The following is a 115343-nucleotide window of genomic DNA, read 5'->3' on the forward strand; positions in this document are numbered from 1 at the left end:
CCCATCGGTTTGTAATCATGTCGGAGCAGCTTATCGTAAGCCGTCAAAGTTACCGCCGGCCGCGGAGAAACTTCCCATGTGGCAGGACTTGAATCTATTAACCTGAAAATCCTTTCCCAGTTGATTATAAAGGAAAAAAGGATCGGCACGGAATTGATGCCAATGCTGTAATAACTGCTTTTCTATGAAATCAATTTTCTCTTGATAGCTTTTCGTTAATTGTTGATAATAAGTGGATCCGGATTTGCTTACTGTGTTTTTTAAGCGGTATATATATTCGAGCAAATTATAGCAGGTAGTATATTGACCACATGCAATTAGAGCGGCAAGGGTTTCTTCTTCTTGTGATTTTGCATCAAACCATAAAGTTGTTGGCATTTCAAAAGCTGCCTGAGCGACGATCTGTTGAGCTCGTGATGGAGTTAAAAAAGGGAGATTTTTTCTGTTTCGATTAAAATCGTTCGAAAAAGATAAGTCATACACATGATTGGTTTTGATTTTGAACCGATACTTACCGCTTTCATAAGTTTTGTTGTATAGAAGATAACGTATCCGTTTAAGAAAAACATCATTGTTCAATATCAATACAGAAGCGAAACGTTCTTTGATCATTCTATAAATAACTACAATAGGGGTAGAGCCAGAATGTTCGAAAAGATTGGTAACAATATCAGACGAGAAGTTCTTGTTTAGATTTAAGCCCCCTAGGCGGTTCGTATCGCCTTCAATGAATTTCCGTAATATAGCCAAAATCAATAGAAAACATAGTGATAATACACATATTGTTGTTCCTATCACGACATTCAACTGTATACCACCTAATTGGAAACCTAGCGTTTTACTAATCATTATTAGTCCGAAAAGGAAAAATAGACACAGTATAACAATTAAGTTATTTATGGAAATAGCTCCGATTCCTTTATAGTTTTTATTCTCTTTGGGTAATTTATACGGTTCCATGTAATGGCTGCCCACATCATTAATTAACATTAGATCAAAAGGTGAAAAGGCCGTTTTCTTTTTGATTCTTCTCTTTTGTGCATCCAGCATACTTTCCAAGGCTTGGTTATCGGTTATTCCTCCATCCATCATTCCGATTTTGAAATCATCGGCTAATTTTTCCTTGGAAAAAGCCTGTCTTAATTCCATAATAGAAGGTGTTTTTGTGAAATCGGCAAGTACGTCGTCCACTTTAGCTTGACCAAATAACTTTACCAATTCACTCCGGCTTATTTCTTGTAACGCTATAGATAAGCCATCAAGTAAATTACGTTTATTTAAGCTTGTGAGTTCGCCTGTAGCAGCGATGGGCAAATCTACATAGGTAAAGTCGTCAGGAAAGATGACAGGTTCGAAGCCAGCGGGAAAACAAGATGATGCGGCGAGCAAGTCTGCTATCTTTAACTTGCCTGCCGTTGTTTGTCCCAACTTTATATTAAAATTCCCAAATCTAAATTGGATATCCTCATGTGATTTAACATCCATTTTCATTTTAACCTGTTGCCTAAAAACCAAACCTCGATAAAACTCAGTTGCATTAAAACAAACCTCTTCTAAATGTTTATTATGATCGTTAGGATGTAAATCTGACAATAGTGCACGTTTGAATAATAGATCGTCGTACGTAAGTGCAAAAGCATTGATAATATTTCTTCGCTTATACGGGTTATCTGTCCACTCCTTATCGTTATTTAATTTTTCAAAAACAACATTCATTAAAGCCATTCCGGACAAATGCTCGGTTAAATTTTTATAAAATTCTTTAAACGATCGACCTTGTGCTACGTGTAATGCATAGAAGGCATTGGTTATCGAGCCCCCTGATGCAGAAGAAATAAAGGTTACATTGTCAAGTAGTACTTGATCGTTAAGCGTATGAATAACATTCAGGTAACTCAAAACTCCTAAACTAAAAGACGCAGCCCGAAAACCACCTCCCGAAAAGGCTAAGGCTATATGATCAAAAGGAGTTTCGCTAATCATCGGCACCTCATCTTTCTTGCTAGTTGTGTTTAACGCATTTGGCATGTTTTTTATTTCAGGTTTCGAATAATACATATATAGGGGTTAATTTCTCTCGCAATGATCTTCCATTGCTTATCGAGTCGAATTAACTTCTTCCTGATAGAATCACTCTCGTTCCCTCCAACCGTTAACACGTAATTGCCTTTGGCATCGGTTCCCCTTTCGACGACAATAGCAGAGTGCGATTCATAAGCCTTGTTCTTTTTTGCAAATTCAAAATCATAACGCTTGTTACCACGATTATGATGAATGATATCACCAAGACCAGGTTCAATAGCTTGATAAGGGTAAGCACGGAAAACTCCGGTATCTTGAATCGCATTTTGGATGGCGGCGTGAACAAATCTCGCATGCGCCGGGTTAAACAAAAATTCTTCTCCTGTTGCGCCAGCCTTCTTAATACACCAAGAAATAAATATAGCCGACCAAGCCGTTGTCACACCAGGAAAGGAAAAGCCTAGGTCTGTCCAATACTTACGTATCTGCTTCGATAATTCTACATCACTCTCGCTCTCGAGATGATAGCTGTTATATTGCTCTTCGGCAATTGTAACTAACTTTTTAACGTACGCCGTAGCCATTTTTTTATTTAGAATAACAATGTTTTAGTAAAAAAGTCAACAAAAACTGCCTGCCTAAGAACATTCTTTGACGTCCAGATTCATTGTATAACAAAATTACTAAATTTATTAGTATTTTAAAACAAATATTAATTAATAAGTTTTTACGTGATATTCGTGTAACATAGTGATTATAATGTGCTTTTCTATTTTTTTGCTAAAAATATTAGTATATTTACCTCGAAGAATATAATAGTTGCTATGAATAACAAGGTAAGTATCAATAACTATAGTGTAGAGTCAGCTGGCATTACGAAAAGTTATAGGGAGGCGATATGTGAGTTGATTTGGAATGGATTCGACGCAAACGCATCCCTAATCAATATTGTTTTTAAACCAAACAACATCGACTATATAAACGAGATACAGATTATCGATAATGGCACAGGGATCCCTTTTTCCACATTGCATCAGACTTTTGGTTCATTTCTGGATTCTGTAAAAAGAGAATCGTTCAGCCGATCCTCCTATATACGTGGCAAAAAAGGAAAGGGGCGATTCTCCTTTATGGCTTTAGCCATGCAAGCTGTATGGTCCACTACTTTTTTTGATGAGCAATCTAAAAAGATGCTTGATTATGATATAATAATAAATGCGGCTAATAAGGATATTTATAAAGATAGTAACAGAAGAATCTCAAAAAGGAACAAAACGGGTACCATCGTGACCCTGTCTAATTTATTTGGGGTTTCCGGTTATTCCTTCAGCTGTTCTGCATTTTTGAGCTATTTGAAAAACGAGTTTGGGTGGTTTTTACTTCTTAATCGAAGTAAAGATTTCAAATTATGCCTGAATGACAGCCCTGTCGAATATGACGATATAATCGCCGACAATGAAGTGTTTCATCGGATAATTACCGACACACAGAATATTGAGTACACATTTAGAATTACGTATGTCCGGTGGTATGAAAAGATCGGCGATAAATTTTATTACTATTTTTTAAACACCGCACAAAAGGAACTTTTTAAACAGCTAACATCATTTAACAATAATGCCATTGGCTTTTATCATAGCGTTTATGTCGAATCGTCATTCTTTGATGACTTTACACCCAGTGACGGAGTGAATGCAGAACGCTTATTTGGAGCAAATTTAAATAGCAGAGTATTCAAAGTACTTATAAAAGAACTGCAACAAATTGTTGCCGATAAGCAAAAAAGTTTTGTTAGATCAAAAGGGGCTGATAAACTAATTGAGCACTTCGATCGTAAAGGTGTTCTTCCAAAGTACAGAAACAATAAGTATGAGCAAGAAAAAAGAAAAGATTTAATGGCAGTTATTAAGGAAATATACTGTATACAACCCAAAATTTTTAAAGGCTTAAATGAAACCCAAGAACGAACGAGCGTTGCTTTTATCAATTTGTTGCTTGAGTCCGACGAGCGGGAACATATTCTGTCTATTTTAGATGATATCGTCAATCTTACTCGAGAAGAAAGAGAAAACTTGGCTATATTGCTAGGAAAAACCTCTCTAAACCGTATTACAAGAACGATTAATTTGATTGAAAATAGGTTTGTTACTATCGAGTTATTAAAGAGGATGGTTTTTGATTTAAAGCAGTTCACTACAGAGCGGGATCATATTCAGCATGCGATTGCTGAAAATTATTGGTTGTTTGGTGAGCAGTTTCATTTAGTGACGGCGAACGAGAGTTTTGAAAAACTACTTTCCAAATACCTTTATATTCTTGATGGTGAAGGATCAGGAAAAATGAATGCGATGACAATGAAGGACCGGGAGAAGAACAGGCGGCCTGATGTATTTATTTGCAGACAGCGAAGCATTCCCGATCCTTTTTATCAGGAGGAAGAATTGGAGGAAAATATCATGGTTGAGCTCAAAAGACCTGCAGTTGTGATAGGTAAGCAACAGCTAAGGCAAATTGAAGACTATATGGATTTTGTTAGCCGACAGGATGCGTTCAATTCGCAAATGAGGCAATGGAAGTTCTTTGTGGTGAGTAATCGGGTTGACACATATATATTGAAACAGTATGAAGAATTTAAGAATAGGGGCAAGCGGTTTTTAGTTAAGTCTTGGGGTAATCTGGAGATCTTTGCCATGACCTGGGATGACATATTTCGCGTTTTTTATACAAGGCATAAATACTTGCTGGATAAATTGGACTTTGATAAAGAGGCTTTAAAGGACGAGCTACAATCAAAAGGAGTTGTATTAACTGCCGCAACAGAACTAAATCCTTTTGTAGCGTGTAAAAACAATGCCTGATTCCAGCTTATGTGTGCACTTCATTAAAGTTTTCGTTTTTTCGATATTTGATCCTAAAGTAGTAGGCAGAAAACATGGTAAGCAATAAGCCTAGAGCAGAAAGGGCTAGCACGCTGTTGGAGAAGAACGACACCCAACTTAACTTGATTTTTAAAATTTCTTTGGCGAAGAGTATGCCCACACTGCCGACATAACCGAAGGTGTCTGCTAAGTATATAAGAAAACCGACATTTCCGGTATGCTTAAAAGTAGCAATTATTCGTTCAAAAAAAATTGCATTAAATGGAATATAGACCATATAGAGACCCAGGCCCGTCAAAAGCATCCAAATAAAGGGGGAAACTTGTTGGAATAAAAAGCAAATGGTGGAAATACCGGCTAGCAAAAAGCCCAATGCCACAAACCCATGCACAAGGATAAGTGCCCGATAATTGTTTTTTATAAAAACCATACTGCCGATAGAAGCCAAAACAATTAATGTAATAGGTACTTCGGTCTGTGAAAAAATGATCGGTTGATTATAAAAACCCATTTCCTTCCACATTTCAGCGCCGAAGTTGTCCCGAATATCACGGAAAATCGTCGCGAAGGTATATATCAGCAAACATGTTGCCAGGCCGGGTAAAAACTTTGCCGAAAATAGATGCCGTTGCTGTCTATCCATAGGTCTTCTTTCAGTTCTTTGTAGTATGTCATCCTGATCTGGCAAAGGTATCTTTTCCATTAAGTGTACCAGAAAAACAAGAGGCAGGGCAAAAAGAAGTCCGGTAAAAAAGGGAACCCAAAACTCAGATAAACCAAGCGCTAACATAATCCATCCGCCGGCAGAGCGGGCGAATCCTGAAGCAAAGATAAAACTGACTGCCAAAGCGGCGCCAATGAAATCGGTTCCTTGTCTTCCCTCAACATACGAGAACACAATTCCCCATAAAAGTCCCAAAGGGAAACCGTTTACAAAGAGAAAAATGGCATTATACGGGACGGGTGTAAGCGCGAAACCAAGCCAACTTAACCAAGCAATACCTGTTAGCGAAAGAATAAGTTTGCTTCTTATCGCTCGTTTTAATTCAGCAATATATTGCACACCATAAAATTTAGCCAACATATACCCTAATACTTGACTAATCACGAGCACAGTTTTATAGTTATAACCGCCAACGGTTATTCCTTCAAATGTCGCAACCGTGAATGCCTTTCTATAGCCGAAAATTAGCGTATAGGCCGAAAACACGACAAAAGCCGTGAAAATGTTTATAATCAATTTACTTCCTTTTAAATGTTTTGGCCGTAAGAAAGACATTATTCCTCCTAATATAAAGCAATATAAGGATTGTCCGATTATTTTCGATATATGGTGTTATGTTTGTTAATGAAGTCAGTCGACGGACTTAAATAATAATAATTTTTCAATACTTGGGTAGTTTTATCTAGTTGCATTGGCTATCTTGCGAAGTTTTCCAAATTTCGCCAATCCTTAATAATTGAAGGTTGACATTATGATTACCTTAAATGTTTTGCAAACGCTTGTACATTATAGCTTACATTTTCTCTTTCCCGGATTACTTGCGAGGTTGTTTTTCAAGAAAGAGTGGAAAAAGGCTTGGGCAATTATGGTAGCTACAATGCTCGTTGATCTAGATCATTTACTTTCAAAGCCGATATTTGATGCGAATAGATGCAGTATCGGGTATCATCCGTTGCATACTAATTATGCTATTGCGTTTTACATGATGCTACTTTTTTTTCCGAGAACTAGAATTGTGGCGGTTGGTTTACTTTTTCATATGCTAACAGATTATCAAGATTGTATATGGAGAGAGTTTCTTTCGCGTTAATCTTTAATGTCTACCAATAACTCCTTAGGGTGTGCTGCTTTACGTGCGTGTAAACCAAGTATTTGTGGTATCTTTGTTGTTGTAAAGTGGGATAAAAAAGTTGGCGATATGGGTAAATTTAAACTGCATAACATTAATGTAGAGGCAACCAAGAAAAAGCTGAAAGGAAAGGTATACGCCCTATCCAAAGAAGGTCTAGAGCAATTATTTAACAAAATTGACCAGTTAAGCGTAAAAAAAGGTGTTGATCAACTCGGGCTTGAAAAGTTTATAAATCAATGCGCCATTTTCGCCGCAGGCTCAGGCGTTATTAGCGGAATAGGCGGTGTGGGCGTTATGGTTATTGGGGTACCCTTGGATACGATTAATGTTTTGGCTCAACAATTTCGCGTTACATTAGCAATAGCTTATCAGAAAACAGGAAATTATGAATTTCGATTCGATGATTTTTTTAAGTTACTTGCCGGATCGATAAAAGGAGAAGCAAGTATAGTGGTTACTAAAACAGCAATGGAAGAAGTTGCTCAAAAATTGATGATCAACATGGGGACAAGAGCTTCCAAAAGACTGGTACCTGTTGTGGGAGGGATTATCGGGGGCACCGCAAACTACCTCTATATAAAACGAGTAGCTGAGCATTTAAGAAAATAGGAGTCGTGCGTTTTAATCGTTGAAACTGTGCAATTATTGTGAATTAAAAAATAAAAAAGTTTTTATTCATTGTAATGAATTTTTTCAACTTCAATTTTATTATTAGAAATGAAAGCTCTACCCCTGTGGTAGGGCTTTTTTGATTCAATTTGATTAGATCTTTATGTTTGCTTTAATATAAGAACCGGACGATTCGAATTGTGAGCTATTGCATGCGTAATACTGCGATGCGTTATTTTCTTGAAAAAATTGTACTTTCCAGGTAGAGAGACTATTAAGTCGACATCTTTTTTTTCTGCAAACTCTAATATCCCATCCAATATATCATCATTGTCCGTATAATCGACCGAGAAGTTTAAATCCGGTAGTAATACAGAAAGTTTATTACGGTCTTCCATTAAATCGCGTTGCTGTTTTTTTATGCTGAATACATGCAATATCAACTCATCTTTATAAGTTGAAAATAGCGGATGCCGGAAGGCTTCAAGACGGTTCAGTTCTTCGAAATCCATAGGTAATAATACTTTACGGATTTTTCTATAGGTTGCGTTGGAAGGAACGACAAGTACAGGGATTTTACTAATTGTTACCAACTCGATAAGATTATCGTTGATATATCCTTCTTTGCTTTCCTGGCTATTACCTAATATGAGTAAATCGGGTGATTCTTGCCTGATAAGTTGCACAAGGGCTCTAGCGAGTGGTAACTCGCTTATCGCATGATCTATAGTGACCTCTTTTAATACACTATTGGCTAGCTCTTTGGTCACTTTATCTAGGTACTCAACAGATTCCTTTCGGCCAGCTTCCAGCGTATCGCCATCTAGACAGAGATATTCTGCGGTAGATATAATGGGTTGAAAAACTGACGTATAAGTGCTTTTTAGCAAGATTAGCCGAATAAAAGAGAGGTTTTGATGAGCAGCAGATACATACCGCAGCGCATTTTGTGTCCCCGAAGCGTAATCTAATGGAATAAGAATCGTATTCATACCCGTTTTAACATTTACATAACCATAAAGGTAATTCTTTTGTTTGTCAATGATTATCGAAACAAAGTAAAACAATATGGATAAAGGTTTTAACGAACGGGTAGTCTGAAAAAGTTGATCGTGGAAATTGCTAAGTAATAGAAAGCCTTATTGGTTGCGACGAGTTATGATAAAAGGGTGAAAAGATGTTAAGAACAATAAAATCGGTCTATGCTATTTCGATATAATTTCTATCTTTGCCGCTGGAAAGTTGGCAGAGTGGTCGAATGCGGCGGTCTTGAAAACCGTTGTCTGTAACAGGACCGGGGGTTCGAATCCCTCACTTTCCGCTAAACAGCAAAACCAGGCCATAGCCTGGTTTTGCTGTTTTTAGACTTTATAAATTTGATCCGATAAAAGTTGAACAATAACAAAAGATAACATGAACGATTTTGCCTTCAATGCCTGATAACTATTTGAGATATTGAGTGTACAATAAGGTTTTTTACTCTATTGACCTTGGGTGTTCTTATGATGTTTTTTGGGAGCTCTATCGCGAATTTTAAGTGCGTTTAATAATTCTCTTCTTTTAGCTACGCATAAAAAAATGCTACCCTTTTGTGTAGAAAGGAAATGACCAATGTGTCGCCATTTTTTGCCATTGCTTGTAATTTGGGGTCTATGATTAAATCACCACAATGACAATCTTTAGAATTATAGATCATAAGAACAAATAGCAGAGAACAGGCTATTAGCCCATATAGACTTATTTTGCCCAAGTTCTTACTTGATGTAGCCGTTTTGTGGTTCATAATGGAAAACTGGTTACACAGTAAAATTACAGTTAAGATTCTTTTGTCTCAACAAAGGATTAGTTTTTCTCTTTTTCTAGGTGTGATCGTATGTGAATATATGTGTAAATAAGAGAAGTAATGTGTTCTTTGTTGACTGGCCGACGCTCAAACGCGATACAGAATTTAAGATTTTTTTTCAGCTGACATACTGTTGTCACTTGGTCAAAATACTTTTGCTTAAGTAACTAAAAGCAATATATTATGGATACAGTAACATCAGCACAGGTAATTAATAAGGATGCTTTATTAAGGCATTGGCTCGGGCATCGTAATCTAACTCGACGCGTCATTGAAGCTTTTCCCGAGAAAGAACTTTTCGGTTTTTCTATAGGCGGAATGCGTCCATTTTCCCAATTGGCTATTGAATTATTGTCTATAGGCGGCCCGGCAATGGAATCCATTGTAAAGGACGAGCCACTTCCCTATAACGAAGAGGCACTCAGATTAATCACAAAGGAGCAAATACTGGCAAAATGGGACGAACAAACCGACGTTATTACCAGGTACTTTAATCAACTTCCTTTAGAACGGTTTTCGGAAACTTTCAATTTGTTTGGCCAATATGAATTTCCCATTATTGATAACATCTTTTATTTTATTGATAATGAGATTCACCATCGAGGTCAAGGTTATGTATACTTAAGAGCTTTAGGTATAGAACCTCCGATGTTTTGGGAACGTGACTAAGTATTAAGCCCTTCAGCAATCATCTTTGATTTGAAGGGCTTTGCCTTCCTCGTTGATCTTTGCCAGATGTTTAGTCAGCAGAAGCCTAGCTTTTTCTTTTAATGTTGAAGGTTCCAGTATGGTGGCTTTATCCGCGAACATTAGGAACCAGCGTACAAAAGCTTCTTCAACATCGCGCACTTCAAAATTCATGATTACTTTGTCAGCATGTCGTTCTTCCGAAATAAAACCATAAAAATTGCGGTCCCATTGGAGATATCTGGCCATATCTTTCTCAACAGCAAGTTGGACCTTCGTGACGGGTTGTTGCTCCTTCGGTGTCAGGTAAAAGTCCAATGGTTGGTGCTTTCGTTCAAAAGGTAACTCGGTGTTTTTGATTTCTTCTATTCGATCCGTCCTAAATTGCCTATAATCTTTTCTTAAGTGGCAAAAGCCGATTACGTGCCATGAATGATGCTGATGAAAAACACCAACCGGTTCTATGAATCTGCGTATCGCTTCGGGCGCATCAAGTGCCCGATAAAGAAGCTCAACTTGCGTTTTCCTAGCTATACTTTCAAAAAGAGTGGCTAATGCATGTGGCGCTTTTTCACTGAATTTAATTTGCAAAGGTTGCATAACCACTTGCGATTCGATGCTTGATACCCATTCCTTATCAACAGTCTTTAATGCGGTTTTTATTTTGTACATCGCCGAAGAGAAATAGTCACGGATGCTTTTATCGCTGAATTTCTGCATCAGTTTTTCAGCCGCTACTAAGCTGGTCGCTTCTTCCTTATTCAACGATAAAGGAGGGAGACGATAACTTTCAATTAAAGAGTAACCAACACCGGCTTCACTATAAATCGGAACACCGGAAATTTCCAGTGCTTTTATATCCCGATAAATGGTCCGTAAGCTTACCTGAAACCGGTCAGCTAATTCCTGTGCTTTGACCACTCGTTTAGACTGCAGCTGAATAAAAATGGCTACGAGCCTATCAAATCGTTTGAAGTTTTCACTATCCATCTTTTGATATTAAATAAAATGGTGGATTTTACTTGCATAGATAAGTAATTTAATCAAAAAGAGGAGTGTAAAAGTAAAAAAGTTGAACTGGGATAAAAAATGCTGTGAATCAGAATAAATATTGGCAAGTAGGTCAAAGCGTAGGGATGTTTTGGCCCATATCGCCTTCAAAATGAGAAAAGGCATTGTGACAATAGAGTTTTTGATAAATAATATTTGTTTATTAAAGAAAATTGCTACCTTTACCACATTATGAGACAAGAGAGTGTCAAATATTTTACCATTGTTATAGCGTAAACTTTCAAGGACGCTATTGTTAGCGCTACCGTTTCGTGTAGCCTATATTGCATACTTTTTATTCTTTTTTGCTTATACACGTACGAGAAAGGTATTAAACCTCACCTTAATCCTTATCGACGGCTTTATCAAATAATCTTGTAAGCGGAGTTGATTTTCGGGGTGTCTAATAAAGTCTATAATTGCTGTTGAGCGTAAACCAGAATAATTGTTCTCAATACATCTTGCATGTATTGAGAATATGTAGAAAGCCTGTGAGGTGCTGATATCTTCGGTAGCTGCACTAGGCAAATTAAATGATTGATAAATTTTTTTGCAATCTTGAAATGGAACAGGAATTAATTCAAACAATTGTTGATTTTTTAAAAATAATGAGAGGCAAGGACCCGGATGCGAGGAAGCTACGCTAAAAGCATTAGGTTTGGTAAGCGAGAGCCCTTATTTTGAACATATACTGGATATTGGCTGTGGAACAGGAGCACAAACGATGACACTCGCACGAAAAACAAATGCACAAATTTTTGCCGTTGATTTATTGGCTGAATTTTTAGATGTGTTGACAGAACGTGCTACGCGATGGGGCTTGCAAGATCGAATAGCTGTACACAAAACATCTATGGACGATCTCCCATTTCCAAGGAATTTTTTTGATATGATTTGGAGTGAGGGCGCAATTTATCATATTGGATTCGAAAGAGGATTGAAACAGTGGGGCACGTTGTTGAAAAGAAGGGGGTACTTAGTGGCGTCCGAGATTTCATGGACAAGTAACGAAAGGCCTCAGTATCTTACCGATTATTGGATGGCAAGCTATCCCGAAATCGATTTGATTTCGAATAAAATGAAATTAATCGAAGATTGCGGCTATATTCCCGTTGGATGTTTTACACTACCCAATGCCGGATGGGACAACTATTACCATCCAATTATCAAACAGGTTGCTTTATCGATAGCTCAACCAATAAATGATTCGACAAAAAAATCATTCATGGAAACGATCATCGATGAACTTATCATCTACCAAAGATACCGGGAGTTTTATAACTACGTGTTTTACGTGATGCAAAAAAATGAAATAAAATCGTTTCTAACCTTTTACGGAATCAAGTGCGATTCCGAGAGGATGCCGGCAGCAAGACTGCGAGTCTTGCTTTTGTAATGCCTCGTTGTTGCAATATGACAATTCAATGTCTCAGAACTGAGAAAAATCCTTCAAATTTGTACGATGGGAATTACGAAAGAAACGCAACAAAAGATTGTTGATGCTGCCATTATAGTATTTAATGAAGACTTTTCTGCTCCCTTAGAGCGGGTTGCAGAAAAGTCTTCGATAACTAGGAGAACACTTCATCGCTATTTTAAAGATAGGGAGGCGTTATTGGCCTATTGTGAGAAAGACATGCAGCAAAACTGTAAAAAAGCGATGAACGATGCTATGGAAAGTTCAGATGTGCCGTTAAAAAAACTGGAAGAAATGCTTTATGCTGCTATCGACTGTGGCGCGAAATACGCCTTTTTCCACAAACTTCATCACCGTGATGGTCACAGACACAATCAGAATGATCGAAACTGTGCGACTTACGAAGCGATTAACAACCGTTGCCGGCAATTGATTTTGCAGTTACAGGAGGATGGTTATATTAGCAAAAGACTGACAGTGGATTGGGTTTTGGCTTTTTTGACTAGTGTAGTAGCCACGACAATAAATACCGGGCTTTTGGGTAATCAGACGAAGATAAATTTAAAAGAATGTGCTTGGTTTTCATTCAGCAAAGGAATAGGGGTATAAAAAAATTTGCCTATATATGTCTCGATTTTGAGACATTTTTATTGATGATTAATCTCAATAGACATAATAAGTGAAAATATAAATAAATGATATGGAAAAGAACAACAAACACGACGTTATAATAGTCGGTGGTAGCTATGCCGGCCTTTCGGCCGCTATGTCCTTAGCTAGAGCGATAAGAAATGTACTGATCATTGATAGTGGTAAACCCTGTAACCGCCAAACACCCCATTCCCATAATTTTTTAACGCAGGACGGTAAGCCGCCGAAAGTAATTTCATCTATCGCTTTGGAGCAAGTGCTTGCGTATGATACCGTGAATTTCTTGACGGATGAAGTACTATTTGCCGCCGGGAAGAATGGGGCTTTTTTTGTTAGAACCGCTTCCGGCAAGCAGTTCGAAGCAAGCAAACTTTTGTTTGCTACCGGGTTAAAGGATATACTTCCAACCGTGAGTGGAATAGCAGAATGTTGGGGAATCAGCGTGATTCATTGTCCTTATTGTCATGGATACGAATATAGAAATCAGTCGACGGGACTGTTGCTAAACGGCGAATCTGTTTTGGAGAAGGCAAGGCTAATTCGTAACTGGGCTTCAGACCTTACGGTACTTACTAACGGGCCATCTACTTTTGATAATGCGGACAAAGAAACACTTTCCAGAAATAACATACAGTTGATAGAAAAGCCGATAGCTTTGTTGAAACACTACAAGGGTCAGCTTGACCATATTATATTTGAAGATGGTACTGAAATTTCTGTTAAAGCGCTTTACGCACCCCCTCGCTTTGAACAACAAAGTCAAATTCCGAAAAATATAGGTTGCGCAATAACAAGTACCGGTCATATTGAAGTCAATAACTTCCAGCAGACTTCTGTCCCGGGAATTTATGCTGCAGGCGATAATGCTACCATGTTTAGAAGTGTTTCTGCAGCTGTAGCTGCCGGCTCGATTGCAGGAGCGTTTATAAATCACGAATTAATAGGAGAGGGGGTGTAGATTACGATATAAAGAAGCACTTTTTGAAAAATCCCGTAAAACCGTTATTTAAATGCTCCTTCCGTGTCTTAGGGTATATGTCTATGAACAGATTCTTATTGATAAGTTTGCTGCGTTTAAAATTTAAAGGAAGGACTTTCTGTTTTTCGGGGCTAAAGAAATAGAAAGGAATACGAATCCATTAAAATAGAGGCTAAGAAATTTAAGAGAATTATTCGCCTATTATACTTATATAAAGGCAAGCTTCCGGCAAAAGAGTGAAATAAATATTAGAGAAGTCGATTCTAAAATTGACACAAGTTCTTAAAAGAATATTCCCAAACGCGTAAAAAGATGTCGTATGTTTATGAACTGATTACCGGTTTTAGAACAGTGACTAGCAATGGTTGTTTGACAAGTTTCACGCTCGTGGAGGTTTGATTCGGCAGTAGGTTTATTCCGCATCGGAAAAGAGAGTAATAACCCGAGCGCAATCATTATAGGCGTTGTGCGGAGTGAAAGAGTGTTATAATTCCTTGTACTGGTTTCAATTTTGATGCGAGCGTTGTTGCGAAGCATAATAACAATATTTCCAGTAGTGATCATAAATATAATGCCTTTTTATTATCTTTCTAATTTTCAACAATTTATGATTTTTTATTTATTGAATGAGTGTTCGAAATCGGACACAAAGTGTCCGATTTCGAACTTTTATCACTTTTTCTAAATCTGAGAAAAAATTGCTTATGTGTATTTTATACACTATCTTTGCGCTATCATAATTTAGGTTTATAATTGGTTAGTTAAAAGTCTTCAATCTCCCCGGTTGAAGACTTTTTTATATTAAAAGCTATAGTGAGGCCGCGAAGATTTGTGTTATATTGTTGATTTCCTTGTCACTTAAGTGTTTTCCGGATTGTATAATGATTTGGTATTTGAAAGTGACGGATTTTCCTGCATCCAAAGAAAAGTTCAATTCTTCTTTTCCGTTACTCATGGCTTTCTGCCCCAATGGATTAGCTGCAAATAAACCATAACCCCTAGCGTGCCAATAGGTGGGATAGCCTACGTTTTTCGGATGGTCAATGATCACTATCGATATCGCTTCACGCCCTATTTTTCCATCCAAATTGACCCACCTACCACGTGTACCCCATACCTGATCACCCTCTTTTCCCTCACTACTACGGTACTTTCCGGTGACTTGGTTATTATCTAGCTGCGCAACTTCTGTGATGTTGCCGTTAGCATCTGTGAATTTGGCTGACTCATCTGAAGGATGTTCCAACTCCCGTGCCAAGCGAATTCCTAATAACCCTTCTTTGTTGTCTGTAAATAAAACATTTTTTTTCAGTGCTGTTAATGTTGTAGTGAGCTCGATTGTACGTCTACCACTGTCAGTAGAAAATAAATACTGTGTGTTCTCTTGTAAGATGGGGCTGCCGGTTGGTTCTTGCCAATATTTCGTTACTTCCAGTAAAGCATGGTCGTTCGCAGTCTGAATCTTATTAACTTTGGCATGCTTAATGGTCCCGTATTGATTCTTTTTATCCGAAGGTATAGCGGTCGAATTGTTCCAGAAATCGAGACCATTTACGTCGCCGTAATTAAACCATAAACCGACATGGTGCGGATGATCCACCCGCTCCCCGGGTCTAGGATCGAATGGCCATCCTCTTGTGATAAAAGTACCTTCTGACGATCTTATAGGATAGAGTACCGGCTTCATCAATTCATCCGGATAAATATACGAGGTGAAAATCCGACCATCAATGCTAATATCTATTCTTTTTTCCTTTTTGTTCTCAACAATAGAAAAGCCTTTTTTTTCAACTTTGAAGCTGCTAACTAAGGCAATGCCAATAAACGCTAAAATGCTGATTTGTTTATTCATGACTAAGAATTTAACCGACCACGACTTCTTGTTTAGCGTCATCAAAGGAAACTCTTTTGCCTGTCTCCAATGCTATTCGTGCCATAATATTGGCCACACTGTGATTGTAACCGGCTTTAACAGATGCATTTGGTGTTTTTCTGCTACGTACACACTCCATCCAGTTGAGCATATGAAGCGAAGTCATTGGGTCGCTTCCAGTATTGGCAGCTGTTTCTATCTTAGTTGCGTTGGACAAGGTAAATGGTTGAAGCAAATTCGCTTGCATGCCCATTTCTGCAGCCATTTTAGCCGTTAATCCTCCCTCATCAGTCACTTGATTGGTGTCAAGATTTAACATGCCTGCATTAGAGTAATAAAGCTCTTTAATGCCGCCCGCCGAATTTGTAAAACGCGAGGAATAGAGCACCTGGAAACCTTTCGTTGGATCGTTCGCCGGGCCGTAATCCATGACAGCTGTAACCGTATCCGGATTTGTCCTGCCATCGTTCCACATGTAGATCCCCCCGTTGGCTGATACACTACGCGGATGTTCGAGCCCGGTAAACCAATGGACCGTGTCAATTTGGTGAGACATCCACTGGCCAAAGATGCCCGATGAATATGGCCAAAACAATCGATACTCTAAATATTTTCGGGGATCCCAAGCAACCTTGGGTCTGTTCATTAAGAATCGGTTCCAGTCCGTATCCTGTTCGCGAATTTCTTTAATTAACTGTGGCAACCTCCACCGTCCCGGTTGATTTACATTCCAGGTCATTTCTACCATTTTTATATCGCCAAATTTACCTGATCGGATGTATTCATTGGCTGAAATATAGTTAGGAGCGCTTCTTCTTTGCGAACCCACTTGTAAGATTTTTCCGGTTTCATTGACGGCCTGTAGCACAACTTTTGCATCTTCCAAAGTTTCAGCCATCGGTTTCTCTACATATACGTCTTTTCCATTACGTACAGCCTCGGCTGCCATCAGTGCATGCTGAAAATCCGCGGTACTAATAATGACGGCATCGATATCTTTTTGTGCGTACATTTCGTCATTGTTTCGATAAGTCGCGATCGACGTGCCCGCTTTTTCCTTTATAAAAGCAACGGCCTCATCTCTCCTTCTATTCCAAATATCGGATACCCCTACAAATTCGAAATTTAGTTTTTTAGAATGATTCATAAAACTCGGAAATAAGGAGCTTTTAAAACGATTTGAAAACCCTACAATGGCAACGCGAACGCGGTCGTTTGCTCCCAAGATCCTCCCATAGCTTTTTGTGCTGAGTCCCATTGATGAAAGGCCTATTATCCCCGCACCGATTGAAGCCTTCTTAATAAATTCACGCCGGGAATTTTCATTTTTTTGTACCATAAGTTTATTGGTTAGTAATAATTAATATTGATCAATTCTCAGACAAGAGCATTCGCTCTTTTATTTTCCTTTCGTAGACTAATAAACGCGCTGTAATGGTTCATAATTTTTGGTATACCTAACGAAAGCCGTCTAAGTATAGCGATTCAGTAGTCTTCAATACAAGTATAATAACCTGTTCTCTTTAAAAAGAATATTCCGTGTGAAAAATCTACGCAAACGATATCGTTCATATTACCGGGGGATTAAGCAAAGATCACGACTTTGTTTGGCACCGAATTCTTCTAAGTCTCTAAGTCAGCTTGTGTGTAAAAAAAGTATGACAATTTGGGATTAAGGTGTTTAAACACTATTTTTGTTGAATCATAATTTAGGTTTATAATTGGTTAATGAAACCTTCAGTCTCCCCGGCTGAAGGTTTTCTTTTTGTCTATCTGTAGTCATTAAGAAAATTGGATATTCAGATTTCTACACTTGTCTTGTTCAGCGAAGACTTGCCTCGATTTGATACGCAAACGGCGCGAAATAATGCTGAGAGGGAGCGAATAGCCATACACTGTTCTTTTTTGTACTACATATTTTGATTAAATTTTGCATCTTGCATAATGGAAAAGTCGAAACCAAATACTAAGCACCTTGCATTTGATTTGCCAAAACTCCATAACTTAACCATGGCAGATCAAGTAGAACTTAAGCTGAGAGAATATTTTAAGAAAAAGGCCTTTAAACCAGGCGACTTATTGCCTAAGGAGTTGGAAATCGCTGCTTCATTAGGTGTTAGCAGAAACATTGTTAGAGAAGCACTCAGCAGATTGAAGGCGCTTGGCCTAATTGAAACAAAAAAGAAGCGCGGGATGGTACTGGCTGAACCCGATATTTTGGGGTCTTTTGAAAAAGTGCTTGATCCATTGATTATGCCCGATAGCACCCTTTACGACATTTTTGGACTACGACTGGTTTTAGAAATGGGATTAGCTGATGTTCTATACATGTATAAAACAGATCAGGATATACAAGAGCTTGAGAAAATTGTAACAAAGGAAAAGCCTGACAGTGAAAAATTCAGAATAAAAAATGAGATAGCTTTTCATGGTAAGCTTTATGCCATGACGAACAATCATACGCTTATGCGTTTTCAGAGCCTGCTTTTGCCGTTATTTGACTATGTGGTTGCCTTTGAGAAAGATCACTATAAACCTGGAGGAGTGTCTCATGCCGATCTGTTACAAATTCTACGGGAGGGCACTGTGGAAGATTTTAGAAAGGGGATGCGTCTCCATCTTGAGCCGCATTTTGCTTGGTTAGAGCATCTCAAAAATAAGTAAGTGGGCGAACGACCGGCATAAAACGAAATACTTAGATCGGATTTACAGCTTGGCTCTTATGGATATAAGTGTAGCGTTTCTTCCAACAGTAGATCCGACTCCTATTAACAATTTTTAACAAGTACCATGCTAAACCATTCTTTTCCGTTTGACTCTATACGTATAAATAAAGTGATTATTAAAATTTATTGAGTATGAAAAGAATGATTCTAGCTTCCCTGCTATTCCTCAGTATGGGAACCATCGCATTTGCCCAGCAAAATCATCGTAAGAGGGAATTTAAAATGGCAGAAGAGAGAGCAAAAAGGCAAACCGAGCGACTTGCTCAAGAACTTTCTCTATCAGAGGAACAGAAAAAAGAGATCTATGCCATCAATTTGGATAATATGAAGAAGGTTGATGCCGAGCATAAAGAACTTATGCAAAAAAGTATGAAAGAGCGAGATGAAAAAATAAGTGAGCTCTTAACGGAGGCACAAAAATCAACCTATCAGAAGCTTAAAAAGGAAAGATTTCAGAAAAGGAAACATCGTGAATCACATAGGGGCATGGGGAAGTCTGCAGAAGAAATCCCGCAATCATAGTTGAAGTCATAACATAAATCAATGGCTTTCGATCAGAAAATCGAAAGCCATTGATTTATGTTATCTGTATAGTTGACAAAGTCAACTATATTTGGCTATATTTGTAAAAAAAGCTCATGCAAACAAGCATCATAGAAGAAGTTCGTGTATTTAATCGTTTCTATACAGATTTTATAGGCTTATTGAATCAGTACTTACTTGACAGTGCTTATTCTTTGACAGAAGCAAGGATAATATACGAAATATTTACAGCAGGAAATATACAGGCATCGCAGATTATGGAGATCATGCATATTGATAAAAGCTATTTAAGTCGGATCTTGAAACGATTGGAAAAGGAGGGGATTATTGAAAAGAGGAAATCAATACAGGATGCTCGAGGGATAACGATCACACTTTCGAAAAAGGAAGACAAGTTTTTGAGCACTTAAACCGGGCTTCGAACGAGCAGGTAGAAAAAGCTGCTAACTCCACTTAAAAGTACAGAGGCTGAGGCCTTAGCTTTTCATATGAAAGCTATTGTGAAAATCCTGAAAGTACATTCATAGTAATCGTATAAATGAATAGAAACATAACGATCAGAACCAACTTATTGCCAGGTGATTTAGGATATATAGCTTATATGCATGGACAGCTATATGCTCATGAAATGGGCTACGGATTAAATTTTGAAGCATATGTTTTGGAGGGCCTGAGCGAATTTGCTAAACAATATAATCCTGAAAAAGATGGTATTTGGATTTGTGAAGATGCCGGTAAAATAGTGGGATTTCTGATGGCCTTCGTCCGACAAGATAAGGTGCAATTGCGCTATTTTATCTTAGCGCCCGCCTATCGAGGTTTGGGATTAGGTAAAAAATTGATGAATTTGTTTATAGAATTTATGATGAATAACAATTATAAAAAGGCCTATCTATGGACAACCGATGAACAATTATCTGCGATCTCACTCTATATGCGTTATGGCTTTGTATTAACTGAAGAATTCTCTTCTGAGACCTTTGGTAAAAAACTGATAGAGCGCCGCTACGATTTAAATTTGATGGTAGTTGAAGAATAATCATAGTTGTTTACATTAAATGAATAACTGTGATTATTCTTGTTCCTATTGAATAATACAAACGGACAAGCGCCTCCATTTTTTATCGACCTGTGCTCCTTTTTCCCGAATGTGAGAAATTTTTCGTTGCTTTTGTCGTTCTTTTGGCTTGTTAACAATCCGTTAACAATGTTTAAAGTGTTGTTTATCAAATTATTACTTTCATTTTTTCGTAGGAGCCACTTGCAAGCCTTGTAAATCACAAAATTATTACAGTTGTTTGTGGTGTGAATGTCAAGGCGCAATAGTTTTGAGATTTGTAAAGAACCTAAAATAAATAACATATAACCTAAAAATTATATTATGAAAAAAACATACATTTTATACTAAAGCTAAATCGTTTTAATTATCAGTTATTGTATTGACCTAATTTGTGAAGCTTATCAACCTTGCTGGAATCGTATGGATGTTGTCATCATACTGACTGATTATTAATTCACCACCGAAAATTAAAATTGAAAATTCAGTTCACTGGGTCTGCTATGGTTTTTCCAAAGCAGAAAATGAACCATATGGCCAATATTTAAGTGATATAACCTAAATAATACATTATGCCAAAAACAATGCATGTGAGATGGTATTATAAAGTAGCCATTTTCTGTTATAGCATTCTTTTCACCCTAAGCGAGGGATCTGCAATGACTATTCAGGATAGTCTAGCCGTGGATAGCGTTAAGGCCTCTATTGACACGGTGCATCGAGAAACATCTGCCGAATTTACCGATCGTGCAGTGAAAACCGTTGGATCTACTATGAAAGAACTTACCGTATATCCTGCTGTGTCGCTTCAGCAATCTTTGAAGGGACAGGCACCGGGACTATACATTCAAGAGACGAGCGGAGAGCCTGGAAGTCTTCAGCAAATGTATGTACGAGGTGTTCCTATGCCCATACTGTCGGCAAAGGAAATCTATCAATCACAACCTTTGATTGTATTGGACGGTATTCCACTAATTGGAGAGCATTCTTTCGCTTATGATATCAAACAATATGATTTCAATCGAATTGGTCCGGCAACTAACCTGCTCACCAATATTGATATGAATAATATTGCTTCTGTACAGGTATTAAAAGATATGGCCGGCATGGCCTTATATGGTCCAATGGCTGCAAACGGAGTAATTTTGCTGACTACTAAACAAGTAGGGAGTAAACGTAAGATAAGCGCCAATGCTTACTTCGGATTTGCACAAAGGCCGAATGTGACGACGATCAATGGTGAGTATGAGAATGCGTTTCGGCAGCAATTTTACGATCTATATACGACAACAGGTAAATATTCCGCCGATGACGTCTATCCGCTATATCTCAGCGATTCATTGAATATGGATTACTATGGTCCTTCCAATTGGACAGACACCTACTATCAAAATGGCTTGCAACATGCGATTACAGCCGATATCTCAGGAGGATCGGATCGCGCAAATTTTAGATTTTCGCTAGGCAATTTGCGGAATGAGGGAATTGCAGATGGAACTGGCTTGGACCGCTATAGCGCTATGTTTCATCTGAATATGAAGCCGTTGAAATGGTTATTGTTTTCTGCCATGATTAATGGGAACCGTTTGGATAGACAGCGTAATCACAACATGCGGGATCGTTTTGCTGAAATCGGGTACATGCCCGATTTGCAGGCACCTTTGGCACCCAATAATGACGTCTATAGTCAGTATACAAGTCAGTATGATAAAGGTTTTGATAATAATTATACTAATATCATTCAGGGTAACGCCAAATTGGTATTCGACTTTAATAAATTCAAGTACACCACCCGCTTAGTAGTGGATTACAACGAAGGTTATCGTGATATATTTTATCCACGACCTTTGTTAGAGGGAAACAGTTATGCCTCTAATTACTATGGTTCCAACCAGCGGTTGATTTATGACAATTTCGCGAGTTTTGACTGGCAAATAGATGATCATCAGCAACTTTTTCTGCAGGCAGGAAACGTCTTGCAATGGGATACCTATAAGTATAATTACGCCTATGCCTATAAAGGGGTAAATGATTTTATCAAGCTAAATTTACTCAATTCCGATCCTAATAGCGACGACTATTTGTTGCCAACAGCCTTTCCGCGACAATTAGTTTATAAATTTCTAGATCGTACCAAGCAGAATCTGGTTTCTTTTTATGGAAAAGCTTCCTATAAATACGATGCTTATACCCTGTCTTTATTACTGCGAACCGATGGCTCATCGAATGCACAACCTACTAATCGCTGGTTGTTTACACCCGCACTTTCATTGGGATGGAATATCAAAGAAGCTTTGCTGGAGAACGATCTACGGTGGTCAACTTTCAACATGCGTCTAAATGCAGGCCGTTTAGGGCGACTGAATGCCTTTGACAATTTTTCACAAGGGCCATCGTATACGGCTGACGTGACTTTTACCGGCAATGTAACTACACCTGGATATAATGCTTTTGCGGTTTTAACGAGACCGTATAATTTTGGCTGGGTAGGCTATGGCATACCCTGGGCCTATACAGATCAGTTGAACCTAGGGCTTGATATCGGTTTGTTTAAGGATCGGATTACCGCGTCAATCGATGGTTATATTAAGGAAGATAAGAATCAACTTTTAGGTATTCCCGCCTATGCAGAATACGGTTATAATCTGTCGTACGAACCGGGAATGACCGTACGAAATACAGGAGTCGATGTTCTTTTGAGTGGTGAAATTCTAACGAAGGCGAAACAGAAATTAGGTTGGTCATCTTCCCTCAACTTTAATTTCAACCAAAATAAGCTGAAGGCTCTGCCGAGAGGTTTGGACAAGCTGATTATCGGTAATCGATTACTTCAAGTTGGGGCTCCTGTAGATCAATATTGGTTGTTCATCAATGATGGTATATATGCTGCCAATCAAGACGTACCACAAGTAGACGGTATTACACGCACGTACAACGGAATTACCCTTCAGGGAGGCGATCCGAACTGGCGGGATTTAAATGGCGATAACCGAATAAATGACGAAGATAAATCACTGATGGGGAATATCTTTCCGAAAGTAGTTGGTGGATTTAATAACCAATTCAGCTATGGAAACTGGTCGCTCGGCGTTAATTTCTATTTCAATTTAGGAAGAAAGGTAGTTAACGAAGAAATGGCTAACCGTTTTAACTTTATTAATAGAGAAGGCGTTGTTGGTGTTACTTCTATAAAGGAGATTACCTTTTGGGAAAAGCGAGGTGATTATAGTAAATATCCGCTTTATAATCCCTGGAGTACGGTCATTCCATACCACAGTAATCAAGATCTTTTCCTCGAAAACGCTTCATTCTTAAAATTGAGAACGGTGTCGATAGGATATGACCTGAGTGATTGGTTAAAGCGGAGATCTTCAAAGATTGATCATTTATATATCTATGGGACTGTGAATAATATCTTCACCATCACCCCATACAGTGGGCGCGATCCGGAACTGATCAATTACACAGGATACGACTCAGGGTATGGTATGGCTATCCCCTTAACTTACACCATTGGACTCAAAGTAGATTTATAACCTAGCTAAATAGTGATATGATTTGGAGAAATAGAATATATAGAAACGTGCTAACGCCGCTCTTCCTAACAATTTTACTGGCATCTGGCTGCAAAAAGATGTTAGATGTGGATTCGACGCGTGTGGTAAATGAAGAGAATATGTGGAGGAATATGGAAGATTCCAGAGCGGCTCTGATTGGTGTTTACGGTTTGGTCCGGGCTGCCTTGGCTGATTATAACGCTTATTGGATTTACGGTGACGTTCGTGCCGGTGATTTTGTTGCACCAACGCGGCAGGATCTAAAAGCAATTATCGCGAACCAACTGACGGCTTCATATCCTGCAATTGAAGCCATGTCAAATTGGAGAAGATGGTATGCTGTTGTTAATGCTGCCAATGTTTTTTTGGAACGTATTCATGAGGTCAAAGAGAATGACGAGCGTTATTCCGATAATAATATGACTGTCGATATTGCACAAATTAGATTTCTAAGGGCCTTCGCGTATTTCTATATGGTTCGTGTTTGGGGGGATGTGCCCTTAATTATTTCATCTCATGACGGTGACTTCCAAAACAAAGCCCGTGATAATCAGGACAAAGTACTCACTTGGGCAGAACAGGAAATGTTAGCTGCAGCTGCAGACCTACCCTATCTCTATAGCTTAAGCGATGAACAACAATTAGGCGACTATTACAATGAAAGTGCTGGTCGCTGGTCCGGCGCACTCGCGCGTAAACTTACAGCTTATGCTTTGCTTGCGCATTTAGCGGCTTGGCAGGGAAATTATCCCGATGTGGCCACCTATACCAAGTTTATTATGGATAATTATTCCAAAGGGCGTATGGGATATACAAGCACAGGCGATTTGACCAATGCAAACGGTTTTTTCTTCGGAAAAAGAGATAATCATCTTTTCGGTTTTAATTTTGACTGGGGGCATGTAGACGCCTCGTTTACCGGGCATTTAGAAGAACTTACGCTTGCTGCCCCGGTTGTAAACAAAAGTGTACCGGATATCTACTTAACAAAAGATTCCATCTTATCTGTTTTTAACGAAATTGGAGACGAACGATTTAGTTTAGATACCTTAGGCAATCCCCTTACTGAAAACTATTTTACCAACTTCAATGGTAAATACCCCATTTTCAGTAAAGTAAAATGCATCATGGGCGGTTCAACGGCTGATCCTAGTTTCCGAATCTTTTCAAGTGCCATTGTTTTAACTCGATTGGAAGATATTACGCTGTTAAGAGCTGAAGCACTGGCGGTGTTAGGCGAAAGAAATGAAGCCGTTGAACAGTTAAATGTAATCCGTGAATTACGTGGACTTGATCTGTATAATGAAACAGTCAATGGCAGTCTGATCGACGCCATTTTTAAGGAGCGAAAACGGGAGTTGATAGGCGAGGGGCATCGATGGTATGATTTAATTCGCTATAACCGCATTCGCAATAACGATCCTGCATTCACGAAGCTTATTAATGAAGGGGGAATTTATTGGCCTATTAACAGGTCATTACTATCACAGAACGATCAACTGGAACAGAATGCTTACTGGAAATAAGTATAATCATATGAATAACGTTAAGAAAGCTTATTTTTTCTTATTGGCATTAGGTATTATGAGCCTTATGTGGGCTTGTAAGCAAGAAGACGGCTATTACGATCCGATTATTGCCGATAAAGGGTACGATGGGGATGTTTACGATTATTTAAAAAGTAAACCAGGTGTTTATGATTCGCTGTTAAAAGCGGTAGATCGTTTACAATTGGAGCGTACGTTGCGCGATAGCGATATTACACTTTTCGCTTTATCCAACGCAAGCTTTCAATTGGCCCTAACCAATTTGAATAACCTCCGTAAACTAAATGACCGCCCGAGTGAATATTTATCAAGCGTCGATGGCAATCAGTTGGATACCATGCTTAGCCAATATATCATTCGAGGTAAATATATTTCTGATTCACTCGCTACGCAGGATGGATTACGACTATATGGCGTAAAATACGGTTACCCTATGCATGGGCGATTAATTAAGACCACATCATCCGGTTATGTGAATGGTGGCCCTACCGTCATTCAAATAAGTGACACAAAAAGAAGCCAATTTGAGCGTAACTGGGTATCTACCACAACGGGTTCAATTAATTTGAAGACCAAAAACGGAATTGTTCATGTAGTGAGTGCCGATCACGTTTTTGGATTTGACGATTTCGTTAGCCGTTTAACCTATGTCCCCCACCTCCAAACTTATTTAAAACCATTGGAGGTAAAGACACTGTTTCAAGGGAAAATAGTGGCGGACCTAATGCTGTGGAAGCATCAAAATATGCGTTTGATGGCAATCCTGAGACTAAATACCTAATCGGTGATATGGGAAGCGTATGGTTGCGTTTTGAATTAAACGAAGCTGCTGCAGCAAATGCCTACACCATTACATCGGCAAACGACTTCTCGGAACGAGATCCAATCGACTGGAGCTTGAAAGGTTCAAACGATGGTACAAATTGGACCATCTTAGATTCACGAGCGGGCGAATTATTTGATCAGCGATTCCAACTACGTGTATTTAGGATTTCCAATAAAGTGGCTTATAAGTTCTATCAATTGGATATTACCCGTGTTAGAAGTGGCGGTACGATGCAGATGGCAGATTGGAGTGTCAATAGAGAAGAAGTCAAGTAATCAACAAATAAAGATACCATACATGGATAATTTGGTTAAAAAAGTAAAATTACAATGGGGCAATCCCCTGTATTCTGTGTTGGGAATCATGATAGTAGCCTTTGGTTTGCAGGGTTGCGAGAAGTTATATGATTTACCGGAAGAGCAAGAGTTTCTGAGTCCGAACATCAACTATCCCAGTCAGATTTTTGAGCCGATAATTGGACGTACCAGCGAACTGGGAGCTCCAAATACAGATAACTCTACCAAACCATTAAAGTTTGAAATCGTTAACGCCCGATATGGTGATGGGCGTCCGGTAACGGATATTTTTCAACTACGGCCTACCTATGTGTGGACGGGGGAGTACACAGGTATTGAAACTTCTCTGGAAGAAATTGAAGCAAAGCGAAAAATAGAAGAAAGACCCTTATTTGAGGTTCAGGAATCCGGGAAATTCGTGCTTTGGGGGGCATCGACTAACGAGTTGATCACTCCTAGGCCAGCAGATAGCAGTAATCTCGTGCAAGACAGACGTTACTTTGATTTAAAAATAACGAATGTAGGTGGAGAGCGAATTATCCGCGATTTTCAATTGATTCCTTGGCGGGAGCTACCATATGAACCAAATAATGACATCAATCGGTATACCGGAGGTGTAGCACCTGATCCAAAAGATCCCAGGAACCCTAATAAAAGGGACTACATCCGTCCTTCACTTACAAATGTCATCGGCGCAGAGAGCAACCGTAATCTGGTAACTAATGATGATCAAAAAGATGTGGTTGTTTATATCCGTCCTTTTGAAGGTGGCAATGGGCATAACCTGCGTTTCTCATTTTGGGCTCCGGACTCTACGGCAATCAATCCTGCTAAGTTTAATGAAACGCGTTGGAACGATTTGGTACATGGCTTTAATCGGGTTAACACAACTGAATATGTGCAGTACGACGTGGCATACCCTATTCCCTTGACAACAGTGGCTACAAAATACACTACAGGTGGTAGTGCAAAATTGGAATTTGCTTATTCAAGATTAGGTTTTAATAACATCCGTACAACTGCTTACATCGGACTTAATTTTAAAATTTTTAGAGAAGGTGACTGGGAGATCATCTTCCACTTCAGACGCGAGCTTCCAAAATTCGAAGACGAATAAATCAGAATAGGAATCATATGAAAAGTTTTACGCATTATCTTATACGCTATATTACCGGTAAAATGTTATCGGTAGCTAAGCAAACTTTTTTGACGGTAACCCTATTCTTGGTAAGCGGGTTATTTTATCAACTCTATGCCCAAACAGTCGTGTCCGGAGTAGTTTACGACCAGAAAAAAATTACCATTCCGGGAGTAACTGTTATAGCTGGAAATCCACCTAAGCCCTTGGCGTCCACAAATGGAAGAGGAGAATTTAGAATAAGCGTTCCGGATGGTTCAACCCTGGTATTCAAATTCATGGGATACATAGAAAAGAGGGTAACGCTTAAACCGGGACAAACAACGGTAAGTGTGGTGATGGAAGAAGATCAAAGTAACTTGGAGGAAGTGGTGGTCAGGGGATTTGTCTCCCGCTCGAAGCAGCTAAGTACAGGGTCATCTGTCACCATTAGCGGAGACGAAGTAAAAGATGTTCCGGTAGCCAATGTGGAGCAACTACTACAAGGAAAGGTGCCGGGACTTAATATTCAGGTAAACACGGGAGCCCCTGGTTTTCGCGGATCGACGCAAATTCGGGGTCTTTCTACGTTAACGGTATCGGGGAGTGGCAATGAATCTTTCCTTCAGCCTACCTCACCCTTATATGTAATTGATGGTGTACCCTTAGATGCAGATGGTGCTTCTGAATTTGGTTTTCAACAACAAGGGCCTGGGGTAAGTCCTTTATCCATGATTCCACAAGAAGATATTGCCAGTATAGAGATCCTGAAAGATGCGCAGGCTACTTCCCTTTACGGTTCTATGGCCGCTTATGGAGTAATTATCATCACAACGAAGCGTGGTAATTCAGAAATCCCTCGAGTACGGTATACGAATAATACCTTTATGAAAGCGCCACCTGCCTTAAGAGCTACATTGGGAGGAAATTTGGAAAGGCAGTTGAAGATTCAGCAAATCTTGGCTAATGCAAGAGGCGAAATTAATCTTGACGACTTAATAAAAACGCCGTTTTTGTCAGACAGCTTAAATGCCTATTATAATAATTCAACAGATTGGCAGTCGCTTTATTACCGTACTACTTATAATCAAAGCCACAATATAGCGATAGATGGTGGAAATCCAACCTTCAACTATAAAGCGAACCTTGGTTATTTTACAGAAAAGGGCGTTATCAGAAATACCGGATTCGACCGCTATAGCGCCAACCTCCGTATGGAGTATGCACCGAATGAGAAATTTAAATTCACTGGACAGATCAATGCGCAAATAGGTAAGCAAAATAAAGGAGATGGGGCCGGACTATTACAAACAGGTGTCGCCGATGGGGGAGCAACGTCCACTTTAATGCCCGGGCCTTCCTTCTATCAAGCAAACGCCGATTATGTTGGGTCTTTACGAACAAAAAATAATAATGACGTTCGTGTCATTCGACCCGTCGCCGAAGTGAGTTATAGCATTTTTCCCGGCTTTCGTGCAACCACCTTTTTTAGCTACGAGTTTAAGTCGTCTAATGAAGATACCTTTACACCAGCGGCCGCTAATAATCAGTTTGCTAAAGTCTATGCTTTTAATGGCCGTGAATCAAACCTTTATAGTCGTACCAATTTAACTTATGCCAAAACCTTCGGGGATAACCATAATATTTTCATCAATGCTTTCAATGAGATTCGCAAAGGCGATCGTCAAAACTCCATCACGCAACAAGAACGTACTCCCAACGATCAATTTCAGGGGCCATTGGGTTTTGATGGCTATTACTCACGAGGAGGAGGAATTTTGACTAATTTCTTAGACGAACGTGCGGTGTCTTTTGCTTTAGCTACTTCTTATGATTATCAAAAGAAATATGTCGTGGACCTATCTTACCGATTGGATGGATCGTCAGGGAATGGTTTTGACAACCTATACTCCAAAAACCCAGCTATTGGTCTACGGTGGAATTTTGATAAGGAGGAATTTTTAGACAATTGGGATTGGCTAAATATGGGGGCTTTACGCTTAAGCTGGGGTATTAATGTGATTCCGAATGGCACACTCGAAAGAATTTATGGAAAGTATGATATTACGGGTAATTATAACGGGCAGCAAGGGATTGGGTTAAATTTTGATCAGATTCCCAACCCGAATCTAAAACCAACCACCACTACACAGTATAATGCCGGGCTTGATTTTTCTTTATTCAATAATAAAGTAGATGTAATTTATGACACCTATTATAAGAAGGTAGATAACTTATTGTTTGAAGAAAATCTTTCGAATACTGTTGCTTTTGGTAAATTAATTAGTAATGACGCCGGTATTGTGAACTACGGACACGAACTATCGTTTACTATCCGCCCCTTATCGCCCAGTAGTCCCTTTAACTTAATGGTTACGGTCAACGGAGCCTATAATCGGGATGTGCTGCTCAAATTGCCTGCACATTATGGCGGACAGTTTATACGGTTCGAAACCAATAGTGGCAATCGGGAAACTTATTTACAACACAATGTATTTCGTGTAGGCACGCCATCCCTTTCCAATTATTTGTTGATTAACGAGGGGGTATACGCTACAGATGATGATGTGCCTATTAATCCGGCTACCGGACTACGCTATAGCGTTAACGGAAGACCATTCCGCGCCGGTGACCCGATCATTAAAGATCTAAATGGGGATTATGTGTTGGATGCGAATGATTATGCACGTACAGGCAACGCCTCTCCCTTGTTTACCGGCGGTTTGGCAACCAATATTACCTACAAAGGTTTTGGTTTGAATATCAATGCTTCTTTTACAGCAAAACGTACGATTTTAAATAATGCCTTAGCCGATCGTTTTAACTTGATGAAGAATCCATTTGGACTTAAGGCCGTTATTCCGTTAGATGAATTCGATATGTGGCGTCAACCTGGTGATATAGCTAAGTATCCTTATGCCTATGACTATAGCCGTATTGAAATTGTTAACCCTTATCGCTATGACCAAACCCTTTGGGCAGAAGATGGCTCCTATTTAAAGATCAATAATGTTGTGTTGTCCTATATGTTTGATAAGAAACTGGTTCGGAGTTGGGGCATTAACAATTTAAGAGTATACGTATCAATGGATAATGTTTACACTTTTAGTGGTTATTCAGGTCCGAACCCCGAAAATGTAACGACCATGGGGCGCGATATCTCCGAAGGTTATCCTGTACCACGTACCTATAATATTGGATGTAATTTAGAATTCTAAACCGATCGTTATGAGAATGCTTAATATAGTAAAGATGAGTAAAATAGGTTTGTTGATAATGCTGATTATAACGGCTTCAGCATGCAAAGACTATTTAAATGTGCAGCCCTTAGATCGGCTTACAGGTAATAATTTTTACCAAACAAAAGAGGACGTTGAGGCAAATATTGCGAATATGTACAGCACATTTTTTGATAAAATCAACGAAAGCTGGGTTATCGGAGCGATTGGTGAGGCGCGAACAGGCGAAATTGTAGCCAGTCGGGGAGGCAACAGTTACAATGAAAGAAGAGTAGTAGAAGTGTTGGGTAGAAATCAATTGCTTACGGCAATCAATAATGCTCCCTATGCAGGTTTTTATAACTATTATCGCATTACGGATTGGTCGGGTTATTATCGTGTTATTCAAAGCGCTAATATATTAATAGACAAATTAAATGAGGGCATCGCCGCGCTAAGTACTTCGGATACGCAACGGTATTTGGCCGAAGCAACTTTTATCCGCTGTTTTACTTATTTCTGGATGGTACGGCTATACGGTGACGTTGTTTATTATACCGCTCCTTATCAGGCGGATCCCCTTCCGAGAGAGGATATGGTGTCTGTCCTAAATAAATGTATTGCCGATCTAGAGCCGCATAAAGATAATATGCCCTGGGTGTTTCCTGATGCGGCACAACGCGGAGCACGAGCCAGCAAAGGAAGTATCGTTGCACTCCTTATGCATATGAATATGTGGAACGCAGGGTTTGATCCAGGGCGTGCCACAGCTTACTATCAAAAAGTGACTGCTTTAGGTCAAGAGTTGGTAAATAGCGGTGCTTATCGCTTGCTTGACATGGATGATGATGGTTGGGCCGCTGTAACGAAGGGGCGTTCGGAAGAGAGCTTATTTGAATTTTACCGAAGTATAAATTACGGCGATAACGTCTCTAATTTAGCACCTTTTGGCGATCATTTTTTGCGCTGGCCTTATAAATTCCCCCGATTTAATAATCAGTTAAGTCATTGTTACTATCTATCAACCTACATGCAAAAGCTGTTTCCTACAAGCGATGCAGATAAACGTAAAGATATTTGGTTTGAAGACATGTTGGCGGATAATGGACAATTTGTAGCAAGAAAGTTCGGTTTGAATGTTTATGCTTCCGGTAATGAAGATGAAAACCCGGATAATACTTTTTTGATTTTCCGCTATGCCGACGCCATATTGTTATGGGCGGAAGCTTTAGCCAACTTAGGTAATGAAGGCCAAGCGATTGAGGCGGTGAATATGATCCGTACGCGGGCTGGAGCCTCTTCCTATGCCGGCATGAGTGGCACTGCATTGAAAGACGCCATTTTTATGGAACGTAGTAGGGAGCTCTTTGGCGAAGGGCACCGCTACTTTGATTTGGTGCGTACACGACGTATTATGAGCTCTGCATGGCTTGCATGGCCGCTTAACCAAGATCAATTTACGCGGAGAGCTTGGACCTGGCCTGTTAGCACAAACGCACTGGTAAACAATCCTTATATGGTCTTGAATGAATATTGGCTGCCAGGTGGTGGTGGAAATTAATCATATGTTGTAATAAAGCTGTCTTTAAAATGAAAAATTCTTGCATAAGATCAATCAAGCATATTGCTTACTTCTTGTTGACACTCTTAATTGTCACAGCCTGTAATAAAGATGATTATTATACAGATGGAGGTTTGGCTAATCCCCATTTTAATGGCACGATTATGCAGTACCTTGATTCTAAACCCATGGAATTTGATACCATCGCGCAGATTGTCCGTTTAGCGGGATTGGAAGAAACTTTTAATACAGAAGAGTTCACATTCTTTTGCCCTAGAGACCGCGATGTCAAGGAGCTGATTGGCGATTACCGCAACGGCGGAGCGAATACAGAGCTCTATACGTTAAATCGTGACACGATAAAAACCTTAAGCGATGTCGATTCTTTGATTTGGCGCAAATACATGCTCCGTTATATGTTCAAAGGAAAAAATCTGCTGGCAGACTATCCGCAAATTGATTTTAATGTCCTCAATATTTATCCGGGACAAAATTATTATGCCTATGATAATTCCGTATGTAATATAGGAGTTGTGTTTAACGACGCGGTGAGCAGCGATGGAAAGTCGGTGTTAAAATATATGGGCTACCGGCAATTACATATCTGCTATATTCCGAATTTGTCTTATCCGGATGTTTGGATAGTTGCTAAAGTAGCTTCGTCTGATATACAGCCAACAAATGGTGTAGTACATGCGCTGGACTATACTTCTTCGCTATTCGGTTTTAATTCATTTGAGGTAATAAACGATATCGTTGAAAGCAAGCGATAGATGAGAGTAGATTAAATTAAAAAATAACATGATCATGAGTTCAACTATCTACAAGTTTAAAGTTTGGTATACATTCTTTTTCTGCTTTTTCGCTCTCGCTTGCACAAAGGAGGCAGAACAGTTCAGTGAACCTTATCCCGATGGAAAAGCAGCTTTAGGAATTACTGTCGATCGTGCTAAAACGCCCTCACCAGCTTCCGGATTACCGGGCATAGAAGTGAATATTGAGGCTAAAGGTTTGCTTCCTCATAAGGATCAACTGGTTTTCCGATTTAATGGTGAGCAGGCCGAGATTAAAGAAGTGACGGATGCCGGAATTTCAGTAGTGGTGCCTGATTATGCCAGTACGGGTATTACCACCATTTCCGTGGGCGATGTGGTTGTCTTTGGGCCCGAATTTACCGTGGAAGGTAAAATTAAGATTGATCCGACCTTTGTTGCGACACAAGGGGCAAATGGTGCGGTTGGTGATATTTTATTTACAAATAATGAGAAAATGGTGATCGTAGGCGGTTTCACTAACTACAATAATAAAGGGATTATCCGTCCCATTAACCGCATTGCACAGGCCTTTTTAGACGGCACTTACGATGCAGGCTTAAAATCAGGTACCGGTGCCAACGGCTATATCAGTGCCATTACACAAGTTAACGATAAATATTTTATTGGTGGCAGTTTCTCCGGTTATGCACAGCGAACCAGTAACATCAGCAATTTAACGATGCTTAATAGTAATGGAAGCGTTGATACGATGGGCGTGCATACATGGAGAAGGCCTGATCAAAATGACACCATACAATACTTCCCCCGATTTAACGCAGGTTTTGACGAAGGTGGAGTTAATCGTATCTATAGTGAAAATGGCAAGCTGTTAGTGACCGGTAGTTTTCGTTATTATGTCAGTCGGCAATATGATAAACCGAATTTCTTAGAGACCCGAGATACCATTATCGTTGATAGCACAGAAGTGAGACAGTTTGCCCGATTGAATTTAGACGGCACATTGGACAAAACCTATCGTTTTGATACCGGTACTAACAAAAGTTTAACAGGTGGTAACGGATCCATAGATACCTACTATCATCAGGAAGGTCTATTGAAAGGTAAAATGTTAGTCTTTGGCAATTTTAACCAGTTTGATGGCGAACCTGCTAACTATATCCTTCGCTTAAATGCTGATGGTACCATTGATCGAACATTCAATGCAGGCGGTGCAGGTTTTGATTTTCAGACCTATTATGCCAGCTATAATAACATAACCCATAAATATGTGGTATGTGGCAATTTCAGAACCTATAACGGGCAGTCGAGGGTAGCCATGGCCATGCTAAACGATGATGGTACATTAGATGAAGCCTTTGTTCCAAGGGTATTCGAAAACGGTTTACCTCGCTTTGCTAAACAGCTTAGTGATGGGCTGATCGTAGTAAGCGGCACATTTGTTAAATACGATGGTAAAACGAGAAATAGTTTCATGGTGCTGAATCCCGATGGTAGTTTGGCTGCTGGTTATAATGCCGTCGGAACCTTTAGTGGCGACCTATACAATGTATTTGAAACGGAGTCGGCCGATAAAAAACGAGCCTTATTGTTAATTGGTAGTTTTTGGCAGTTTGATAGTAAAGATGCTGCTAACATAATTAGGGTGCTTATTGAATAATTAGTGCTAACACGAAGCCAAATTAGAAAACATTATGATGGAATTAAAAAAGATATTTTTAGCGACAAAAAAGGTGCTCCGGCCCTTATCTGTATGGAGCGTATTAGCTATTTTGTTAACTAGCTCTTGCCAGCAGGAATTTGAGAAGACAATTCCAGACAAGATGCATAATGACTCCGTTGATGTAACTTATGGTAAGCCAAAAGTTTTATACATCATAGCAGATGGTATAAGAGGACAATCAATACAGGCGATCGAGGTCCCTAATATCAATGGGTTATTAAACCACGCTATCTACTCTTGGGTTTCTTTGGCTGATGAACAAGCAACACAGCCGGGAACTAATTGGGCTAGTTTGTTTACAGGGGTGGCAAAAGAGAAACATGGGGTGATAGATAATGATTTCAGTACCAATAACTTTGATACTTATCCCTTAATTTATGAGCGAATAAAACAAGCCGATTCAACCACGAATATTCGCGTATTCACTACCTCAAGCGTGTTTAAAGATAACTTAACCACTGATACGGATGAAAGTCAGCTAGTTGCCGACGACGATGCGGTCAAATCTGCGGTAGTTACCGCTCTGCAAGCGGAAAATGTAGGGTTTATTACTGCGCACTTCAGCAATCCTGATAAAGTTGGTTCGGCCGTTGGATATGATGTGTCAAAACCAGCTTATCGAGAGGCTCTTGTAACTTTTGATGCTGCTGTAGGCGATATGCTAAACGCATTAAAAGAAAGGCCAACCTATCAAGAAGAAAACTGGCTCATCGTTGTTACATCAAGTATCGGGGGCGAGTATCCTTTATCGGAGAATGATAATACCGTATTTAGCAACCCTGTGGCAAACACCTTTACCATATTCAGTGCGTCTCGTTATAACAGACGGTTTGTTAGCAAACCTTTTATCGGTAACCGATTTCAAGGTGATTTTGCCCGTTTTCAAGGGCAACGTCATGCCGTACTGGAAATGGGTGATAATACTGTTTATAATCTGGATACCGGCGCTTTTACCATTGAATTAAAAGTCAAGAAGAATAAAGCAATCAAGAACATTTACCCAAGTGTGCTCGGTAAGCGCCCCGAATGGTCATCGGGATGGGCCTCCAATGGTTGGGTTGTTTTTTTGGAGAACGATTATTGGATGTTCAATGCACGTGGAACCGGTAATGGCAACCAAGTGAAAGGAGGCACACTAGCTGATGCCAGTTGGAGCAGTGTGGCGGTAGTAGGAGTTGTGCGCGATGGAGAACGCTTTGTCCGTACTTACACCAATGGAGCTTTTAATACCGAAGCTAGCATACAGGGTTGGGGTAATTTAGATACGAATGCACCGCTAAAGATCGGTTACATTAACGGTAATGGCCATGGAGAACCAGACGTTTATGTGGCCGATGTGCGTATTTGGAAAGCGGCTTTGCCGGATGACGTGATTGCACGCTATGCCTGTGAAATAGGCGTCGACGAAAATCATCCTTATTATGATTATCTGGCCGGTTATTGGCCCGTAGCCAATGACACAGATGGTACCGTCCGTGATGAAGGGCCTTTTGGCAATCATTTAACAATGACATCAGACGATTTTAGTTATGATCGGTTAAATGAGTATCTGTGTGCGCCAACTACAGCCGACTTAGGTTCTCAGGTACCAAGAACTTTTGATGTACCGACACAAATCTATACATGGCTTAAAATATCACGGCAAGAGAATTGGCAGCTAGATGGTAGAACTTGGTTAGATCAATAGACTGAACCTTTTCAATAGAACGATTTTAACGATGGAAAGATATGAACAAAAGATACAAACTTACTAAACCACTTGTGTTTATTGCTTTGCTTTGCACGATGTCAATTTCCTGTAAAAAGGAGGGACTGGATAGTTTTGCATTAAACCGCAATGTTGCTACGACAGTATCTGCGGGTGAAATCGCAGGTGAAATCGTGAAAAATAGTGATGAAGTGACTATCCCGATAAAAGTTACTTTATCATCCCCGGCGACAAAAGCTTTTCAGGTTGGTCTGCAGTTAAATGCAGATACAGTGATCCAATTAGTAGAGAGCGGTAACTTGACCGATGTCTACGTATTACCTTCAAATGCGATTACCTTACCGAACGCGGTAGATATCGCTTATGGAGCTAAGGAAGCTACTTTTGAGGTGAAAATCGGCCTTTCCGGCCTCGAGCGCTTTTTTGGCCATAAAGTAGCATTAGCTTACGACTTGGTTAATCCCGGTAAAGGAAATACGATTGGTTCAGATAAATCAGGAATAATTGTTTTTAATACCAACGATATTCTAAAGGAAGAGGATATCCATTACGTGTCTATTACAAACGGAGGTGGCACGGTGTTGGAGGTGCGCAATCGAAGGAATTATAATGTTACCTCTGCCGGGATAAATATTCCACTGGGAATTAGTTTAGCAGGGACACCTGGGAATTTCTTTACGGTAACAACCGGTGTCAATACAGATAGTATAGCAAGCTTAGTTGGCCAGGGTATTTTACCGGAAAATACCATTGCCCTTCGTCCGGATCAATATACACTTAATGAGACCTATCAGGTGGGTAGTAACCTCAGCCGCGCTGCTATGGATTTAATTGTTCCATGGTCTACCATTGAAGAAAATGCCGATCGTACTTTGGCATTAGTTGTTAAGTTAGTGGCAACATCTAGGCATCTCTTAGATCCAACGAAAAGTCATGTTGTTGTGCTTGTCCATCCGCAATATGTAAGAGAAGTAGATGTAACTGCTACGGGTACCTTAAGTGTAGACCACGATAATTCAAATGCCAATGAGAACGCGGCAAAACTGATTGACAACAACATTAATACGAAATTTTTACAGCCAGGTTTTGTGGGTAGCAGTTGGTTTCAGCTAGCTTTTTCGGAACCACAGCTTATCGGTGCATATACAATTACCTCAGCAAACGATGCTGCGGATCGAGACTTAAAAGATTGGAATCTGCAAGGCTCGGACGATGGGTCGATCTGGATCACTTTAGATACGAGAGCAGGGGAGACCTTTGCGAATCGTTTCTTAACCAAGCGTTACGATTTCGAAACAGCAAAAGCGTATAAATATTATCGATTGAATGTTACCAATAACAATGGCAGCGGCGTTATTCAGTTGGCTGAATGGCGGCTTATTCGAGTTCCATAGCGGACGCGTGTTCATGTTATCGACTAATATAAAAAACAAAGGAATAGCTATTGATTATGGAAATACAATTCAGGAATTTGCTGGGGACAATTTTCCTCGCTGTAACACTGTGTGCGGGTTGTAAAAAGGATGAGAAAGAGATTGCACCTGAACCAGAGGGACCTAAGCCTACCGCAAGCTTTACAGCTTCGCAGGTAGCAGATGATGATCCGTTTACTTTTGATTTTGAAAATGAGTCAACGAATTTTTCAGTCGTTCGTTGGGAGTTCGGAGACGACAGTAGCTCTGTCGAAACCTCACCGGTACACACTTTTTTAAAAACGGGAACATTTACCGTTTTAATGCGTGTAGAGAATGAAGAAAAATACTGGGCTCAACGGGAGAAAATTATCCAAATAAACCCAAACCGATTGATGGAAATGGACACCCGTCCTACGGGAACCGGAACCTTGGATTTGGCAGTTAATACTGGAGTAAATTTAAGCGAAGTCAGCTGGTATAACGGAGCAACGGCTACAGGTACTCCTATTTCCACTGAACGCGAAGTCAGCATCCCTGTGGAGACAGGAAGGTTTGATTATTATACACTACAAGGAAAAACACCTAAAGGATCGGTTTTGCAAATTACGCGGTTGTTAACTGATTTGGGCATTGTTAGAGACGTAACGGCAGATGGCGTGCTTTCTGTTTCAAGAGATAATAATGGCGGGCCCGATGGGGGAGAGGGATCGAAGAAATTGGTGGACAATGATATCACGACTAAATTTTTGCAGTCGGATTTCTCGGGTGATCTGTGGTTTCAGCTGGAATTCTATAATCCTGTTGTGCTAGGTGGTTATACCTTTACATCAGGCAATGATGCAGATGGTCGCGATCCGCTTAATTGGCGTTTAGAAGGATCAAAAGACGGTAGCAATTGGACCGTTTTAGATAGACGTGAAAACGAAGATTTCCCCGGAAGGAGAGAAACAAGGACCTTTACTTTTGCTAATTCAACCGCTTATAATTTTTATCGTATATATGTGACGGCGGTGAATTCAGGTTCCCTCTTCCAACTATCCGAATGGCGGGTATTATCGTTGCCGCAAACTTAAAAGTTAATGCTTCAGATTCCTAAACAATCTTGATATGATTAAAAATTTCGTTTCTCGCGTTTTGCTGTATTTATTGCTTTTTAGCCAGAGCGCTATTATTGCAAACGCGCAGGATAGCGTGGAACAAATTTTAAAACCACTTGAGGCTTGGGCCAAAGAATATCCGTCAGAAAAAGTACACTTACATATAGACAAGCCTTATTATATGGCCGGTGACACGATTTGGTTTAAGACCTATACTGTCGTGGGAGCATATCATCAACTCTCTTCGTTAAGTGGAGCCGTTTATGTCGATCTTATTTCTTCAACTGATTCGGTAGTTTCTTCACTTAAGTTACCACTCATTGCCGGTATGGCTAAGGGCAATATTAGTTTGCCTGTAGAATTAAAAGCAGGAAACTATCGTTTAAGAGCATATACGCAGTGGATGCGGAATGCTGACAGCGATTACTTTTATGACCGCATCTTATACATCGGTGCCATAAGCCCTTATGGAATTCAAACCCAAGCAACGTTGCAATTTGATGAAACGGAAGACAAAAAACTTAGTGGGATGCATATCCGGTTTTTTGATGGAGAAGGGAGGCCCCTGGTCGAAAAATCAATCGAATACTTCATACGCACGGAGAGCGAGTTATTGAACCAGCGAAAGGGTAAAACGGATGAAGAGGGACGATTAATGGTGCCATTGAGTGAAAGAAGTTTACGTGATTCAGTTACGGCTTTTATTGTAAGCGAAATTCGGCTAGATAAAGAGAAAGTAGCGACAAGCATTTTTCCGATAAATTTACAATATGATCGGGCCGATGTCCAGTTTTTTCCTGAAAGTGGTGATCTAGTGGCGGGTGTTCCCAATCGGATCGCTTTTAAGGCAATAGGTGTGAATGGCCTGGGTGTCGAGATAAAAGGTGAAGTGTTGGATGAAAATCAGCAAATTTTAACAACATTTAATAGCGTGCATGCGGGTATGGGGCAGTTTATGTTTACTCCCGAAAGTGGAAAGCAATACAAGGCTCAAGTTGTATTTCAGGATGGTAGCACAAAGCAGCTTTCGCTTCCCAAGGTAAAGACTTCCGGATATGTGCTGTCGGTGTATTCACAGGCTGCAACGGATACAGTGCTTTTACGTATTATGTGCAGTAACGATCGATTGAAACAACCGATAAGTATTGTTGCACAAGCAGATGGAGAAGTGTTTTATGCAACTGATTTAAGCCCTAATCGTCCACTAAACAATTTATATGTGCCGTTGACACAAGGTGTTTCAGGAATTGTCCAATTCACTTTGTTTAGTCAAGGGCAAGCTTTGAATGAACGGATTGCTTTCATAGAGCGTAGCGATAATTTAAATATATCCCTCGCGAATTTAAAGGATAGTTATAAGCCAAGAAGCGAGCAAAACTTTAACTTGAGCGTGCTCGACAATGAAGGACTGCCAGTTTCAGGAAATTTTTCCTTAGCTGTTACCGATGAAAGTCAAGTTCCTGTTAAAGAAGAGCAAGAAACCACCATTCTCTCTCAATTATTATTACAAAGTAATTTAAGAGGATATATCGAACAACCAAATTACTATTTTACCAATATAACTGATGAAAAGCGTGATCATTTGGACCTGTTGCTGATGACGCAGGGGTACCGCCGTTTTATTTGGTCGGATTTGCTGGCCGACAAGTTGAAAAAACCGATTTATCCTCCCGAGAAAATGGTATCCTCCATTAGCGGGAAATTGCTTACGCTCCAAGGTAAACCGGTTGTTAATGGTAAAATAACGTTGCTTTCCGTGGCTGCAAATATTACACTCGAAACTATTACAGACACAGAAGGTGTGTTTGTGTTTGACAGTCTATTTTTAGCCGATAATATAAAATTTACCATACAAGGGCGTTCCGAGAAAGGGAGTGATAAAGTCGAACTCGTTTTGGAAGGGATTCCAAGTTTAGGCGTAACCTATAATAAGAATACAGCTGATCTATCACTAAATATTAATCAACAACTTGATACATACTTTTCGAGTACAAAAAAACATGATGATGCATTAGCCAAGGTGGGACTTGAAAGTAGGCTCATTAAATTAAATGAGGTCATTGTAAACGCCAAAACGGCTAAATCATTGCCGCGATCTTATAATCTTAACGGTCCGGGTAGAGCTGATCAGATAATATCAGCGAGCGAGCTAGGGACTTGTCCAACGCTAAGGGCCTGTTTGGAAGGACGCCTACGAGGCGTTGTGTTTAGAACAGAACAAACTAGCATAGGGCCTGTCACTTTTCCTACCTCTACGCGGGGTGGAAAAATGCAGGTTATTATTGATGGGCGCATACTTGATCTTCATAGCGACGGAGATTTACAGGACTTGGTAGGTATTTTTGAACAAAATTTAATAGATCCTACTCAAATTTTAAGCTTGGAAGTACTGCGATCACCCTCGCTCACTAATATATATGGAGGCGGGGCTGCTACCGGAGTCATCTTAATCAATACTAAGGGATGGTCACCAACGGAACGTACCGATTATAGTACGAAGCTCTATGCGCCGAAAGGTTTTACATCAACGCGTGAGTTCTATTCCCCTAAATACGGTGTGTCAGAAAGAGCGGATATCTTGGCTGATCAACGTAGTACCGTGTATTGGAGTCCGGTAGTATCGGTTAATAAAGAAGGTAAAGCAAGTGTAAGCTACTTTAACACCGGTAACGAGGGTAAATATCGAATAGTAATAGAGGGAATTGGTGCTAATGGGCAACTGGCGAGAGGGGTTTTTCACTATCAAATAGCGAAATAATATAAAAAACTTGACAAGTGTATTTGATACATCTATCTTTGTCTCATCATAATTTAGGTTTATAATTGGTTAGCTAAGGTCTCCAATCTCCCCGGTTGGAGACCTTTATTTTTTAGTCAACACTGCATTAATTTACGAAGCATTCTTTTCTAAACCTTTACTTCTTAAACCTTTTAACATTTTGATTAAAACCGGAGCGGTAGCGATAAGGACAATTAAGAAAATGATTTTCTCCAAATTGTTTTTTATCCATTCATTTTCGCCCAACAGGTAACCTGCTGTTACTAAAACACCCACCCAGATAAAACTACCGGCAATGTTGAAAATTGAAAATTTTCGTAGGTCCATCTTCACTATACCGGCCACAATTGGAGCAAAAGTCCTCACAATAGGCATAAATCGAGCTAAAATGATGGCGCCGCCGCCTTTCTTCTCATAGAATTCTTGCGCCTGTACGATATACTTCTTTTTAAATAAAAAGCTGTCCTTTCGTTTAAGAAGTACACTTCCCGAGCGTTTGCCTGTCGAATAGCCTAAGAAATTACCTAAAATGCCTGCGATGGATATTAATAAAATCCAATATAAAAGACTCCATATGGAATCTACATCCGGAAGTGTATTGTTTGCTAAAATCATCCCGGTTATAAAAAGGAGCGGATCGCCGGGAAGAAAAAATCCGAGTAAAATCCCTGTTTCTGCAAATACAATAAATAATAAAAGATATAAGCCTCCGTTCTCCATGATCCACTCAGGATTTGTGAGGTTTTGGAAAAAATCAAAAATTTCTGTCATGAACGTAACTTCTAAAAATCAGTTTTCAAATAAGCACCATGGGTCAAGAGAAGTAGTTTTACGTTTTCTCTGAGCGTTAAAAGTTTCGCTTGTTAAAATAATTTATATAGAGAGAGAAAATCGTAATAGAATGGTTTATACCATATTGATGTATAAAAAATCGAAAGCGGATGTATAGGAGTTAGTATAGATTCCTGAAAAGAACTTAAACAATTCAGTATGGTATTTCTATATTCTTTGTGGGCTTGTTTTTTTGTCTGCCGGGAGGGTGTTATTACATCATCAAGGGCATAGTCCTGTATAACGAATCCGCTAAACTGATTTACGCTTTGAACAGGTGTTTTATTATAAAAGAAAAAAGAGCTTAATAAGAAACTGGATACGCAAATAAGGATTAAATAAAGTTCCCTTTTGCAAACAATTTTTTCTCTCTGGAGCAACATTCCTTTCTAACGCAAATTTTATACGCTGCGAATATAACAATACTTTATGAGATTATGTTTGTATGCGTGAATAGAACTGTCTAATAATCGTCGTACTTGCACACGGTGCCAGGCAGTAGCTGGTTAATAGTTAATGTAAGGTTAATGACGGTTCACACTCGTTTTGTAAAGAATCATCTGATGGCAAGTCGTTACTCACAATTTACTAAGTACTTGCAATTTTATCTAGAATGCTTTTTTTTGTAAAGCAATCAAACAAAAAACGGATTTAGAATGTAGTCAAAATGTTACGGATTCCGGGTTATTCCGGAAAGTCGATTTCGCCTTCGGCAAACTTACATAACTGATCAAGCATGTCGCTTAGTTTTGTACCGGATTCTGTTAGTGAATACTCAACACGTTGCGGAACTTCGTGTATGTTATTACGACGGCGAATCAATTTGTAATGTTCAAGATGTTTTAATCGATCTGCTAAAATATTATCGCTTATGTGCTTTAAATCTTCTTTTATGCTCGAAAACCGAGTGTTTCCTTCTTCGATGCTGAACAGAACATCAGTCAGCCATCGTTTACTTAATAAATGTAAAAGTTCATTCAAGGCGCATTTTTCCTCTAGATAGGTCTGGTTGTAATAATTTGTTGAGCTCAGTTTTCTCATAAAATTATTTTTGAAAGCTAATATAGGGTTTTTGGTAGAAGTGGCTATGATAGTAGCTGTAACAAAACCGCTAAGAGTATTTATTTTCTTTATAACACACATATAAAATAGTAGACAAAAAATGAAGTACAGAAAACTTGGAGAGACAGATTTAAACCCTTCAGTTATAACTTTCGGTGCTTGGGCCGCCGGGGGATGGATGTGGGGAGGAACGGAAAGAAAAGATGCAATAGATGCCATCAAGGCTTCCTACGAGTTAGGTGTAAACACGATTGATACGGCACCGATTTACGGGCAGGGAACAAGCGAAGAAATCGTAGGCGAAGCCATTCAGGGATTACCGCGCGATAAGGTCTTAATTCTTACGAAATTTGGCATGCGATGGGATTCGATACAGGGCGACTTTGCCTTCAAAAGCAAGGACAATAGTGGGAAAGATATCGATATTTATAAATATGCAGGTAAAGAGAGCATTGTGAAAGAATGTGAAGACAGCTTGCGTCGGTTACGAACCGATTACATTGATCTTTACCAAATTCATTGGCCTGATAAAACCACAGCCATCGAGGAAACGATGGAGGCTGTTGCCCAATTGATAAAAGACGGGAAGGTTCGGCATGCCGGTGTTTGTAATTACAATGTTCCGCAAATGGAAGAAGCCGAACGTACATTGAAACTTGCTTCTAATCAAGTTCCGTATAGCATGGTGAAGCGGGATATTGAGCAAGGGATTATTCCGTACTGCCAGCAGCATCATAAGTCCATTATTGCTTATAGTCCACTAGAACGTGGCTTGTTAACCGGTAAGATGAAGCCAGGTCATATTTTTGGTGAAGGGGATCATCGTGCAGGACTTCATTATTTTCAAGAGGAGAATTTAAAAAGAACAAATGCGTTTCTAGAAAGTATCAAACCCTTGGCAGATGATAAACACATTTCTTTAGGGCAGCTTGTTCTCCTTTGGACATTAGAACAGCCAGGCATTACCATTACCCTGGTCGGGGCTAGAGATACGCAGCAAGCGGTTCAAAATGCAAAGGCTGTCGATAGCACGATTTCAACCGATGAACTTGCATTTATTACGGAGAAATTGAGTCAGTTACAGCTAGCCGTCTAATGATGTTAATAACGTCTGTAGTAAAGATCCCTACAGACGTTTACTTAATTAGGTGTTTTAACCGCAGATTTCCTTGAAAATGTAGCTTATTTGCTCTACAAATTTTTTGGTATGCAAACCCGAGGGATCTAGGTCCGGATCCAAAATAGTAAGTGTCATTCCGGCAACTTTTGGACTATCGAGCAAAGGAACAAGTAATTCCACTAATTCTTCGTAAGCCAAACCATCAGGGCTTCTACTGTCTACTGCTGGCATCAACTTATCGTTCAGTACATCGACATCAAAATGAATCCAAAAACCGGACAATTCTTCTTTTTCGACATGATTTAAAAAGGAGGCAACACAAGATTGAATGCCCCTTGACCTTAGTTGGTACAATGGAATATAAGTCGCCTTTGATTCAATAATGGCCTGCTCATACCAATCTACGTATTCTCTATTTCCCACGCACCAAACATGTTGCTCGTCGATGTAGGGTTTCAAACTTGATATATTGGTCATCTTTTCGGGCCCACGACCCGCAGCGAAAGCTGCCGCCATGCCACCTGCACCGCCAGTTTGCGATAAAGAAGGCCAAATAAAGTCAGTATGGCCATCTAAATAAAATAATGCATGGCGGCCCCGTTCAGCCAAAGCTAATAACGGCCCCAGTAAAACGCTGCAATCTCCACCTAGAACGAAAGGGAATACGGAATCTTTAATTTCCTTTTCAAAAAAACGCTTTTGAGTAAGTGCATAATCGACGATAGCATCGGCATTGCGAACCCCGCTTTCCTTATCTAAATTCATCGTGTAGGCCGGAGCCTCAAGCCTAGTAACCCGTATGCTGGGAATGCTGTCGTATAAACCCCATTGTTTTAACCAATTGGGTAACATCCTTACCCCCGGCTCGTGCCCCGGATAAGGTTCTTTGAGCCCTAAATTAGAAGGACATTCAAGAATATAAACGTTTTTCATTGAATATTCTAAGCGGTAATGAAGTTATGATGTTATCATACAAATCCATGTCTCTTTTGTATTTGCTTACTTAAGTTAAATGTAAATAATATTAAGTTTGTTTTTTATGGTTAATTATTTTAAAATTGTATAAAGCCTAAAAATCTGTATTAAACTGACTGTTGGGTATAAAAAAGAGATGAGAATTTTTTATTTCTGCCATCTGTCAGGTTAGCGGGCGATGAACTAGTATTTAGAAGCTGTTTTAAGAACTGGTCGTTTTTATTTAGGCAGTTACTGGATAATGATACATAAATATAATTGCTCCTCAAGCATAGATGGACATTGAAAATCAGGTAACTTTTCAAATCAGCGTAAATTGAGTAAGATATAATGAATTACGGTAAAAAAAGATGCTTCCTTTTCCTGCTATTCTTAGCCGTAACGGGGAAGGTGTTGGCACAAGCGATTCCTGTACCAAAATCACACTTTGGATTTTCAATCGGTGATGATTATCAACTGGCAACTTATCAACAATTGGAAAAATATTTTCAGCTGATCGACAAACTTTCGGATCGGGTACAAACGTTGGAAATCGGGAAAACCGAAGAAGGGCGAAGGCAGTATATCTGGGTGATTTCATCTCCTGAAAATTTAAAAAAACTCAGCCGATATAAGGAAATTTCACAAAAAATGGCACGCGCCGAAGACCTTTCCTGTGAAGAGGCAAAAAAACTAGCCATGGAAGGTAAGCCGGTGGTATGGATAGACGGTGGGCTGCATGCCAATGAGACGGTTGGCACTCGTCAGCTGATCGAGACTTTCTATCAGTTAGTTAGTCGCAATGATGCTGAAAATAAAGCCATATTGGACGGCGTTATTATTCTACTTTCGCAGGTAAATCCGGATGGACAAGAATTGATGAGTACCTGGTATATGCAAGAGCAGGATCCCAAAAAGCGTAACATGCATATCCCGCGATTATATCAAAAATATATCGGGCACGATAATAACCGCGATTTTTTCATGATGAACATGAAAGAAAGTACGCATATTGCGCGCCAGCAGTACATTGAATGGATGCCTCAAATCGTTTATAACCATCACCAACGCGGACCCGAAGGTTCGGTTTTAGCGGGCCCTCCTTACCGTGATCCTTTTAATCACGTATTCGACCCATTGATCATAACCGGCATAGACGGTGTCGCGGCGGCTATGAACAATCGGTTAAATGCGGAGAACAAACCTGGTTATACACGTCTAAGCGGCTCTGTATTTTCTACTTGGTGGAACGGTGGACTAAGAACAACTCCTTACTTTCATAATATGATCGGGATATTGACCGAGATTATTGGCAATCCGACACCCGAAGAAGTGCCGGTAATACCAACACGTTTGATACCGAATAATGCAACTCCCAATCCGGTTACCCCACAAACTTGGCATTTTAGGCAGTCAATTGACTATTCACTTTCGTTAAACTACGCCATCTTGAATTATGCGCAGCGGCATGGAGATGAACTGCTTTATAATATATACCTGATGGGGAAAAATGCCATAGAGAAGGGACGTAGAGATAATTGGACACTCTTGCCACGTTACGCAGATTCTATTGCAATGGCTTATAAAAGAGACAAAGGCGAGAAGCAATTAAAAGGCGATACAATTCCTAGGCACTACTATGAAGCTGTTCTGAAAAATCCTGCCTTTCGAGATGCACGGGGTTATATTATTCCAGCTGATCAATCAGACTTTCCTACAGCGGTGAAATTTGTTAATGCGTTAATCAAATCAGGTGTACTAATACATAAGGCAAAGGCAGATTTTTCTGTGGGGTCAAAGCGCTACCCTGCAGGGTCTTATATCGTAAAAACGGCACAAGCCTTCCGCGCGCATGTGTTGGATATGTTTGAACCGCAAGATCATCCGAACGATTTTCAATATCCCGGTGGCCCACCGGTAAAACCATATGATGCAGCTGGATGGACTTTAGCGTTTCAGATGGGAGTACGCTTCGACCGAATAACGGATGCTTTTGATGGGCCATTTGAACGTATTGCTTACGGTTTGTTACAAGATCCACCTGTCAAAGAGCTTGCTTCTTCCAAACAGGGGTATTTGTTGGATGCTAACGTAAATGACTCCTTTACCGCCGTTAATGATTTGCTGAAAGAAAATATAAAAGTTTACAGAACACAGGCCGTCACGGAGGGAATGCCTGCCGGTTCTTTCTATGTAGAAACAAAAGAAAGTGCTTTATTACAGAAAGTGGTGAGTAAGTATGGTGTCATGGCTAAAGCAGTTTCTACAAAGCCAAAAGATCTTTTGAATATCAAACCCGGTCGAATCGCTCTGTTCGATTATTACGGTGGCTCCATACCTTCCGGTTGGGTGCGTTGGATCCTGGAACAATTTCATTTTGATTTCCAGCTTGTTTATCCGAAAGATATAGACAAAGGTCAGCTGCACAGAAGATTTGATGTTATTTTGTTCATCGGAGGTGGAATGCCTCCTTTACCAACTATAAAGAATAGCAGTCGATATCTACGAATGCCATCAAAAGAGGAGGTACCCGTGGCTTATCACCATATGTTGGGAAGCTTAAGTGTAGATAAATCTATTCCTCAACTTAGAACCTTCCTGAAGGAAGGAGGTAGGATTGTTACCGTCGGCAATGCAACTAATTTAGCCTACCATTTTAAACTGCCCGTAGAAAATGCCTTAAGTGTAAAAAACGATAACGGGGAATCGATGACCTTATCAGGTGATAAATTCTATATACCCAGCAGCATTTTAACGGTTCGTGTTGATACCACGCAGACACCCAATTTTGGCATGCACGCTTATGCTGATGTGGTTTTCAACAATAGCGAAACATTTCGGATCAAAAATGAGGGCTTGAGTCAAATAAAACCTTTGATGTGGTTTGATACCGATAAAATACTTAAAAGTGGGTGGGCTTGGGGACAGGCATATCTTAAAGGAGGTATTGCTGCGTTTTACACCACAGTAGGAAAGGGCTCTTTTTACGCTTTTGGGCCGGAAATTACCAACAGAGGGCAGGCACATGGTACTTTCAAATTATTGTTTAATGGGTTGTATAAGTAGTGCGCGTAAGTGTTCAAAAATCGTTTTGCTTTAATCAATTATAAAAATGTATACCTTGCTTCAACAAACTCTTATTTTAATCTCGTTTTAAAAAAAAGAAAATAGGATTTAACATAAAGTAATTCGTGAAATCGGTCCGTTGTTTCGCTTTTTTCTGAGGATTATTTTGTGGCGGATCAAAAAATAGTATATTTGGTTTCTCCAATTATATAACCATGACCAAAAAAATACGTGATTTAACGTCTTTGGTTCACCAAATGGCGATTACTAATACCGAAGGTGTCTATATTGAGGTATTTAATATTTTATTTGAACCGATTAGAAAATTTTCTTTCGGTTTTCTGAAATCATGGGAATTATCAGAAGAAGTGGCAAGTGATGTTTTATTCATGCTGTGGGAGAAGCGCCAGCAACTATTGGAGATAAAGAATGTGAAGCATTACGCTTTTGTAGCTGCAAGAAATAAATCACTGAATGTATTGAAGCAACATACGGGGCGCGAGCTACTGTCACTCGATGAGGTGGATTTTGATATTCAAATAAATACGCCAAGTCCTGAAGCTATATTTATTCAGGGAGAGATGAAAGCAAAACTAGAACAAGCTATTGCTTCTTTACCAAAGCAATGTAAATTAGTTTTTCAACTGGTGAAAGAGGAGGGGTTTTCCTACAAAGAAGTAGCTGATATTCTAGGGTTGTCCACAAAGACGGTGGATGCACATTTGGTAAATGCCATGAAAAAATTAGCTCATATTCTTAAGGCCGAATTTAAGCTGGCATAATCCGTTATAACCTTCAACCATTTCGTCACTACTCTACTATCCGCGTTAAGCAATAGGGTTTGCAGTATGTTAGTACTGTTGCTACTGTCATTATCGTGATTCAACAACCCAACAATTTCCAGATCGTTTATACGCAAAAGTCATAGTTTCATTAGGGATTATTCAAAGATTTCTTGTCTATAGTGAATATATAAGTTATAAACCGTATACGATTAAATCATTTTCATGTCAATTTTGAAACCTTGTATCCAACTATTATGGATGACTATAACTGTACTAGCATTCGGTTGTAACAACGAAGACAGAAACGACCAAACCGGCGTTGACTGGCCGGTATATGGGGGGAACAATTTTGGGAATCGGTATTCGCCACTTAATCAAATCAATACAGAAAACGTGCAATACCTCAATGTAGCGTGGGAGTATCAAACGGGAGAAAACAAATCAGGTGAACGACCATTCGAAATCCAATGCCAACCTATCATAGTAGATGGCGTTTTATACGGAACCACGCCTCAATTGAAGGTTTTTGCACTAAATGCTGCAACAGGAAAAGAAATATGGGTTTTTGACCCCTTTAAAACAAGCGAACCGCAATATCATGCCAATCGAGGTTTGAGTTTTTGGGAAGGAAAGGGAGCGAAGCGCATTCTTTTTACTGCCGGCTCCTTTCTTTATGCGATAGATGCCTATACAGGTCTACCTGTTACTGAATTCGGCGAGGCCGGGAAGGTAGATCTACATAAAGGCCTAGAAGAAAATTTATCACATGATATAAGTAACCTATTTGTAATTGCCACATCACCTGGTATTATCTACAAAAATACCATTGTTATGGGATCGCGCGTTTCAGAATTTGGCGATGCCGCTCCTGGACATATACGTGCGTATGATGTATTATCGGGAAAAATTAAATGGATTTTCCATACAATACCCCAACCGGGAGAGTTCGGTTATGATACCTGGCCGAAAGATGCCTATAAAAAAATAGGTGGGGCAAACTGCTGGTCGGGCATGGTGTTGGATAGCAAAAGAGGGGTTGTGTATTTGGGAACGGGATCTCCGTCCGTTGATTTTTATGGAGGAGATAGACATGGCGCCAACCTCTTTGCTAATTGTATTTTGGCTTTGGACGCGGAAACCGGGCGTCGTATTTGGCATTTTCAAACAATCCATCATGACCTTTGGGATCGTGACTTATCGAACCCTCCTAATTTGGTAAGGGTTAAACATCAAGGTAAATTAATAGACGCTGTTGCACAAGCAACAAAAGACGGAGTGATTTATGTGTTAGATCGTGATAGTGGGAAACCACTTTTTCCGGTAGAAGAAAGGCCTGTACCTACCAATGGGGCCATGCCAGGTGAGCAGCCTTGGCCTACACAACCATATCCTGTAAAGCCTAAGCCCTTTTCCAGGCAATTTTTTACAAAAGAAGATTTCAATGATATGACAATGGAAGGCTACCAATTTGTTAAAAAGAGATTTGAAGAAACGCGATCAGGAAATAAATTTATACCACCAAACAGTGCAGGTTCAATAATTTTTCATATAGGAGGAGGTGCGGAATGGGGTGGAACAGCTGCCGATACCGAAGGCATATTGTATGTTAACGCAAACGATATGCCGTGGGACTTAAAAATGATGGACCTGGCAACCGGTATGGCGCAACAAAAAGAAGAGAAAGTAAGCAGAGGCAAAGCGTTGTATCTGGCCAATTGCGCCGTATGCCATGGTGTTGACCTGAAAGGCAGCGGGAATAAAAGCTACCCAAGCTTATTAAATATAAGCGAACGTGCTAATAAAAAAGACATATTTGATATTATGAATACCGGTAAAGGAATGATGCCTTCGTTTCGACATATCAATGTGTCGAAACAAGCGGCCATCGTCAGCTTTTTACTGAAAGACAATATAGCCGCCCAATCAGAAGACTTACATCAACAGTCAAATTTAACAAATAAGCAAGCTGACGAAAAAAGCGTATTTCCGTATGTCGCCCCTTACGTTAATAACGGACAGGTCCAGTTTCGTACACCTGACGGGTATCCAGCTGTAAAACCCCCTTGGGGAACTTTAAGTGCAATTGATCTCAATTCAGGAGAATTTTTATGGCAGGTTCCACTGGGTGAATACCCTGAATTAAAGAGAAAAGGAGTGGCTCCAACCGGCACAGAGAATCATGGAGGCCCCATTGTCACAGCGGGGGGCTTGCTTTTTATTGGAGCAGCGCAAGACGAGCTCTTTCGCGCCTTTGACAAAAAGTCCGGAAAGATTCTTTGGGAGTTTAAATTGCCCGCCGGTGGTTTTGCTACTCCGGCTACCTATGAAGTTAACGGAAAGCAGTATGTTGTAATTGCTGCAGGCGGTACAAAATATGGAAAAAAACCAGGTGGCTCATATATGGCATTTGCACTTCCCGATTAACTTCTTTGCTGTTAGGTATATACGTAGTCGCCATTGTTGTAGTAGCGATGCAAACGTTAGCTGTTAAGTTGACAAATAGTTAGGTAGTTATAGAAATTGATAGCCACTGCTTTTTAATATCAAAAGTTATTAGGGAATTTTTAAAAATTTATTGTCTTTAATAGTAAGAACCAATAAACAGAACGAAAGACTAATCATAAACCGCAAGCTTTAAAAAATGGCATGCAACAGGGTGAATAAATGTATTGTTAACTATTATAAATTAATAACTATGACAAGATCGGAATGATAAAAAAAATGAGAAGTGCGCCAACACCTCTCATTTGACTCCTAGAACTAGCTTAACACTATTCTTCAGATTTTTTAACAATTATGACCAAAGCTATGAAAAAAAAAGAACTAAACGAAAGAGTTCTTCCTGGAAGACTTTTTGTTTACTTTTTTACAAAAACCAAATGTTTATTACGTTTTTACTGTTTTTTTCTTCTCTTGCTTTTTTCTCTAAACAGTATAGCCAACACTGATCATCAAGGCGAAAAAATTGATCTGGTGGTGCAAAATGTAAAGCTCAAAAATGTGTTTCCATTACTTGAAAAAAAGGGTAAAATACGGCTTATGTACAGCGAAGAGAACGGCGTTTTCGAAAAGCCGGTTTCTATCAGTGCAAAAGATATGCCTGTTATGGAGGTGCTGGCTCGTCTGCTGCTTAATACTGATTTAGAATATATGGAGTTGAAAGACAACCTTGTCGTGGTGAGGAATAAGTTGCATCAGCAAAAAACAATCAGTGGGTTGGTCAAAAGTGCTTCCGGCCAACCGCTTGCAGGTGTAAGTGTGTTAGTAAAAGGGGCGCAAGGGAAAGGGACACGGACTGCTGCTGATGGTTCTTACACACTTGTCGTCTCAGCTAATGCCGTCCTTGTATTTACCTATCTGGGTTATGTCTCACAGGAAATCAGTACGACCGCGAAAAATAGATTGGACGTTATATTGCAGGAAGATGCGCAACAACTGGGTGAAGTTATTGTAACCGCCTTGGGAATTAAGCGCGAAAACAAAAAATTGGGCTACTCGGCTTCTGCTGTTGATCCTGAACAGTTAACTGAAAATCGGACAACTAATTTTGGGAACAGCTTGTCGGGAAAAGTGGCGGGATTAAATGTCTCTCCTTCTCCAACTGGACCTGGAGGCTCTTCCAAAATTCGTTTAAGAGGACAATCCTCATTTGGAGGCAATAACTCGCCTTTGATCGTTGTAAATGGAGTACCGATTAATAACGCACCGCAAGGCGGAGCAAATGGAGCAAGTGGCGGTAATACCGGTGAAATGAATACCGATTTAGGAGACGGTCTACAGAGTATTAATCCGGATGATATTGCCTCGCTTACGGTATTGAAAGGAGCGGCTGCGGCCGCGTTATATGGGTTCAGGGCTAAAGATGGAGCGATAATTATTACAACAAAATCCGGGAGCGATCAACAAGCCGGAATCGGGATCAGTTACACCTCAAGCTTTCAGGCAGACCAACCATTAGATTATACGGATTTTCAATATGAATATGGTCAAGGTGAGTATGGTATTCGCAACGTAACCTTAGCGGACGCTAGACGAACCGGTGTCTGGAGCTTCGGTCCTCGATTTGATGGCCTCCCTATGATGCAACATGACGGGATCGAACGCCCTTACCTTCCTTACAAAAACAGGATTAAAGATTTTTACGATATGGGTAGGACTTTCACCAATTCGTTAGCCGTTTCGGGAGCTAATGAGAAAGGTAATTTTCGAGTTTCTTTTGCTAATACCAAAGCGAATAGCATTGTTCCTAATTCTGATTATAATAAAAAAATATTTAATATTGGCCTTAACTATAACCTTAATAAAGAGCTTTCTGTTCAGGTAAATGCCAACTACTCCAATGAATTTAACAACAATCCGCCTGTTGTTAATCAACAAGCTTTTAATGTTAACCAAACCGTTTATACGCTTGCAAACAGCATTGATATGAAATGGTTGGAAAATGCTTATAAAGACCCTGTCACCGGGAATGAAATCAATCCCGCGCGATTTACGGATAGAACCAATCCTTATTGGTCTATTAATGAGCGCTTTGAGACACAAAAGCGCGATCGTTTATTCGGTAATATTTCTTTGCGTTACCAGTTTAGGCCTTGGTTGTGGGCTCAGGGACGGGTGGGACAAGACTATTTTACCAATGTGCGGCATGCTAATCGGCCAACGGGAACGGCCATGCTTCCGGTAGCACCCACCGGGTTTAACGGCAATTATTTTCAAAACACCAGTACCTTTCGCGAACGGAATATCGACTTTTTGGTTGGCTTGAACCACCAGATAGGTCACTGGGGAGTCGATGCTACTTTTGGTATGAATTCAATGGATCAGAAATCGGAGGGAATGGGAACATCTGTCACCAATTTCTTTATTCGCGATCTTTACACAATCGATAATGGGCAAATAAAGAATCCGGTTTACTCACTGTCACACAAAAGAGTCAACTCCGTTTTCGGTACGATAGACTTTTCTTTTGATGAGTTTTTGTTTTTAAACCTGACCGGTAGAAACGACTGGTTTTCTACGTTAAATCCGGCCTCCAATAGCGCATTTTATCCTTCTGCCAGTACTAGTTTTGTTTTTAGTCAAATTTGGTCATCTAAACCTACTTGGCTGGATTTTGGAAAGTTTAGAGCGTCATATGCTGAAGTAGGCGGCGATACCAATCCATACACCAATAGTCTTTACTACAATATTGAGAATAATCTCTTTAATGGCGTTCCTTTAGGTATTATCACATCAGCCATAAGTCCCAATGCCAATCTACGTCCTCTTACCGTCAAGGAGACAGAATTTGGTATTGATTTTAAGCTTTTTGACAATCGTTTGGCGGTAGACATCGCCGCTTACAACAAGTTAACCGAGGATGAAATCTTAAATGTCGATATCTCCAACGCATCGGGATATGGGCAGACACTTGTCAATGTTGGTAAACTACGAAATCGGGGACTTGAAGCGTCTATTACTGTAACTCCGGTTCGAAAGGAGCATATTAAGTGGGAATCCATCGTAAATTATGCGTACAATAAGAGTAAAGTATTGCAATTAGCGGATAACCAAACTCGTTTTGACGTAGGTACCGGTGAGTATATTGGTATCGTTTCCCATGAGGTTGGCATGCCAATGGCCTCTTTACGCGGGGTAGACTATTTGCGGAATGCCCAGGGAGAAATTATCACATCGAACGGTCTCTTTTTACCCGGAAGCATTGTAACTTATGGAAGCGCTATACCACCTCATACCGGCGGATGGCTAAATACAGTAACCTATAAGGGTATCCGCTTTTTTATGCAAATCGATTTCAAGGCGGGCCATAAAATGATCTCGAATTCAAACTTCAACTGGACGCGCCATGGCCTGCACAAAAATAGTTTAGTCGGCCGTGAAGGAGGTGTTGTTTTTGACGGTGTAAATAACGATGGTTCACCTAATACTACTGCTGTGGAAGCGGAATTGTTCTATAGCCAATATCGCTCCGGAAACATAGCAACCCCCTTTGTTTATGACGCAGGTTTTATACGTGCGCGCACACTTTCCGTTGGATACGATTTTAGTAAGTTTTTGAAACATACCTTTATTAAGTCGATTAATGCCAACGTATTTATCAACAATCCTTTTATTATCCACAAGGCAGTGGATAATTTGGATCCGGAAACACAGTATTCGGCATCAGATCTGAATTCCGGATTAGAAACACATGCCTTGCCAACCACGCGTACTTATGGACTGAATCTCAATGTTAATTTTTAAATGAATTCATTTTATGAAAAAGATTTTAGTACATCTTCTAATGACGGCCGTTTTGTATGCCAGTAGCGGATGTGATAAGAATTTTGAAGAGATCAATACAAATCCTTCGCTGGCGAGTGATTTAGAGCCAGCTTATCTTTTCTCAAATGCACAACGTTTATCGGCTATTGCATCTTATCACTACCAGGGCGAAATCGTGCAACAAATTAATACACCTTACGGGGGACTTTTAGCAGCAGGGAATCGGAATATTATAAATGATCAACACGCTAGTGAAGCCTTTAATGCCATTTACACAGGGCCAATTAGATACTTAATTGAGGTGACCAATAAAACAGAAGGAAAAGAAGAGCAACACAACTTGTATCACATGGCACGTATTTGGAAAGCGTATTGTTTTCAGCTACTTGTGGATACTTATGGCGATGTGCCTTACACGGAAGCCGGGCTGGGGTATACACAAGCCGATTATTTGCCTAGATATGATCCGGCGGAAGCGATATATGATGCGATTATGAAAGAATATATCGAGGCAACAGATGCCTTGGATCCGACCAGATCGAGTATTGGTTCTGCTGATTTGTTTTACGGAGGTACAATAGATCGTTGGAAGCGATTGGGAAATTCTCTTTTGCTTCGCCTAGGAATGCGTTATACAAAAATAGACGAAGAAAAAGCGAGATCGATCGTTGCTACAGCAACTGATCCTGTGAGGGGAGGTGTTATGCAGTCGAATGAGGACAATGCGCTTATTCAATTTAATGCCATGTATACAAATGGTACATCAAACGCTTTATTAGGAGGAGAGCGTGCCAATTATTACATCGGCAAGCCGTTTGTGGATTTTTAAAAATAATAACGACCCGCGACTTCGGTATATAGCGGTGAAATATGAATTACCTGCGAATCCGCTGGCAACTGCCGGTGCTGCTAATACAAATCCGGCAGATCAACAGGGCATGCCTTATGGTTATGACGAAAGTTCCATTGAAACGGCACCGGATTATCCAGGCAAAATAGGATCAGCATGGGAGTATTCTCAGTTTAACCGTTCCACGGTAATGCGTATAGACGCACCTGAATTCTTGATCTCTTTTTCACAAACACAGTTGTTATTAGCGGAGGCGGCTACTAGGGGATACCTTCCTTCCGGTAATGCGCAACAATATTACGAAACCGGTATTAGTGCGCACATGGAGCAGGCGCCTTTATTTGGGAATATGCCTAGTATTACCGCAGAAGAAAAGGAAGTTTATCTTCATAGTCCGAATATCGCTTTTACATCAGAAAGAGCGCTTGAACAGATTAATGAACAATATTGGGTCAGTTCCTTCCGAAATTGGTCAGAAGCCTGGGCGAATTTTAGACGAAGTGGCTATCCTCGGCTTAACCCTGTAAACTTTCCTTCCCAAGACCCATCGATCCCAGGTGCCGGAGGATTTATTAGGAGGCTTGTATATCCACTGCGGGAAATTTCTGTCAATGCAGTGAATATACAGGAAGCAATTAACAGAATGGGGGGTAATAGTTTGGGAACACACATTTTTTGGGATCAAGGTAATTAAAGAAATCACAAAATCTAGGATAAAGTAATAACCGGAATTATGAAAAATATCATTCAAGAAATCAAAGAACAAACACGTATTGCTGAATGCACACAACGACAAAAAGCATTGGTAGAAAGTAAATCACTCCCAAAGGAAGAACCTAGACGGGATTTTTTAAAAAAAATGGCATTGGGTGGCCTAACTCTAGGTGGTTTAGTGAGTTTGCCAATAGAAGAAACCTTGGCGCATACAACCTCACGGGTAAATAGAAATTCGGCACCTTCAGATTTAAAGATAACTGACATGCGTTACTGCGTAACCCGTGTAATGGGACGTACAGCCATCATTCGTATTGATACCAACCAAGGCATCTATGGTTTGGGCGAAGTGCGTGACGGTGCAGATGAGCGCTATGCTTTATTTTTAAAAAGCAGGATAATAGGCGAAAACCCATGCAATGTAGAAAAGATATTCAGAATGATTAAGCAGTTTGGAGGAGATTCACGACAAGCAGGAGGCGTTTGTGCCGTAGAAATGGCCCTATGGGATATTTGTGGGAAGGCCTATAATGTTCCAGCCTGGCAGTTGTTGGGTGGTTTATACCGAGATAAAGTGCGGTTGTATGCTGATACACCGGAAGCCAGCTCAGTGGAAGAACAGAAGAAACTCATCCAGTATAGGATTGAGGAACAGGGTTATACCTGGCTAAAGATGGATGTATCCATAGGAGAACTTAGGGGCAAACCCGGCACCGTAGTAAACAGTAAATTCTGGGAAAATAACCAAGGACGATTAGCGCAATGGGGAGATAATAATTACATGGCGTATGCTAATCGCATGCATCCCTTTACTCAGATTCAGATAACAGATAAAGGCCTGGAAGAACTTGCAAGGATTGTAGAAAACGTGCGCGGTATGGTTGGTTATGATGTTCCCATATCGACGGACCATTACGGCCATTTTGATTTAAATAATGGTATTCGTTTAGGCAGGGCATTGGAGAAATACCGATTGGCTTGGTTGGAAGACGTGGTGCCGTGGCAATATACTGAACAATGGAAGTCAATCACGGAGGCAATAGAGACCCCGACCATAACGGGGGAGGATATCTATTTGCTAAGTAATTTTAAAAACCTAATCCACAATCGAGCCGTAGACTTAATACACCCGGATTTAGCCTCTTCGGGAGGTCTTTTAGAGACAAAAAGGATAGGTGATTACGCGCAGGAATTCGGAATAGGTATGGCCATGCACCAGGCGGGTACGCCTATTTCTTTCATGGCTAACGTACATTGTGCCGCCGCTACAGAAAACTTTTTGTCGCTCGAGCATCACTCGGTCGATGTGCCTTGGTGGGAAGATTTGGTAAAGACAACGGATGGAAGAAAATTAATTGAAAAAGGTTACGCTAATGTGCCTTTAAATGCACCTGGACTCGGGATTGAGTTAAACGACGAGGTAGTAAAAGAGCATTTAATCGAAAAGGATAAATCTTATTTTGAACCAACGCCACAATGGGATGACCGAAGGTCCCATGACCGCACTTGGAGTTAGTTAATTTGTTTGTTGTTGAATAGTAAAATCGTTGGGTGGTTATACAATACCACTCAACAACTATACTATACAATGTCTTTACATTAAGAAAAAAATAAATACGCCTTAGGGAGTTTTAACGAAACCATTGTCTTTATAATTGAGAGCGTCAATTGGTATGCGTAAAGATACTCCCGAATTTTATGAATGACAATAGAATCATTGTGCTATTGACCCGTAAGATGGCGGGCGAGATTAACGAATTAGAGCAGGAAGAGCTAACGAAGTTGTTAAGTGAGAGTCCTGAAGCAATATACTATGACGAATTTGTAAAAGAGTTATGGTCGCAAGATACCGTTCAAAATAGCGATCCGCAAGCATTTTATCAAAGGCATAAGGCAAAGCACCAGCACAAATTCGATTTTGTTGCGGAAAAAGATGATGAAAATTCATTTAATACCAAGCTGGAAAAACGATGGTCACTTAGGAGAAAATGGTTTTTTTATAGTGCTGCAGCTTCTGTAATAAGTGTCTTGCTGATTGGTTTTTTTTGGCGTCGATATTCTGACCAAGATGCCTTGGGTAATCGAATCGAAATTGTGGCGGAAAAGGGCATACGTAAGCAGTGGATTTTGCCTGATGGTACTAAAGTATGGTTAAATGCAGATAGTCGTTTATCTTATAATGATTTTAAGGATGCGAGGCGTCGTTTGGTAAGTTTGGAAGGAGAAGCGTACTTCGATGTGGCTAAAGATAGAAATAAACCGTTTATAATCAGAACCGAAGAAATATCTATCCGGGTATTAGGCACGGCGTTTAACGTAAAGGCTTATCCAAAGGAACAGAAAACGGAAGCTACATTGATTAAAGGTGCGATAGAGTTATCTGTCAATAAGAGGCCGAAAGAACGAATAGTGTTAAAACCGTCAGAGAAAATAGCTGTAATAAATTCTAAGCAGGCAATGGATAAGCAACCGAATTCCGTAATTGTGACAATAGGAAATTTATCAAAAGTACACGTGGAGGATAAGGAGTATATTCAGGAAACTTCTTGGATTGATAACAAGCTGATCTTTAAAAATGAAACGATGGAGGAGTTAATTCCAAAATTGGAAAGATGGTATAATGTGAATATCCAGGTCAGTGCTCAAAAAGTAAAGAGTTATCGTTATACAGCGAACATTGCCGGAGAAAATATTACCCAGTTGTTAAATGCAATGCAGTTGATTAAACCATTTCAATATAAAATAGAAGATGATGAAATAATAATCTATTAATATATGGGATGACGGGAAGTGTACACACTTCTAACTTATTCCTCCATGTATGTCTAGGCCTTCGTTAGCCGATACACTGGGATTTTTAACCACAATGTCCTATGTTATAAAAAATAAAAGGCGCTATGAAAATAGTTTTCTATAGATGCTTTAGTGCCAGGTTTATAATTCTTTAACAGCTACTCGCAAAAAGGCTCACATCGTTTTACTATTAAATACAATAATTTAAACAAACAAATCCTTTTTATGAAAAAAATTATCTTAAGCTATTTAGCATTTGTTTTTTTTGTTTCAACGGTATTCGCTCAACAAGTTGGATCGTCTCCTGAATATATCACCGCATTAACTTCACAGTGGAAGGGCGAGCGGTATCCCGATGGACGTCCAAAGATTCCTGATAATCTTTTAGAAAGATTAAAAAAATATCCATGGAGCAAGCTTGGGGATATTTAAGAAGCCAGAAATATAATAACCAGTTTGAAGCCAATTGGGAGCTGATTATGTACCCTGATCAGGTAATGGTCGGAAGGGCTGTTACGGCGCAATATATGCCTGCCAGACCCGACCTTGTCGAACAGATTAAGCAGCAGGGATTGAAAGAAAAACGATCTACTCAAGGAGGTACAAATACTTGGCCCATTGATGTACTCGTACCGGGTGATGTGTACGTTGCCGATAGTTATGGTAAAATTATCGATGGAACATTGATTGGGGATATGCTTGGAAATACCATTTATACCAATTCAAAAAATGGTGTTATATTCTGGGGTGCCGTACGAGATATGGACGGGTTAAGTCAAATAAAAGGTTTCAACGTATGGGCAAAAGGACAAGATCCCTCGTATATCATGGAAATGACCTTAACAACTATTAACGCACCCATTCGGATTGGCAGAGCAACGGTACTTCCGGGAGATGCCGTTTTGGCGAATAAATATGGAACTATATTTATTCCTTCGCATCTTGTAGAGGATTTAGTAATCAGTTCTGAATTTACCATGCTAAGAGACGCTTTCGGAGCCCAACGATTAAGAGAGAAAAAATACCTCTCCGGACAGATCGATAGTAAGTGGACAGACGATATTAAAAACGACTTTATCAATTGGTTGAAAAACTTATCAGGTGACGAACTGCCAATGTCTAGAGAAGAATTGGATGCCTATTTAAAAAATCGGGATTTTTACTAAACTGCTTTCGGACAAGTTAAAGGAAAAAAATGTATAAATATCTGATAATATCGGCTATGGTTTTGATGAGTTGTTCAAATAAGGCTAGGCAATCTAATCAGTTAGCCGTTAAGGAAGCTGTAGAGGATTTTCGTCAAACCATGCTTCATCCCGATCAATCGAAGTTTGAGGCATTAACATCGCCACTGCTAACTTATGGACATTCGAGTGGTTTAATTGAGGACAGAGAAACTTGTATCGCTTCTATGGTGAATGGAAAATTCAAATTCTTGCAGATTGATTTAACGGAGGAAAAAATTGACATAGAAGATAAAACAGCGATTGTAAGGCACCATTTCTTTGCCCGTACGCATGACGCGGGTAAGTCGCCCGGAACAGTTAATCTGAAAGTACTCCAGGTCTGGCATTTGCATGAGGGGCACTGGCGTTTACTGGCCAGACAGGCTGTGCGAATATAATGGCCTCTGTCAGAACGTATATACACAATCGGGCGAATTCCCGTTTCTATAGTATTCAATTATAAATTCTACTCTAATGATTAACACATTAGCTCCCTCCCGCTGGTATCGAATTATTCCGATTGTCTTTATCACCTACAGTTTAGCTTATCTCGACCGTGCTAACTTTGGCTTTGCCGCCGCCGGTGGTATGGCAGAGGATCTGAAAATTACACCTAGTATATCATCCTTGTTAGGGTCGCTTTTCTTTCTCGGTTATTTTTTCTTTCAGATACCGGGAGCACATTATGCAGCACATAAAAGTGCAAAGAAATTAATTTTTTGGTCGCTTATCCTATGGGGTATTCTGGCAACAGCCACAGGCATGGTTAACAATGTAAACTTACTCATTGTTATAAGATTTATGTTAGGTGTGGTAGAAAGTGCGGTAATGCCCGCTATGCTTATTTTACTAAGCCAATGGTTTACAAAAGAAGAACGTTCAAGGGCAAATACCTTCTTGATACTCGGAAATCCGGCAACAGTTCTTTGGATGTCGGTACTTTCAGGTTACCTTATCCATGCCTTGGGTTGGCGGTGGATGTTTATTCTACAAGGCGCACCCGCCATAGTTTGGGCTTTTGTTTGGTGGAAAATGATTGACGAAAAGCCAAACGAGGCAAACTGGCTAAATACTGAAGAGAAAAAGAGTATTGAGAGTCGTTTGCAGGAGGAACAGCGAGCTATAAAGCCGGTAAAAAACTATTTAGAAGCATTTAGATCAAAGACCGTTATCTTATTATGCCTTCAATATTTCCTTTGGAGTATGGGCTTATATGGCTTTGTCATGTGGTTGCCTTCTATTATTAAAGCAGCTCCGGACATGGATATTGTGACAACGGGATGGTTATCGTCGGTGCCATATCTGTTAGCGATTGTGGCCATGCTTGCAGCCTCCTATGCTTCTGATAAAAGCATGAATCGAAGACTCTACGTTTGGCCTTTTCTATTAATCAGCGCTTTAGCTTTTTATGGTTCTTTCCTTATAGGCACCACTAACTTTTGGCTTTCGTTTTCTTTGCTGGTAATTGCGGGTGGATCTATGTATGCTCCTTACGGACCTTTTTTTGCGGTAATCACCGAAATTTTACCCAGAAATGTATCAGGGGGGGGCGCTTGGTCTGATCAATAGCATGGGAGCCTTAGGTTCTTTTGTTGGCGCTTACATTGTTGGATATCTAAATGGAGTTACACATGGTTTTGGGGCTTCTTATATTCTGATGGCAGGTACATTGTTGTTATCTTCTATCTTGACACTAATAGTCATAAAACCCGTCAAAAGTATCTAAAAGGCACAATAGTAAGAATTAGAAAAAAGGCAAGTTAAATTGAGGTGACCTGTAAATAAAGGCAGGCCTTACTTCTATTGTAAATATTTTTATTTTATTTGTTAGATTAATCTAACTTTTATAGTTTTGTGATTCAAATTACAAACAATAGGTATATATGAAGCACATAACCCTTTTTCTCTTTCTTCTCTTGACGAGAACAGTTATTATAGCGCAAACGGATACTGCAATAGAAGGTCGTATTTTCCATCTTGGCGCACCATTAGAGGGTGCTACAATTAAAATAGAGAATACAAAAAGGGGGACTGTAAGTGACAGTACCGGCCAATATATTTTTGAGGGGTTACCTGATGGAACATATCGGCTTTTGGTTAGCCGTTTAGGCTTTGTGAGCCAGTTGAAAGTTGTTCAGGTTGCGGGTCAACAGGATATTAGGTTGGATTTCAATATGGAGGAAGAAGAAGGTGGATTGGGAAGAAGTGGTGATTACCGGTACGATGAAAGAAGTGAATAGATTGGAAACTCCCGTTCCTGTAGAAGTATATAATCATAACTTTTTTAAAAAAAATCCAACGGCAACGGTATTCGATGCGTTGCAAATGGTAAAGGTGTCCGTCCACAAATAAATTGCAATGTGTGCAATACAGGTGATATTCATATTAACGGATTAGAAGGTCCTTATACTATGGTTCTGATCGATGGTATGCCTATTGTAAGTGGTTTATCAACCGTTTATGGTTTGTCGGGGATACCTTCCTCTCTTATAGAGCGGGTGGAAGTAGTAAAGGGTCCGGCTTCTTCCTTGTACGGTTCGGAGGCGGTTGGAGGGCTGATTAATATCATTACCAAAAAGCCTCAACAGGCTTCAAGATTATCTGCGGATATCTTCGGAACAAGCTGGCGGGAATACAATGCAGATCTTGGTCTTAACCAATCTATAGGTAAGAAGGCGAATGTATTGACCGGAGTAAACTATTTTAACTTTACCGATAAAGTAGACCATAACCACGATGGTTTCACGGATATGACGCTGCAGAATCGAATATCCGTTTTTCAGAAATGGAATTTTAACCGAAAGGAGAATCGCTTGCTCTCGCTGGCAGGAAGATATTTATATGAAGATCGTTGGGGAGGGCAAACAACTTGGAATAAATCGTTTAGAGGAAGTGACAAAGTGTATGGCGAGAGTATCTATACTAAAAGATGGGAAGTTTTGGGGAACTATCAATTACCCGTAAAGGAAAAAATGTTTTTTATGTTTTCTTATAATAACCATGATCAGAACTCAGTTTACGGTGATGAATGGTATTTGGCTAAACAGCGCATTGCTTTTGGACAACTGACTTGGGATAAGCGACTGGGTAAACATGATTTATTAATAGGTGCCGCCTTGCGATATACCTACTACAATGACAATACTGCGGCGACTGAACTAGTTGGAGACGACGGCGAAATCATTAATGACGCCAGTAAAATGACTATGCCAGGTGTTTTTCTGCAGGACGAAATAAAATTGGCCGATAAACACAGTTTATTACTCGGCATGCGCTATGATTATAACTCGGATCATGGGGATATTTTTACGCCGCGAATGGCTTATAAGTGGAGTATAACGGACAATGATATCCTTCGATTAAATGCCGGAACAGGCTTCCGGGTTGTTAATCTCTTTACAGAAGATCATGCCGCCTTAACGGGCGCTCGCGATGTAGAAATTGAAGGGGATTTAAAGCCCGAGCGGAGTGTTAATGTGAATTTGAATTATATTAAGAAATTACAACTTGGGGATGGAAATCTATTGAGTTTTGAATCATCCGCATGGTATACCTACTTCAACAATCGGATCTTACCGAATTATGACTTGGATCCGAGAAAGATCATCTACAGAAACCTGGATGGCCATGGTGTTACACGAGGTATTAGTCTAAATGCAGATTTAGCGATGTATAATGGTCTGAAATTAACCGCCGGTGGTACTTGGATGAATGTTTTCAATAAAGAAAGAAATGAGGCTGGGGCAATGGAGAAATTCCGTCCCATCTTGACCGAAAATTGGACGGCTACCTGGGCTTTGTCTTACCATATTAAGACGCTGAATCTGGGAATAGACTATACAGGAAATATATACGGCCCGATGCGCCTAGCTTTGCTGAGTGAATTAGATCCTAGACCGGAGTATTCTCCAGTATGGAGCATTCAGAATATTCAGTTTACTTGGCATGGAGGCGACAAATGGGAAATATACGGAGGAATTAAAAATTTATTAGATTGGACGATTTCGAAAAGTGTGCCTGCCATAGCCGAAGGGGAGGGGGCAGGTATAAAATCACCGATTGCGCGATCTTTTGATCCATTTAATAGAGGGGTGGTTTACGGCAGTGATGGCCGGATTGTGCCAACTTCAGATAATCCATATGGTTTACAGTTTGATCCTGATGGTTACGCGTATGGACCAAACCAAGGGATTAGAGGATTTCTTGGTGTCAGAATCCGTATTTAACGAAGTCGTTGAATAGTTAAATGGTTGAGTATGGAAATCGTGAATGAGTCGCCCAACTCACGTTAGCAGAGAAGAAGGTTCAGTGCAACTGAAGGGCGACGGTTGATCTCTGATAGCTAAAGAATGAAAAAAGGAACAGTTTTATGTTTGCTGGTTTGTACCATCGTGCTAAGGGTAACCGCATTATTTGCAGTACCCTTAGATACGGTGTCTTTTGATCGATTGCCCTATCTACAACAAAAGCAAAAAAGATTGGTCCTTATATTAATTGGTACGGATTGGTGTAGGTACTGCAGAGCGATGGAGCACTATCTCGGGGATGATTGGCCAATCGGTATTAAACAAGGGTATTATTTCCTTCAATTGAATGCGGAACAGAAAGAGCCTATAAAATTCAATAAGAAGACCTTTCACTATAATCCAAATGGAGCCTCGACAGGCTTACATTCGCTGGCGAGTTATCTCGGTGCTGATGAAGCAGGAAAGATTTCCTTTCCAACCATTTGCATACTGAATGAAAAAAATGAATTACTGTTCCGATATAATGGTTTTCTTCGAAAAAAAGACCTCCAACGTATTATGATAGAGATTCTACCGAAGTAAAGCTGCCTTTGGATTCCGGTTCATACGGTTTTCTAAAAAATGTTTTTATGTCTTTTATTTGTACTAAATCTAAATAGATGTATATTTGTTGAAACCTTAGCCTCACTTAAGCAAGGCTATGTTCACTACATTAAACGAATTAGATTCATGAGAATTTTAAAAGCTACCTTATTAGTATGTTTATGCTTCTTCACTTATATACAAGTGCAAGCGCATGCTTTATGGATTGAAACTGCGACCTATGGCAAATTGGGAACGGCCCATGACGTGAAGGTTTTTTACGGGGAATTTGCCCTCAATGAACGGGATGCTCCCGAAAATGGTACTCGGATGTAAAGGATTTTACGCTTTGGCTTGTCGCTCCTGATGGAAAAAAGAGCCAGTTAAAAACGATTCCGGGGCAAGCGTATTACAGTAGCAGCTTTACCCCTGAAAACGAGGGCGTATATACGTTAATGGTAAGTCACGAGGCGGCAGAACTGGGGGGTACAACCAAATATCACTTCGTTTCTTCTGCCTATGTAAGTATTGGCAAATCCAGTAAAGTAGACGCTGGTTTAAATGAAAATGGATTAAAGCTATATGCTGATAATCATGAAATTTTTGCCAAAAACAAACCGGTTAAATTATTTGCTTACTTGAATGGGAAACCCCTTGCTAACAAGCCTGTAAACGTGGCCTCTCCTGAAGGATGGTCGAAGGAAGTGATGACAGACGAAAATGGTATCTTAAGTTTTCTCCCTTTGTGGCCAGGTCGCTACGTGGCTGAAGCGCAGAATTTTGAAAAAGTAACCGGAAATCACAACGGTAAAGATTTTGATGCAGCTTGGGTTGGATCAACTTTTTCCTTCGAAGTAAAATAAGTCAGCAGGTGTCTTCTATTGCTTTCAAGATAGAAGACACCTCTATATTAAATTGAATAGGCAATCAGGCCCGCATCCTTTAATTCGTTCCAAACACACATATCTACGCGTTGATCAATCATTGCTCTATTTCGTTCAACATGGTGTGGTTTGGAAGTGTTTAGCGCAATGCTGTTAATGCCAGGTAGCTGCAGGCCAAACTGAACACAAACAACGGCAGGTTGAAGTTGGTGTCTTTTACAGATTTCGAAAAAAAACGTACGCCATTGATGCAGTTTCTGTCCTCCTTCTGACTCCCTGTTCACGTAACAGTAATTATAATAATTACTTCCCACTAAAAAGCCGCCGTTGAATACAGCCGAGTTAATAACGGTAACTCCTTTGTTTGATAACTCAATAATAAAATCCACTAACTCTTTCGGATGATGATGCACGGTTAAGCTATTTGCAATCATCACCCAGTCCAGTTTGATTAAAGGACTGATTCGTTGGATAATCCTCCAGTTTTTTGCACCAATGCCTACCGAATGAACTTCGCCTTTTGCTTTCAACTCATTAAGTGCCTCGTATGCTTGTAATATTTTCTTAAAACGCTGCTCTTCTTCTTTGATACCGTCCGCTGCTGCCAAATATTCGTCAGGATCATGCACAGAAACCATCTGAGGTATAAAACCGTTAAGCAGCTCGTTACCCTGATAAAAGCACTCCAATATACCCTGGTAGCTTATCCTTTGTACGGCATCGTGCCGAATATCTTTCCACACGTCTTTCTCAAAACTTGGTTGCTCACCTTTAGCTAAAGGAATACGATACCATCCAAGTTTATTGCTAATCAGTACTTTTTCATTCGTTAAGCCAAGCTTTTTTAAACTCGTTCCAAGTGTTTCCAAAGCTAAGCCGGCTCCATACTTTCCCGCACAGTCAAATACGGGGATTTCTTTAGCGTTTTGCACACATGCCTTGACAATTTCATGCTTAGTTTCAATATCTAATGCTTCATATAGGTTGCCTAAACTGCTTGTACCGTAAATAAGACGTGGCAATTTTATCATAACTAAAAAAATAAATGTAATGTATACGTTTACAAATTAGCTGCATTTTAATCGTATTTTATTAAAGGTTCTTAACATTTAAATTCAGGATTTTAGCAAATTTTAGACGCAAAGCTTTTTGCTTTTGTAATTTTTTATTGTCTAATATTTAGATTTTGATTGAAAAAGCCATAATTTAGCTCTATAGATTAAGCTAACGATAAACCTAATTCATGTTGTTACCAAAACTGCAGAATGAGCGTGTTTTATTGCAAAGGATTGCAAAAAGTGATGAACAAGCTTTTAAGTATCTGTTCTCCGTGTATCATCATGAACTGGGTGCCTTTGTACACTCCCTATTAAATGATCGAGAAAGCACCTTAGAAGTCGTCCAGGATGTTTTTTTGAAAATATGGCTTCACAGAGCTAAACTTCCAGAGATAACCAACTTTACATCTTATTTATTTATTATTGCCAGAAATCATACCCTTAACAAAATAAGACAACTTACGCAGACACAAGAGAAACACAAACAATACTTAAACGCGTTGGAAAGCGAGATTTTATCTGAATCTGAGAGCCCGAACGACCCATACGAAGCGCTCGATAAAGCGTTGAGTAAATTGCCACCTCAGCAACAGCGTGTTTTTGCCTTAAGACAGCAAGGACTAAAAAATCCTGAAATTGCAAGTGTTCTCAATATTTCTACAGCATCAGTTGCTAAGTATCAGCAATTGGCTATGCAGTCGCTCAGCGAGTTGGTGAAGGTACATCACTTTATTTTGCCTTTATTATACATGCTTTTTAACATCATAGATTTGGGGTTTCATAGTCTATAAAGACCTTCATTTACTGTTCTGTATTATTTTTTAATTTTTTTTAAATAAGACATCCATAAATGGATGTTGCCGGTGTCTTTATAAGAAAACTAACTAATAAAACGGATATCCGTTTTAAGACGCCTATATGAGTCGAGCACGAATTACCTTTTTATTTGATAAGGCGATGCGTAAAGAAATTACGCAAGAAGAACGCTTGGAATTATATGAGTTGCTAAGTGACAACTCATCTAAAAAGGTAGTTGAAGACCTCTTTTTACAGGCACGCCTAAGCTTCGAGCATGGAAAAACTTTCTTTAATGAAGAAGAATCATCCCAAATGATTCATAAAGTGCTTGGAGGTAAAGAACAACCAACAAATAACACGAGGAGGGTTGATGTATTAAAGTGGTTAGTTGCCGCCATTGTTCTAATCACATTTAGTGTCGGAGCTCTTTTTTATTATGACCGAAAACCGAGTCATATACAACCTGTGACTTATGCAGAAAAAGATGCAATCAAGTCCGTACGCAACCGAGCGACTTTGCTTTTGGGTGATGGTAGTCTAGTTGATCTGGAGGCCATTGACAATAAAACGGTTAAAGAGGGGGATATTACCATTAGTAAGACGAAGGATGGACAATTAGTTTATCATGCGGCAAAAGCGAATGCCACAGGGGAGATTAAACAAAACATACTTAGTACGCCACGGGGCGGACAGTTCCAAGTTCAGTTGCCCGATGGTACACATGTTTGGTTAGGTCCAAGCTCTTCTTTAAGCTACCCAACCCGGTTTGAGGGTGCAAAAAGGGAAGTTCGCCTCGAAGGAGAGGCCTATTTAGAAATTGCTAAAAATAAGGAAATGCCATTCGAAGTACAGACAGTAGATGCTACTATTCATGTGATGGGAACGAACTTTCTGATCAGTGCTTATGAAGATATGGAAGAAATAACCACTACACTTGTTGAAGGAAAAGTACGGGTGTCGGCAAAAGATAATTCGTCTCGGACCCCCACCGCTAAAATTCTCAACCCTGGTCAGCAGGCGCGTATAAATAAACAGACCAAGGCAATTTCACTAAAAAATGTCAACCTAGAAGATGCTTTAGCCTGGAAGAACGGTTATTTTGTCTTTCACGGTGATGATATCCAACAAGTGATGAAAACAATTGCCAGATGGTATGATGTTGATGTCACATACCAGGGTGACCTGACAGGTGAGACATTTATTGGTACTGTATCCAAATTCGATCGAATAGAAAAATTATTACAAACGATCGAGCTAACCGGAGGTGTTCATTTTAAAACAGAAGGGAGGAAAGTTATTGTAATGAAGTAGCCAAAAGTATAAAAAGGAAAAAGAAGCTATCAAAGGCGGTGCAACGCCTTTGATAGTACAGGCATAATGCCAGATTAAAGATAGAATCAAATTACCAATTCTTTAACCTAATCAAATGTATAAAATAAATGCTGTAATATGGCATAAAGGACAGACCTATGCCAAATTTAAACCTATATTGATCATGAAGTTATCACTTATCTTGATCTTAATTGGTCTATTGGAAGCAAAGGCAACGGCCTTTGCTCAAAAGCTAACGCTGCATAAGAAAAATGTTTCACTTCAAGAGGTTTTCGACGAAATACGTAAACAGTCGGGCTATAATGTACTATATACAGCAAGCGTTTTGAAGAATACAACGCCAGTGAATATCGATTTGGAAAACGTATCGGTGACCCATGCAATAGACGCTTGTTTGGCCAATCAGGGCCTGAGCTATAAAATTGTCGAGAAGAATATTGTTATCTCTAAAAAGAATTGGGCTGTTGTCGCCCAGGAAGAGGTAACTTTGACCGGAAAAGTCACCGACAATAACGGGAAGGCGCTCGCCGGTGTTTCTATAAGCATAAAAGGGCTTAATAAAAGAGGAACTCAAACAGATGAACAGGGTTTTTTTACTTTAAAAACGCCTCCGAACACGACGTTGGTAGTTACCTATATTGGATTTCAACGCCAAGAATTAAAGCTTGTAAGCGGGCAAACTACCGTGAATGTCCAACTCGAAGCTGAAGATGCGGCATTGGATGAAGTTGTTGTAGTAGGGTATGGTACGCAACGAAAAAGCGATTTAACCGGATCGGTTTCCTCGGTTTCCGCCGAGAAAATAGCGGCTTTTCCCGTAGCAGGTACAGCTCAAGCACTCCAAGGGCGATCGCCCGGTGTGGCTGTATCCAGCGTCAATGGAGAGCCTGGTAAAGCGCCACGCGTGCGAATTAGAGGGGGGACTTCGATCAATGCCAGTAGTGATCCTCTTTACGTAGTGGATGGTTTTGCCGGAGGAACGCCGCCCCCTCCCGAAGATGTAGAATCTGTCGAAGTACTAAAGGATGCATCAGCAACTGCTATCTATGGATCTAGAGGGGCTAATGGTGTTATAATGGTAACGACCAAAAAGGGAAAGGTTGGGCGTCCTATTATCGACTTTAATAATTCTTACTCCATTCAAAAGATCGGTAAACGACTCGACCTTTTGAATGGACAGGAATTTGCCGAATACATTAATGACGTTTACAGAAACAGTGGTAACTCAAATGTTCCATATTCAGACCCTTCGTCATATGGTGAAGGTACGGACTGGCAAGACCTGATTTTTAGAACCGGAGGATTGATCAATAATCAATTATCGGTTTCAGGAGGAAGCGAAAATATCCGTTATTATACCTCACTTAGTCATTACGGGCAAAAAGGTACAGTGATCAATTCTGACTTTAGAAGGCTTTCGGGAACTTCTAATTTAGACATAAAGGTATCTGATCGGGTTCGTTTAGGCACTAAACTTTTTTTTATTAGAAATGACCTTGACGGTGTGCGAACACAGGAAACAAGTAGTGGAACATCCGGAGCAGGTGTAATTTCAGGCGCGTTACGCTTTGATCCACTGCAAGGAGTATACGATGCAAATGGAAAATATACGTTGAAACAAGTGGGCGACCCTCATGACAATCCGGTAGCAGTTGCACGCGAAAGAAAGAATGAGCAAATAAACGATTTGTTTCAGGGAAATGCCTATGGAGAACTTGAGTTATTACAGGGATTAAAGTTTCGAAGCACGCTGGGGGTCCAGATCAGTAATCAACGGAATGGGAGCTATGTGACGCAAAATTTGGTAGAGGGACGTAACTATGGTGGTTCTGGAAGTATTATAGGCCGCAAGAACACAAATGTAATCAACGAAAACTTCTTAACCTATACCAAGAGCTTCCAAGATGTCCATAACCTTGAGGCAATGGGCGGTTATTCATATCAATCTTCCAGAAATGAAATGTGGGAATCACGCAATCGGAATTTTGTGTCTGACAATTTCTCATTTTGGAATTTAGGAGCGGGTTCGAACTACCAGAATGCGGCTTCAGAGCTAATAGACTGGGTGATGTCCTCTTTTTACGGAAGGATAAATTATAAACTTCAAAGGTAAATTTTGCTGACAGTTACGGGCCGGTACGACGGCTCATCTCGATTTGGTGACAATAACAAATGGGCATTTTTCCCTTCCGGTGCCTTGGCATGGAATATCAGCCAAGAACCGTTTATGCAATCGGTGAAGGCAATTTCAAATCTTAAAATTCGAACCAGCTATGGAGAAACCGGAAACACCGAAATAGGCTCTTATATGTCATTGGCCCGATTTTCTCCAACGCTTGCGACTATTAATGGAACACCAATTAAGGCGGTGCGGCCAACCAATGTCGCGAATCCTAATCTTACATGGGAAACTACCAAGCAAACAGATGCAGGTTTAGATATTGGTTTTCTGAATGGTCGGATCAATCTCTCTGTAGATTACTATTATAAGAAAACGGTTGATCTGCTTTACGAAGTACCCCTGCCGATATATTCCGGTTATACGGTTTCTCTGCAGAATATTGGAAGTGTAGAGAATAAAGGTTGGGAATTCGCGCTCAATACAACCAATGTTAAGGGCGAAAACTTCACTTGGACAAGTGATTTTAACATCACTTTTAATCGCAATAAGATTCTTCAATTACCTGGAGGAGATATTCGCTATAATACGATCCCAGGTCATATGTTGTCAACTGAATCCCAAATTCTTCGTGTGGGCGAGGTAGTGGGCGCTTTCTATGGATGGCAATTTGATGGATTGTATCAAGAAGGCGATGATTTTTCTGCGGCTCCTAATAAAAAGCCAGGAGATGTCAAGTACCGCGATATCTATGGACGTGATGCTAATAATAACTTAACCGAAGGTCCGAATGGTGTTATTAATGCGGATGATCGTACCATTATTGGTAATCCCCATCCGGATTTCATCTACGGTTTTAATAACGATCTGCGTTACAAAAACTTTGACCTAAATATCTTTTTTCAAGGAAGCCAGGGTAATGATATGTTAAACATCACTCGAATGGAACTCGATTGGATGGCCGGAAAGGGAAATGCTACCAAAGATGCATTGAATAGATGGACGCCTACCAATACAAATACAGACATTCCTCGGGCAAGTGCTTCGAATAATCCAGAGGTCTCATCGCGATGGGTTGAAGATGGCTCATACTTGCGGTTAAAAAATGTAGCCTTGGGTTATAACTTTCCGAAGTTTATGCTAGGTAAGCTACAGGTGAGTAAACTAAGGATCTATGCTAGTGCACAAAATATATTGACGGTCACAAACTATAAAGGTTATGATCCGGAAGTAAGCTTTCAGGACTCAAACCGAAATGTCGGACTTGACTATATGGGATATCCAAATGTCAAATCCGTTACCTTGGGGATAAATGTTGGATTTTAAGTTAATGGAGAAACAGACAATGAAAGAGTTTTCGAAATATATTTTTTTGTTCGTATTGTTTATTGCTTCCGCTTGCACTAAGTTGGAAGAAGAACCGGTAAGCATTTTAGTTCCAGGGCAATATTTTAACACCGAAGCGGATGCAGAAGCAGCTGTGATGGGATCTTATGCCTTGCTGAGTAGCGATAATTTCTATGGTAGACGGTTAACCATGGTGTTACAGCTACTGGGAGATGATATTGACATTGCGGATATCGGAACACAATCCAGTCGCATACAGCTGAATGGTTTTACGCACGATGCCAGCAACCAAGATATACTTGCGGTCTGGCGCTTGGCTTATTTGGGTATAGGAGCCGCTAATGCCGCAATCGACGGCATCCCGAATGTTCCGATGGATGAAGGAAAGAAAAATGCACTTATCGCCGAAGCGCGCATGGTGCGAGCCCTAAATTATTATCATTTAGTGCAATTGTTTGGTGATATTCCTTATATAGGGCAATTTGTTACAGATCCGAATACGATTAAAGATATTAATAAAACTCCTGCCAGTGAAGTATATCAGCATATTATAGACGATTGCGAATTTGGTATAAGTTATTTACCCGATGCCTTTCCGGGTAACATTAAGTCAAGAGCTACTAAAGGGGCTGCCCATACGCTGTTATCTTCCGTATATATGGTTTTGCAGCAATGGGACAAAGCAGCGGAGCACGCGGAAGCGGTTATTAATGATGCCGGTAAATACCATTATGGTTTGGTAAATGACTATCAAGATTTATGGAAAGCCGATCTTGGTCATCAATTGGAGCATGTCTGGGTCGTGGATTTTATGGGGGGGATCACTGGAGAAAATGGTACAAATCAGGATTATACAGCTCCTATGACCGGGGTTCGCGACGCGGATATGCTGGGTTGGAGCGTCTTAGTTCCATCTCCAGGTATGTATGGAAGTTTTGATAATAATGACTACAGGAAAGAAGTGAGCTATTTAACAGAAACACCTATAAAAGGAGTGATGACCCCTTATCAACAATGGCGATGGCCACGCATACATACGGCTAAATGGTGCTTATATCCAGGAGCTAATGCCAATGCAGAGGGGGCCGACTCAGATATAAAACATGTGATTTTCCGTTATGCCGAAATTCTCTTAATGGCTGCAGAGTCACTCAACGAGAGTAACGGTGGACCCACCGCAAAGGCTTATGAATATTTGAATGCGGTTAGACAACGCGCCCGTAACACACCTAACGGGGTAAGAACCTTCCCAACGGATATCCCGGTTGGGTTAAATCAAGCAGCATTTAGGGACGCAGTAAGAGAGGAGAGAAGAGTAGAGCTAGCCTTTGAATGGAAGCGCTGGTACGACTTGAAGCGTTGGGATATCGTTGTGGAGGCCTTTACAAAAGAAGGCGCTTATGAAAAAAGAGAAAACATAAAACCATCTCATAAACTATTGCCTATTCCACAGGAAGAGATTGGTAGAAATGCAAATCTCTTACCACAAAATGAAGGTTATTAATATAAGACGAAAGCGAAAATGAAAAATCGTTTAAATGGATATATGCTGTTGTTTTGCGTGACGGTTTCGGTAAGCGTCGCGAAGGCACAATACACTCTTAAAAAAGACTTTATCGAAAAGAATCTAAATGAAGCGATAAAGCAAATAGACTATTTAGGTTCTAACACTCCAGGCGAAAAACTTCCACGAACTTATGAAGCAGGGAAATCAATATCATCCGGTACGGGATGGTGGACCTCGGGATTTTATCCAGGTACACTTTTGTATTTATATGAGTACAGCGGTAACGAGGAACTCCTGGATAGAGCAAAACAGAAGTTGAAATTACTGGAAAAGGAAAAAAACAACACGACTACCCATGATTTAGGCTTTATGCTCTATTGCAGTTTTGGTAATATTTTACGCCTTACCGGGGATAGTAGTGCTTACAAGGACGTTCTTTTGACCGGAGCCAATTCGTTAATTAGCCGCTTCAATCCTGTTACTAAAACAATCCGTTCGTGGGAGGGGTGGACTTATCCGGTAATCATCGATAATATGATGAACCTCGAATTTCTGACGCAAGCCAGTAAAATTAGCGGTGAGAAAAAATATCAAGATATTGCCATTACCCATGCCAATACCACGATGAAAAATCATTATCGTAACGATATGAGTTGTTATCATGTAGTAGATTACAATCCGCAAACAGGCGACATCGTGGCAAAAAAAACAGCGCAAGGTGCCTTTGATGAATCAGCATGGGCACGTGGGCAAGCTTGGGGTTTGTATGGTTATACAATGATGTATCGGGAAACCAAACGGAAGGAATACTTGCAATTTGCGGAGAAAATCGCAACATATATCCTAAATCATCCAAATATGCCGGATGATGGCGTACCTTTTGGGATTTTAATGCGCCTGATTTGCCGGCAAGCAGCCCATATGCCAGTCAATATAAGCAGTATCGTGATGCTTCTGCCGCAGCTATTATCGCTTCAGCCTTACTGGAGCTGAGCACTTATGTCAAGAATACCAAGGCGAAGGAGTATGTAAATGCAGCTGAGAAGATGCTCGTCAGTCTTTCATCGGATTCCTATAAAGCTCCTATTGGAAGCAACGGCGGTTTTATTTTGATGCACAGTGTCGGCTCTATACCTCATAAGAGTGAGATCGATGTGCCCTTAACCTACGCAGATTACTATTATGTAGAGGCCTTGCTTAGATACCGAAATTTGTTAAGGAATTAAGACGAAGGGGAGGAAAATCCCTCCCCTTAGCTTGTTAACGCGAAAGTCATTTGTCTACAATTGCCCTAAAAGTTAGGTTAATCCTTGCTTCAACTAATTTTGGCACCTTGGGTAAGCTATGTTGCCAATGATCTTGTATGGTACCTTTCATGACCAGAAGACTTCCCGGCAATAAATGGATTTTAACACGTAGTTTTCGATCTCGATAATGCCGGAACAGAAAAGGTCGCGATGCTCCAAAGCTTAAGGATGCAATGGTTGGATTCTTGCCCAATGACTTTTCGTTATCTCGATGCCAGCCCATGCTATCGGTTCCATTTCGATAATAATTAAGCAATACCGTGCTAAATTTAATATTCAAAAAGGTTTCCACCTTCTCTTTCACAAGTAATAGTTCAGGAAACCATTGCTGCGGTTTCATCGTTATGCCCGAATAACTATACGGTTTGTAGGTATCGCCGTAAAGAGCCGTCAGACGCGGTTGCAAGATCTCTTTACCCATAATTTTAACAGGCTCCTGACGCCAAGTTGTTTTTTGTTTAAGTACATCAAATAGATGATGCTCTTCTGATCGCGTGAAGAAATTTTCATAGAAATAAACTTCTCCATCCTTTGGCAATAAATTTCCATGCATAGTCTATGGTTTATTTCTCTACCTGAAGTTCCGCCCGAACAGCTTCCCAGCCAATAATCGCTTGCTTTCTCGAACTCCCCCAATGATAATTGCCTGTGTCTCCGGTTGATTTAATTACACGATGACAAGGTATCAACAAGGCTACCGGATTCGCCCCAACGGCACTTCCTACTGCTCGTGAAGCTAGCTTGTTGCCAGTTCGTTCAGCCAATTGGGCATAAGTAGTAAGCGTGCCTGTGGGAACTTGCAAAAGTGTTTCCCAAACTTTAATCTGGAATGGGGTGCCTTTTAAATGTAATTTAATCTCTTTTATTTTGCTCCAATCTTGATCAAAAATAAAGAGTGCATGCTGCTGGAAATTGTCAACCAGCTGCTGATAGCGTGCATTTGGAAAGGTAGATCTCAAGGTATCAAATCCGATACCCCTTCCTTCATCTGCAAATGCCATATAACAGATTCCTTTATGCGTAGAAGCCACGATGATATTACCAAATGGACTCTCGGCAAAACTATAATTGATCGTTAGCGAAGCACCACCATTTTTATACTCGCCAGGTGTCATCCCTTCGATGTTTATAAAAAGATCATGTAATCGGCCAGTACCTGAAAGTCCGCTTTCGTATGCAGTGTCGAATAGCGTCGAGCAATTTTCCTTAAGCATATTTTTGGCATGCTCAATCGTAAGATATTGTATGAATTTTTTAGGCGAAACTCCTGCCCAATCCTGAAACATTCGCTGAAAATGGAATGGACTCAAGTGGACATGTTCGGCGATTTGTTCCAAACTCGGTTGGCTTTTGAAGTGTTCCTTGATAAATGCAATGGATGCTGCGATCCTATTAAAATCTATTTGCTGTTGCGTTTCCATAAACAATCTATTTTCTTCAAAAGTAGTCAAAGCCAACCGGTGACGAAACCCGAATCTTGCGCGTTTAATAAAATTCAAAAGTAGAAATTCAAGACTAGAAAATCAGAAAATTCAGCGCATAATGCGATGTTATTTATCAAGGTGTTGCTTGAAGAATAAAATATTTCGGTTCAACACGTCCTGCATGGGGGTTGGTTGAATAGTTTCATACCAAGGGTGTTTTCGTCCAAAAACATGATCGGATGAAACGGTTACCATAACCGCTCTGCCATTGGCTTCTTTTAAGTTGTATGCATGATTTAAAGGTACGTTTATATCTTCGGTACCATGACAAATCATCCAGGGGATATTGATAGAGGAGGCAGCTTTTATAATATCCAATCGTGTGCCATTATTTAAATAATCCTCATACAATTGGTAATTTAGTGGCATTTTTTGTCTTGTACGACCATTTACATAATAAGCAACACCCGTTTGTTTCCAATCGCTTATTTTTTCTTTTGGCCAATCGCCCCAGGGTGTTTTACAGAAGGCAATTGCCGACCAGGTTACGAGTGCTTTGATCCGAGCGTCTTCTGCCGCCTTGATCACACTGATGCCACCGCCCATACTATGGCCGATTAAGCCGATGCTTTTTTTGTCGATGCAACGTCCATATGGATTGCAGTTATTTTGGACCCAATCTATTACCTGTTCAAGATCATGCAATTGCTTGGTGTAGTTGTTTTCACTAAAAGCAGTTAAATCAACAAAATTCTCCGGTTGATCCGGCGAGGTGCCATTGTGAGAAAAATTAAACTTTATAAAGGTAAAGCCGGAAGCAAGGAATTGTTCAGCGATCAGATCGAAGTTGCCCAGTCTTTGAAGCCGTTGAAACCATGTGCATATATAATGGCGGGTTGATAAGGCCTTGATTCGTTGAAAAAAATATCAAGAACAATAGGCCTATTATTACTACCTCTGATCATTATATTTTTCACTTTTGCCATGAGCCCCCCTTTTAATCCTATAAAGTTACGAAAATTGTGATTAAAGCGGGTAGGCGTTGAGGTGTGGTGAATAAAGTTAGGCAAGAGAATTAGGTCGCTTTACGCCTAATTACCTTAGAAATCCCTGAAATCAGTTAGTTATTAACCATATCCTTTCTCTACTTTTGTTCTGCATAGTAAAAAGAGAAATGACCTTAAAAAATCGATGCCTATATGTGCTGCTTTTTTTTAGCACAATTAGTTTGAGTGCTTGTTTTGAAGTGATTGAAGAGATCAACGTTCATAAAAATGGTTCGGGAAATATGACGGTCACATTAAATTTGAGTCAAAGCAAGACAAAGCTTTCGTCTGTGATGCTATTGGATAGCATAAACGGTTATAAAGTTCCGGATAAGGTTCAAATCCAACGAAATCTAAACGAAGCCGTTGCGATACTGAAAAAAACGCCGGGAATAAGTAGTGTTAAGCATCGGGTAGATTTTGAGAATTTTATTGCCTTTGTCAGTTTTTCTTTTGAAAAAGTAGATAATCTGAATCATCTCAGTAAAATCATTTATGAGAAATTAAAGATAAAACCCACTGGAAAGTCTTTATACAATTTCGATACGAGAACACAATTGTTTTCCCGCAACTATACTTATGCACAGGAGGCCAAAAGTGCTTATATGAAGCTTAAAGAAGCTGATAAGCAGGTGTTTAAGAATGCTTTATATACCTGTATTTATCGTTTTGATAGCGTTGTTAAGCAATCAACCAACAAACAAGCAAAACTATCAGGTACAAAGAAAGCGGTTATGCTTCACACTTCTATATTGGACTTGATCAACGGCAGGGCCAATATTACCAATCAAATACAATTAGTTAATAATTGAGAACAAAAATATGCAGAGAACTAAACTTTTATTGAGCTTTCTAAGCCTATTCTTTTCACATAATATAATAGCACAACGGCTTGCTCCGAGGATTCCGAAAGACGCTTTCGTAGTGGCGACTATTAATGGGCGCAATTTTTTTGATTTGATAGGTATCGATCAATTTAATCGGTCGAAAATAGGACAGGCACTGATTGCCAAATTGAATAAAACAAATAATGGCAATCTACAGGGATTGGAAGATTTAGGTTTTAACCTAAATGCGCAGGTATATATTTATAGCACCAAAACAGATAGTATACGTTACTACGGTATGTCAATCCCCCTTAGGAGTAGTACTAAGGTGGGAGACTTCCTGAAAACTCTTGGTCAGCCCCAAAAGCTTCAGAATGGTCATTGGATTTTAGATCTTAACGAAAAAAAACAATTGTTGATCTGGAATGAGCAAACTCTTTATTTACTTAGCGGAGAGTTGCGAAACAGTTTTTTGAAGATGAAAAGACTGCTGAAAAATACGGATAGTAAATAAAAAATTAAGTGATGAATATGATGAAGCTGCGCTTGATCCGGCACCCTTAATGGACTCAGTGGATGTCGAGTGGGACGCTGTTGATTCTTTGAATAAAGATGACTTCCCCTTGGATTCAACTGCTGTAGACAGTTATAATTTGGCCCCACCTGTGGCAGAACATGAAATAGCTGATGCGGCTCGCGACTCAATGTACGATGCTTACTATGCAAGTATTGCGGCAGATGATTCGATAAAAAGCAGATTGTTGAAAGAATGGCTGTATCAGGAGGCTGTACGATTGGTCGAATCGCAAGAAGCATTCGGTAATCCGTCTTTTAAAAAATCGTATCGGAAAAATGCAATGGCAAGTCTTTGGCTTAGGGATATCAATGAACTCTATCAAGATTTGCTGCCTGGTGTGCATAGCGCTTATGCTTCTCTTCTGGGGGTAAAGACTGAAAAAGTTGGCACTGGCTTTGAAAGCGCTAATGTTTATTTAACCTTTGATAAGAACACTGCAACACTTGATGGCTCCATAGGGCTTTCGAATAACCTTGCCGAAGCCTACCGTAGGATATATAATCGGAAACTGAATAAAAGGTTCTTTAAATATTTGAGCAAAGATGCCATTGCCTATACATCAGTAGCAATTAATACAGAGAATTACTTAAAAGAGCTGCCAATATTAATGCAACAATATTACGGTAATTTGCTTGGCCGATATGAAAAGGAAATAGATCTAGGGTCTTCTATATTTTCACTTTTACTAGACGAAAAAGCGATTGGCAAAGCAATTAAGGGTGATGGTATCTTCGCTTTAACTGCTATAAAAGAACAGGAAGTGAAATATACGACCTACGAGTATGACGAGGATTATAATTCCGTTGAGGTTGAAAAGACTAAAAAAGAGAGTATACCCGCATTTTTGGCTATGTTTTCTTCTACTGATATGAACCTGTTCAAAAAAGCACTTGCCCTTGGGGTTGCTAGGGCCAAACTGACGGAGAATGAGGGTATTTATACAATTAGCGGACTAAAAGGGCCGCTGGAAGTTCATGTTTTATTAAAGGACGGTATCATATTCTTTGGTACGGCACTAGATGATTTACGGAACATTCAATACAATCGATATGAAAGTGACTTATCTTCCAAACACAAAAAATTGCTGAACGATAATAAGTTTACTCTTATTTTCAATAGTAAAAAAATGGTGAAGGCAATTAATTCGTTGGAGATACCCGCCACCAAACAAGCCTTGGCGCTACAAGACAAAATTCAGGGCTTAGGCGACTTTTATTTTACTTCAAAGGGTGTTAAAGGTAAAAAAATGGTTGGCAGCTTCCGGGCCGAACTTCCAGGCTCGAAGAGAAATGCCTTACAATATATATTGGATGTAGTCGAAAGTACGGCTTTTAGACCTTAATTTATTAGTAAGTTTGGGTATGAAGAAAAAAGTACTGATCGGTGTGTTGGCTATTCTTGGCGTGGGATTAACATGTTGCGGTTATTTGGTATATCGTCAAAAGCAATCTTACCAACAGTACATCCCAAAAAATGCGTCCACTTTGTTTCGTGTAAATGTGGATGCATTATTACGGTCAATAGCTTGGAATGCGGTTTTAAATCCCGGATATTATTTTGACTCAGATAAGAAAAAGCACAAGAAATCTTTTGATTTAGGAGATTCGGGACTCCATATTCCGGCTAATATCTTTTTCTTTACGATAGAGCCTGATGACGCCACATTTTTCTCGGTATTCAGTATCGATGACTTCGATGAACTTCAATGTTATACGAAAAACATATTAGGTATTTCGAAACTTCAGACTGTGGATTCACTTGTTTTCCAAGGAACTGCATTTAACGGAAAATTATGCTTGATGTTCACAAAAGACCGGTTAGCACTTTGTGTCTCGGCTTCCAAGGTAGAGAAATTCAACCTGCTTCGGAGCCTTATCCGGCAGGAGGGGAGCATGACAACTGTTGAGCAGTCGCCTTTTTACGAAGCAATTAAAACACAACATGAGCTGGTCTATACAGACGGCGCTTCGATTATAGATGCGGATTTTGGACGGGGATCCTTATCACTTAGTGGAGATATCAAAACGGCTTTGGTTAAAGGTGTAAAGCGCTTATATCCAAAGCAATTTGAATCGAATAGCTTAATCAAATTCTGGCTAGCAGCAGACATTACGCCGCTATTGGCGCGGCAACGAAAATTTTTTGAAAAACATCACATCCCTGTCGATACCTTATTACGCTATTACGGAACTTATATGGATCTGGAATGGAAAAAGAATCTTACTCTTCAGCAGGATACGATTATTACTTACGACTATAATGACAATTTCGAAAGGGTAGAGCAGCGAGTAGTTCGCAAAGAACGTGTCCCCGAAATCTATCTTTCGTTTCAAGCATCACCCCATTTAGCAAATTATCTCCCGAAACAACTTTTTTATAAGTTTCAGCACGAAAGCCGAGCTGATCGTTTGTTCTTTGGCACGGGCAGAAAATACCAACAAAGTAATCGTGATCATCTTTCCAATGATTTTTTTTATTTATATATAGACAGTAAAGGTTTGAGGAATCAACGAAACTATCCGTTGTTACCCCCATCTTTTAAGCGTCTTGAAAAAATGGAATTTAGCGCTCAAAAGTTGGCTGATGAGCATATTCATCTAGACGGAAAATTGCATTTTGAAAATAGCTCAGTCAATGGCCTGGTACAATTGCTTCGGGGTAATTAAATTAAACCTTTCGCAGCCTATCCGTCTCTCTATCTTGCGCGAAGTCTTTTTTCAGCAGATATAATACCGCAAGGGCTGCTAGCAGCAAGAGGAGTGTCATTGAGGCAATCAACTGCTTCTTTGTACTTGGAAATATCGTATTTAATTGCATAATCAACGATATCAGTGATAAACCAATGCCCGACCCAAAAAAATAAGACGTAGTGTTGACGCCTGAGGCCACGCCCTGGTGGTCAACAGGGATTTGATTTAATGCCATAACGGTTAAGCTGGGGATTGATATGGCCATGCCCGCACCTGTTACGCAGGCAATCGAAAATACCAAATAAACAAATAAATGATAATGCATGCTGACGATTAACAGTAATGCTCCAAAAAACATCAATGACATTCCTAATCTGGCGATACGAATAATTTTAAAACGTTTGATTAAACAGGGCAATAGAAACCTGGATATCAAAGCGGAACCGACGCTAAAAGGAAAGAGTAGTAAGCCCGCCTTGGCAGCTGAAAATCCCAAAATTTCCTGTAGATAAAAGGAAAGAACAAGTAAATAGCTGAGAAAAAAAGATCCCAGTAGAAAAATTGCTTTATTGCCTATTTGTACATTGCGGCCCTTAAGTAGTGCAAAGTTTATTAAGGGATTTTTGTGATGTCGGGATCTTTTTATAAAATACACTAGGCTTAAAGTTATTAAGCTTAGCAATACAATAACCTGAATTGGTTTGTAGATAAGCGTTGGAATCGCGTGTATAAAATACGAAAGAAGAACAATGCAAAAAGATAGTATGATACCCGATAAAAAATCCGGTGGGATCGTATCGGTTGTTTGGGTGTCCGATTCCAATATGATAAAGGCTAGGATCAAGCTCATACTTATAATGGGAACGTTTATAAAAAAGATCCATTGCCACCCTAAGGAAGAAGCAATGATGCCGCCTAACGACAACCCACAGCCCGATCCAATGGCAGCGAACGAACTGAATATACCCAGCGCTTTGCTTCTAGCAGCCTCAGTTACAAATGTATTTGTAATGATTGCCATGGCGGACGGCATGAGAAGGGCCGCACCTAAGCCTTGGATGGCCCGAAAAAAAAACAAGAATTCGAAGGAGTTTGCTTTGCCCGCGCCAATAGAGGTTATTAGAAATAACAAAGCACCGGACATAAAAACTTTCTTTCTTCCCCAAATATCCGCGAGCTTACCGCCTATAATTAGAAATCCGCCGTATAGAAGAACATAAATGGTTTGCAGCCATTGTGATTGCTCTTCTTTTAGATGAAAGTGTTTTTGTATTAGAGGGAGCGCAAGATTCATGATGGCAAGGTCCAAAGCTTCTAGAAAAACTGCTGAACAGGCAATAAATAATATAATCGAATTTTTGTTTTTCATAAGCAGTGTTCTGATGCAAAAGTATGTGTTTTAAATTTTAAGTTGTTTTAATTGTTACTTTTGGGTAAATTTTCTGTTTTATTTGCTATATATAGAATATTGATCTTTTAATATGTCGTTTACTTAATGGAAAAAGAACAAGGCGCGAAAGCATCGGTAAATTTGGATGCAAAGGATTATGAGATATTGAAACTTTTGCAGGAAAATGCAAAGTTGACAATTCGAGAGATAGCACATAAGATTCATTTGAGTGCTACGCCCGTTCATGAGCGGATAAAACGCCTGGAACAGAACGGGGTTATTAAACGGTATACTGCTTTGTTAAATCATCGTGCTCTGGGAGAAAGTTTAACAGCCATTTGCTACGTTTCGTTAAAAGAGCACACCAAAAAGGCTGGCGCTCTTTTCGTTCAGGCCATTGCTGGCTTAGAAAGGGTCATCGAGTGTTATAATATCTCAGGCGAGTTCGATTTTATGCTGAAAGTCATTGCATCAAATATGGCGGACTATCACCGTTTTCATGTTGATGCATTAAGCGAAATACCGGGAGTTGGTAATATTCAAACAGTGTTTGTGATGGACGTTATTGTAGAACGGGAACGCCTACTCGTAAACAGCTTCATGTAATCAGACATCTTTAGTTTTTGTGTCTAATTTTTTCTTCAAATAGTCAACAAAGGAAGGGCTTACTTTATCTTCTTCCATATTACTTAACTCCAGCTCAAGGGCTGTTGTACTTTTCTGTATTTCAATCAATGAAATAATAAGTGATATAGTAAAGAAAATTAAACTGAGTCCGAAAAGCAGTTCGGCCCAAAACAACCATTTCAAAAATATGAATAGCATACATACAACACAGGCTACAAAGCTTAAAACACCATAGGCCTGCATATATTTAATCAAGCGTAATCGGTAGCGTAGATTTTTTATTTGACCATGAATGACACCACTTCGATTGTTTTCGAGATATTTGGCATGTAAACTTCTCACTAAGCTGGCAAGCGCTAAAAAGCGATTTGTGTACGCTAACATAATCAGGCTGATAGCTGGAAACAGCAGGGCGGGTGTGGTGATCGTAATCATTATTATTGTGTTTTTTTCTATACTAAATTGCAGGCTTATTGTTTTATAAGCCTTGACTCCTCTAAATCTAGATTGTGTTCCAATTGCCTAATGACATGATCATCATACTTTTTCTCTTTACGTAATTTATTAAGTCCTTCTCTTCGATGGGTGATTAGTTCCAACATGATCCGTCTGTATAACATCCGAACAGAAATCAGTTTTTCTTTCTTCTCCTGTTCTTGCAACGAGCTTTCGGTGGCGTCGATACTACGCTGTAGCTGTTCCTTGATTCGTGCGATGGTGGGATGTTCTTCCATCTCACGATCATACTTCCTGTCAAGATATTTGATACTTGATTTGGCCAATTGAAGACGAATGGCTTCCAACTGATCTTCCGTTGGAACATATTCATCTATCTCTTCAATCTTTAAAAGTTTTAGAAAAAAGGGCAAAGTAAGTCCTTGGAAAACCAAGGTGATAAGGATGACTACAAAAGTAATGAATAAAATGAGGTTGCGATGAGGAAAAGCTTCACCATTTTCAAGTGTAAGTGGTATAGCTAATGCAGAAGCCAACGATACTACGCCACGCATGCCTGCCCATCCGATGGCAAAGGGCAATTTAAAGCCGGGGCTTGTTTCTTTATCGCGTATTCTTTTGCTGACAAGGCGGGGTATAAAAGCAGCTAAATAAACGAGTGTAAGACGGAGTAAAATTACGACGGCACTAATAATTAGCGCATATTGAATCGCCTCTTTCTTAGAATAACCCTCTAATCCATTTACGATCACGGGAAGTTCTAAGCCAATTAGAATAAAAACAAACCCATTTAAGAGAAATCCGACAGTAGCCCATACTTCGGTGGCTTGTATCCGCGTATGATAGTTTAGGAAGTCTTTGGATCGAAAAGACAAGAACAGACCGCCACTTACCACGGCTAGGACGCCCGACCACTCAAAGGATTCGGCCACAAGGTACATGAGGTAAGGAGCTATTAATGTGATTGGTGTAGTTATATTGGACGATTTTGCTAAGTAGCGAAGCACGAAGTACAAGATATGAGCAATGACTAAACCAACAACAACACCCATTATCGATAACGTAGCAAATTCCAGAAGGGCTTCCTGCAATATAAAATGTCCGGTTAGAACAGCCGCTAAGGCAAAGCGAAATACCGTTAATGATGCTGCATCATTTACAAGGCTTTCTCCTTCAAGAATAGCAAGACCTCTTTTAGGCATGGTAACTCCTTTTAACACGGAGGTAGCAGCTACGGCATCAGGAGGTGAAATGATGCCCCCTAATAAAAAACCCATGGCAAGTGTGAAGCCAGGGATAGTCATAACAGAAATATAGGCGACAGCCAGAGAGGTGAATAGTACTAAACCAAAGCCAAGTAAACCAATGGAACGTCTCCACTTCCAAAACTCATTCCAAGAGGTATACCACGCTGCTTCGAAAAGCAAAGGTGGTAAGAAAATCAGAAATACCAAATCCGGGTTGATGCTTATCGCCCGTACGCCGGGAATAAAACAAATTCCCAAGCCACCGATAACTAATAAGATAGGATAGGAAATTTTTAGGCGTTGACTTAACAAGTACAACATGGCCATGGCGAAAAATAAAGCCAATACTAAAAGCAGTTTCTCATGAATCATGTAGTAAAAATAAAAAGAAATTTCAAGGAAGGTAGGGGATGATGTAAGAACCGTTGATCGGCATGATGCCGCAATCGGATTTATATTGGCGCAAGAAATTCACTTACGCCAATATACGTATCTTCTTAATGCAAGCTTATTTCTTTCGGAAATTTATCGGCAATTAAATTTAGATTAATATTGTGCTCTAAGTAAGCTTTTAATCCATCTAAAACGGTGGTGAAACCGCCTGTATTGTCATTCACCGCCTGTACCAATTCGTTCCCTGTCTGCGGGAATCCGTAGTTTTTAATAACAACGTAAGTCCTGTTTTCATCGATCGCCGTAAAAAGAAAATCTACGGTTGTTGCGGGCTCGTTCCATACAATGGATATTTTCTCGTTTTTAATTAATTCTTTTACCGTAACATCGCTTGAAACGTTGTACATTTCCCATTCCCAAGTAACAGTCTTTCCCACTTCTAACGGTCCGCTCGCTTTCGTAAACCAAAAGTTCTTAGTGATAGCCGGATCAATGAAAGCTTGGTAAACTGCTGAAACAGGTCTTCTTATAAGCATCTGGACTTCAACTTGCGCTCTTTGATTTTCCATAACGTTTTTATCTATAATTCGGTTAATATTTCAGTATACTCCTTTTCCATTTGGTTATGTACACCCCAAAAACCTGCCGGTTCGCGTCTTTCCAATCGAGCAACAAGAATGCCAAGATGGGTATGCCAACCGCTAGCTACGCTGATGCGTGCTTCGACAGCTTCTAAGTGACGATGGGTTAATACTAATAATATCTTTTTTTCTTGTTTGTGAAGTTCGAACGTCACTTCCGAACCATCTCCCCATGTAAAAGTCAATAGATAGGGTGGTGTACACTGAATTACCGTGCCACTGAAGCTATTGCCGTGTTCATAACACTTATATTTGTCGGGAGGTGTCTCTTGATAGGATGATAGATTGGCGTGAACAAAATGTAAATTGACCTTACCGCCAACTTTTAAGTCCATTTCGCCGCTGGCCAGCCACTTTTCTCTTTTATCAGATTCAGTAATGTAAGCCCATACACGTTCAATGGGGCCTGGCAGTAAACGCTCAAAGCGAATAGTGCCTGGCGCAATGATTTTTCCATAATTTTCCATATTCGTATCATTTTTGTTTTAATTCTTTTTTACCAATTGAGCATCCTGCCTAACTTGATATCATAGGTTCTAGATAAGAAGACAGCTAGATCCAAATCATAGACTAATGAGCGCTGCTCGTGTTCATTTTTTTAGAGATCTATTCGTTGTTTAAAAGATCCTCTAATGTATCCAAGCGATCATTCCAGAACGTACGATACTTTTCTACCCACTCCGATACCTCTTTTAATGAACGCAAATTTGCGTTACAAAAGCGCTCCCTGCCTTTCTGATGAATTGTTATCAAGCCACATTCAGTAAGAATGCGGATATGCTTTGAGACGGCCGGCGGCTAATGTCAAAACGGTCAGCCACCGTATTCAAATTAAGTGGCTGTTTAGCTATCAATTGAATAATTGCACGTCTAGTAGGATCGGCTATTGCCTGAAATACATCTCGTCTAGTTTCCATGTGTTTATTTATATGTAACCATTTGGTTTCAAATTTAAAAAGAAACCAAATGGTTACCAAATGTTTTTTACTTTTTTACTGATTATTTTTGTTTTGACGGATGCAATGTAATAACAGACGATCTATATATTCGTTTTTTACCCTTAGAATGTCGCTTTTCTACCCGGTTAGCTATCCGATTACCTCCTACCTTTGTAATAAACACATTGGATTATGTTAGTTGACAAAAAGAAGTTGTCGAATTCATTAAAGAAAACGTTCGACACGTTTATAGAATCGATCTCAAAGTTCGATCGTCAGGAAATCAATCACCAACGGAATATGGGTGAATGGACAGCGGGACAAGTGGCCGATCATGTCATTAAGGCTACTGGCGGTTTACCTGATAGCCATGTAGAGAAGCCAGTACGCGAAGTGGACTTATATGTGAAATCCTTACAAGATATTTTCCTAAACTTTGAGATAAAAATGGAGTCGCCGGATTTTATTTACCCGGAAAATGGACCTTTTAATAGAGATGAATTGATAACCGATCTTGAACTTAACAAGCAGCGATACGTTGATATTATTCAGAATGAAGACCTGAGGGTCGTATGTTTAGATTTTGAATTTCCAACTTATGGCTTTCTTACACGTTACGAATGGTTGATGTTTATACAGTTCCATACCCAGCGACATAACCATCAATTGATGCAAATATTTAAGGGCCTTTGACAAAAAGGCGCTAAGCTATTCATTAGCGATAGGTTAGCGCAATGAAATTACGGATTACGAAGATACCAGTCACGTATAATCACTTTAATAGATGAATCTTTTTCGTTTACGAGCTGCTTATAACTGAATATGTCGCTTTTTCCATTTTGACCTCTATAGTGATAAGGATAGACCATTTTCGGTTTAAATGCAAGGGTGGCTTCGGCAGCTTGCTTAACGGTCATGGTGTAAGGTAAGTTCATGCAGAGGAAAGCAATGTCGATATCCTTTAACTCACGCATTTCCGGAATATCTTCAGTATCTCCGCTTATATAAATACGTTTGTTGCCCAACGTAATAATATAACCATTTCCCCTACCTTTTGTATGAAATGCGTCAGCGGATTCAGGGAGATTATACATAGGTACGGCCTCGATTTTTATATCATTTAGGTCGACAGTTTCACCGTTCTTGATCAGATGTGATTGTTTTCTTAACTCGTCCGGCAATTGCTCGGCAACAACAGGGGGAACAATGAGTATTGATCTCGAAAGATCAAGATTTTTTAGACTGGAAATATTGAAATGATCACCATGTATATCTGTTATAAAAATAAGATCAGGGCTCTTTACTTTATTTAACTTTTCTTTTTCTGTGCTTGGATCAAATAGAAGCGTTTTTTCCTTCCAAGTTATTGCAAAAGTTGCGTGTTCGATAGGGTAAATGGTAATATCGTCAATTTTATCTTGGGCTTTGACCGATCTGAGTGCTGAGAAGCAGATGCATATAAAAAAGATATATTTAATCATTTTGGATTAGCTTTAATTTATTCTAAACTTAGAAAAAATACATGGTATACGCAACTAAACATGCATGCTTTTCTTAATATTAACAACGCGATATCTTAATAAAGGTATAATACTTGCTGTGTACATTTGCATTAGTCGGAATGGAATTTATAAGTTGATGTGTTATGACAAATGTTAGGAGGCAGCCAGTACTACTGGGAAGTTTGATAGATGATGCTTTTAAAATTAAACCTTTACCTGCTCCAAGTGGGAAATGGCCATATAGATTGAAGTTAAAACAAATTCTCCCGGAAATCGATGAACAGACAGCCACCATGAGCTTTCATGTGGTTGGAGATACCGGAAGTATGAAAGAAAGGACATTTCAGCATAAAGTGGCCCGAGAAATGACTAAGCAGCTTCTTGCAAAAAATAACTCGTGTACACCCGTTTTTATGTTGCACATGGGTGACGTCGTATACAATTACGGTGAGGCAAGCGAGTATCCGGCGCAGTTTTTTAGACCATACGAACAGTACCCGGCACCCATATTTGCCTTGGCGGGTAATCATGACGCGGATATCAATCCGGAATCTTCGGAGGGATACGATAGTTTAGAAGCTTTTACACAGGTTTTCTGCGCGAAGACAAGTGACAAAATTGCTTTCTCCGGTGGAAGTAATCGTTTCAGTATGATACAACCTAATGTCTATTGGACTTTGGTTACGCCGCTGGCTAATATCATTTGTTTATATGGGAATGCTACCAAATACGGCTTTATCACAGAGCAGCAAGAAGCATGGTTTATCCAAGAATTATTGTCGGCACACACAGAGCGTCCTAAAAAAGCCATCATTGTTTGTATTCATCAAGCTCCCTACTCGGCTGATACGAATCATGGCTCCAGTTTAAATATGATAACTTTTTTAGAACGCGCATTTCATGCAGCGGGAGTCAAACCGGATCTGGTGCTTAGTGGTCATGTGCATAATTATCAGCGATTTAGTAAACGATACGCCGATGGTTCTGTGATTCCTTATGTAGTATCTGGGGCAGGGGGATACGCTGATCTGCACCGCATAGCTGAACCGGGTAATCCTTTAGTAGTAGATAATTTACCTATTATGAGACAGGTGCAACTTGAAAATTATTGTGATACCCATCACGGTTTTTTAAAGATTACACTTAGCAAGCAAGAAGTAGGTATACTGATTTCATGCGAATATTTTACCTTCCGGCAGGACGCACATGGGGATGAAGCCACATTATTTGAACGTTTCTATGTGCCTGTTAGCTATCCCGAATATCAAGTGTCAATCCATTAGCAAATTCAGGCCTTCTATAGATCGGTTCAGTTTTTTATCCCAAATGGCCTGTTGCGCTCTATTCATCATATGCTCAGTCTCCGCGTCATACCGGAGCTGCATTGCCTGGTATTTATTGGAGACTTTATTAAAAAGAGTAGCGGCCTCCTGCTTATAATGTGAGGTGTATTTTCGTGCATTGAGCCGGCTAATTAATTCATGCTGCATGAGTAAACCTATTTTAAAATGACCCTGTTCATGGTTTAATACTTCGGCGAGTACTTCAGGTGTTTTGATTTTGTCGAATTTTATCCAAGACTCTCTTGGGTTTATATCTAAGAAAACGTGAAACGTGACTTGATAAGAATCTACGCGTTTAAGTGTGGTTGATTGATAGCCGATACGTAATTTCACATGCGATATAAAGGGACTTTTTGGATCCGCTTTGCCTTTAAAATCAGAAATCGTCAATTGACGATATCCTTGGGCGTTTGCTTTATTGCAACTGGATAAAACGGTTGCAAATAATAAGAGTGAAAGTGAGCAGATATATACGAGATTCTTCAACATAAAAAAGAGATCAATTTGCGTATTAAGCAAATGTAGTTAAAGCGCGTTAAACGACAATGATTCGGCCGAATTATAAAAGCAGGTACATATTTCAGCTGCGGCATTGATGACGGATAGCATAACTATGAAATAATAAAAAGGGCAGTAAGATTGAAAGAATAATTTATGAGGTGTGAATATTTTTCTCACTTTTTCTCGTTTTGGAAGTAGGCGATATACAATTGTACTTTAGCTGTCAAATGATAGGAGGTGTATCTCTATCTTTGTGATGAAAAAACTTTTTGCTGTAAATAACTGTAATACTGATTTTTTAGTATTGTCAATACCATTGTCGGAGAGATTTTAATCCAACCGTAGCCCAAAGTAGGTATTTAAATGCCTATTTTAGAGAAGTGTACGCCCGTTATATATAACGGGCGCTTCTCTTTAAAACAAAAAATATATAGATCCAAAACTTAATACATATAGGGCTTTATTGTTTTTTTCACAATTTTTCACACAAAAACCGCATAGAATCATCATTAAATTATCATTTATATAATTATAACATAAAAAAGTAGAAACTATTATATACTTTTGTACACTCCATCCCAAAGATCCGGATGGATTCGTAGAAAAGTAATTGGACGTTCTGTATCGCGCTGCGATACCACGACATAAGATCTTCTACAGTTACGGTTGGATACTTTTAAGTGTAGAGAACCACCTGCTGATTCGTCAGTAGGTGGATTTTTTATTGAAGCATTTCCAGTTCTTTCAAAATTCTCTTGGTTATCTCTTTCCGGCATTTAGCAAACTGCTTATTTATGGTTTTTCGGTCTTTGATGAGACGAGTAGCGAAAAAATAGACATTTTTTTGCCGTTTTTGCTCTACATAACCAATCCACCAACCGGTATCCTTACCACCGTCTATTGTCCAACCTGTCTTTGCTCTTAATAGATAATTTGCTGTCTCTTCTTCCACCATCATTTTTTTCAGAATCCGGTAAGATCGTCGTGAGAATGGTAGTTTCTCCTCGTAAAGATTGATTAACATCTCAACCTGATTCGCCGGAGAAATGGCAAAAGTCCCATAATTCCAAAAGTCAGGATCATTGATCGACACGTCAGCATTTCCGTAATGGCATTTGATGAGGTAATCTTTGTATGTCGCTTTTCCTACTTTTTTCGCTAATTCCCGATATACCCAGCCTGCGGATACTTTGAAAGCTTCTTCCATATCCATGCTATGGTAAATATCCGGCCTATAACCATATTTAACCGTGTCAGTTGAACCGGGCCATGCGACGATTTCTTTTTCGCTTTTTACAACACCGGATTCCAGTAAAATAAGTGTATTCAAGATTTTAAAGGTCGATGCCGGTAATGAAGGTTGATAACTATCTTCAATGTCGCTACTTATCCACTTTTTTTGATTATAGTCGTATATGGTGATACTGCCGTTAATATGACAATCTTGAAATGGTTTTTGCAGGGATGACTGGCCATATGAAATGTAGAAACAAAAAATCAATATGGATAACAGTAGCTTTTTTTTAATCATAAGGCAAAATTGGTTAACAACTATCGGATAAAGCGAGAAACGTTCTACCCGATAGTTGACACACTGTTTTAATGATGACAAAACTAGCCAAATTTCTGACCAAAAGAAAGTAGCATACTCTTCAATTGCCCCTGAAATATGCTAATTCTTAAAAACTTCTTAGAGCTTTCTCAATGTCTCTTCTACGCTTCCGCAGTTAAGCATTTTGTCTCCAAAGTATGGGTTTTTAATACTTTTTGTCGGACTTAACCAGTTGGCACCTTTGTCATTGAAGGCCATGGGACAATGTGCTACATAAAACTCGCCTGTTGCTACACCATGTGTTTTAATAAGTTCTATAAGTGCATTACTCAGTGAAGAGAAAGCGTCTCGCTGGCTGTCAATATTTTCTGCTGATAAAACTTGTGAGGCAGCTTCTTGAAGATCCTTAGCGCCGTCGACATGTTTACCGGCTTCTTCTACTAATAAGCCAGCTTCCTTTGCTTTACTTATGTCGCCGGCAACGAGTGCCTCCTGCAAAGCAAGATAATGAGGATAAAGCGCATCCAATGCCTCATTTTTTGTTTTAGGAGCTTGGGGATTGTCTCTTTCTGCTACTGTTTGATGCTGACTATGATCATTCTCGGTTTTTGATGACTGACTTTCCCCGTTGCAGGAAGCCAGTATAAATAAAGCAGCTAGCGCCGCTATACCAATTTTAAAATCTGTTGTTTTCATATTGTTTTGTTATTTTATTAGTTATTAAAATAGATCCGTTTTTTAATGCAGAAAAACATGGATAATCGAACATAGTGAGCGCATAAATACCATTGAAGTGAAGTTAATAAAATTCGTTTTTACTGACTAATTAACAAGCGCTCCTTTCTTTAATACGTACTCGCTATACAAAAGGTAAGCTCCACTCACTATAACCTTTTCTCCAGGGGTAAGACCGGCAATAATTTCAGTGTCGTCAAAAGATTCAGTGCCCGTTTCGACAAATCGTGGTTCGAATTTCCCGCCACCACTAGCTATCCACACATGGCTTTGATTCTCTTCGCGGATGATTGCCTTGCTGGGCACCATTAGAACTTTGTTTTGTTCCCCCTTTGGTAACAAGATGGTGGCCGGCATACCAACTTGCAATAGATGACCTTTGTTTGATATTGAGCCTCGTAGTTGCATAATTTGGGTGTTGCTCTGATAATTTGGGGTAATAAACTGCACTTTCGTTGTCAGTAAATTATTTGGGTCACCGTTTGCAAGCACTTTCAATTCCTCTCCTTCCTTAATATATGCTGCTTCTCTTGGATAAATATCAGCTTCCACCCACATCGTGTCGTAGCCCTCTAAGCGGAGTATAGAGCTGCCTTCGTCTAGGTATTGGCCTTCGGTAACGAAGAGCTCCGCTACAATGCCACTGCTTGGCGCATAGAACGTTATATAAGGCGATGATTTCCCATCCTTAAGCAGGGAGGCTAATTGTGATTCAGTTTGTCCATATAATAGCAGCTTTTGTTTTGCAGCTTTAAAGATATCGGCGAATCGTTGATCGTTGGAAAACTCGATTGTTTGCTTATGGGTCATTAGGAATTCTTCTTGTAAAGCTAGCAGTTGCTCACTATATAATCGGAAAATTGCCTGACCTCGTTTAACGGGAATACCGGTTTCTTTAATGTATAAATCCTCAATCCTGCCTGCGTTTCGGCTGCTGATATAGTTTGTTTGTTCTGGATTAACGGTAAGCCTTCCACTTATAGCCGTGTAATTATTTAAACTACCGATACCAACAGCCATGGAGGTTATATTCGCTAGTGCTTGTTGATCAGCACTTAAAGTGAGAAATTTATCTTTATTGTTTTTATCAAATGGTACTAAATCCATTCCGCAAACGGGGCAGGTGCCAGGATGGTCCTGTACAATCTGCGGGTGCATGGGGCATGTAAAAGTAGCTTCGACTGCTGTTGTCTGTTGCCCCTTTTGCTTGTTGCATGCCACCCATAAGAGTGAAGGCATTGCTGATGTCAACAATAAGACCTGTATAAATTTTTTTCTATTCATATGTGAATGATTAGTCCTTGTTAATGGCCGCATAGATATCCATGAATACTACTCCTTTCGTCTTACTGTATTTATTCACCCTTGGATAACTCATTGCCAGGTGTTTTATTTGCTATAATAAAATCTTCGCTGTCTACTAAATAAGCACCGTGTTTGGCAATTTGCCAAGACGCGATATGCGTGAGTATCTGCACCTTTTCCTCCGTACGAACTCCCACTTCTACCGGGACAGGAAGGAATGTGTTTGCTTCTTGTTTAAAAATAATACTTTTGTTTCCCAAGGATACTACGGCCGTTTTAGGCAGCCAATAACCATGGTTTTCCGTAACGGCAATGGTTCCCGTCAGAAGTTGACCTACTGGGAATTTGCTGTTTTTTAAGTAAATTCTTGCCACAGTAAAATTTTCGCCATTATTGAAAGTTGGCTGGATAAGACCAATAGTCGCTTGATATAATAGATCAGGGTTGTCTATACTTTTGAATAATATTTTTTTGCCTTTATTAACTTTGAGCGCCCAAAAAGGCGGAATAGCAAATTCAGCTAGCAGTTCATTGTTTTTATAAATGGTAAAAATAGCTTGTCCGGCGGTGACATATTGCCCTTCGCGCATCAGTAAGGAATTCGATGCCTGCTGCTGACCTGTATTGGTAGGAGCGCTGGGAGTAGGAGTGGATCCCATATTGGCCATGGCGCTTTCCTCCTTCGTTACAGAAGTCAGACTGCCCGCATTCGTAATGGGCACCGTTCCATTTTTTTCGACAATATAACCGCTGGCAGGACTGTAAATCGGCACGCGATAGGCTACCTGTTTGCTTTTAATGAGCTGCTGTATCTGCCCAAAAGTCATTCCTAGATATTGAAGCTTTTGAATAGCAGAAGATTGTAGTTTCTGCTCTTCCGATTTCTGCAATAACAAAAGCTCCCGTTGCGCGGCTACCAGTTCAGGAGAATATATTTCAAAGAGTAGCTGCCCTTTTTTAACTGGCTGAAAGTTATATTTCACATATATATGTTCCAGCCGACCAGCTACCCGGCTGCTGACAGCAGTATTATTTTTGCTATCATAGTTCACCCGCCCTGTTATGTGTACCGGGAAAACTTTCATGCCCGCTTCTGCTTCCACGGTTGCTGCATGGGTCACTATTGCTTGATTAGTAGGCCTTGTCAGCTCACGGATACCCGAGTCTATTTGTGAATGGCCATGCGAAGCTGCGTGACCTGTTTCTCGTTGTGCTGACGAACAACCTAAAGTAAGCAGAAACAGGCCCAAACTGTATAAGTTAATTAAAGAGTTCCTTTTCATAGTTTGCAATCATTAAATACAGCTTTAGTTGCTCATCTAACAGGGTGTTTTTCATCATGTTCAGTGCTTCCCAGTCTGCCAGTACTACCGGAAGACCTTGTTTGTTTTCGCGATAGGACTGAAAGTTAGCTTCCATGGATCGTTCAAGTGCCGGGATTATCTTTTTCGCAATTCGATCAATTCGTTCCTTCATTGTTTTGATCTCTGCCTGCATGCCATATAACATCCCTTGGCTCTCCAACAACATGCTTTTTCGCTCTGCTTGCATCGCGTCAAGTTCAAATTGCATAGCCTTCGTTTCGTTCTTATACATTTTACTGCTCCAAGGTGCAATCGGTATGCTTATCATTCCCATTACACTATATGCGTTGGGCATCATTTTTCCTAAAGGGCTCATGTGATCAAAACGGATTTTGAAATCAGGTTTTCTTTCTTGTTTCATCGCATCAATCCCATACCGCATGGTTTGCATATCGGCATTCATCTTTTGTATGTCCTGTCGACGTGTCGCTAGTAGTAAGGTGTCGAGGAGTGCTACAGGCTCAAAAGTGGGAGTCGAGTTGGTATCAATTTTGAATTTGATATCTCCTGGAACGTTCATCAAGCTATTAAGCCAAGCCCTAGAACGTGCAATTTCTGCTTCTTGCATGCGCAACATATTCCGGTTCTCTTCCAGTTGCGCATCCGTTTTAAATACATTGCCCAATTGCGATTGGTTATATTCATAGCGTATCGCTTCCAGTTGTTTCATGCTTTGAATGATCTTCTCGTTATCGTTGAGCAACTGTATGCGTTTTTCGGCAATTAGCCACGTATAGTAGAGGCTTTTTGCTTGCGCTCTCAAATCGTTGAGATTGACTGCCCGTTTGGCTGTCTCTGAAGCGCCTTGTGAGGCAATATATCTACTATTTGCCTTTTGCTTGCTTGGATTAGGGATCTCCTGTTCAATGTTAAACATAATCGAACCTTTGTCACTATCTTCCATGATTTGCTGCCCGGGATAAGGTGTCATAAAGGTTCCTGCGCCTACCATAGGTGCCATCCATCCAGTTGATGCCTTGGCACGATAGGAAAAGCCCTTACTTCTTAAGTTGTAAGCTCTCAGTTTGATGTTCTGTTGCTCGATACGTGTTAAAATAGTGTCTAAAGACAATATTTCAGCTTGTGCCGTTTGCCCACGAGTTGTATTAATGAGAAAGCAAATTATCATACTTAACAGTATGGCTCGCTTTTGGTATGTCGATATTTTAATGCTTCGCATCATAAATTTCCAATTTTCCATATTTGCGTAACTCGTATTCTTTGGTCATTAAAAATATGAGTGGTGTAACCAATAAAATATGTGTCGAAGAGGTAAGTACGCCGCCAATCATTGGTAGTACAATCGGTCGCATGACGTCAGTGCCCACTCCTGTTGCCCACAACACGGGTAAAAGTCCGAAAAGCGAAACGCATACTGTCATGATTTTCGGACGAAGTCGTTTTGCTGCACCCTGTATGACATATGTTCTTAAGTCCTTGTTTGTGATAGTATCACGGCTATTGCCTTTTTCTTTTACCAATTGTTGCATAGCATCATTGAGATAAATGACCATCACAATTCCCGTTTCTACAGCAATACCAAATAAAGCAATAAACCCCACAGCTACGGCCACAGAAAGATGAACTCCCCAAAAATAAATCATATAGGCGCCACCTATGAGGGCAAAAGGTATAGTTATTAGACTTAGAAAAGCCTCTCTTAAAGAGTGAAAAGCGAAATACAGAGCGAAAAAGATAATAATGAGTACAATTGGTGCAATCCATAATAATGTTTGCTGTCCGCGTATCAAGTTCTCGTATTGTCCGCTCCATTCCAAAAAGTATCCCGTTGGCAGGATACCTCGGGAAGCATTTAGTTTTTCAACAGCTTCTTTAACCGTGCTTCCTAAGTCGCGGTCGCGTACATTAAACATAACAGCTCCACGAAGTAAAGCATTATCAGAAGTAATCATCGGAGGGCCATTTTCGAAATGAAGATTGGCCACCGAACCTAACGGTACGTTGCCGAAAGAACTACTTTGCAAAGGTACTCTATTAAGTTGGGCTAAACTATTTCGATAATCTTGCGCCAATCGAATATTGATACTGAATCGCCTTCTCCCTTCGATGGTTTGGCCAATAGTTGCCCCGCCGATCACACTTTCTATCGTTTGATTTACATCGTCAACAGTAAGTCCGTAACGAGCTAAGGCATCACGTTTGATGTCAATGGTGAGGTATTTGCCGCCCGTCACCGGTTCCACATATAGATCCTGAATGCCCGAAGTGCCTTCCAGTGCGGCTTTAACTCGCTCGGAAACCGCTGCAATGGTGTCTAGGTTTTGTCCGAAAACTTTGATGCCGACATCCGTGCGGATCCCGGTGGACAGCATATTGATGCGGTTGATGATAGGTTGAGTCCAACCATTTACTACGCCGGGAATTTGCAATTTCTTGTCCAGTTCCTGAATTAGTCGATCTTTTGTCATCCCTTCGCGCCATTGGTCCTTTGGCTTTAGCATGATAATCGTTTCAATCATACTTATAGGTGCATTGTCCGTTGCTGTATTAGCCCTCCCTGCCTTACCGAGTACTTTGTCAACTTCGGGGATGCTTTTTATTATTTTATCTTGCACTTGGAGGAGACGTTTTGCTTCGCTGTTGCTGACATCGGGAAGTGTAACCGGCATGAAAAGAATACTCTGCTCGTCGAGCGGGGGCATAAACTCGGTACCTAATTTCTTCAAAAGAGGAATGGTAATTAGCAATGCTATCATATTAATGGCCAAGGTGGTCTTACGCCAAGTGAGTACTTTTTCTATGATCGGCTCGTATATTTTCTCCAGAAACCGGTTGACAGGGTTTGCCTGGTCGGGTTTGAACTTTCCCTTCATAAAGAAGGAAATCAAAACTGGCGCTAACGTGATAACCAATAAAGCATCTACCAACATGATGAAGGTTTTGGTGAAAGCTAAAGGATGGAAGAGTTTGCCTTCTTGCCCCGTAAGCATAAAGATGGGCAGGAATGAGGTAATGATGATGATAGTTGCAAAGAACACACCTCGACTGACTTGCTTGCTGCTTTTAGCGATAATTTCAATGCGTTTCTGCTCCGATATCCATTGCGGCGTACGTTTAAATAAATTTTTTATCCAGCTCATGTTATTATCTTTTCTTGTTTTTCGTAGCGTATTCCTCTGCGAGGTGTTTGTAAGCATTTTCACTCATAATGATCCCATTGTCGACTATGACACCGATGGCTAAGGCAATGCCTGTCAAAGACATGATGTTAGAGGAGATATCGAAAGCATTCAACAGGATAAAGCTGATAGCTATAGTAATGGGGATTTGAATGATAATACTCAACGCACTTCGCCAATGAAATAAAAAGAGTATGACAACCAGTGAAACAACTGCCATCTCTTCAATAAGTGTATGCTTGATTGAATCTACCGATTCCTGAATTAATTCGCCACGATCATATATAATATCAAATTTTACACCCTCGGGTAACCCCTTAGCTACCTCTTTCATTTTTTCTTTTACACGTTCGGTCACAACAGCCGCGTTTTCACCATAGCGCATCACTACAATACCACCTACGCGCTCACCCTCTCCATCTTGATCAAATATGCCCAAACGCGCTTCGCCGGTCATTTGTACGACACCGACGTCTGATAAGTAAATGGCGTTACCTTGCTGGTTACCTATAGGTATACGTTCAATATCTTTTACAGACTGAAGGTATCCGTTGGTCTTGATTATATAACCGACGTCACTCATTTCAAATTTTCGTCCCCCGCTTTCGTTATTATTTGCCCTGATCGCATTAATCACTTGAGCAGCAGAGAGCTTATAATACAGAAGCTTATTAGGGTCGATTGTTACTTGATACTGCTTTTGAAATCCTCCGAAAGATGCAATTTCACTTACACCGGGAACATTCTGCAAGGCAAATTTTACATACCAATCCTGAATTGCACGTTGTTCCCCTAAGTCGATATTGGGGGCCTCTAAGGTGTACCAAAGCACATGTCCCACCCCCGTACCATCTGGGCCTAAACCGGGCGTAACACCGTCAGGAAGGGTATTGCCTACTGTGCTGAGCCGCTCCAGTACTCGCTCGCGTGCCCAATATATATCCACGTCGTCTTCAAAAATGACATAGATAAAACTCATGCCGAACATCGAACTTCCTCGAACGTATTTGATTTGTGGTAAGCCTTGAAGGTTAGTCACTAACGGATAGGTAATTTGATCCTCGATCAATTGAGGTGAGCGCCCCATCCATTCGGTGAACACTATTACTTGATTTTCAGACAAATCAGGGATGGCATCGATGGGGTTCTTCTTTACGGCAAAAACACCCCAAACAAATAGACCCAAGCTTAGAATTAATACAATAAAACGGTTGCGTAACGACCAGTCGATAATGCGATGGACCATGGCAATATAGTTATGAATTATAAATGATGAGTTATAAGGGAAAAATAGCCGTTTGCAGAACTAATGCCAACAGCTTATCGAATGGAAGGTTTAAATTAGGTATGTGCAATTCAGCCTATACAGCCTCGTATAAGCCTTATTGGGTGGGGCATGGCTAACGGGATGTCCTGTGATTACATTGATCACAGGTTTGTGCATCGAGACGTCATAAGCAGGCGCTGGTACAATCGCTTGAAAAAGTTTAAATTGTTTATAAACAACTTGAGAAGCTTGGTGTTTTTTCTCGAGTTTAACCTGCTTGTGTTCTTCTTTGCAGCAGTTTTTCTCGGAAGCTTGTTTGCTTTTATTCATGCCGCAAACACCGCATTTGCTCATATCCTTTTTCCATAAAGAAGTTTCCACATAACGATCCATGCAATAATGGCTGTATGTGCTGAAACCTGTAGCAATGCCGAGGTACACAAAGGTTAATATGAAAGCAAATAACTTTTTCACTTCTGCAAAGCTAAGAAAAAAAATATTGGATGTTTTATATTACGAAAGAATGGATTTATATAATTTTTTAAAACGCTTGGATACGAAGGCTGGAAACAGCGTACTTAAAATGATCTATTGCTTAGGCAACCAGTTCTTGTAAAAGAGTAATTGTGTGCTTTTTTGCTTTGTTTAAAGTATATTGCTGTCTATATTTACCTTTTTAAAAGCTTTTCGTATGATAAAATTAGGACTCCCTTTCTTTTTTATTGTTTTTTTTCTGTTCAATAGCGTTTTTGCGCAGCAGCATGAGGACTCGCTTTATATTCGGGCGCATTATACTAAAATTGAGCGTTATATTCCTATGAGAGATGGCGTGAAGCTGTTCACATCAATCTATATTCCAAAAGACACAACCAAAAAGTACCCTTTTTTGATTAATCGTACACCCTATACAGTTGCGCCTTATGGGGAAGATAATTACAAAAATACCTTAGGGCCAGATCCCTTGTTTATTAAAGAGGGTTTTATATTTGTTTATCAAGATGTAAGGGGAAAATGGATGAGCGAAGGCGTTTATGAGGATATCCGACCGCATATCAAAGAAAAGAAACAAAAGCATCAAATAGATGAAAGCAGTGATACCTTTGATACGATCGACTGGCTATTGAAGAATATTGACCATAACAACGGGAAAGCCGGCCTCTATGGAATTTCTTATCCTGGTTTTTATTCAACTGCGGCCTTACCTGGTGCACATCCGGCATTGAAGGCCGTTTCTCCACAAGCACCGGTAACCGATTGGTTTAGGGGAGACGATTTTCATCATAACGGCGCGTTGTTTCTGGCAGACGCCTTTAATTTCTACAGTAGTTTTGGTGTTCCAAGACCAAAACCGGTTACACCGGCGAATGCTCCACAGCGAGTTAAATTTAATATGAATGATAACTACGGTTTTTTTATGCAAATAGGTGCTCTGAAACATGTTAAAGAGCGTTATTTTGGAGATAGCATTCGATTCTGGAATGATCTTATGGAACATGGAACGCTGGATACATTTTGGCAAGCACGCGAGATTGTTAACCACTTAGACAATATCAAGCCAGCGGTTATGGTTGTAGGCGGTTTTTTTGATGCGGAGGATACATATGGTGCCCTTCATACCTATAAAGCGATCGAAAAACGCAGTCCGAAGGCAAATAACCGGCTCGTCATGGGGCCTTGGTTTCATGGAGGTTGGGTGCGGTCCAAAGGTGACTTTTTCGGCGATATCCATTTTGGACAGGAAACTAGTACTTGGTACCAAAAGAATTTGGAATTACCCTTTTTACTTATTATTTGAAGGGAGTAGGTTCGTTTGATGCAGCAGAAGCAACTGTTTTTGTGACAGGAACTAATAAATGGAAACATTTTAATACTTGGCCTCCGAAAGAAAGTACCGATAGAGAACTTTATCTGCAATCTAACGGTAAATTAAGTTTCCATAAACCAACAGAGCAGCATAGTTTTGACGAGTATGTAAGTGATCCCAATGCTCCGGTTCCTTATCAGGACGGAGTTAACCAATCAAGGAGTAGAGAATACATGATCGACGACCAGCGTTTTGCTTCCAAAAGGCCTGATGTCATGGTTTATCAAAGCGATATTTTGACCGAAGACATCACGTTGGTAGGCCCTTTAATGGCGAAATTAAAAGTCTCTACCTCCGGAACCGATGCAGATTACGTGGTGAAATTAATCGATGTTTATCCGGATGATACGCCAAATCCGGAACCTAATCCGAAAGGAACCTTACTAGGTGGTTATCAAATGCTAGTTAGGGGCGAAGTTCTGAGAGGAAAATTCCGTAATAGTTTTGAAAAGCCCGAACCTTTTATACCGGGAGCGGTTACGGCGGTCAACTATACGCTGCCTGATGTGGCACATACATTTAAAAAAGGGCATCGTATCATGATCCAAATCCAAAACTCGTGGTTTCCTTTGGTCGATCGTAATCCGCAGAAATTTATAGATATTTATAAAGAGGCAGAGAACAAGGATTTTCAGAAAGCCACTCATCGGATTTATCATGACGAAAAGCATCCTTCCAGTATTACAGTCGGTGTATTATAAGAAAAAGAGGGTCTCCTACCATTTGCTTGAAACAAATATAGGAGACACCTACTTCAGTTTTTATTCTGTAAGCTGTTTTGCGAAATTCTTATTTCTGTTTCGGCTATCAAATTGCTCTGCTAAATCGCTAGCCTGTTGATAGTAATACTGAAGCAAGTCGTTCACTAAATAATGTTGTTTTTCGTTGTATAGAGGATGCTCAACAGGAAGCTCGATGGGAGCGGTTTGGTCGGAGGAGAGTTGTTTTAAGCCTTCTGTCATATACTTTGCAAAAAAGAAAGTACGGTTTCTGTCGCTTTCTAAACTCCATGGTAGATATTTTTCTACATATTGCCATGCCAGCGATTCATCTACATGGAACAGGTAGGTAATAAGTTGGCCGGTAGGTCGTACTAAACTGGTATCGCTGATTGATACTAAAGATTCTTCCGCCAATTTAAATTGTTCCAAGGCAATCTCTTTTGCACCGTATTTTATGCCGTAATAAGCCAAACTGCAATGGGTGACAAGTGGCACATGTGCGCAGGAATACTGCTTTGCCAATAGAGGTTGCGCCTTATCGTAAGCTGCCCTAAAATCGCCTACATTTAACAGTGCTAACACTTCGGTATCCATTTCACAGGCTTGACAATCACTTAAGTTATCCCGCGGGACGCTATTTACTAAATCGAGGTAGTAACGTGTTCGCTCTACATCCTTCTGGTCTAAAGCTTCGTGCAATTGTTTAGTATAATATGCTCTCAACCCGTAACCTTCTGCTTCTATACGTCTTTTGAAATCAGCAAGTATTTGCTCTGTTTGTTCGAGACTGACGTCGGGGTTAGAATACACTTCGTCAATAATCCATTTATATTTCCAAAGGAGTTCTTCTGCATCGAATAAATCCGGATTATGATCATAAGCATCTAACAGCCATGTAAAAGTGGGAATAAAGTGTTGCCGATCAGCTAGTCCCCATTCTGCATCTAACAAGTCGATTCTCAGTTCGAAAGCCCATTCCACGTCGTCGTTTTGATCGGCTAAACGGATTGCCTGTAAATAATGTTTAATCCGATCTTTGGAATGTGGAGGGAGTTCCTCCGCTAAATTTAGTAACTTTTGTATCTGTAACGTGTAACGCATTTCTGTCAATTAAATGTTTATAAAATTATCAATCCCCATAATCAGCATATTATGAAGTCCTTCATTGAAAAGATTCATTTCTTTATCACTTACCGGATATTTGCCTAAAAGAAGTGATTGGACATATAAAATATGAACAATCGAATTAACTACATACGAATCTTTAATCGGAAACACAGCCTGAATCAAGCTATTGTCGGCATTGAAACATAATTGTGGTTTTGTTTCATTCGTCCGTGTAAATGCTCCTAATGTGGCTGCCAGGGGATTGTTTGCAGATGCTTTGATATGGCTGCTTTTTCCTGTATGGTTCACATTCGAGGCGATGTAGATTGCCGGAATATCGGTTGGTTGAAAACGTTTAACGGTGACTTCACAATTTAGCGTCTCTAGAATTTTCCGCGCTTTTTCGGTGAAGTTCATATAGGCGTTTGCTGACACCTCGTCCAAATCCCGGAAACTCTTCAACAAATGAACAGGAGAGATCTCTTCAATGGACAAAGCGCTGTCCAATCGTTGCATTTTTTTTAATAATTCTTCTTCAAATGTATAAGCCGCGTTGAGGACCATCAATCCCTGCGACTCGGCAATTCGTCTTAATTGCTTAAAATCGTCAATATTGGCTGTGTAGTAAATGTTTTTCTGGTAGGTTCTAATGCTTTTAAAACTTCTTATCCCTTTGCTGGTTTCAAAAGGTAAATCATCCATGAATGCTTTCAGTAAATCAACGTCCTCTGCCGCAATCGCTTTTAAGTGAAGGTAATGCGTGCTGATCAGCTTATGATAGATAGCAGGATCAACCACCCCGATCGTTTTTAGATAGGATTTAATACCTTCTGCAATTTCCTTCTGTGTCGCCTTCAGTTCGCCGTTCACCATAAGAGACTCTCGTGATGCAGTGGCACTTAATCCATCGGTATTAATAATACAGCGGATGAAGAATGCCCATTTCGGAAGCAGTCTACAGTCATCCTCGCTCAAAAACATACGTTTTAGGTATAATTTGTGTTGCTGCTTACCGCTGAATTGTGTTTTGTATGGCAGCACGTAAGCGACGGCCTTTAATTTTCCACTTGGAGCATCTATGCGAAAGGCATCGATAAAATTAGTATGAAAAGTGCTTTTACCCAACTCAAGTAGCTCGTCTTTCGTGTAATCATCGTTTAACCACTTTCCTGTATGCTCATTAATTAAAATAGCCTCATGGCCATTCCTAAGTGTAATCGGTATGGGGAGTAGATCTCCATAAAAACGAAGATTCTTTTCAAAGGCCGAAGTTGTAAATAGATGTGCCCATTCTTTTTTTGCCTGTAGAATGATACGCGTACCAATCGGTCGTTCTTCTGTAATCCTTTCCAATTGATAGGTTCCATCGGCTTTGCCTGTCCATCGAAGCACTTTGTCTGCCAACGCTGACCGCGTCTCTAATATAATTTCGTTGCTGACAACAAAGCAGGACAACAGACCTATACCGAATTTACCGATAAAATCATTCGCTTCAAATGCTTCTCGCTTGGAGCTTTCACCGATAACTGCAATGAATTTATGGATTTCATCCTCTTTCAGACCAATGCCATTATCTTCAAATATTGCTTCATTGCGCTTTTCGTTCAGGTGAACCTGTATACTGCCAATATGTTGTTCGTCCAAAGTTTTGATCGCCGTAATGGCGTCTACACCATTCTGTAAAAGTTCGCGAACAAAGGTATTAGGGTTGCTATATAGGTGTTCAGACAATAGGGAAATCATTCCCTTTAAATTCACTTGGAATAAATATGATTGTTGTTTATCCTTCATTTGACATCATCTTCTATTACCACCCACAATTTTGATGGCGCGTTCATGTCCCTTTTCTGCTGCTTGCTCAAACCAATACATCGCATTATCTTCATTTTCTTCTAGGCCGTCACCCATCAAGTAGCAATTACCTAATTCATATTGTGCAGCAGCATACTGCTGCTCTGCTGCTTTTTGTAACCATTCAATACCTTCTTCCTTATTCATGGCTACACCTTTCCCTTTCAGCAAAAGCTTTCCTAATAGATATTGAGAAGGAACATTACCCTGTTGTGCCGCATTAAAAAACCATTTGTATGCTTCTTCCGGTTGTTCACTTACTCCATTACCATTTAAGTAACAATTTCCCAATCGGTACATGGCACCAATGACGTTCTTGTTCGCTGCCATCTCGTAATACTTGAAAGCTTCGCTCATACTATAATCGATGCCTATACCGTACTCATAACAAACGCCTAATCCTTCTGCTATTACATCCTGTTCGGAAGCTTTTTCATAGAATGCAAAAGCTCTATCCGCTTCATTTAGATTATCATAATCCCATAAATAATAATCTCCGAGTTCTACATAGGCATATGGATAACCCGCATCTGCCGCTTTGTTAAGCCACATAATTGCTTGTTCAGAATTGATAGGAACCTGTTCGCCCAAGCTGCCATGCATATAATATACCCCCACTTTATATTGCGCGAAAGCGTAGCCTTGTTCGGCAGCTTTTATCATAAGGTTTAAGACCTTCTCAGCATCGAAATTTACACCATATTCATATTCGTAACAAAGCGCTAATTCTACCAACCCACGGGGATAACCGGCATCGGCTGCCTGTTGATAATAATACAGTGCTTGATCGGGGTTTTCTTCTACGCCGAGACCATAACGATAGCAGCGACCGGTTTCATAAATGCAATTGACTTCCTGAAGCTCAGCCCCCTTTTGAAACCAATAGAAGGCTTGTTCGGGAGCTTTTTCTCCATCATTATAGCCATTTTGTAGATATTGGCCGTAACAGTACATCGCGTAAGCACTATTCCCTTCGGCTGCTTTGCCAAATAGTTCAAAAGCTTTTTTATAATCTTGAGCTAAGGTACCATCTTCATACATGAACGCCAATTCTGTTATTGAAAAGGGGATGTTTTGCTCGACTCCCTTTTCAAAGTAAGCCTTTGCTTTTTCTATATTTATTTCTCCGGCTATACCATAACGATACATGCGTCCCGCGTTACTATAACCGTATGGATGGTCTTTTTCGACGGCCTTTTCATACATATCTAAAGCTGTTATAGCGTCTTTTTCACCGTCCGGGCCGGCACCGATTTCATAAAGATAGCCTAATCGTACGTAAGCATAAGGAGCATCTTTTTCTTTAGCGGCTTTTTGAAAAAGCTCAAAGGCCATTTTTTCATCCCGCTCAATTATTCGACCTTCTGTATAAATCTCTGCTTTCTCAATAAGTGCATCTAGCGACCCTCCTTCTATGGCTTCTTCTAGCAGACGAAAGCCAATAGCCTTCTCTTCCCAACCTTCAACATAAAGCCTGATAAGAGCTAAACGGTAAGCAGCGTAAGCATTGTTGTACAAATATCCAAGAGAAAACCAACGAACGGTTTCAGTATAGGCTTCTTGGGTATAAACTTCCGGAAAGGTGTTGACGCCAAGATAATTCATCGCTTCTATAGAACCTAGGCTGGCTGCTTCTTTCCAGAGCTTCATGGATGCTTCTTTATGCGTATTGTCTAGCATGTGTTTTATAAAGGCGACTCTAGTTAGTGAAAACGCAGAATAATCGCTCTTATATGATTGTTCAAAAACCGATAGCGCTTCTTCCGGCTTCCCAATCGCCTCTAAGTAACTACCTTCTAAAATCAATGCATTCTTTTTTATCTTTTTGTCACTGCTGCTTTTTAATTGCTCAATAACAGCAGGCAGAAATTCAAACTGCTTCTCGTTCAGTTGGATATAGGCTTGATAAAGTACACTCCAGTCACCACTATCTTCACGGAAGAGCTGACTGGCTCTTTCTTTGTCTTTTTCTGTATTGATTCCATAGTAATAAAAATAAGCTGCAACCGCTTTGGCCACGGGAACATTTGTTTCAATAGCTAAGTTGAGATAATAATGGAATTTAGCATTGTTACGATACATACGACGGGTCTCATTGTATTGGAAAGCAATTTGCGCATAAACCTCTGTATGATGGATAGCGAGTGCACTTAAAATCGCCAATATCTTATCCCAATAAAATGCGTAGTCCATCTCGTCTAACTCATATGAGGCTTTAAAGTCCAAACCTTCTGAAAAGAGCTCTTCATATAAGTCAACGACTTCCTGTTTTTGTTGGGGTAAATTATGGACAGCTATTTCCAAGGTGGCCAGTCCTTCAAACCAGGTTTTTTGATGGTGTAGTGACGAACGATCATAAACTTTTGGATTGAGCGAGTTTTGGCTGATGTTATTTAGAATAGTTGAATATTGCTGTTCTAATGTCATATTATGAATGAAATTAATTTAAATAGGTGTTGCGAATATGCTAATAATTAGCGTAAGGAAACTGGATTTATTGTTTATTTTGACTTAAAAAAAGCAAAAATCCCTGATTTCAGGGGTGCTATTAATTTGGGTCGTTATTACTTATCATTAGTGTCAAAACACGGGTGTCCAGTATCAAAACAATTGTCTAAGTAGCAACGTAATACTTCAAATCTATAACTTAAAACTTAATGCTAATAAATAGCCTAGATCTTGCTTGCAGAAACAGGGGCCCATTGACGCCGGTTGTTGATAACAAACAGTAGATTAAATTTTTTTAATTTAGAGGGTGATATATTGATTTTTTTATACACATCCCAATAAAAACGAAGAATATGGAAATATCAGAGGCGTGTGAAGAGCACGTAATTTTTTCAAAGGATTTGTTTACAACATTCTACCGTGAGACTTTTCCCTCGGTTGCTAAGTACATCAGTAAAAAAGGTGGAACATTGGAGCAGGCAAAAGATATATTTCAGGATGCGCTCGTAATATACTATGAGCAAATCGTATGTAATAGACACCTTATCAAAACTACCGCTCCAGCCTATATTTTCGGTGTTGTTAAACATCTTTGGAACCATCAATATAAGCTTGGACTTAACCATGAACCACTATCGGCTGATGTAGAAATGATGGATGAAGATACAAATAGACAAATGTCTGATGAACGTTTGCTGGCCTTGCTGACAAAAGTCGGAAACCGTTGTCTAAATTTGCTAAAAACTTTCTACTATGATAAAATCTCCATGGGAAAATTAGCCAAACAATTTGGCTTTAGCAGCGAACGTTCGGCAACTGTCCAGAAATTCAAATGTCTGGAAAAAGTTAGGGCTTTCATTAAAGAAAAATCGCTACACTATGAAGACTTCCTTGAATAATGTGTATTTACTCGATGCTTATTCACATAATGAGCTGGATACAGAAGCACGGTTGCTGTTGGACGCGCGACTAATAATAGATTCAGCGCTAAAAGATGATTTCTTTTGGCAAGAGAAAACGTATAAGCTTATAAAAAAATATGGGCAACAGGAATTGCGTAAACAACTAAAAAACGGTAGAGCACGATTTTTTTCATAATCCTAAACATAAAACCTTAATTCAGCAGATTAAACGCTATTTCCAATAGGTTGATAGGGGTTGGCCGGATTAAAAAACAGGAGAGAAAGAATTAGCCCATATGGAGGACGTTCTGCCGATTGCTAATTACACAACTAAAGACTAATAACAGATAAAATATGGATTTTAGAAAATTTGCTGTATCCCACTACGGGATGAGTGGGAATACCTTTGACCAATATGAAAGGTGGTTTAACCGGAATGTCTATGCTTCCATGACACCGTATATAACGGAGGAACGGCAGCTGAATGTAGCACAGATGGATGTATTTTCCAGGTTAATGATTGACCGTATTATCTTTTTAGGTGAAGCCGTAGATGATCGAGTGGCTAACATTATTCAGGCCCAATTGCTTTTTCTGCAATCAACCGACCCTCATAAAGATATTCAGCTGTATATCAACTGCCCGGGAGGTTCTGTCTATGCGGGGCTAGGGATTTACGATACCATGCAGTATATAACTCCGGATGTCGCTACAATCTGTACAGGTATAGCCCTTTCGTTTGGCGCTGTTCTTTTATGTGCCGGAACTGATAAAAAGAGGGCGGCGTTGAAGCATGCTCGGGTAATGATTCACCAACCTTCGGGAGGTATGCAAGGAACGGCAGCTGATTTGGAAATTAATGCACGCGAAATACTCAAACTTCAAAAAGAGCTTTATCAAATTATTGCCGACCATAGTGGCCAGTCTTATGAATGGGTACATACCTCTTCAAATCGCGACTATTGGATGACGGCGGAAGAGGCCAAAGGATATGGAATGATTGATGAAGTGTTAGGAAAGGTGATGTCTTGATACAGAAGCTAATGTTTATGAGCAAGCTTGCCTGGCCATCGGAAGGAGTACGCAAATAAAAAATCCTGCTAGCGGTTAACCTAGCAGGATCTCAGTTTAATATATATGGTTTAATATATATTCTATTGAACTCGACCGCTTTGACGGTCTTTCTTTCGACCTATGGCATAACCACCGGCCCCGCCGATAGCAGCGCCAATTGCCGCGCCTCGTAGGCGTTTATCCTTATCTATTAGCGCTCCCATAACGGCTCCTGCTCCTGCGCCAATTGCAGTCCCTTTGGCGGCGTCACTCCACCCTTTCTTTTGGGTACTGGCTGCCACAGGAGCCGTATTTGATTCACTAGCTTCGTAATACTGGCTCCCCTGTTCCGGCTCGCTATAACTTGTATTCCTCGCTGCCTGGGTCTCCATCTCTTGTGCTTGCAATTTCTCTTGCTCTAGTTGTTCTTTTTCAGCGATTTCTGCTCTTCGAAAGCTGTCCAATGCCAAACTGTCTTTCACTTGTTTAAGAGCCGCCGCTTTCGCTAAGGCTTCTTCCTTCGCACTATTATTGTTACATGCTGTAAAGCCGATACTGGCCATTAAGCATAAAGCGATGATCTTATTCATAATACTTTATTTGTTCAGTGTTTCTTATAACATGAATAGCATAGAAAAAATTATGCCAAAACTTTATGTAAGCATAATAATTTACGCTAAATAACATTAAATCAATAGTATATCTTATTAGGATAATGAAGGTGTTTATACGGTTTGTATAGTTTAACAAGCAAATCTTGAGGTACTTGTTTTCCAATTTAATTTTATACCTTTACCCCTCACTAAACCCGAATTGTTTTGACACTGGAAGCTTTTAAAGATACATTGATTTTGGATTATCCACCAAAAGAGCTTTCTGTTCACCTTCAAGCATTATGGTACGATGCAAAAGGAGAATGGAACTTAGCTCATGGTTTAATTGACCATCTGAATGACGCCAACTCCGCCCACGTACATGCTTATCTCCATCGAAAAGAGGGAGACTTATGGAACGCTGCGTATTGGTACAATCGTGCGAAACAAGTAATGCCCCAAAAAAGCTTAGATGAGGAATGGGAAGATCTTTTTTATCGATTGAGTTAACAGTTGACCTTACTTAATTGCACCATAGGCGGCAAAGCATAAGTTTTTGTGAAGAACCTCAACATGGCGAAATCCCACTTTTTTCAAGAGATCAAGTTGAAAATTGAGAGAACGGGGACTGTCTTCTTTTTCAATATAGTCGAGTACGTTATCCCTATAGTTTTCACCGCCCATATTAACCAAGTGATTACCAAAACGTTCATTGTATATAAGTTGTTGAATGGCGGTTGTTTCCTGAACAACAAGATCCGAAATCCACAAGCTACCACCTGGTTTCAATAGTTGATATAACTTTGTAAATACCTTTTCCCAATCTTTATCGTCACGTAATGATGGAGTACAGCGGCAGCCATTATTGTACAATAATGGTTCTCTTCTAGTGCAACAGTGCGGACATCACCCTGAACGAGCGTTGTATTTCCTGTGTTAATTGCTGTAACACGCGCATATGCTCGGTCTAGCATCGGACGACTTAAATCCAACAAAGTGCAATCGAGAGGCGTCTTTTTAGATAAAAGCTTTAAGGTGTAGTTTCCGGCACCACAACCAATATCTAAAACTGTTTTTAAATTGGGAGAATGGGCGATTATGCTATCAACAATAAGCTCCATGCTAAAGGTAGCGTCAATGGTAGTGGCTTGACCAGTCTCTAAATTGGAAAAGCGTTCAACGTCTTGGTCGAAACGTGCTTTGATTTCTTGTACCGTGGATTTGCCTGAGAAGTTATTCATATAATGTTGTTTAGTAAGGCAAATCTATCAATCTGTTTTATGCTTTAAAAATACTATTTTTTATAATTATTGATACCTTTGAGGTATTATGGAGCTAAGGCATCTTGTATACTTTAAAACAGTCGCTGAACTTTTACATTTCAGTAAAGCAGCGGAACGTTTACACATTTCTCAACCACCGCTAACGAGGCAAATAAAAGAACTAGAGACAGAATTGGGTGTGCTACTGTTTCATCGAAATAATAAACGAGTTACCTTAACTGAAGCGGGACGTTACTTTTTAAATGAATGTGGAGAACTTATGCAGCGGCTTGAGCGAAGTAAGCAGCTGGTGAAACAAATACACGAATCGGTAAGCGGCGAGTTTCAGATCGGTTATATCAGTTCAACCCCATTAAGCGGCCTTGCTAAAATACTGCAACAATTACGAGTCGAATATCCATTGTTAAAAACGCGTCTATACGAACTTTCTACGGCAAAACAGATAAAAGCGCTAGAAGAAGGGAAGCTGGACGTCGGAATTCTTCGTGCACCCATTGACTCCATTCATCTAGCGGTAAAATCATTGTGGCAAGATCCCTTTGTACTTGTATGTGCTGATGATCATTTTGGTACACAAACGGAAGATTTAGCAAAGATTGATTTCATCTCTTATAATAGTCGTTATGCTCCGCACTATCATCAACAGTTTGTAGCTTGTTGCCACCGGATGGGCTTCGAACCGCAAGTCGTTCATGAATGTAATAATATGCACTCCATGCTGAGACTGGTGGAGCATGGACTTGGTATCGCTTTAGTTCCCGCGTCCATTAGAGGTCAGTACCCTTTTCTTCATGTAAAGTTTATTGAGTTAAAAGGTATCGCTGTGTATACAGAAATTGTTATGGCTTATCATCGCCGAACGGAACACCCCGCGTTGGAGAGCTTTAAAGAGTGCAGTAAGTTTTTAGCGGTCACTTAGCTGTTTATGAAGTTGTTGGACGAGAAACGTGGTAACGGTAGCACTAACAAGTCATTGAATGACTCGGTAAATGTTAACGGTGACTTTCCTGTCTTAACGAATCCCAGCGGCATGAGGGTTTGCTTTATAGCGGAATTTATAATATGTTTACGGCTGCTAAGCGATATAGAACAAAGGCAGAATCGGTTCGAAGCCGATTTACGGTTGAATAGAAGCGTAATATTCAGCAAATGTGTGGATCGAAATAATTTATAAATTCTATCATATACAATGGAAAGAAGAAGTTTTATCAAAAGTACCATGGCCCTTGGTGCTGGTTACTACTTAAGTAATAACTTTGCTTTTGCGCAGTCCGAGAATTTTCCGGAGGTAAGGGTGGCAGAAAATATGCGTAATTTTACCAGTGAAGCTGTTGAAAAGGTGATAAAAACTTTTCAGAATAAAGTGAAAAACAAGGAGCTTGCTTGGCTTTTCGGAAACTGTTTTCCTAACACCTTGGATACCACAGTGTTTTTTCAGTCGATCGACGGAATACCTGATACATACGTTATAACCGGGGATATCGACGCAATGTGGCTTAGGGATAGCAGTGCCCAAGTATGGCCATATTTAGCACTGGTGGAAGATGATAAACCATTGGCTGATCTTATCGCCGGCGTGATCAACAGACAAAGTCACTACATTTTAAAAGATCCATACGCTAATGCGTTTTACGACGATCCCGAAAAAGTTGGCGAGTGGGCAAAGGATAAAACTGATATGAAGCCAGGGGTACATGAACGCAAGTGGGAAATCGATTCGCTTTGCTATCCCATTCGTTTAGCGTATCACTACTGGAAAGCTACAAAAGACACCAAACCGTTTAATGATACGTGGAAACAGGCTATACAGAATATTCTAAAAACCTTTAAAGAACAACAACGAAAAGACGGAACAAGTCCTTATCATTTTGAAAGGGTAACAGGCCGTGCTACAGACACC

At 40.0% G+C, this 115343-nt stretch carries 96 protein-coding genes, 1 tRNA gene and 2 pseudogenes (1 of these 99 cut by a window edge); 62 read left to right on the forward strand and 37 right to left on the reverse strand.

What is annotated here, in order from left to right:
* Nucleotides 1–30 precede the first annotated feature (30 nt).
* The gene (locus tag QT327_RS09135; protein ID WP_289552652.1) at nt 31–2058 is read right to left on the reverse strand and encodes a patatin-like phospholipase family protein; all 2028 of its coding nucleotides are present in this window, start codon (nt 2056–2058) and stop codon (nt 31–33) included.
* Nucleotides 2034–2606 (reverse strand): DUF2272 domain-containing protein, encoded by a 573-nt coding sequence (locus QT327_RS09140; protein ID WP_013665995.1) that lies wholly within the window; start codon nt 2604–2606, stop codon nt 2034–2036. The genes QT327_RS09135 and QT327_RS09140 overlap by 25 nt, the downstream gene beginning before the upstream one ends.
* A 240-nt stretch (nt 2607–2846) precedes the next feature.
* Between QT327_RS09140 and QT327_RS09145 the strand changes: the two genes are divergently transcribed.
* Nucleotides 2847–4880 carry an ATP-binding protein gene (locus QT327_RS09145; protein WP_130857678.1) on the forward strand — a complete coding sequence of 678 codons (2034 nt, stop codon included), beginning with the start codon at nt 2847–2849 and terminating at the stop codon, nt 4878–4880.
* Nucleotides 4881–4887: 7 nt separating this feature from the next.
* Here the strand turns inward: QT327_RS09145 and QT327_RS09150 are convergent, their stop codons facing one another.
* On the reverse strand, nt 4888–6141 hold the full coding sequence (locus tag QT327_RS09150) for a DUF5690 family protein (protein ID WP_242627360.1): 1254 nt from the start codon (nt 6139–6141) through the stop codon (nt 4888–4890).
* A gap of 235 nt (nt 6142–6376) precedes the next feature.
* Here QT327_RS09150 and QT327_RS09155 point away from each other — a divergent pair, with 235 nt between their 5' ends.
* Nucleotides 6377–6715, forward strand: coding sequence for a DUF6122 family protein (locus tag QT327_RS09155; protein WP_289552654.1), 339 nt, complete (start codon nt 6377–6379; stop codon nt 6713–6715).
* 108 nt (nt 6716–6823) lie between these two features.
* Entirely contained in the window at nt 6824–7366 is a 543-nt protein-coding gene (locus QT327_RS09160) for an EcsC family protein (RefSeq protein ID WP_242627359.1), read from the forward strand.
* Nucleotides 7367–7527: 161 nt separating this feature from the next.
* Here the strand turns inward: QT327_RS09160 and QT327_RS09165 are convergent, their stop codons facing one another.
* Nucleotides 7528–8358, reverse strand: a complete 831-nt coding sequence (locus QT327_RS09165; RefSeq protein WP_130857675.1) for a universal stress protein — start codon at nt 8356–8358, stop codon at nt 7528–7530.
* A gap of 244 nt (nt 8359–8602) precedes the next feature.
* Between QT327_RS09165 and QT327_RS09170 the strand changes: the two genes are divergently transcribed.
* A tRNA-Ser gene (locus tag QT327_RS09170) sits at nt 8603–8687 on the forward strand.
* A gap of 705 nt (nt 8688–9392) precedes the next feature.
* A complete protein-coding gene (locus QT327_RS09175; protein WP_289552656.1) occupies nt 9393–9878 on the forward strand; it encodes a DinB family protein in 486 nt (161 codons plus the stop codon).
* A gap of 12 nt (nt 9879–9890) precedes the next feature.
* Here QT327_RS09175 and QT327_RS09180 read toward each other — a convergent pair whose 3' ends face one another.
* The gene (locus tag QT327_RS09180; protein ID WP_130857673.1) at nt 9891–10886 is read right to left on the reverse strand and encodes a helix-turn-helix transcriptional regulator; all 996 of its coding nucleotides are present in this window, start codon (nt 10884–10886) and stop codon (nt 9891–9893) included.
* Nucleotides 10887–11604: 718 nt separating this feature from the next.
* On the opposite strand from QT327_RS09180, the gene QT327_RS09185 reads away from it, so the two are divergent.
* From QT327_RS09185 to QT327_RS09195, 3 genes are all read left to right on the forward strand, one after another.
* On the forward strand, nt 11605–12342 hold the full coding sequence (locus tag QT327_RS09185; protein ID WP_289552657.1) for an SAM-dependent methyltransferase: 738 nt from the start codon (nt 11605–11607) through the stop codon (nt 12340–12342).
* A 66-nt stretch (nt 12343–12408) separates the two neighbouring features.
* Nucleotides 12409–12972, forward strand: coding sequence for a TetR/AcrR family transcriptional regulator (locus QT327_RS09190; protein ID WP_130857672.1), 564 nt, complete (start codon nt 12409–12411; stop codon nt 12970–12972).
* Nucleotides 12973–13063: 91 nt separating this feature from the next.
* Nucleotides 13064–13972 carry an NAD(P)/FAD-dependent oxidoreductase gene (locus tag QT327_RS09195; protein WP_130857671.1) on the forward strand — a complete coding sequence of 303 codons (909 nt, stop codon included), beginning with the start codon at nt 13064–13066 and terminating at the stop codon, nt 13970–13972.
* A gap of 829 nt (nt 13973–14801) precedes the next feature.
* Here QT327_RS09195 and QT327_RS09200 read toward each other — a convergent pair.
* Both QT327_RS09200 and QT327_RS09205 read right to left on the reverse strand, forming a co-directional pair.
* Nucleotides 14802–15845: a DUF6807 domain-containing protein gene (locus tag QT327_RS09200; RefSeq protein WP_130857670.1), complete on the reverse strand. Its 1044-nt coding sequence runs from the start codon at nt 15843–15845 to the stop codon at nt 14802–14804.
* 10 nt (nt 15846–15855) lie between these two features.
* Nucleotides 15856–17205 (reverse strand): Gfo/Idh/MocA family protein, encoded by a 1350-nt coding sequence (locus tag QT327_RS09205; RefSeq protein ID WP_013666008.1) that lies wholly within the window; start codon nt 17203–17205, stop codon nt 15856–15858.
* 671 nt (nt 17206–17876) lie between these two features.
* Here QT327_RS09205 and QT327_RS09210 point away from each other — a divergent pair.
* The 17 genes from QT327_RS09210 (at nt 17877) to QT327_RS09290 (ending at nt 41788) form a co-directional block, all read left to right on the forward strand.
* A complete protein-coding gene (locus tag QT327_RS09210; protein WP_242627358.1) occupies nt 17877–18530 on the forward strand; it encodes a FadR/GntR family transcriptional regulator in 654 nt (217 codons plus the stop codon).
* Between the two features lie 194 nt (nt 18531–18724).
* On the forward strand, nt 18725–19114 hold the full coding sequence (locus tag QT327_RS09215) for a DUF4890 domain-containing protein (RefSeq protein WP_130857668.1): 390 nt from the start codon (nt 18725–18727) through the stop codon (nt 19112–19114).
* Nucleotides 19115–19230: 116 nt separating this feature from the next.
* The gene (locus QT327_RS09220) at nt 19231–19545 is read left to right on the forward strand and encodes a MarR family winged helix-turn-helix transcriptional regulator (RefSeq protein ID WP_289552660.1); all 315 of its coding nucleotides are present in this window, start codon (nt 19231–19233) and stop codon (nt 19543–19545) included.
* Nucleotides 19546–19673: 128 nt separating this feature from the next.
* Nucleotides 19674–20174 (forward strand): GNAT family N-acetyltransferase, encoded by a 501-nt coding sequence (locus QT327_RS09225; protein ID WP_130857667.1) that lies wholly within the window; start codon nt 19674–19676, stop codon nt 20172–20174.
* Nucleotides 20175–20764: 590 nt separating this feature from the next.
* Nucleotides 20765–23728 (forward strand): SusC/RagA family TonB-linked outer membrane protein, encoded by a 2964-nt coding sequence (locus QT327_RS09230; protein WP_130857666.1) that lies wholly within the window; start codon nt 20765–20767, stop codon nt 23726–23728.
* A 17-nt stretch (nt 23729–23745) separates the two neighbouring features.
* Nucleotides 23746–25275 (forward strand): RagB/SusD family nutrient uptake outer membrane protein, encoded by a 1530-nt coding sequence (locus tag QT327_RS09235; protein WP_130857665.1) that lies wholly within the window; start codon nt 23746–23748, stop codon nt 25273–25275.
* Between the two features lie 10 nt (nt 25276–25285).
* Nucleotides 25286–26077 carry a fasciclin domain-containing protein gene (locus tag QT327_RS09240; protein WP_289552662.1) on the forward strand — a complete coding sequence of 264 codons (792 nt, stop codon included), beginning with the start codon at nt 25286–25288 and terminating at the stop codon, nt 26075–26077.
* 8 nt (nt 26078–26085) lie between these two features.
* Entirely contained in the window at nt 26086–26397 is a 312-nt protein-coding gene (locus QT327_RS09245) for a hypothetical protein (RefSeq protein WP_289552663.1), read from the forward strand.
* Nucleotides 26398–26419: 22 nt separating this feature from the next.
* Nucleotides 26420–27535 carry a DUF5007 domain-containing protein gene (locus QT327_RS09250; RefSeq protein ID WP_130857663.1) on the forward strand — a complete coding sequence of 372 codons (1116 nt, stop codon included), beginning with the start codon at nt 26420–26422 and terminating at the stop codon, nt 27533–27535.
* Nucleotides 27536–27552: 17 nt separating this feature from the next.
* Entirely contained in the window at nt 27553–30753 is a 3201-nt protein-coding gene (locus QT327_RS09255) for a SusC/RagA family TonB-linked outer membrane protein (RefSeq protein ID WP_130857662.1), read from the forward strand.
* Nucleotides 30754–30763: 10 nt separating this feature from the next.
* The gene (locus QT327_RS09260; protein ID WP_289552665.1) at nt 30764–32314 is read left to right on the forward strand and encodes a RagB/SusD family nutrient uptake outer membrane protein; all 1551 of its coding nucleotides are present in this window, start codon (nt 30764–30766) and stop codon (nt 32312–32314) included.
* A 29-nt stretch (nt 32315–32343) separates the two neighbouring features.
* Nucleotides 32344–33087: a hypothetical protein gene (locus tag QT327_RS09265; protein WP_130857660.1), complete on the forward strand. Its 744-nt coding sequence runs from the start codon at nt 32344–32346 to the stop codon at nt 33085–33087.
* A 34-nt stretch (nt 33088–33121) separates the two neighbouring features.
* Entirely contained in the window at nt 33122–34747 is a 1626-nt protein-coding gene (locus tag QT327_RS09270; protein ID WP_242627356.1) for a DUF5008 domain-containing protein, read from the forward strand.
* Nucleotides 34748–34781: 34 nt separating this feature from the next.
* The gene (locus QT327_RS09275) at nt 34782–36497 is read left to right on the forward strand and encodes an alkaline phosphatase family protein (RefSeq protein ID WP_289552668.1); all 1716 of its coding nucleotides are present in this window, start codon (nt 34782–34784) and stop codon (nt 36495–36497) included.
* Nucleotides 36498–36538: 41 nt separating this feature from the next.
* The gene (locus QT327_RS09280; protein ID WP_130857657.1) at nt 36539–37912 is read left to right on the forward strand and encodes a discoidin domain-containing protein; all 1374 of its coding nucleotides are present in this window, start codon (nt 36539–36541) and stop codon (nt 37910–37912) included.
* Between the two features lie 56 nt (nt 37913–37968).
* Nucleotides 37969–39006: a PKD domain-containing protein gene (locus tag QT327_RS09285; protein ID WP_130857656.1), complete on the forward strand. Its 1038-nt coding sequence runs from the start codon at nt 37969–37971 to the stop codon at nt 39004–39006.
* Nucleotides 39007–39040: 34 nt separating this feature from the next.
* Entirely contained in the window at nt 39041–41788 is a 2748-nt protein-coding gene (locus QT327_RS09290) for a TonB-dependent receptor (RefSeq protein ID WP_130857655.1), read from the forward strand.
* Between the two features lie 132 nt (nt 41789–41920).
* Here QT327_RS09290 and QT327_RS09295 read toward each other — a convergent pair whose 3' ends face one another.
* Both QT327_RS09295 and QT327_RS09300 read right to left on the reverse strand, forming a co-directional pair.
* Nucleotides 41921–42580, reverse strand: coding sequence for a DedA family protein (locus QT327_RS09295; protein WP_289552670.1), 660 nt, complete (start codon nt 42578–42580; stop codon nt 41921–41923).
* A gap of 744 nt (nt 42581–43324) precedes the next feature.
* Complete coding sequence (locus QT327_RS09300; protein WP_013666027.1) at nt 43325–43681, reverse strand: winged helix-turn-helix transcriptional regulator; 357 nt, start codon at nt 43679–43681, stop codon at nt 43325–43327.
* Between the two features lie 121 nt (nt 43682–43802).
* On the opposite strand from QT327_RS09300, the gene QT327_RS09305 reads away from it, so the two are divergent.
* The gene (locus QT327_RS09305) at nt 43803–44798 is read left to right on the forward strand and encodes an aldo/keto reductase (RefSeq protein WP_130857654.1); all 996 of its coding nucleotides are present in this window, start codon (nt 43803–43805) and stop codon (nt 44796–44798) included.
* A 57-nt stretch (nt 44799–44855) separates the two neighbouring features.
* Here QT327_RS09305 and QT327_RS09310 read toward each other — a convergent pair whose 3' ends face one another.
* A complete protein-coding gene (locus QT327_RS09310) occupies nt 44856–45755 on the reverse strand; it encodes an arginase family protein (RefSeq protein ID WP_130857653.1) in 900 nt (299 codons plus the stop codon).
* 372 nt (nt 45756–46127) lie between these two features.
* Here QT327_RS09310 and QT327_RS09315 point away from each other — a divergent pair, with 372 nt between their 5' ends.
* From QT327_RS09315 to QT327_RS09395, 17 genes are all read left to right on the forward strand, one after another.
* Nucleotides 46128–48842, forward strand: coding sequence for a M14 family metallopeptidase (locus QT327_RS09315; RefSeq protein ID WP_289552671.1), 2715 nt, complete (start codon nt 46128–46130; stop codon nt 48840–48842).
* Nucleotides 48843–49057: 215 nt separating this feature from the next.
* Nucleotides 49058–49624, forward strand: a complete 567-nt coding sequence (locus tag QT327_RS09320) for an RNA polymerase sigma factor (RefSeq protein WP_130857651.1) — start codon at nt 49058–49060, stop codon at nt 49622–49624.
* A gap of 225 nt (nt 49625–49849) precedes the next feature.
* Entirely contained in the window at nt 49850–52051 is a 2202-nt protein-coding gene (locus QT327_RS09325; protein ID WP_130857650.1) for an outer membrane protein assembly factor BamB family protein, read from the forward strand.
* 615 nt (nt 52052–52666) lie between these two features.
* The gene (locus QT327_RS09330; protein ID WP_289552673.1) at nt 52667–55870 is read left to right on the forward strand and encodes a SusC/RagA family TonB-linked outer membrane protein; all 3204 of its coding nucleotides are present in this window, start codon (nt 52667–52669) and stop codon (nt 55868–55870) included.
* A 13-nt stretch (nt 55871–55883) separates the two neighbouring features.
* Nucleotides 55884–56720, forward strand: a complete 837-nt coding sequence (locus tag QT327_RS09335) for a SusD/RagB family nutrient-binding outer membrane lipoprotein (RefSeq protein ID WP_289552674.1) — start codon at nt 55884–55886, stop codon at nt 56718–56720.
* Nucleotides 56707–57435 (forward strand): SusD/RagB family nutrient-binding outer membrane lipoprotein, encoded by a 729-nt coding sequence (locus QT327_RS09340; RefSeq protein WP_289552676.1) that lies wholly within the window; start codon nt 56707–56709, stop codon nt 57433–57435. Before QT327_RS09335 ends, QT327_RS09340 begins: the two co-directional genes overlap by 14 nt.
* A 39-nt stretch (nt 57436–57474) precedes the next feature.
* Nucleotides 57475–58971 carry a mandelate racemase/muconate lactonizing enzyme family protein gene (locus QT327_RS09345; RefSeq protein ID WP_130857647.1) on the forward strand — a complete coding sequence of 499 codons (1497 nt, stop codon included), beginning with the start codon at nt 57475–57477 and terminating at the stop codon, nt 58969–58971.
* A gap of 182 nt (nt 58972–59153) precedes the next feature.
* Nucleotides 59154–60227 (forward strand): FecR family protein, encoded by a 1074-nt coding sequence (locus QT327_RS09350; RefSeq protein WP_130857646.1) that lies wholly within the window; start codon nt 59154–59156, stop codon nt 60225–60227.
* 246 nt (nt 60228–60473) lie between these two features.
* Nucleotides 60474–60680 (forward strand): hypothetical protein, encoded by a 207-nt coding sequence (locus tag QT327_RS09355; protein WP_289552678.1) that lies wholly within the window; start codon nt 60474–60476, stop codon nt 60678–60680.
* Nucleotides 60656–61414: an RraA family protein gene (locus tag QT327_RS09360; protein WP_289552679.1), complete on the forward strand. Its 759-nt coding sequence runs from the start codon at nt 60656–60658 to the stop codon at nt 61412–61414. The genes QT327_RS09355 and QT327_RS09360 overlap by 25 nt, the downstream gene beginning before the upstream one ends.
* Before the next feature lie 29 nt (nt 61415–61443).
* Entirely contained in the window at nt 61444–61872 is a 429-nt protein-coding gene (locus tag QT327_RS09365; protein ID WP_130857644.1) for a nuclear transport factor 2 family protein, read from the forward strand.
* A 76-nt stretch (nt 61873–61948) separates the two neighbouring features.
* On the forward strand, nt 61949–63043 hold the full coding sequence (locus QT327_RS09370; RefSeq protein ID WP_289552680.1) for an MFS transporter: 1095 nt from the start codon (nt 61949–61951) through the stop codon (nt 63041–63043).
* A gap of 314 nt (nt 63044–63357) precedes the next feature.
* Entirely contained in the window at nt 63358–63714 is a 357-nt protein-coding gene (locus tag QT327_RS09375) for a carboxypeptidase-like regulatory domain-containing protein (protein ID WP_289552681.1), read from the forward strand.
* A 120-nt stretch (nt 63715–63834) separates the two neighbouring features.
* Nucleotides 63835–65700 (forward strand): TonB-dependent receptor plug domain-containing protein, encoded by a 1866-nt coding sequence (locus QT327_RS09380; protein ID WP_354004762.1) that lies wholly within the window; start codon nt 63835–63837, stop codon nt 65698–65700.
* Between the two features lie 123 nt (nt 65701–65823).
* Nucleotides 65824–66303 (forward strand): thioredoxin family protein, encoded by a 480-nt coding sequence (locus QT327_RS09385; protein ID WP_130857641.1) that lies wholly within the window; start codon nt 65824–65826, stop codon nt 66301–66303.
* Nucleotides 66304–66450: 147 nt separating this feature from the next.
* A complete protein-coding gene (locus tag QT327_RS09390; protein WP_289552683.1) occupies nt 66451–66639 on the forward strand; it encodes a hypothetical protein in 189 nt (62 codons plus the stop codon).
* Between the two features lie 119 nt (nt 66640–66758).
* Nucleotides 66759–67166 (forward strand): hypothetical protein, encoded by a 408-nt coding sequence (locus tag QT327_RS09395; protein ID WP_289552684.1) that lies wholly within the window; start codon nt 66759–66761, stop codon nt 67164–67166.
* Nucleotides 67167–67213: 47 nt separating this feature from the next.
* Here QT327_RS09395 and QT327_RS09400 read toward each other — a convergent pair whose 3' ends face one another.
* A complete protein-coding gene (locus QT327_RS09400; protein ID WP_289552685.1) occupies nt 67214–68218 on the reverse strand; it encodes an aldo/keto reductase in 1005 nt (334 codons plus the stop codon).
* Nucleotides 68219–68430: 212 nt separating this feature from the next.
* Between QT327_RS09400 and QT327_RS09405 the strand changes: the two genes are divergently transcribed.
* The 5 genes and pseudogenes from QT327_RS09405 (at nt 68431) to QT327_RS09425 (ending at nt 76341) form a co-directional block, all read left to right on the forward strand.
* Nucleotides 68431–69036, forward strand: coding sequence for an RNA polymerase sigma factor (locus QT327_RS09405; RefSeq protein WP_013666045.1), 606 nt, complete (start codon nt 68431–68433; stop codon nt 69034–69036).
* A gap of 127 nt (nt 69037–69163) precedes the next feature.
* A complete protein-coding gene (locus QT327_RS09410; protein WP_013666046.1) occupies nt 69164–70354 on the forward strand; it encodes a FecR family protein in 1191 nt (396 codons plus the stop codon).
* Nucleotides 70355–70538: 184 nt separating this feature from the next.
* A pseudogene (locus tag QT327_RS09415) lies at nt 70539–73820 on the forward strand (TonB-dependent receptor).
* A 4-nt stretch (nt 73821–73824) separates the two neighbouring features.
* Nucleotides 73825–75345 (forward strand): RagB/SusD family nutrient uptake outer membrane protein, encoded by a 1521-nt coding sequence (locus tag QT327_RS09420; RefSeq protein WP_130857639.1) that lies wholly within the window; start codon nt 73825–73827, stop codon nt 75343–75345.
* Between the two features lie 18 nt (nt 75346–75363).
* Nucleotides 75364–76341, forward strand: coding sequence for a glycoside hydrolase family 88 protein (locus tag QT327_RS09425; RefSeq protein ID WP_502910529.1), 978 nt, complete (start codon nt 75364–75366; stop codon nt 76339–76341).
* Between the two features lie 279 nt (nt 76342–76620).
* Here QT327_RS09425 and QT327_RS09430 read toward each other — a convergent pair whose 3' ends face one another.
* The 4 genes from QT327_RS09430 to QT327_RS09445 form a co-directional block, all read right to left on the reverse strand.
* Nucleotides 76621–77208 (reverse strand): alpha-ketoglutarate-dependent dioxygenase AlkB family protein, encoded by a 588-nt coding sequence (locus QT327_RS09430; protein WP_130857637.1) that lies wholly within the window; start codon nt 77206–77208, stop codon nt 76621–76623.
* Nucleotides 77209–77218: 10 nt separating this feature from the next.
* Nucleotides 77219–78076, reverse strand: coding sequence for a methylated-DNA--[protein]-cysteine S-methyltransferase (locus QT327_RS09435; RefSeq protein ID WP_013666051.1), 858 nt, complete (start codon nt 78074–78076; stop codon nt 77219–77221).
* A 129-nt stretch (nt 78077–78205) separates the two neighbouring features.
* Nucleotides 78206–78964 (reverse strand): alpha/beta hydrolase family protein, encoded by a 759-nt coding sequence (locus QT327_RS09440; RefSeq protein WP_354004813.1) that lies wholly within the window; start codon nt 78962–78964, stop codon nt 78206–78208.
* Nucleotides 78916–79065 (reverse strand): hypothetical protein, encoded by a 150-nt coding sequence (locus QT327_RS09445; RefSeq protein ID WP_289552687.1) that lies wholly within the window; start codon nt 79063–79065, stop codon nt 78916–78918. The genes QT327_RS09440 and QT327_RS09445 overlap by 49 nt, the downstream gene beginning before the upstream one ends.
* Before the next feature lie 188 nt (nt 79066–79253).
* Between QT327_RS09445 and QT327_RS09450 the strand changes: the two genes are divergently transcribed.
* From QT327_RS09450 to QT327_RS09465, 4 genes are read left to right on the forward strand one after another with little or no spacing between them, the layout of a single operon-like run.
* Complete coding sequence (locus QT327_RS09450; protein WP_130857635.1) at nt 79254–79937, forward strand: hypothetical protein; 684 nt, start codon at nt 79254–79256, stop codon at nt 79935–79937.
* 10 nt (nt 79938–79947) lie between these two features.
* Complete coding sequence (locus QT327_RS09455; RefSeq protein WP_289552688.1) at nt 79948–80466, forward strand: DUF4836 family protein; 519 nt, start codon at nt 79948–79950, stop codon at nt 80464–80466.
* 49 nt (nt 80467–80515) lie between these two features.
* Nucleotides 80516–81871: a hypothetical protein gene (locus QT327_RS09460; RefSeq protein WP_289552689.1), complete on the forward strand. Its 1356-nt coding sequence runs from the start codon at nt 80516–80518 to the stop codon at nt 81869–81871.
* Nucleotides 81872–81890: 19 nt separating this feature from the next.
* On the forward strand, nt 81891–83195 hold the full coding sequence (locus QT327_RS09465) for a hypothetical protein (RefSeq protein WP_289552690.1): 1305 nt from the start codon (nt 81891–81893) through the stop codon (nt 83193–83195).
* A 1-nt stretch (nt 83196) separates the two neighbouring features.
* Here QT327_RS09465 and QT327_RS09470 read toward each other — a convergent pair whose 3' ends face one another.
* The gene (locus tag QT327_RS09470) at nt 83197–84588 is read right to left on the reverse strand and encodes an MFS transporter (protein WP_130857632.1); all 1392 of its coding nucleotides are present in this window, start codon (nt 84586–84588) and stop codon (nt 83197–83199) included.
* Nucleotides 84589–84714: 126 nt separating this feature from the next.
* On the opposite strand from QT327_RS09470, the gene QT327_RS09475 reads away from it, so the two are divergent.
* Nucleotides 84715–85215 (forward strand): Lrp/AsnC family transcriptional regulator, encoded by a 501-nt coding sequence (locus tag QT327_RS09475; protein WP_130857631.1) that lies wholly within the window; start codon nt 84715–84717, stop codon nt 85213–85215.
* Here the strand turns inward: QT327_RS09475 and QT327_RS09480 are convergent, their stop codons facing one another.
* From QT327_RS09480 to QT327_RS28205, 5 genes are all read right to left on the reverse strand, one after another.
* A complete protein-coding gene (locus QT327_RS09480; protein WP_013666058.1) occupies nt 85216–85671 on the reverse strand; it encodes a DUF2721 domain-containing protein in 456 nt (151 codons plus the stop codon).
* Between the two features lie 35 nt (nt 85672–85706).
* Entirely contained in the window at nt 85707–87311 is a 1605-nt protein-coding gene (locus tag QT327_RS09485; RefSeq protein ID WP_130857630.1) for a Na+/H+ antiporter, read from the reverse strand.
* Nucleotides 87312–87436: 125 nt separating this feature from the next.
* Nucleotides 87437–87901: an SRPBCC family protein gene (locus tag QT327_RS09490; RefSeq protein ID WP_130857629.1), complete on the reverse strand. Its 465-nt coding sequence runs from the start codon at nt 87899–87901 to the stop codon at nt 87437–87439.
* 11 nt (nt 87902–87912) lie between these two features.
* On the reverse strand, nt 87913–88440 hold the full coding sequence (locus tag QT327_RS09495; protein WP_130857628.1) for an SRPBCC family protein: 528 nt from the start codon (nt 88438–88440) through the stop codon (nt 87913–87915).
* Between the two features lie 282 nt (nt 88441–88722).
* Complete coding sequence (locus tag QT327_RS28205) at nt 88723–88890, reverse strand: hypothetical protein (protein ID WP_354004763.1); 168 nt, start codon at nt 88888–88890, stop codon at nt 88723–88725.
* 213 nt (nt 88891–89103) lie between these two features.
* Between QT327_RS28205 and QT327_RS09505 the strand changes: the two genes are divergently transcribed.
* Nucleotides 89104–89604, forward strand: coding sequence for a DinB family protein (locus tag QT327_RS09505; RefSeq protein WP_013666063.1), 501 nt, complete (start codon nt 89104–89106; stop codon nt 89602–89604).
* 47 nt (nt 89605–89651) lie between these two features.
* Here the strand turns inward: QT327_RS09505 and QT327_RS09510 are convergent, their stop codons facing one another.
* Complete coding sequence (locus tag QT327_RS09510; RefSeq protein ID WP_130857626.1) at nt 89652–90392, reverse strand: MBL fold metallo-hydrolase; 741 nt, start codon at nt 90390–90392, stop codon at nt 89652–89654.
* A 164-nt stretch (nt 90393–90556) separates the two neighbouring features.
* On the opposite strand from QT327_RS09510, the gene QT327_RS09515 reads away from it, so the two are divergent.
* On the forward strand, nt 90557–91696 hold the full coding sequence (locus tag QT327_RS09515) for a metallophosphoesterase family protein (protein WP_130857625.1): 1140 nt from the start codon (nt 90557–90559) through the stop codon (nt 91694–91696).
* Here QT327_RS09515 and QT327_RS09520 read toward each other — a convergent pair.
* From QT327_RS09520 to QT327_RS09560, 9 genes are all read right to left on the reverse strand, one after another.
* A complete protein-coding gene (locus tag QT327_RS09520; protein ID WP_289552691.1) occupies nt 91685–92245 on the reverse strand; it encodes a DUF922 domain-containing protein in 561 nt (186 codons plus the stop codon). The genes QT327_RS09515 and QT327_RS09520 overlap by 12 nt on opposite strands.
* 733 nt (nt 92246–92978) lie before the next feature.
* Nucleotides 92979–93788, reverse strand: coding sequence for a penicillin-binding transpeptidase domain-containing protein (locus QT327_RS09525; RefSeq protein ID WP_289552692.1), 810 nt, complete (start codon nt 93786–93788; stop codon nt 92979–92981).
* Nucleotides 93789–93947: 159 nt separating this feature from the next.
* Nucleotides 93948–94505 (reverse strand): DUF3347 domain-containing protein, encoded by a 558-nt coding sequence (locus QT327_RS09530; RefSeq protein WP_013666069.1) that lies wholly within the window; start codon nt 94503–94505, stop codon nt 93948–93950.
* Nucleotides 94506–94631: 126 nt separating this feature from the next.
* Nucleotides 94632–95828 (reverse strand): efflux RND transporter periplasmic adaptor subunit, encoded by a 1197-nt coding sequence (locus tag QT327_RS09535; RefSeq protein ID WP_289552693.1) that lies wholly within the window; start codon nt 95826–95828, stop codon nt 94632–94634.
* Nucleotides 95829–95899: 71 nt separating this feature from the next.
* The gene (locus tag QT327_RS09540; protein ID WP_013666071.1) at nt 95900–97132 is read right to left on the reverse strand and encodes an efflux RND transporter periplasmic adaptor subunit; all 1233 of its coding nucleotides are present in this window, start codon (nt 97130–97132) and stop codon (nt 95900–95902) included.
* Nucleotides 97110–98342 (reverse strand): TolC family protein, encoded by a 1233-nt coding sequence (locus tag QT327_RS09545; protein ID WP_289552694.1) that lies wholly within the window; start codon nt 98340–98342, stop codon nt 97110–97112. The genes QT327_RS09540 and QT327_RS09545 overlap by 23 nt, the downstream gene beginning before the upstream one ends.
* Before the next feature lie 37 nt (nt 98343–98379).
* Nucleotides 98380–100314 carry an efflux RND transporter permease subunit gene (locus tag QT327_RS09550; protein WP_289552695.1) on the reverse strand — a complete coding sequence of 645 codons (1935 nt, stop codon included), beginning with the start codon at nt 100312–100314 and terminating at the stop codon, nt 98380–98382.
* 4 nt (nt 100315–100318) lie between these two features.
* On the reverse strand, nt 100319–101599 hold the full coding sequence (locus QT327_RS09555) for an efflux RND transporter permease subunit (RefSeq protein ID WP_289552696.1): 1281 nt from the start codon (nt 101597–101599) through the stop codon (nt 100319–100321).
* A 90-nt stretch (nt 101600–101689) separates the two neighbouring features.
* Nucleotides 101690–102094, reverse strand: coding sequence for an HYC_CC_PP family protein (locus QT327_RS09560; protein WP_013666075.1), 405 nt, complete (start codon nt 102092–102094; stop codon nt 101690–101692).
* Between the two features lie 217 nt (nt 102095–102311).
* Between QT327_RS09560 and QT327_RS09565 the strand changes: the two are divergent.
* A pseudogene (locus QT327_RS09565) lies at nt 102312–104185 on the forward strand (CocE/NonD family hydrolase).
* A 60-nt stretch (nt 104186–104245) separates the two neighbouring features.
* On the opposite strand, the gene QT327_RS09570 reads toward QT327_RS09565, so the two are convergent.
* From QT327_RS09570 to QT327_RS09580, 3 genes are read right to left on the reverse strand one after another with little or no spacing between them, the layout of a single operon-like run.
* On the reverse strand, nt 104246–105307 hold the full coding sequence (locus tag QT327_RS09570; protein WP_130857617.1) for a hypothetical protein: 1062 nt from the start codon (nt 105305–105307) through the stop codon (nt 104246–104248).
* Nucleotides 105308–105316: 9 nt separating this feature from the next.
* Nucleotides 105317–107104 (reverse strand): HSP90 family protein, encoded by a 1788-nt coding sequence (locus tag QT327_RS09575; protein WP_289552697.1) that lies wholly within the window; start codon nt 107102–107104, stop codon nt 105317–105319.
* 6 nt (nt 107105–107110) lie between these two features.
* The gene (locus QT327_RS09580) at nt 107111–109591 is read right to left on the reverse strand and encodes an SEL1-like repeat protein (protein ID WP_130857615.1); all 2481 of its coding nucleotides are present in this window, start codon (nt 109589–109591) and stop codon (nt 107111–107113) included.
* A gap of 374 nt (nt 109592–109965) precedes the next feature.
* Here QT327_RS09580 and QT327_RS09585 point away from each other — a divergent pair, with 374 nt between their 5' ends.
* The 3 genes from QT327_RS09585 (at nt 109966) to QT327_RS09595 (ending at nt 111546) form a co-directional block, all read left to right on the forward strand.
* A complete protein-coding gene (locus tag QT327_RS09585) occupies nt 109966–110511 on the forward strand; it encodes an RNA polymerase sigma factor (protein ID WP_013666080.1) in 546 nt (181 codons plus the stop codon).
* Nucleotides 110492–110710 carry a hypothetical protein gene (locus QT327_RS09590; RefSeq protein ID WP_289552699.1) on the forward strand — a complete coding sequence of 73 codons (219 nt, stop codon included), beginning with the start codon at nt 110492–110494 and terminating at the stop codon, nt 110708–110710. Before QT327_RS09585 ends, QT327_RS09590 begins: the two co-directional genes overlap by 20 nt.
* 158 nt (nt 110711–110868) lie before the next feature.
* Nucleotides 110869–111546, forward strand: a complete 678-nt coding sequence (locus QT327_RS09595) for an ATP-dependent Clp protease proteolytic subunit (RefSeq protein ID WP_013666082.1) — start codon at nt 110869–110871, stop codon at nt 111544–111546.
* Nucleotides 111547–111668: 122 nt separating this feature from the next.
* Here the strand turns inward: QT327_RS09595 and QT327_RS09600 are convergent, their stop codons facing one another.
* Nucleotides 111669–112157, reverse strand: a complete 489-nt coding sequence (locus tag QT327_RS09600; RefSeq protein ID WP_013666083.1) for a YMGG-like glycine zipper-containing protein — start codon at nt 112155–112157, stop codon at nt 111669–111671.
* Nucleotides 112158–112385: 228 nt separating this feature from the next.
* Between QT327_RS09600 and QT327_RS09605 the strand changes: the two genes are divergently transcribed.
* Nucleotides 112386–112670 (forward strand): hypothetical protein, encoded by a 285-nt coding sequence (locus tag QT327_RS09605; protein WP_289552702.1) that lies wholly within the window; start codon nt 112386–112388, stop codon nt 112668–112670.
* A 9-nt stretch (nt 112671–112679) separates the two neighbouring features.
* On the opposite strand, the gene QT327_RS09610 is transcribed toward QT327_RS09605, so the two are convergent.
* Together QT327_RS09610 and QT327_RS09615 are read right to left on the reverse strand one after the other, a co-directional pair.
* Nucleotides 112680–112949 (reverse strand): hypothetical protein, encoded by a 270-nt coding sequence (locus tag QT327_RS09610; RefSeq protein WP_289552703.1) that lies wholly within the window; start codon nt 112947–112949, stop codon nt 112680–112682.
* Nucleotides 112946–113401 (reverse strand): class I SAM-dependent methyltransferase, encoded by a 456-nt coding sequence (locus QT327_RS09615; RefSeq protein WP_289552704.1) that lies wholly within the window; start codon nt 113399–113401, stop codon nt 112946–112948. The genes QT327_RS09610 and QT327_RS09615 overlap by 4 nt, the downstream gene beginning before the upstream one ends.
* Before the next feature lie 88 nt (nt 113402–113489).
* Between QT327_RS09615 and QT327_RS09620 the strand changes: the two genes are divergently transcribed.
* Both QT327_RS09620 and QT327_RS09625 read left to right on the forward strand, forming a co-directional pair.
* On the forward strand, nt 113490–114362 hold the full coding sequence (locus tag QT327_RS09620; RefSeq protein WP_013666086.1) for a LysR family transcriptional regulator: 873 nt from the start codon (nt 113490–113492) through the stop codon (nt 114360–114362).
* A gap of 270 nt (nt 114363–114632) precedes the next feature.
* Nucleotides 114633–115343 carry the 5' portion of a glycoside hydrolase family 125 protein gene (locus tag QT327_RS09625; RefSeq protein WP_149105536.1) on the forward strand. It continues 708 nt past the right edge of the window, so 711 of the gene's 1419 nt are visible here — the first part of the coding sequence; its start codon is at nt 114633–114635; its stop codon lies off the right edge, out of view.

The sequence above is a fragment of the Olivibacter sp. 47 genome (assembly GCF_030372825.1).
GTDB classification, from domain to species: domain Bacteria; phylum Bacteroidota; class Bacteroidia; order Sphingobacteriales; family Sphingobacteriaceae; genus Olivibacter; species Olivibacter oleidegradans.

What these genes read in the sequence shown, in the direction of transcription:
- QT327_RS09520 (WP_289552691.1), bottom strand. Translation starts at nt 92,245, where the DNA reads ATGTTGAAGAATCTCGTATATATCTGCTCACTTTCACTCTTATTATTT.
- QT327_RS09445 (WP_289552687.1), bottom strand. Translation starts at nt 79,065, where the DNA reads ATGGCAAAAGTGAAAAATATAATGATCAGAGGTAGTAATAATAGGCCT.
- QT327_RS09470 (WP_130857632.1), bottom strand. Translation starts at nt 84,588, where the DNA reads ATGAAAAACAAAAATTCGATTATATTATTTATTGCCTGTTCAGCAGTT.
- QT327_RS09585 (WP_013666080.1), top strand. Translation starts at nt 109,966, where the DNA reads ATGGAAATATCAGAGGCGTGTGAAGAGCACGTAATTTTTTCAAAGGAT.
- QT327_RS09190 (WP_130857672.1), top strand. Translation starts at nt 12,409, where the DNA reads ATGGGAATTACGAAAGAAACGCAACAAAAGATTGTTGATGCTGCCATT.
- QT327_RS09255 (WP_130857662.1), top strand. Translation starts at nt 27,553, where the DNA reads ATGAAAAGTTTTACGCATTATCTTATACGCTATATTACCGGTAAAATG.
- QT327_RS09285 (WP_130857656.1), top strand. Translation starts at nt 37,969, where the DNA reads ATGGAAATACAATTCAGGAATTTGCTGGGGACAATTTTCCTCGCTGTA.
- QT327_RS09490 (WP_130857629.1), bottom strand. Translation starts at nt 87,901, where the DNA reads ATGGAAAATCAAAGAGCGCAAGTTGAAGTCCAGATGCTTATAAGAAGA.
- QT327_RS09580 (WP_130857615.1), bottom strand. Translation starts at nt 109,591, where the DNA reads ATGACATTAGAACAGCAATATTCAACTATTCTAAATAACATCAGCCAA.
- QT327_RS09485 (WP_130857630.1), bottom strand. Translation starts at nt 87,311, where the DNA reads ATGATTCATGAGAAACTGCTTTTAGTATTGGCTTTATTTTTCGCCATG.
- QT327_RS09200 (WP_130857670.1), bottom strand. Translation starts at nt 15,845, where the DNA reads ATGAATAAACAAATCAGCATTTTAGCGTTTATTGGCATTGCCTTAGTT.
- QT327_RS09370 (WP_289552680.1), top strand. Translation starts at nt 61,949, where the DNA reads ATGATTAACACATTAGCTCCCTCCCGCTGGTATCGAATTATTCCGATT.
- QT327_RS09275 (WP_289552668.1), top strand. Translation starts at nt 34,782, where the DNA reads ATGATGGAATTAAAAAAGATATTTTTAGCGACAAAAAAGGTGCTCCGG.
- QT327_RS09240 (WP_289552662.1), top strand. Translation starts at nt 25,286, where the DNA reads ATGAATAACGTTAAGAAAGCTTATTTTTTCTTATTGGCATTAGGTATT.
- QT327_RS09555 (WP_289552696.1), bottom strand. Translation starts at nt 101,599, where the DNA reads ATGGTCCATCGCATTATCGACTGGTCGTTACGCAACCGTTTTATTGTA.
- QT327_RS09365 (WP_130857644.1), top strand. Translation starts at nt 61,444, where the DNA reads ATGTATAAATATCTGATAATATCGGCTATGGTTTTGATGAGTTGTTCA.
- QT327_RS09535 (WP_289552693.1), bottom strand. Translation starts at nt 95,828, where the DNA reads ATGAATAGAAAAAAATTTATACAGGTCTTATTGTTGACATCAGCAATG.
- QT327_RS28205 (WP_354004763.1), bottom strand. Translation starts at nt 88,890, where the DNA reads ATGGAAACTAGACGAGATGTATTTCAGGCAATAGCCGATCCTACTAGA.
- QT327_RS09400 (WP_289552685.1), bottom strand. Translation starts at nt 68,218, where the DNA reads ATGATAAAATTGCCACGTCTTATTTACGGTACAAGCAGTTTAGGCAAC.
- QT327_RS09495 (WP_130857628.1), bottom strand. Translation starts at nt 88,440, where the DNA reads ATGGAAAATTATGGAAAAATCATTGCGCCAGGCACTATTCGCTTTGAG.
- QT327_RS09205 (WP_013666008.1), bottom strand. Translation starts at nt 17,205, where the DNA reads ATGGTACAAAAAAATGAAAATTCCCGGCGTGAATTTATTAAGAAGGCT.
- QT327_RS09215 (WP_130857668.1), top strand. Translation starts at nt 18,725, where the DNA reads ATGAAAAGAATGATTCTAGCTTCCCTGCTATTCCTCAGTATGGGAACC.
- QT327_RS09385 (WP_130857641.1), top strand. Translation starts at nt 65,824, where the DNA reads ATGAAAAAAGGAACAGTTTTATGTTTGCTGGTTTGTACCATCGTGCTA.
- QT327_RS09425 (WP_502910529.1), top strand. Translation starts at nt 75,364, where the DNA reads ATGAAAAATCGTTTAAATGGATATATGCTGTTGTTTTGCGTGACGGTT.
- QT327_RS09330 (WP_289552673.1), top strand. Translation starts at nt 52,667, where the DNA reads ATGTACAGCGAAGAGAACGGCGTTTTCGAAAAGCCGGTTTCTATCAGT.
- QT327_RS09360 (WP_289552679.1), top strand. Translation starts at nt 60,656, where the DNA reads ATGGAGCAAGCTTGGGGATATTTAAGAAGCCAGAAATATAATAACCAG.
- QT327_RS09410 (WP_013666046.1), top strand. Translation starts at nt 69,164, where the DNA reads ATGAGTCGAGCACGAATTACCTTTTTATTTGATAAGGCGATGCGTAAA.
- QT327_RS09245 (WP_289552663.1), top strand. Translation starts at nt 26,086, where the DNA reads ATGGGAAGCGTATGGTTGCGTTTTGAATTAAACGAAGCTGCTGCAGCA.
- QT327_RS09295 (WP_289552670.1), bottom strand. Translation starts at nt 42,580, where the DNA reads ATGACAGAAATTTTTGATTTTTTCCAAAACCTCACAAATCCTGAGTGG.
- QT327_RS09450 (WP_130857635.1), top strand. Translation starts at nt 79,254, where the DNA reads ATGACCTTAAAAAATCGATGCCTATATGTGCTGCTTTTTTTTAGCACA.
- QT327_RS09140 (WP_013665995.1), bottom strand. Translation starts at nt 2,606, where the DNA reads ATGGCTACGGCGTACGTTAAAAAGTTAGTTACAATTGCCGAAGAGCAA.
- QT327_RS09595 (WP_013666082.1), top strand. Translation starts at nt 110,869, where the DNA reads ATGGATTTTAGAAAATTTGCTGTATCCCACTACGGGATGAGTGGGAAT.
- QT327_RS09505 (WP_013666063.1), top strand. Translation starts at nt 89,104, where the DNA reads ATGTTAGTTGACAAAAAGAAGTTGTCGAATTCATTAAAGAAAACGTTC.
- QT327_RS09620 (WP_013666086.1), top strand. Translation starts at nt 113,490, where the DNA reads ATGGAGCTAAGGCATCTTGTATACTTTAAAACAGTCGCTGAACTTTTA.
- QT327_RS09325 (WP_130857650.1), top strand. Translation starts at nt 49,850, where the DNA reads ATGTCAATTTTGAAACCTTGTATCCAACTATTATGGATGACTATAACT.
- QT327_RS09230 (WP_130857666.1), top strand. Translation starts at nt 20,765, where the DNA reads ATGCCAAAAACAATGCATGTGAGATGGTATTATAAAGTAGCCATTTTC.
- QT327_RS09480 (WP_013666058.1), bottom strand. Translation starts at nt 85,671, where the DNA reads ATGATTACGATCACCACACCCGCCCTGCTGTTTCCAGCTATCAGCCTG.
- QT327_RS09530 (WP_013666069.1), bottom strand. Translation starts at nt 94,505, where the DNA reads ATGAAAACAACAGATTTTAAAATTGGTATAGCGGCGCTAGCTGCTTTA.
- QT327_RS09335 (WP_289552674.1), top strand. Translation starts at nt 55,884, where the DNA reads ATGAAAAAGATTTTAGTACATCTTCTAATGACGGCCGTTTTGTATGCC.
- QT327_RS09260 (WP_289552665.1), top strand. Translation starts at nt 30,764, where the DNA reads ATGAGAATGCTTAATATAGTAAAGATGAGTAAAATAGGTTTGTTGATA.
- QT327_RS09475 (WP_130857631.1), top strand. Translation starts at nt 84,715, where the DNA reads ATGGAAAAAGAACAAGGCGCGAAAGCATCGGTAAATTTGGATGCAAAG.
- QT327_RS09300 (WP_013666027.1), bottom strand. Translation starts at nt 43,681, where the DNA reads ATGAGAAAACTGAGCTCAACAAATTATTACAACCAGACCTATCTAGAG.
- QT327_RS09180 (WP_130857673.1), bottom strand. Translation starts at nt 10,886, where the DNA reads ATGGATAGTGAAAACTTCAAACGATTTGATAGGCTCGTAGCCATTTTT.
- QT327_RS09545 (WP_289552694.1), bottom strand. Translation starts at nt 98,342, where the DNA reads ATGATAATTTGCTTTCTCATTAATACAACTCGTGGGCAAACGGCACAA.
- QT327_RS09465 (WP_289552690.1), top strand. Translation starts at nt 81,891, where the DNA reads ATGAAGAAAAAAGTACTGATCGGTGTGTTGGCTATTCTTGGCGTGGGA.
- QT327_RS09320 (WP_130857651.1), top strand. Translation starts at nt 49,058, where the DNA reads ATGACCAAAAAAATACGTGATTTAACGTCTTTGGTTCACCAAATGGCG.
- QT327_RS09375 (WP_289552681.1), top strand. Translation starts at nt 63,358, where the DNA reads ATGAAGCACATAACCCTTTTTCTCTTTCTTCTCTTGACGAGAACAGTT.
- QT327_RS09575 (WP_289552697.1), bottom strand. Translation starts at nt 107,104, where the DNA reads ATGAAGGATAAACAACAATCATATTTATTCCAAGTGAATTTAAAGGGA.
- QT327_RS09355 (WP_289552678.1), top strand. Translation starts at nt 60,474, where the DNA reads ATGAAAAAAATTATCTTAAGCTATTTAGCATTTGTTTTTTTTGTTTCA.
- QT327_RS09570 (WP_130857617.1), bottom strand. Translation starts at nt 105,307, where the DNA reads ATGCGTTACACGTTACAGATACAAAAGTTACTAAATTTAGCGGAGGAA.
- QT327_RS09250 (WP_130857663.1), top strand. Translation starts at nt 26,420, where the DNA reads ATGGATAATTTGGTTAAAAAAGTAAAATTACAATGGGGCAATCCCCTG.
- QT327_RS09600 (WP_013666083.1), bottom strand. Translation starts at nt 112,157, where the DNA reads ATGAATAAGATCATCGCTTTATGCTTAATGGCCAGTATCGGCTTTACA.
- QT327_RS09270 (WP_242627356.1), top strand. Translation starts at nt 33,122, where the DNA reads ATGAGTTCAACTATCTACAAGTTTAAAGTTTGGTATACATTCTTTTTC.
- QT327_RS09550 (WP_289552695.1), bottom strand. Translation starts at nt 100,314, where the DNA reads ATGAGCTGGATAAAAAATTTATTTAAACGTACGCCGCAATGGATATCG.
- QT327_RS09310 (WP_130857653.1), bottom strand. Translation starts at nt 45,755, where the DNA reads ATGAAAAACGTTTATATTCTTGAATGTCCTTCTAATTTAGGGCTCAAA.
- QT327_RS09350 (WP_130857646.1), top strand. Translation starts at nt 59,154, where the DNA reads ATGAATGACAATAGAATCATTGTGCTATTGACCCGTAAGATGGCGGGC.
- QT327_RS09420 (WP_130857639.1), top strand. Translation starts at nt 73,825, where the DNA reads ATGGAGAAACAGACAATGAAAGAGTTTTCGAAATATATTTTTTTGTTC.
- QT327_RS09305 (WP_130857654.1), top strand. Translation starts at nt 43,803, where the DNA reads ATGAAGTACAGAAAACTTGGAGAGACAGATTTAAACCCTTCAGTTATA.
- QT327_RS09220 (WP_289552660.1), top strand. Translation starts at nt 19,231, where the DNA reads ATGCAAACAAGCATCATAGAAGAAGTTCGTGTATTTAATCGTTTCTAT.
- QT327_RS09145 (WP_130857678.1), top strand. Translation starts at nt 2,847, where the DNA reads ATGAATAACAAGGTAAGTATCAATAACTATAGTGTAGAGTCAGCTGGC.
- QT327_RS09460 (WP_289552689.1), top strand. Translation starts at nt 80,516, where the DNA reads ATGGACTCAGTGGATGTCGAGTGGGACGCTGTTGATTCTTTGAATAAA.
- QT327_RS09175 (WP_289552656.1), top strand. Translation starts at nt 9,393, where the DNA reads ATGGATACAGTAACATCAGCACAGGTAATTAATAAGGATGCTTTATTA.
- QT327_RS09225 (WP_130857667.1), top strand. Translation starts at nt 19,674, where the DNA reads ATGAATAGAAACATAACGATCAGAACCAACTTATTGCCAGGTGATTTA.
- QT327_RS09235 (WP_130857665.1), top strand. Translation starts at nt 23,746, where the DNA reads ATGATTTGGAGAAATAGAATATATAGAAACGTGCTAACGCCGCTCTTC.
- QT327_RS09345 (WP_130857647.1), top strand. Translation starts at nt 57,475, where the DNA reads ATGAAAAATATCATTCAAGAAATCAAAGAACAAACACGTATTGCTGAA.
- QT327_RS09195 (WP_130857671.1), top strand. Translation starts at nt 13,064, where the DNA reads ATGGAAAAGAACAACAAACACGACGTTATAATAGTCGGTGGTAGCTAT.
- QT327_RS09265 (WP_130857660.1), top strand. Translation starts at nt 32,344, where the DNA reads ATGAAAAATTCTTGCATAAGATCAATCAAGCATATTGCTTACTTCTTG.
- QT327_RS09435 (WP_013666051.1), bottom strand. Translation starts at nt 78,076, where the DNA reads ATGGAAACGCAACAGCAAATAGATTTTAATAGGATCGCAGCATCCATT.
- QT327_RS09390 (WP_289552683.1), top strand. Translation starts at nt 66,451, where the DNA reads ATGAGAATTTTAAAAGCTACCTTATTAGTATGTTTATGCTTCTTCACT.
- QT327_RS09155 (WP_289552654.1), top strand. Translation starts at nt 6,377, where the DNA reads ATGATTACCTTAAATGTTTTGCAAACGCTTGTACATTATAGCTTACAT.
- QT327_RS09615 (WP_289552704.1), bottom strand. Translation starts at nt 113,401, where the DNA reads ATGAATAACTTCTCAGGCAAATCCACGGTACAAGAAATCAAAGCACGT.
- QT327_RS09455 (WP_289552688.1), top strand. Translation starts at nt 79,948, where the DNA reads ATGCAGAGAACTAAACTTTTATTGAGCTTTCTAAGCCTATTCTTTTCA.
- QT327_RS09280 (WP_130857657.1), top strand. Translation starts at nt 36,539, where the DNA reads ATGAACAAAAGATACAAACTTACTAAACCACTTGTGTTTATTGCTTTG.
- QT327_RS09540 (WP_013666071.1), bottom strand. Translation starts at nt 97,132, where the DNA reads ATGAAAAGGAACTCTTTAATTAACTTATACAGTTTGGGCCTGTTTCTG.
- QT327_RS09165 (WP_130857675.1), bottom strand. Translation starts at nt 8,358, where the DNA reads ATGAATACGATTCTTATTCCATTAGATTACGCTTCGGGGACACAAAAT.
- QT327_RS09590 (WP_289552699.1), top strand. Translation starts at nt 110,492, where the DNA reads ATGAAGACTTCCTTGAATAATGTGTATTTACTCGATGCTTATTCACAT.
- QT327_RS09525 (WP_289552692.1), bottom strand. Translation starts at nt 93,788, where the DNA reads ATGATTAAAAAAAAGCTACTGTTATCCATATTGATTTTTTGTTTCTAC.
- QT327_RS09405 (WP_013666045.1), top strand. Translation starts at nt 68,431, where the DNA reads ATGTTGTTACCAAAACTGCAGAATGAGCGTGTTTTATTGCAAAGGATT.
- QT327_RS09510 (WP_130857626.1), bottom strand. Translation starts at nt 90,392, where the DNA reads ATGATTAAATATATCTTTTTTATATGCATCTGCTTCTCAGCACTCAGA.
- QT327_RS09135 (WP_289552652.1), bottom strand. Translation starts at nt 2,058, where the DNA reads ATGTATTATTCGAAACCTGAAATAAAAAACATGCCAAATGCGTTAAAC.
- QT327_RS09395 (WP_289552684.1), top strand. Translation starts at nt 66,759, where the DNA reads ATGGTAAGTCACGAGGCGGCAGAACTGGGGGGTACAACCAAATATCAC.
- QT327_RS09315 (WP_289552671.1), top strand. Translation starts at nt 46,128, where the DNA reads ATGAATTACGGTAAAAAAAGATGCTTCCTTTTCCTGCTATTCTTAGCC.
- QT327_RS09210 (WP_242627358.1), top strand. Translation starts at nt 17,877, where the DNA reads ATGGCAGATCAAGTAGAACTTAAGCTGAGAGAATATTTTAAGAAAAAG.
- QT327_RS09515 (WP_130857625.1), top strand. Translation starts at nt 90,557, where the DNA reads ATGACAAATGTTAGGAGGCAGCCAGTACTACTGGGAAGTTTGATAGAT.
- QT327_RS09160 (WP_242627359.1), top strand. Translation starts at nt 6,824, where the DNA reads ATGGGTAAATTTAAACTGCATAACATTAATGTAGAGGCAACCAAGAAA.
- QT327_RS09290 (WP_130857655.1), top strand. Translation starts at nt 39,041, where the DNA reads ATGATTAAAAATTTCGTTTCTCGCGTTTTGCTGTATTTATTGCTTTTT.
- QT327_RS09430 (WP_130857637.1), bottom strand. Translation starts at nt 77,208, where the DNA reads ATGCATGGAAATTTATTGCCAAAGGATGGAGAAGTTTATTTCTATGAA.